This window comes from Nocardia higoensis NBRC 100133 (genome assembly GCF_000308595.1).
GTDB lineage: Bacteria > Actinomycetota > Actinomycetes > Mycobacteriales > Mycobacteriaceae > Nocardia > Nocardia higoensis.
Genome location: NZ_BAGA01000070.1, coordinates 57,062 through 170,274 on the forward strand (window position 1 = coordinate 57,062; position 113,213 = coordinate 170,274).

General features: G+C 67.4%; 108 protein-coding genes and 2 pseudogenes (2 of these 110 running past the window's edge). 70 read left to right on the forward strand and 40 right to left on the reverse strand.

The window, feature by feature from the left end:
• Both ON26_RS09850 and ON26_RS09855 read left to right on the forward strand, forming a co-directional pair.
• Positions 1–417, forward strand: the 3' portion of a protein-coding gene (locus tag ON26_RS09850) for a MaoC family dehydratase (protein ID WP_373280932.1). Its footprint begins 45 nt before the window's first position; the window shows 417 of its 462 coding nt (coding positions 46–462); the start codon falls outside the window, past its left edge; the stop codon is at positions 415–417.
• Entirely contained in the window at positions 414–1,301 is an 888-nt protein-coding gene (locus tag ON26_RS09855; protein ID WP_040795725.1) for an HpcH/HpaI aldolase/citrate lyase family protein, read from the forward strand. The genes ON26_RS09850 and ON26_RS09855 overlap by 4 nt, the downstream gene beginning before the upstream one ends.
• 202 nt (positions 1,302–1,503) lie before the next feature.
• Here the strand turns inward: ON26_RS09855 and ON26_RS09860 are convergent, their stop codons facing one another.
• The 3 genes from ON26_RS09860 to ON26_RS09870 are packed head-to-tail and all read right to left on the reverse strand — an operon-like array spanning position 1,504 to position 5,215.
• Entirely contained in the window at positions 1,504–2,616 is a 1,113-nt protein-coding gene (locus ON26_RS09860; protein ID WP_040795726.1) for an NAD(P)-dependent alcohol dehydrogenase, read from the reverse strand.
• A gap of 32 nt (positions 2,617–2,648) precedes the next feature.
• Positions 2,649–3,890 carry an NAD(P)/FAD-dependent oxidoreductase gene (locus ON26_RS09865; RefSeq protein ID WP_040795727.1) on the reverse strand — a complete coding sequence of 414 codons (1,242 nt, stop codon included), beginning with the start codon at positions 3,888–3,890 and terminating at the stop codon, positions 2,649–2,651.
• Positions 3,887–5,215 carry a cytochrome P450 gene (locus tag ON26_RS09870; RefSeq protein ID WP_040795728.1) on the reverse strand — a complete coding sequence of 443 codons (1,329 nt, stop codon included), beginning with the start codon at positions 5,213–5,215 and terminating at the stop codon, positions 3,887–3,889. The genes ON26_RS09865 and ON26_RS09870 overlap by 4 nt, the downstream gene beginning before the upstream one ends.
• 247 nt (positions 5,216–5,462) lie before the next feature.
• Here ON26_RS09870 and ON26_RS09875 point away from each other — a divergent pair, with 247 nt between their 5' ends.
• Positions 5,463–5,780 carry a 2Fe-2S iron-sulfur cluster-binding protein gene (locus ON26_RS09875; RefSeq protein ID WP_040795729.1) on the forward strand — a complete coding sequence of 106 codons (318 nt, stop codon included), beginning with the start codon at positions 5,463–5,465 and terminating at the stop codon, positions 5,778–5,780.
• Positions 5,781–5,789: 9 nt separating this feature from the next.
• Here ON26_RS09875 and ON26_RS31555 read toward each other — a convergent pair whose 3' ends face one another.
• From ON26_RS31555 to ON26_RS09890, 3 genes are all read right to left on the reverse strand, one after another.
• Complete coding sequence (locus ON26_RS31555; RefSeq protein ID WP_051026886.1) at positions 5,790–6,518, reverse strand: helix-turn-helix transcriptional regulator; 729 nt, start codon at positions 6,516–6,518, stop codon at positions 5,790–5,792.
• A complete protein-coding gene (locus ON26_RS09885; protein WP_040795730.1) occupies positions 6,515–7,393 on the reverse strand; it encodes a helix-turn-helix transcriptional regulator in 879 nt (292 codons plus the stop codon). Before ON26_RS09885 ends, ON26_RS31555 begins: the two co-directional genes overlap by 4 nt.
• 73 nt (positions 7,394–7,466) lie before the next feature.
• Complete coding sequence (locus tag ON26_RS09890) at positions 7,467–8,921, reverse strand: aldehyde dehydrogenase (RefSeq protein ID WP_040795731.1); 1,455 nt, start codon at positions 8,919–8,921, stop codon at positions 7,467–7,469.
• A 252-nt stretch (positions 8,922–9,173) separates the two neighbouring features.
• Between ON26_RS09890 and ON26_RS09895 the strand changes: the two genes are divergently transcribed.
• Both ON26_RS09895 and ON26_RS09900 read left to right on the forward strand, forming a co-directional pair.
• Positions 9,174–10,868: an AMP-binding protein gene (locus ON26_RS09895; protein WP_040795837.1), complete on the forward strand. Its 1,695-nt coding sequence runs from the start codon at positions 9,174–9,176 to the stop codon at positions 10,866–10,868.
• Between the two features lie 6 nt (positions 10,869–10,874).
• Complete coding sequence (locus ON26_RS09900; protein ID WP_040795732.1) at positions 10,875–11,705, forward strand: hotdog fold thioesterase; 831 nt, start codon at positions 10,875–10,877, stop codon at positions 11,703–11,705.
• A gap of 50 nt (positions 11,706–11,755) precedes the next feature.
• Here the strand turns inward: ON26_RS09900 and ON26_RS09905 are convergent, their stop codons facing one another.
• Complete coding sequence (locus ON26_RS09905) at positions 11,756–12,166, reverse strand: MaoC/PaaZ C-terminal domain-containing protein (protein WP_040795733.1); 411 nt, start codon at positions 12,164–12,166, stop codon at positions 11,756–11,758.
• Positions 12,163–12,627, reverse strand: coding sequence for an FAS1-like dehydratase domain-containing protein (locus tag ON26_RS09910; protein WP_040795734.1), 465 nt, complete (start codon positions 12,625–12,627; stop codon positions 12,163–12,165). The genes ON26_RS09905 and ON26_RS09910 overlap by 4 nt, the downstream gene beginning before the upstream one ends.
• Before the next feature lie 67 nt (positions 12,628–12,694).
• Between ON26_RS09910 and ON26_RS09915 the strand changes: the two genes are divergently transcribed.
• The 10 genes from ON26_RS09915 (at position 12,695) to ON26_RS09960 (ending at position 24,100) form a co-directional block, all read left to right on the forward strand.
• A complete protein-coding gene (locus ON26_RS09915) occupies positions 12,695–13,882 on the forward strand; it encodes an acyl-CoA dehydrogenase family protein (RefSeq protein WP_040795838.1) in 1,188 nt (395 codons plus the stop codon).
• A 13-nt stretch (positions 13,883–13,895) separates the two neighbouring features.
• Positions 13,896–15,848, forward strand: a complete 1,953-nt coding sequence (locus ON26_RS09920) for an AMP-binding protein (protein ID WP_040795735.1) — start codon at positions 13,896–13,898, stop codon at positions 15,846–15,848.
• A gap of 9 nt (positions 15,849–15,857) precedes the next feature.
• A complete protein-coding gene (locus ON26_RS09925) occupies positions 15,858–16,922 on the forward strand; it encodes an acyl-CoA dehydrogenase family protein (RefSeq protein WP_040795736.1) in 1,065 nt (354 codons plus the stop codon).
• 64 nt (positions 16,923–16,986) lie between these two features.
• Positions 16,987–18,153, forward strand: a complete 1,167-nt coding sequence (locus ON26_RS09930) for an acyl-CoA dehydrogenase family protein (protein WP_040795737.1) — start codon at positions 16,987–16,989, stop codon at positions 18,151–18,153.
• A complete protein-coding gene (locus ON26_RS09935) occupies positions 18,153–18,935 on the forward strand; it encodes an SDR family NAD(P)-dependent oxidoreductase (RefSeq protein WP_040795738.1) in 783 nt (260 codons plus the stop codon). Before ON26_RS09930 ends, ON26_RS09935 begins: the two co-directional genes overlap by 1 nt.
• 1 nt (position 18,936) lies before the next feature.
• Positions 18,937–20,133 (forward strand): thiolase family protein, encoded by a 1,197-nt coding sequence (locus ON26_RS09940; RefSeq protein ID WP_040795739.1) that lies wholly within the window; start codon positions 18,937–18,939, stop codon positions 20,131–20,133.
• Positions 20,133–21,362 (forward strand): acetyl-CoA hydrolase/transferase family protein, encoded by a 1,230-nt coding sequence (locus ON26_RS09945; RefSeq protein WP_040795740.1) that lies wholly within the window; start codon positions 20,133–20,135, stop codon positions 21,360–21,362. The genes ON26_RS09940 and ON26_RS09945 overlap by 1 nt, the downstream gene beginning before the upstream one ends.
• A gap of 80 nt (positions 21,363–21,442) precedes the next feature.
• On the forward strand, positions 21,443–22,201 hold the full coding sequence (locus tag ON26_RS09950; protein ID WP_040795741.1) for an SDR family NAD(P)-dependent oxidoreductase: 759 nt from the start codon (positions 21,443–21,445) through the stop codon (positions 22,199–22,201).
• Positions 22,198–23,040 (forward strand): 1,4-dihydroxy-2-naphthoyl-CoA synthase, encoded by an 843-nt coding sequence (gene menB, locus ON26_RS09955; RefSeq protein WP_040795742.1) that lies wholly within the window; start codon positions 22,198–22,200, stop codon positions 23,038–23,040. Before ON26_RS09950 ends, menB begins: the two co-directional genes overlap by 4 nt.
• Positions 23,041–23,056: 16 nt before the next feature.
• Positions 23,057–24,100, forward strand: a complete 1,044-nt coding sequence (locus ON26_RS09960; RefSeq protein WP_040795743.1) for an LLM class flavin-dependent oxidoreductase — start codon at positions 23,057–23,059, stop codon at positions 24,098–24,100.
• Between the two features lie 37 nt (positions 24,101–24,137).
• On the opposite strand, the gene ON26_RS09965 is transcribed toward ON26_RS09960, so the two are convergent.
• Positions 24,138–24,854 carry a FadR/GntR family transcriptional regulator gene (locus tag ON26_RS09965; RefSeq protein WP_040795839.1) on the reverse strand — a complete coding sequence of 239 codons (717 nt, stop codon included), beginning with the start codon at positions 24,852–24,854 and terminating at the stop codon, positions 24,138–24,140.
• A gap of 240 nt (positions 24,855–25,094) precedes the next feature.
• Here ON26_RS09965 and ON26_RS09970 point away from each other — a divergent pair, with 240 nt between their 5' ends.
• From ON26_RS09970 to ON26_RS09990, 5 genes are read left to right on the forward strand one after another with little or no spacing between them, the layout of a single operon-like run.
• Complete coding sequence (locus tag ON26_RS09970; RefSeq protein WP_040795744.1) at positions 25,095–25,877, forward strand: enoyl-CoA hydratase/isomerase family protein; 783 nt, start codon at positions 25,095–25,097, stop codon at positions 25,875–25,877.
• A 17-nt stretch (positions 25,878–25,894) separates the two neighbouring features.
• Positions 25,895–26,704 (forward strand): enoyl-CoA hydratase/isomerase family protein, encoded by an 810-nt coding sequence (locus ON26_RS09975; protein ID WP_040795745.1) that lies wholly within the window; start codon positions 25,895–25,897, stop codon positions 26,702–26,704.
• 33 nt (positions 26,705–26,737) lie between these two features.
• Positions 26,738–27,550 carry an enoyl-CoA hydratase/isomerase family protein gene (locus tag ON26_RS09980; RefSeq protein ID WP_040795746.1) on the forward strand — a complete coding sequence of 271 codons (813 nt, stop codon included), beginning with the start codon at positions 26,738–26,740 and terminating at the stop codon, positions 27,548–27,550.
• A 5-nt stretch (positions 27,551–27,555) separates the two neighbouring features.
• Positions 27,556–28,599 (forward strand): phosphotransferase family protein, encoded by a 1,044-nt coding sequence (locus ON26_RS09985; RefSeq protein ID WP_040795840.1) that lies wholly within the window; start codon positions 27,556–27,558, stop codon positions 28,597–28,599.
• Positions 28,600–28,632: 33 nt separating this feature from the next.
• On the forward strand, positions 28,633–29,664 hold the full coding sequence (locus ON26_RS09990; protein WP_040795747.1) for an Rv3169 family protein: 1,032 nt from the start codon (positions 28,633–28,635) through the stop codon (positions 29,662–29,664).
• 65 nt (positions 29,665–29,729) lie between these two features.
• Here the strand turns inward: ON26_RS09990 and ON26_RS09995 are convergent, their stop codons facing one another.
• The 13 genes from ON26_RS09995 to ON26_RS10055 form a co-directional block, all read right to left on the reverse strand.
• On the reverse strand, positions 29,730–30,629 hold the full coding sequence (locus ON26_RS09995; RefSeq protein WP_040795748.1) for an SDR family oxidoreductase: 900 nt from the start codon (positions 30,627–30,629) through the stop codon (positions 29,730–29,732).
• Between the two features lie 189 nt (positions 30,630–30,818).
• Positions 30,819–31,613 carry an enoyl-CoA hydratase-related protein gene (locus tag ON26_RS10000; RefSeq protein ID WP_040795749.1) on the reverse strand — a complete coding sequence of 265 codons (795 nt, stop codon included), beginning with the start codon at positions 31,611–31,613 and terminating at the stop codon, positions 30,819–30,821.
• A 253-nt stretch (positions 31,614–31,866) separates the two neighbouring features.
• The gene (locus tag ON26_RS10005) at positions 31,867–32,856 is read right to left on the reverse strand and encodes an ABC transporter ATP-binding protein (RefSeq protein ID WP_040795750.1); all 990 of its coding nucleotides are present in this window, start codon (positions 32,854–32,856) and stop codon (positions 31,867–31,869) included.
• 39 nt (positions 32,857–32,895) lie between these two features.
• Positions 32,896–33,453, reverse strand: a complete 558-nt coding sequence (locus ON26_RS10010; protein WP_051026888.1) for a hypothetical protein — start codon at positions 33,451–33,453, stop codon at positions 32,896–32,898.
• Positions 33,450–34,058 (reverse strand): Rv1363c family protein, encoded by a 609-nt coding sequence (locus ON26_RS10015; RefSeq protein ID WP_040795751.1) that lies wholly within the window; start codon positions 34,056–34,058, stop codon positions 33,450–33,452. Before ON26_RS10015 ends, ON26_RS10010 begins: the two co-directional genes overlap by 4 nt.
• On the reverse strand, positions 34,034–35,467 hold the full coding sequence (locus ON26_RS10020) for an MCE family protein (RefSeq protein ID WP_051026890.1): 1,434 nt from the start codon (positions 35,465–35,467) through the stop codon (positions 34,034–34,036). The genes ON26_RS10015 and ON26_RS10020 overlap by 25 nt, the downstream gene beginning before the upstream one ends.
• Entirely contained in the window at positions 35,467–36,558 is a 1,092-nt protein-coding gene (locus ON26_RS10025) for an MCE family protein (protein ID WP_040795753.1), read from the reverse strand. Before ON26_RS10025 ends, ON26_RS10020 begins: the two co-directional genes overlap by 1 nt.
• A complete protein-coding gene (locus ON26_RS10030; protein WP_083883982.1) occupies positions 36,555–37,727 on the reverse strand; it encodes an MCE family protein in 1,173 nt (390 codons plus the stop codon). The genes ON26_RS10025 and ON26_RS10030 overlap by 4 nt, the downstream gene beginning before the upstream one ends.
• Positions 37,724–38,731, reverse strand: a complete 1,008-nt coding sequence (locus ON26_RS10035; protein WP_040795755.1) for an MCE family protein — start codon at positions 38,729–38,731, stop codon at positions 37,724–37,726. Before ON26_RS10035 ends, ON26_RS10030 begins: the two co-directional genes overlap by 4 nt.
• Positions 38,731–39,738 carry an MCE family protein gene (locus ON26_RS10040; RefSeq protein ID WP_040795842.1) on the reverse strand — a complete coding sequence of 336 codons (1,008 nt, stop codon included), beginning with the start codon at positions 39,736–39,738 and terminating at the stop codon, positions 38,731–38,733. Before ON26_RS10040 ends, ON26_RS10035 begins: the two co-directional genes overlap by 1 nt.
• Positions 39,735–40,898, reverse strand: coding sequence for an MCE family protein (locus ON26_RS10045; protein WP_040795756.1), 1,164 nt, complete (start codon positions 40,896–40,898; stop codon positions 39,735–39,737). The genes ON26_RS10040 and ON26_RS10045 overlap by 4 nt, the downstream gene beginning before the upstream one ends.
• Positions 40,898–41,719, reverse strand: coding sequence for an MlaE family ABC transporter permease (locus tag ON26_RS10050; RefSeq protein ID WP_245545793.1), 822 nt, complete (start codon positions 41,717–41,719; stop codon positions 40,898–40,900). Before ON26_RS10050 ends, ON26_RS10045 begins: the two co-directional genes overlap by 1 nt.
• Positions 41,720–41,788: 69 nt before the next feature.
• Positions 41,789–42,556, reverse strand: coding sequence for an MlaE family ABC transporter permease (locus tag ON26_RS10055; protein WP_040795757.1), 768 nt, complete (start codon positions 42,554–42,556; stop codon positions 41,789–41,791).
• Between the two features lie 439 nt (positions 42,557–42,995).
• Between ON26_RS10055 and ON26_RS10060 the strand changes: the two genes are divergently transcribed.
• Complete coding sequence (locus tag ON26_RS10060) at positions 42,996–43,319, forward strand: 2Fe-2S iron-sulfur cluster-binding protein (protein ID WP_040795758.1); 324 nt, start codon at positions 42,996–42,998, stop codon at positions 43,317–43,319.
• Between the two features lies 1 nt (position 43,320).
• Here ON26_RS10060 and ON26_RS34180 read toward each other — a convergent pair whose 3' ends face one another.
• Together ON26_RS34180 and ON26_RS10070 are read right to left on the reverse strand one after the other, a co-directional pair.
• A complete protein-coding gene (locus ON26_RS34180; RefSeq protein ID WP_040795759.1) occupies positions 43,321–44,421 on the reverse strand; it encodes a helix-turn-helix transcriptional regulator in 1,101 nt (366 codons plus the stop codon).
• Entirely contained in the window at positions 44,418–45,557 is a 1,140-nt protein-coding gene (locus ON26_RS10070) for a LuxR C-terminal-related transcriptional regulator (protein WP_083883985.1), read from the reverse strand. Before ON26_RS10070 ends, ON26_RS34180 begins: the two co-directional genes overlap by 4 nt.
• Before the next feature lie 267 nt (positions 45,558–45,824).
• Between ON26_RS10070 and ON26_RS10075 the strand changes: the two genes are divergently transcribed.
• The 7 genes from ON26_RS10075 to ON26_RS10105 all read left to right on the forward strand — a co-directional run bounded on the left by ON26_RS10075 (position 45,825) and on the right by ON26_RS10105 (position 53,637).
• Positions 45,825–46,928, forward strand: coding sequence for an NAD(P)-dependent alcohol dehydrogenase (locus tag ON26_RS10075; protein WP_040795760.1), 1,104 nt, complete (start codon positions 45,825–45,827; stop codon positions 46,926–46,928).
• A gap of 39 nt (positions 46,929–46,967) precedes the next feature.
• Positions 46,968–48,413, forward strand: coding sequence for an aldehyde dehydrogenase (locus tag ON26_RS10080; protein WP_040795761.1), 1,446 nt, complete (start codon positions 46,968–46,970; stop codon positions 48,411–48,413).
• A 110-nt stretch (positions 48,414–48,523) separates the two neighbouring features.
• Entirely contained in the window at positions 48,524–49,678 is a 1,155-nt protein-coding gene (locus ON26_RS10085; protein WP_040795762.1) for an acyl-CoA dehydrogenase family protein, read from the forward strand.
• Between the two features lie 40 nt (positions 49,679–49,718).
• The gene (locus tag ON26_RS10090) at positions 49,719–50,486 is read left to right on the forward strand and encodes an SDR family NAD(P)-dependent oxidoreductase (protein WP_040795763.1); all 768 of its coding nucleotides are present in this window, start codon (positions 49,719–49,721) and stop codon (positions 50,484–50,486) included.
• A 172-nt stretch (positions 50,487–50,658) separates the two neighbouring features.
• Positions 50,659–52,341, forward strand: coding sequence for an AMP-binding protein (locus ON26_RS10095; RefSeq protein WP_040795764.1), 1,683 nt, complete (start codon positions 50,659–50,661; stop codon positions 52,339–52,341).
• Between the two features lie 52 nt (positions 52,342–52,393).
• Positions 52,394–53,371, forward strand: coding sequence for a quinone oxidoreductase family protein (locus ON26_RS10100; RefSeq protein ID WP_040795765.1), 978 nt, complete (start codon positions 52,394–52,396; stop codon positions 53,369–53,371).
• 38 nt (positions 53,372–53,409) lie between these two features.
• On the forward strand, positions 53,410–53,637 hold the full coding sequence (locus tag ON26_RS10105) for a hypothetical protein (RefSeq protein WP_040795766.1): 228 nt from the start codon (positions 53,410–53,412) through the stop codon (positions 53,635–53,637).
• Positions 53,638–53,715: 78 nt separating this feature from the next.
• Here ON26_RS10105 and ON26_RS33260 read toward each other — a convergent pair whose 3' ends face one another.
• The 4 genes and pseudogenes from ON26_RS33260 to ON26_RS31560 form a co-directional block, all read right to left on the reverse strand.
• Complete coding sequence (locus ON26_RS33260; protein WP_157171853.1) at positions 53,716–53,850, reverse strand: hypothetical protein; 135 nt, start codon at positions 53,848–53,850, stop codon at positions 53,716–53,718.
• Between the two features lie 185 nt (positions 53,851–54,035).
• Positions 54,036–54,950: pseudogene (locus ON26_RS10110) on the reverse strand (AMP-binding protein); the annotation flags it as partial.
• A 178-nt stretch (positions 54,951–55,128) separates the two neighbouring features.
• Positions 55,129–55,389 carry an SDR family oxidoreductase gene (locus ON26_RS34480; RefSeq protein WP_306307245.1) on the reverse strand — a complete coding sequence of 87 codons (261 nt, stop codon included), beginning with the start codon at positions 55,387–55,389 and terminating at the stop codon, positions 55,129–55,131.
• A 98-nt stretch (positions 55,390–55,487) separates the two neighbouring features.
• A complete protein-coding gene (locus tag ON26_RS31560) occupies positions 55,488–56,180 on the reverse strand; it encodes a hypothetical protein (RefSeq protein WP_051026893.1) in 693 nt (230 codons plus the stop codon).
• A gap of 426 nt (positions 56,181–56,606) precedes the next feature.
• Here ON26_RS31560 and ON26_RS10120 point away from each other — a divergent pair, with 426 nt between their 5' ends.
• From ON26_RS10120 to ON26_RS32220, 5 genes and pseudogenes are all read left to right on the forward strand, one after another.
• The gene (locus ON26_RS10120) at positions 56,607–57,617 is read left to right on the forward strand and encodes a hypothetical protein (protein ID WP_157171844.1); all 1,011 of its coding nucleotides are present in this window, start codon (positions 56,607–56,609) and stop codon (positions 57,615–57,617) included.
• 45 nt (positions 57,618–57,662) lie between these two features.
• Positions 57,663–57,974: a type VII secretion target gene (locus ON26_RS10125; RefSeq protein ID WP_051026894.1), complete on the forward strand. Its 312-nt coding sequence runs from the start codon at positions 57,663–57,665 to the stop codon at positions 57,972–57,974.
• A 12-nt stretch (positions 57,975–57,986) separates the two neighbouring features.
• Positions 57,987–58,766 carry a hypothetical protein gene (locus ON26_RS10130; protein ID WP_040795768.1) on the forward strand — a complete coding sequence of 260 codons (780 nt, stop codon included), beginning with the start codon at positions 57,987–57,989 and terminating at the stop codon, positions 58,764–58,766.
• Positions 58,767–58,768: 2 nt separating this feature from the next.
• A complete protein-coding gene (locus tag ON26_RS10135; RefSeq protein ID WP_040795769.1) occupies positions 58,769–59,203 on the forward strand; it encodes a hypothetical protein in 435 nt (144 codons plus the stop codon).
• 767 nt (positions 59,204–59,970) lie between these two features.
• A pseudogene (locus tag ON26_RS32220) lies at positions 59,971–60,399 on the forward strand (transposase); the annotation flags it as partial.
• A gap of 53 nt (positions 60,400–60,452) precedes the next feature.
• Here ON26_RS32220 and ON26_RS10140 read toward each other — a convergent pair.
• Positions 60,453–61,130, reverse strand: a complete 678-nt coding sequence (locus ON26_RS10140) for a 3-oxoacid CoA-transferase subunit B (protein ID WP_040795770.1) — start codon at positions 61,128–61,130, stop codon at positions 60,453–60,455.
• Positions 61,127–61,894: a CoA transferase subunit A gene (locus tag ON26_RS10145; RefSeq protein ID WP_040795771.1), complete on the reverse strand. Its 768-nt coding sequence runs from the start codon at positions 61,892–61,894 to the stop codon at positions 61,127–61,129. Before ON26_RS10145 ends, ON26_RS10140 begins: the two co-directional genes overlap by 4 nt.
• Before the next feature lie 188 nt (positions 61,895–62,082).
• Between ON26_RS10145 and ON26_RS10150 the strand changes: the two genes are divergently transcribed.
• Positions 62,083–62,877: an IclR family transcriptional regulator gene (locus tag ON26_RS10150; protein ID WP_051026895.1), complete on the forward strand. Its 795-nt coding sequence runs from the start codon at positions 62,083–62,085 to the stop codon at positions 62,875–62,877.
• A gap of 776 nt (positions 62,878–63,653) precedes the next feature.
• On the opposite strand, the gene ON26_RS10160 is transcribed toward ON26_RS10150, so the two are convergent.
• The 3 genes from ON26_RS10160 to ON26_RS10170 all read right to left on the reverse strand — a co-directional run bounded on the left by ON26_RS10160 (position 63,654) and on the right by ON26_RS10170 (position 68,948).
• Positions 63,654–64,958, reverse strand: a complete 1,305-nt coding sequence (locus ON26_RS10160; protein WP_040795773.1) for a TetR/AcrR family transcriptional regulator — start codon at positions 64,956–64,958, stop codon at positions 63,654–63,656.
• Between the two features lie 132 nt (positions 64,959–65,090).
• Entirely contained in the window at positions 65,091–66,929 is a 1,839-nt protein-coding gene (locus tag ON26_RS10165) for an AMP-dependent synthetase/ligase (protein ID WP_040795774.1), read from the reverse strand.
• 12 nt (positions 66,930–66,941) lie between these two features.
• Positions 66,942–68,948, reverse strand: a complete 2,007-nt coding sequence (locus tag ON26_RS10170) for a flavin-containing monooxygenase (protein ID WP_040795775.1) — start codon at positions 68,946–68,948, stop codon at positions 66,942–66,944.
• Positions 68,949–69,071: 123 nt separating this feature from the next.
• Between ON26_RS10170 and ON26_RS10175 the strand changes: the two genes are divergently transcribed.
• Together ON26_RS10175 and ON26_RS10180 are read left to right on the forward strand one after the other, a co-directional pair.
• Positions 69,072–70,241, forward strand: a complete 1,170-nt coding sequence (locus tag ON26_RS10175; protein WP_083883988.1) for an acyl-CoA dehydrogenase family protein — start codon at positions 69,072–69,074, stop codon at positions 70,239–70,241.
• Between the two features lies 1 nt (position 70,242).
• Positions 70,243–71,382 (forward strand): acyl-CoA dehydrogenase family protein, encoded by a 1,140-nt coding sequence (locus ON26_RS10180; protein ID WP_040795776.1) that lies wholly within the window; start codon positions 70,243–70,245, stop codon positions 71,380–71,382.
• 57 nt (positions 71,383–71,439) lie between these two features.
• On the opposite strand, the gene ON26_RS34485 is transcribed toward ON26_RS10180, so the two are convergent.
• Entirely contained in the window at positions 71,440–72,591 is a 1,152-nt protein-coding gene (locus ON26_RS34485; protein ID WP_040795777.1) for a CaiB/BaiF CoA transferase family protein, read from the reverse strand.
• Positions 72,588–73,907: an oxygenase MpaB family protein gene (locus tag ON26_RS34490; protein WP_040795778.1), complete on the reverse strand. Its 1,320-nt coding sequence runs from the start codon at positions 73,905–73,907 to the stop codon at positions 72,588–72,590. The genes ON26_RS34485 and ON26_RS34490 overlap by 4 nt, the downstream gene beginning before the upstream one ends.
• 138 nt (positions 73,908–74,045) lie before the next feature.
• Between ON26_RS34490 and ON26_RS10195 the strand changes: the two genes are divergently transcribed.
• From ON26_RS10195 to ON26_RS10210, 4 genes are all read left to right on the forward strand, one after another.
• Positions 74,046–74,780, forward strand: a complete 735-nt coding sequence (locus tag ON26_RS10195) for a nitroreductase (protein ID WP_040795779.1) — start codon at positions 74,046–74,048, stop codon at positions 74,778–74,780.
• 84 nt (positions 74,781–74,864) lie between these two features.
• On the forward strand, positions 74,865–76,082 hold the full coding sequence (locus ON26_RS10200) for an acetyl-CoA C-acetyltransferase (RefSeq protein WP_040795780.1): 1,218 nt from the start codon (positions 74,865–74,867) through the stop codon (positions 76,080–76,082).
• 36 nt (positions 76,083–76,118) lie between these two features.
• On the forward strand, positions 76,119–78,317 hold the full coding sequence (locus ON26_RS10205) for a 3-hydroxyacyl-CoA dehydrogenase NAD-binding domain-containing protein (protein ID WP_040795781.1): 2,199 nt from the start codon (positions 76,119–76,121) through the stop codon (positions 78,315–78,317).
• A gap of 78 nt (positions 78,318–78,395) precedes the next feature.
• Complete coding sequence (locus tag ON26_RS10210) at positions 78,396–79,208, forward strand: alpha/beta fold hydrolase (RefSeq protein WP_040795782.1); 813 nt, start codon at positions 78,396–78,398, stop codon at positions 79,206–79,208.
• A 36-nt stretch (positions 79,209–79,244) separates the two neighbouring features.
• Here ON26_RS10210 and ON26_RS10215 read toward each other — a convergent pair whose 3' ends face one another.
• Positions 79,245–80,060 (reverse strand): enoyl-CoA hydratase-related protein, encoded by an 816-nt coding sequence (locus ON26_RS10215; RefSeq protein ID WP_040795783.1) that lies wholly within the window; start codon positions 80,058–80,060, stop codon positions 79,245–79,247.
• A 208-nt stretch (positions 80,061–80,268) separates the two neighbouring features.
• On the opposite strand from ON26_RS10215, the gene ON26_RS10220 reads away from it, so the two are divergent.
• The 23 genes from ON26_RS10220 (at position 80,269) to ON26_RS10335 (ending at position 104,091) form a co-directional block, all read left to right on the forward strand.
• On the forward strand, positions 80,269–81,663 hold the full coding sequence (locus ON26_RS10220; protein ID WP_373280933.1) for an aldehyde dehydrogenase family protein: 1,395 nt from the start codon (positions 80,269–80,271) through the stop codon (positions 81,661–81,663).
• A gap of 75 nt (positions 81,664–81,738) precedes the next feature.
• On the forward strand, positions 81,739–82,548 hold the full coding sequence (locus tag ON26_RS10225) for an MlaE family ABC transporter permease (protein WP_051026910.1): 810 nt from the start codon (positions 81,739–81,741) through the stop codon (positions 82,546–82,548).
• Positions 82,545–83,372 carry an MlaE family ABC transporter permease gene (locus ON26_RS10230; RefSeq protein ID WP_051026896.1) on the forward strand — a complete coding sequence of 276 codons (828 nt, stop codon included), beginning with the start codon at positions 82,545–82,547 and terminating at the stop codon, positions 83,370–83,372. Before ON26_RS10225 ends, ON26_RS10230 begins: the two co-directional genes overlap by 4 nt.
• Positions 83,369–84,457, forward strand: a complete 1,089-nt coding sequence (locus ON26_RS10235) for an MlaD family protein (protein WP_245545796.1) — start codon at positions 83,369–83,371, stop codon at positions 84,455–84,457. The genes ON26_RS10230 and ON26_RS10235 overlap by 4 nt, the downstream gene beginning before the upstream one ends.
• On the forward strand, positions 84,457–85,461 hold the full coding sequence (locus ON26_RS10240; RefSeq protein WP_040795786.1) for an MlaD family protein: 1,005 nt from the start codon (positions 84,457–84,459) through the stop codon (positions 85,459–85,461). Before ON26_RS10235 ends, ON26_RS10240 begins: the two co-directional genes overlap by 1 nt.
• Positions 85,458–86,459 (forward strand): MlaD family protein, encoded by a 1,002-nt coding sequence (locus ON26_RS10245; RefSeq protein WP_051026897.1) that lies wholly within the window; start codon positions 85,458–85,460, stop codon positions 86,457–86,459. Before ON26_RS10240 ends, ON26_RS10245 begins: the two co-directional genes overlap by 4 nt.
• A gap of 1 nt (position 86,460) precedes the next feature.
• Positions 86,461–87,528 (forward strand): MlaD family protein, encoded by a 1,068-nt coding sequence (locus ON26_RS10250; protein ID WP_040795787.1) that lies wholly within the window; start codon positions 86,461–86,463, stop codon positions 87,526–87,528.
• Positions 87,525–88,541 carry an MlaD family protein gene (locus tag ON26_RS10255; protein ID WP_051026898.1) on the forward strand — a complete coding sequence of 339 codons (1,017 nt, stop codon included), beginning with the start codon at positions 87,525–87,527 and terminating at the stop codon, positions 88,539–88,541. Before ON26_RS10250 ends, ON26_RS10255 begins: the two co-directional genes overlap by 4 nt.
• Positions 88,538–89,494, forward strand: coding sequence for an MlaD family protein (locus tag ON26_RS10260; RefSeq protein ID WP_040795788.1), 957 nt, complete (start codon positions 88,538–88,540; stop codon positions 89,492–89,494). The genes ON26_RS10255 and ON26_RS10260 overlap by 4 nt, the downstream gene beginning before the upstream one ends.
• 24 nt (positions 89,495–89,518) lie before the next feature.
• A complete protein-coding gene (locus ON26_RS10265) occupies positions 89,519–90,127 on the forward strand; it encodes a hypothetical protein (RefSeq protein WP_085998982.1) in 609 nt (202 codons plus the stop codon).
• An 18-nt stretch (positions 90,128–90,145) separates the two neighbouring features.
• Positions 90,146–91,168 carry an ABC transporter ATP-binding protein gene (locus ON26_RS10270; protein ID WP_051026899.1) on the forward strand — a complete coding sequence of 341 codons (1,023 nt, stop codon included), beginning with the start codon at positions 90,146–90,148 and terminating at the stop codon, positions 91,166–91,168.
• Positions 91,169–91,286: 118 nt separating this feature from the next.
• Positions 91,287–91,721, forward strand: a complete 435-nt coding sequence (locus ON26_RS10275) for a hypothetical protein (protein WP_040795790.1) — start codon at positions 91,287–91,289, stop codon at positions 91,719–91,721.
• A 202-nt stretch (positions 91,722–91,923) separates the two neighbouring features.
• Positions 91,924–92,532: a TetR/AcrR family transcriptional regulator gene (locus ON26_RS10280; RefSeq protein WP_040795791.1), complete on the forward strand. Its 609-nt coding sequence runs from the start codon at positions 91,924–91,926 to the stop codon at positions 92,530–92,532.
• Positions 92,529–93,533 carry a type I glyceraldehyde-3-phosphate dehydrogenase gene (gene gap, locus ON26_RS10285; RefSeq protein ID WP_040795792.1) on the forward strand — a complete coding sequence of 335 codons (1,005 nt, stop codon included), beginning with the start codon at positions 92,529–92,531 and terminating at the stop codon, positions 93,531–93,533. Before ON26_RS10280 ends, gap begins: the two co-directional genes overlap by 4 nt.
• Before the next feature lie 759 nt (positions 93,534–94,292).
• Positions 94,293–95,237 carry an alpha/beta fold hydrolase gene (locus tag ON26_RS10290; protein WP_083883989.1) on the forward strand — a complete coding sequence of 315 codons (945 nt, stop codon included), beginning with the start codon at positions 94,293–94,295 and terminating at the stop codon, positions 95,235–95,237.
• Positions 95,238–95,246: 9 nt separating this feature from the next.
• On the forward strand, positions 95,247–96,116 hold the full coding sequence (locus ON26_RS10295) for a VOC family protein (protein WP_040795793.1): 870 nt from the start codon (positions 95,247–95,249) through the stop codon (positions 96,114–96,116).
• 115 nt (positions 96,117–96,231) lie between these two features.
• Positions 96,232–97,737 (forward strand): ABC transporter substrate-binding protein, encoded by a 1,506-nt coding sequence (locus ON26_RS10305; protein WP_083883990.1) that lies wholly within the window; start codon positions 96,232–96,234, stop codon positions 97,735–97,737.
• A 21-nt stretch (positions 97,738–97,758) separates the two neighbouring features.
• On the forward strand, positions 97,759–98,778 hold the full coding sequence (locus tag ON26_RS10310) for an ABC transporter ATP-binding protein (RefSeq protein ID WP_040795856.1): 1,020 nt from the start codon (positions 97,759–97,761) through the stop codon (positions 98,776–98,778).
• Positions 98,779–98,795: 17 nt separating this feature from the next.
• Positions 98,796–99,800: an ABC transporter ATP-binding protein gene (locus ON26_RS10315; RefSeq protein ID WP_245545798.1), complete on the forward strand. Its 1,005-nt coding sequence runs from the start codon at positions 98,796–98,798 to the stop codon at positions 99,798–99,800.
• Positions 99,797–100,738: an ABC transporter permease gene (locus tag ON26_RS10320; protein ID WP_040795797.1), complete on the forward strand. Its 942-nt coding sequence runs from the start codon at positions 99,797–99,799 to the stop codon at positions 100,736–100,738. Before ON26_RS10315 ends, ON26_RS10320 begins: the two co-directional genes overlap by 4 nt.
• The gene (locus tag ON26_RS10325) at positions 100,738–101,637 is read left to right on the forward strand and encodes an ABC transporter permease (RefSeq protein ID WP_040795798.1); all 900 of its coding nucleotides are present in this window, start codon (positions 100,738–100,740) and stop codon (positions 101,635–101,637) included. Before ON26_RS10320 ends, ON26_RS10325 begins: the two co-directional genes overlap by 1 nt.
• Before the next feature lie 250 nt (positions 101,638–101,887).
• Complete coding sequence (locus tag ON26_RS10330) at positions 101,888–103,138, forward strand: flavin reductase (RefSeq protein WP_051026901.1); 1,251 nt, start codon at positions 101,888–101,890, stop codon at positions 103,136–103,138.
• Positions 103,135–104,091: a 3-hydroxyacyl-CoA dehydrogenase gene (locus ON26_RS10335; RefSeq protein WP_040795799.1), complete on the forward strand. Its 957-nt coding sequence runs from the start codon at positions 103,135–103,137 to the stop codon at positions 104,089–104,091. Before ON26_RS10330 ends, ON26_RS10335 begins: the two co-directional genes overlap by 4 nt.
• Before the next feature lie 24 nt (positions 104,092–104,115).
• Here ON26_RS10335 and ON26_RS31565 read toward each other — a convergent pair whose 3' ends face one another.
• Genes ON26_RS31565 through ON26_RS31570 form a run of 3 tightly spaced genes read right to left on the reverse strand, consistent with a single transcriptional unit; the run spans position 104,116 to position 105,686 of the window.
• Positions 104,116–104,829 (reverse strand): TetR/AcrR family transcriptional regulator, encoded by a 714-nt coding sequence (locus ON26_RS31565; protein ID WP_157171845.1) that lies wholly within the window; start codon positions 104,827–104,829, stop codon positions 104,116–104,118.
• 55 nt (positions 104,830–104,884) lie between these two features.
• On the reverse strand, positions 104,885–105,418 hold the full coding sequence (locus tag ON26_RS10345; protein WP_051026903.1) for an IclR family transcriptional regulator: 534 nt from the start codon (positions 105,416–105,418) through the stop codon (positions 104,885–104,887).
• Positions 105,405–105,686: a helix-turn-helix domain-containing protein gene (locus ON26_RS31570; RefSeq protein ID WP_157171846.1), complete on the reverse strand. Its 282-nt coding sequence runs from the start codon at positions 105,684–105,686 to the stop codon at positions 105,405–105,407. The genes ON26_RS10345 and ON26_RS31570 overlap by 14 nt, the downstream gene beginning before the upstream one ends.
• Positions 105,687–105,910: 224 nt before the next feature.
• On the opposite strand from ON26_RS31570, the gene ON26_RS10350 reads away from it, so the two are divergent.
• From ON26_RS10350 to ON26_RS10365, 4 genes are read left to right on the forward strand one after another with little or no spacing between them, the layout of a single operon-like run.
• Entirely contained in the window at positions 105,911–107,110 is a 1,200-nt protein-coding gene (locus ON26_RS10350) for an acyl-CoA dehydrogenase family protein (RefSeq protein ID WP_040795800.1), read from the forward strand.
• 6 nt (positions 107,111–107,116) lie between these two features.
• Positions 107,117–108,070, forward strand: coding sequence for a cyclase family protein (locus ON26_RS10355; RefSeq protein WP_040795801.1), 954 nt, complete (start codon positions 107,117–107,119; stop codon positions 108,068–108,070).
• A 41-nt stretch (positions 108,071–108,111) separates the two neighbouring features.
• Positions 108,112–108,819 carry an SDR family NAD(P)-dependent oxidoreductase gene (locus tag ON26_RS10360; protein WP_040795802.1) on the forward strand — a complete coding sequence of 236 codons (708 nt, stop codon included), beginning with the start codon at positions 108,112–108,114 and terminating at the stop codon, positions 108,817–108,819.
• Positions 108,820–108,853: 34 nt separating this feature from the next.
• Entirely contained in the window at positions 108,854–110,299 is a 1,446-nt protein-coding gene (locus ON26_RS10365; protein ID WP_083883992.1) for an NAD-dependent succinate-semialdehyde dehydrogenase, read from the forward strand.
• 34 nt (positions 110,300–110,333) lie between these two features.
• Here the strand turns inward: ON26_RS10365 and ON26_RS10370 are convergent, their stop codons facing one another.
• Positions 110,334–111,275 (reverse strand): LysR substrate-binding domain-containing protein, encoded by a 942-nt coding sequence (locus tag ON26_RS10370; protein WP_040795803.1) that lies wholly within the window; start codon positions 111,273–111,275, stop codon positions 110,334–110,336.
• Between the two features lie 83 nt (positions 111,276–111,358).
• Here ON26_RS10370 and ON26_RS10375 point away from each other — a divergent pair, with 83 nt between their 5' ends.
• The 3 genes in view from ON26_RS10375 to ON26_RS10385 are tightly spaced (each overlapping or abutting the next) and all read left to right on the forward strand, a layout consistent with a single transcriptional unit that may run on beyond the window.
• Complete coding sequence (locus ON26_RS10375; protein WP_040795804.1) at positions 111,359–112,549, forward strand: thiolase family protein; 1,191 nt, start codon at positions 111,359–111,361, stop codon at positions 112,547–112,549.
• Positions 112,549–113,205: a 3-oxoacid CoA-transferase subunit A gene (locus tag ON26_RS10380; RefSeq protein ID WP_040795861.1), complete on the forward strand. Its 657-nt coding sequence runs from the start codon at positions 112,549–112,551 to the stop codon at positions 113,203–113,205. The genes ON26_RS10375 and ON26_RS10380 overlap by 1 nt, the downstream gene beginning before the upstream one ends.
• Positions 113,202–113,213: the start of a 3-oxoacid CoA-transferase subunit B gene (locus tag ON26_RS10385; RefSeq protein WP_040795805.1), read on the forward strand. 657 nt of this gene lie beyond the right edge of the window; the window shows 12 of its 669 coding nt (coding positions 1–12); it begins with the start codon at positions 113,202–113,204; its stop codon lies off the right edge, out of view. The genes ON26_RS10380 and ON26_RS10385 overlap by 4 nt, the downstream gene beginning before the upstream one ends.

The following is a 113,213-nucleotide window of genomic DNA, read 5'->3' on the forward strand; positions in this document are numbered from 1 at the left end:
CAGAAGTTCGATCACCCCATCAGGCGAACAGTCACCGAGACCGACAACGTGCTGTTCACGGCGATGACGCACAACCCCGCGTTGCTGCATCTCGACGAGGAATACATGAAAGGCACCGAGTTCGGGCAGCGTGTGGTGAACAGCGCGTTCACACTCGGGCTCATGGTGGGAATCTCGGTCGGTGACACCACGCTCGGTACCGCCGTCGCGAATCTGGGCTGGGACGAGGTGCGCTTCCCCAAGCCGCTGTTCCACGGTGACACGATTCGGGTGGAGACCGAGGTGCTGGAACTGCGCGAATCGAAGTCGCGCCCGGACCAGGGCGTCGTCGTCTTCCTGCATCGCGCGTTCAATCAGCACGGCGAGGTCGTCGCCTCGTGCAAGCGGGCCGGTCTGCAACGGAAGCGGCCGCGATGACCGCGCCGATCCGCTCGTTCCTGTTCGTGCCCGGTGACAGTGAGAAGAAGCTCGCCAAGGTGGCCGACTCCACCGCCGATGCCGTCATCCTCGATTTGGAGGACGCTGTCGGCGCGAGCCGGAAACCGTTCGCGCGCCGAATGGTATCGGAGTTCATCCAGGCACAGGATGGTACCGCTTCGACGCCGCAGCTCTGGGTTCGGATGAATCCGCTCGGCACCGAGCACGCACTGGCCGATCTGGCGGCTGTCGTGCCGGCCGCACCCGCCGGGATCATGATCCCGAAGATCGAGGGACCCACGGATGTGCTCCGCGTGCAGCACTACCTCGACGTCCTCGAAGCGGCGAACGGTCTCGTCGGCGGGGGCGTGCGGGTGCTGCCCGTCGCCACCGAGACCCCGGTGGCCCCGTTCCGGCTCGGCGATTTCGCCGCCGCGCAACTCGACCGGCTCTACGGGCTCACCTGGGGTGCGGAGGACCTCAGCGCTGCCCTCGGAGCGTCCGGGAACACCGGACCCGACGGCCGGTGGACCACGACCTACCAGCTGGTGCGCTCGCTGACCCTGATGGCGGCGCGGGCAGCGGAGGTGGAAGCCGTGGAAACGCTGTACGTCGACATCCGCGACGAGGAGGGGCTCGCCGAATCGTCACGTCGGGCCAGGGCCGAGGGGTTCAGCGGCCGGATCGCCATCCACCCGGCTCAGGTCGACACCATCAATGCCGCCTTCACTCCGTCCGCCGACGAGGTGGAATTCGCGCACCGGGTGATCACCGCCTTCGCCGACGGCGCCGGGACGGTGGCGTTGGACGGCAAGATGCTCGATCTGCCCCATCTGAAGCAAGCGCAGCGAGTGCTGGCGCTGGCCAACGGCCGGATCGGCTGAACGAGTCGGGGAGTTCTCGTCTGGAACAGAGGCCGGGCCCGCGCGGAATTCCTCGCGGGCCCGGCCTTGTGAATGCGGTCGGTTGTAGAGCTTTTCTTCCGGGGGTGTGCACGAGAGGCGTGGACACGGCAATGCGCGGTTCTGTTCGCCGGGGCGAGCAGAACCGCGCAATGCATGTGCCGGCATCTTCAGGAGGCAGGGATCAATCGTGATCGCCGAATACCAGCACGGGCTTGACGACTTTGCCGTCGTGCTGGGCCGCTACTGCCTCGTTGATGCGATCGAACTCGAAGGTGGTCACGAGCTTGTCCAGTGGCAACCGCCCGGCGCGATAGAGCGCGACGAGCTCGGGGATGAAAACGTCGGGCGTACTGTCGCCCTCGATGATGCCGGTGACAGTCAGCCCCAGGGTGAGCGTGGCGATGATGTTGAGATTCACGGCTCCGGACGGGTCCGAGGGAACGCCGATCAGGCCGACGGTGCCCTTCACGCGGGTAGCGCCGATCAGCGCGTCGATGACCGCCGGGATTCCGGTGGTGTCGATCACGTAGTTCACCCCCTCGGGAACGATCGCGCGAACCTGCTCGGTCAGATCTCCGGCCGCGGGGTCGACGGCGTGCGTGGCACCCAGTTCGCTCGCGAGGTCGCGACGTGCGGAATTGGGCTCGACAATGATGATGGTCCGGCATCCCTGGAGGACCGCCCCCATCACCGCGGACAGGCCCACCGAGCCGCCGCCGGCGATCACGATGGCCGAGCCCGGCTCGGCGCGCAACGAGCGGGTCACCGCGCCCACTCCGGTCTGCACGCCGCATCCCAGCGGCGCCAGCAGCGCGAACGGGATGTCGTCGTCCACCTTGACCACGTTGCGCTCGTTGGCGAGTGCGGCACGGGCGAAGGAGGACTGCCCGAAGAACATTCCGCCGATCGGGCTGCCATCGCGCTGGAGCGGTTTGCTGCCGTCCGGGCGGGTGCCGCCGTAGTTCAACGCCGTGAAGTTCTCGCAGTAGGACTGGCGGCCGGTGGTGCAGGTGGCGCATTCGCCGCAGCTGTTGAAGGTGATCCCGACCTTGTCGCCGGCCGCCACCTTCGTCACCCCGTCACCGACAGCGATCACCGTGCCCGCGCCCTCGTGCCCGACGACACCGGGATATTCGATGGGCAGGACCCCGTCCCGGGCTGCGAGATCCGTGTGACAGATGCCGACGGCCTCGATCCGGACGAGTACCTCGCCGGCGCGTGGATCATCGACGTCGATCTGCGTGAGAGTGAAATCGCTGCCCTGCTCGGTGAGCAGTGCTGCCTGTGCTTGCATGGGTTCTCCTGGATATGTCTTCGATGACAGGTCTATACGCGGGCCGCCGACGCGGCGGTGACATCACGAAGCGACACCGCCGCATCGGCCAGCAGGCCGGGATCGACCTTCGTCCGCTCGGCGACGAGTTTCTTCCCCGCGATGAATTCGCCGGGGGCGTTGGCGGTTTCCACCGCGACTACGTTGTCCTCACCGGTCAGGTGGAACAGTGCGAAGGTGCCGGGCTTGCTGCCTTCGCGGGCGACGACCCGGGCTCCGGGGGCGATCAGACCCGCGATCTTGAGTTTGAGGTCGAACTGATCGGACCAGAACCACGGCACCTCGTGCCCGGGATGTTCGGCGCCCAGCAGGGCTGCGGTGACCTGGCGAGCCTGCTCGGTCACGTTCGGAATGGATTCCAGCCGCACGAGGCCGTCGGCTCCTGGGAGCGGACGGCGCGCCACGTCGCCGATCGCGAACACCGCTGGATCGCTGGTGCGGCTCCACTCGTCGACGAGTACGCCGTTGTCGCAGGCCAGTCCCGCGTGGTGCGCCAGCTGGTCCTCGGGAACGGCGCCGATGCCGACCAGCACGGTGTCTGCTGTGACGATGCTGCCGTCGGTGAGCTCGATACCGCAGGCCCGGCCGCCGAGGGTGCGTACAGCGGCCACCTGCGCGCCCGTCATGATCGCGGCGCCACGCTCGCGGTGTGCGTCGGAGAGCCGCCGGGACAGCTCCGCGCTGGCGACCCTGGCCAGGATTCGCTCCTCGCGCTCGATGACGGTCACCTCGACCCCGGCCGACCTGGCGACGGCCGCGACCTCCATCCCGACGTAGCCGCCGCCGACAATCGCCAGCCGATCGCCACGTTCGAGTGCGGCACCGAGCGCGAGCGCGTCCTCGACAGTGCGCAGGGCCAGTACCCCCTCGGCATCGGCGCCGGGCACCGGCAGCGACCGGGGGGTCGAGCCGGTGGCGAGGACGAGGGCCCGATAGGGCAGGGCCGACCCGTCCGAGAGCTGGAGTCGCATGGCTGCCCGATCGATGGCGCTCACCCGGATGCCGCGACGCAGATCGATGTCGTTCTCGGGATAGAACTCTGCGGGACGCAGCGGTTGGGACGCGTCGCGGCCGGTGAATTTCTTCGACAGCGGCGGCCGGTGGTAGGGATGGTGCCGTTCGGCGCCGATCACCACGACACCGCCGGTGTGTCCGGACTGGCGGAGCAGCGCCGCGAGAGTTGCTCCGCCGTGCCCGGCCCCGACGATGACGATCGGGTCTTCGTTCTCGCTCATCGCCCGATGAATTCCAGTTCGACCGGCATGTTCTTCAGGCCGCCGACGAAGTTGGTCTGGATGAACTTGGTATCGCCGGCCAGGCGTACGGCCTTCAGGTGCGGCAGCAGCGTCTCGAACATGATGCGCAGCTCGATCTTGGCCAGATGCTGACCGATGCACATGTGCGGGCCGTAGCCGAAGGCGATGTGCTTGTTGGGCTTACGGTCGATGTCGAACACGTCGGGACGATCGAAGACGTCGGTGTCCCGGTTGCCGGACTGGTACAGCAGCATGAACCGGTCGCCCGGCTGGATCGAGCGCCCGCGCAGCTCGTACGGCTGCAGCGCGGTGCGCATGAAGTGCTTGACCGGTGAGGCCCAGCGCAGTGACTCGTTGACCAGGTGCGGCACCAGCGACAGATCGCCCTGCAGGCGCTCGAGCAGGCCGGGCGTCTGCGAAATCGCGTGGATGCCACCGGCCAGAGTGGACGAGGTGGTGTCGTGACCTGCCGTCGCGATGGCGATGAAGTAGCCGTAGGCGACCTCCTTGGCGAAGTACTCGCCGGACTCGTCCTTGGCCTCGGCGATGATCGAGGCCAGGTCGCCGGTCGGGTTCGCGCGTCGGTCCATGAGCAGGGCGTCGAAGTAGGCGTAGAAGTCCTGGATGGTCGCCACCCACTGCTTGGCGGCGGCGTCCGGGGTGAGTGGCTCCACGTCGGCGCGGGCGGCATCGGGATCGGCTGTGCCGAAGAACTCCTGCGTCAGCGTCATCATCCGGGGCTCGTCGGATTCGGGCACGCCGAACAGGCTCATGATGACGTGCAGCGGGTACTGCAACGCGAAGTCCTTGACGAAATCGATTCGGCCGTCGGTAGCGAGCAGTCGGTCGACCGACTCGCGCGCCAGGGTCCGGATCGTGTCCTCCCACTGCTTGAGGTTGTTGGGCCGGAACCAGTCGGCGGCGATGTCCTTGATCGCCGTGTGCTCGGGCGGGTCGAGGTAGGTCAGGGTCTCGAGGATGCGGAGGCTGCCGTTGTTGATCGACTTGGTGAACTCATCGCCGGCTTGATTGGCCAGGATCGGGTTGTAGGCGCCCTTGTTCTCTCCGCCGGCGCTGGTGAAGATGTCGGGCTGCCGTTCGATCTCCATGATGTCGGCGTGCTTGCTCACCAGGTAGAGCGGGTCGTAGCCGTCCACCTCGGCGCGGCCGAGCGGATTGTTCTCACGCAGCCACCGGTAGGCCTCGAACAGACGCGCGTCGTCGCGATGTCCTTCGGGCATTACGATCTGCTTCGCCACATCGTCGGGGATTCGCAGTTCGGTGGGGGATTGCGTGGTCGTCATCGAAAGTCCTATCTCGTGCTTTCGCCGGGGTGTGAACGAACACAATTCTGTGCCGTGCATCACGTGATGGCCATCACCCTGACGGGGTAACCTTCGCACCTGAAGAGGGATGGGCTGGAAATGGTTCGGAGTCACGGCTCCCTCCGGTGAGCCACCGAATATGTCCTCATGGGGATGATTCGCCCCGAACGCTTGTCCGACGATGAATGCAGGCAATGCTGCCGCATGGCACGGACGAGGAGAGATCATGGCGCGAGTCGTATACCACCTGCCCGACGGGACTGTGGAAACTGTCGAAGTTCCCGCAGGTCAGAGCGTGATGGACGGTTCGGTCCGGAATAATCTCCCCGGGATCGTCGCCGAATGCGGTGGCAGCTGTTCGTGCGCTACCTGCCATGTGTATCTGCCGGAACGATCGGCTGATCTGTTCGAACCGCCCTCCGCGGAAGAATCCGAACTCGTGGAATACCTGGAGGGCGCGCGTTCGAATTCCCGTTTGTCCTGTCAGTTGATCATCGGTGAACAGGACGAGGTGCACGTGGAGGTAGTCGATTCTGCTGTTTGAGAATGCGCGTCAACCGGACCGGGCAATGAGCTCGGCACGGTTGGCGGCTCCCATTTTTCGCAGAATATTCTTGACGTGAGTCTTCACGGTTTCGACGGAGAGAGTATGCGCGCGGGCGATATCGGCGTTGGAAGCGCCCTGCAGCATGCTTTCGAGAATGTCGCGCTCTCGATCGGTGAGAAGTGCGGCTGCGGACGCGAACTCGGCGGCGCGTTCGCTCGAAGGAGGCGTGGTGCCGCTCGTGCCCGCATCCAGGAGGCGTAGCTGTTCGCCGAGCGTTCGCAGCCGGAGTTGCCGGTCGCGCAGGCGTTCTTCGCTGTCGAGCCGCTCGGCGGTGACGACCGCGAGGTCGATCAGCAGCTGCACGTTCTCGTGTACCTCAGCGGTGAGCGTGCCGTCGACGAGCAGAAGGGTGTGGCCGGCGTCAGGTTCGATCTCGAACACGGTCACCGGGGAACCGTCGGCGCGGGGGTCGAGGTCGGTCCGCCGCCGAACGTCGTCATGAACTGTCTGCCCAGCCTGGATGGGGCGAAGGCCGAGCGCCACACCGGGACTGTCGAAGCGGGCGATGTCCTCGCGCGCCGTCGCTGTCCCTTCGCTGAGTACGACAGTTCTCGCTCCGGTGACGGCCGCGACCGCCGAGCACAGAACGGTGGCCAGTGTGTCGCGGTCCGAGGCTTCGGTGACGGCGGCCACCGCCGCGTCGATCCGGGCGATGTCACCGTGGTAGCCGCTCATGTCCGGAAGGTCGGGCCGAGGCGGGTGCGCCGATGATACGCGGCGGCCTGAGCGCGGGATTCGACGCCGATCTTGCGGAAGATCCGTCGGATATGGGCCTTCACCGTGCCGTCGGAGATGAAGAGCTGAGCTGCGATCTGACGGTTGCCCGCGCCCGTCGCCAGCAATCCCAACACCTCTTCCTCACGATCGGTCAATGACTCGGGCGCCGCCGGGAAGGCCGTGGTTCCGGGCGCGGGCTGCTCGGCCCGGACGCTGCGGAACACGCGACCCGGCCGATCGGTGTCGGCGTCGATGATGTGTGCGACCATGCCCGCCAGCAGATCCCGCTGTTGCTCCAGTTGTCGCGAGTTCTCCTCGATTCCGATCAGCAGCCCGGAGATCCGGGTTGCGATCAGCAGCAGACGAAGGTCATCGTCGGTGACCGATTCGCGATTCCGGTCCACGTGCAGGATCGCCACGGTGCGCCCGTTGGCGACGATCGGCGCCGCCGCGTAGGCCGCCGGGTCGGACAGATCGATCAGTGGTCGGTAGGCCCCACGATGGTAGGCCCGCCTGCCGAGCAGATAGGGGCGGCGGTACCGGACCAGATCGGCCTCGCGTGGCGCCCGCAACAGCGGAACCGGCGTGCCGTCGACGGCACGCCGGAGTTCGTGGAAACCGTCCTCGAGGTCCGGCCTGACATAGACGTGCTCCGGTGTCCACGATGCGCCGCTCACCCGGGAGAACATCGCTTTGGAGAAGCCCAGCGTCGTACACGCTTCCCGGCACGCGACGGCACCGAACGGCTCTTCTCCGGCCGACTGGAGTCGAGCGAGAAAGCGTCGCACATCCCGGGCCTGGAAGTCCGGTCCGTTCCGTTCGATCACCGCCATTGGCTCGACACTCTCCACATCGTTCAGGGACGTGCTGTAGGACACGCTATACCGGCCGGGTCAGGAGCCTCGGTCAGCCTGCGGGCGGCAGGTACACCGTGCGCAGCTGCTGGAAGGTGTGCAGACCCTCGGGGCCGAGTTCGCGGCCCATGCCGCTGCTCTTGATACCGCCGAAGGGGGCTACCGGGTCATTGGTGTAGTGATTGACTCCGATGGTCCCGGATTGAACGCGCGCGGCCAGCTCGGCGGCGCGCTCCACGTCCGCCGACCACACCGAGCCGCCGAGGCCGTAGTCGCTGTCGTTGGCGATGGCGAGCGCTTCGTTCTCGTCGGCGAACGGGATCACGCTGAGCACCGGCCCGAAAATCTCTTCGCGGGCGATGGTGGCCGAGTTGTCGAGGTCGGCGAAGATCGTGGGCTCCAGGAAGTATCCGGTGTCCAGCCCGGCGGGGCGTCCGCCGCCGGTGGTCAGCCGGGCTCCCTCGGTGCGACCCTTGGCGATGTAACCCTCTACCCGGTCTCGTTGCTGAGCCGAGACCAGCGGGCCGATCTTCGTCGTGGGATCGAGCGGATCGCCGATCTTCAACGATTCGGCGAGTGCGGTGAGCGCGTCGACGACTTCGTCGTAGCGCGACCGCGGGGCCAGGACGCGGGTGTTCAGCCAGCAGATCTGGCCGTTGTTCAGGAACGTCACACCGAACAGCGACTCGAGTGACGCGTCGAGATCGACGTCGTCGAGAAGAATGGCGGCGGACTTGCCGCCCAGTTCGAGAGTGACCGGGCGCAGTAGCCGGCCGCACGCCTCGGCGATCTTGCGGCCGGCGGCCGTCGACCCGGTGAACGACACTTTGTCGATGCCTGGATGTTCCACCAGGTAGGCGCCGATCTGGCGCCCGCCGGGCACCACATTGAGCACACCTGCGGGCAGGCCTGCGGCCGCTGCGGCTTCGGCCATCAGGAAGGCATCGAGCACTGTTTCCTCCGCCGGCTTCAACACGACGGTGCAACCCGACGCCAGTGCGGGCGCCAGTTTCAGGAACGAGATGGCCTGCGGAACGTTCCACGGCACCACCGCGCCCACCACACCGACCGGGTGGCGGGTGACGCGGGCGGTGCCGCCCAGCATCCCGGCACGTTCGTCGACTTCGGGGGCGTCGAGCATCAGCTGGGAGAAGTAGCGCAGCAGGACCGCGGGGAATCCGCCTTCGAACTGGTCGGCCAGCCAGATCGGCATCCCGTTCTGCAGCGACACCCTGCGGGCGGTCTCGGCCGCGCGTGCCTCCAGTTCGGTCGCGAAGCGCTCGAGTACTGCGGCACGCTTCTCCGGATGCCAGCTCGCCCATCCCTGTGGGTCGTCGAAGGCCCGCCGAGCTGCGGCGACCGCCCGATCGATGTCCTGCGGAGCTGCCGCGGGAACCGTGCCGATCTGCCGCTCGGTGCTGGGGGAGTGCACGGTGATGGTGGCGTCGGTGGCCGGCTTGTGCCAGCCACCGTCGATGTAGAACTCGCGGTACTCGATCGACGTCATCTTGCTCCTCATTGTGTGAACGGCGTCACTTCCAGCATGACAAAATATCCTACGATCGCAATGGTAATTTTGGTCGTACCAAAACTTTGACCCTCTCGATCCGGCAAATCCCCCGTTCGGGTGAATTGTGAGCAATCCGCGGCTCCCCGGGGGTGCCGCCGTGCCTACTGGGGGTCTGGACCGTTGCGCTATTGGTCCAACCATTCTAATCTTCAGACTGATATGGGCGCCATACTGATGGAGGACGGCAGCATGACCAGCGAGCGGAACCTCGGCCGGTACACCGCAGAGCAGATCGACGAGTTCTACGCGAGCGGACAGTGGACCGACGAGAACTTCACCGAACTCCTGAAAGAGCGGGCCGCGGCGAATCCCGGCAAGATCTTCGTTACCGACGGCACCTACGCGCTGACCTTCGCCGAACTCTACGAATCTTCGCAGCGACTGGCGCTGGGTCTGTACCGGCGCGGTCTGCGTCCCGGTGACCGCGTGGCAGTCCAGTTGCCGAATTGGGCGGCCTTCGTGCTGACGGCGGCGGCACTGTCGCGGATCGGTGTCGTGATGGTCCCGATCATGCCGATCTATCGCAAAGACGAGGTGGCGCACGTCGTCTCCGACGCCGCCATCCGGATGGCCATCGCGCCTGCCGAGTTCAAAGGTTTCGACCATGTCGGCATGTTCGAGGAGATCCGTCGCGATGCGTCGACTCTCGAGTCGATCGTGGCGGTTCGTGCGCCGCGCGAGGCGCGAGAGTCGTTCGCGCAGCGCGGGATCGAGGTGCTCGACGACCTGATCGTCGGCGAAGTGACTGTGGATCAGGTCGACGCGGAACTGGGTTACCGGTCGCACCCCGATGATCCGTTCGCGATCGTGTACACCTCGGGGACCACCTCGCGCCCCAAGGGGTGCCTGCACACTTTCAACACCTATGCCTCCGGTGCCCGCGCGCTGAGGGCGGCCTTCGGGTATACCGAGGACGACGTGCAGTTCGGCCCGTCGCCGATCACTCACACGACCGGTCTGGTGACCAGCGTGCTCCTCCCGCTGCTGGCCGGTGCAGCTACCCACATCATGGCGGAGTGGAATCCGGTGCAGGCGCTGGCGGAGATCGAGAAGTACGGCTGCACCGCGGCGGTGACCGCGACAACCTTCCTGCAAACCCTGCTCGCCGCCGCCGAAGAGCGCGCGGACGCGAACTTGTCCTCGCTGCGCATGTGGACCTGCGCCGGTTCGCCCATCCCGGCTGCGGTGGTGGAGCACGCGAAGGCTGCATTGCCCGGTACCAGCGTGCTCTCGCTGTACGGGCGTAGCGAGAATCTGTCCACCACCACCTGCACCGTCGCCGATGATCCGAAGCGGGCGATCACCTCCGACGGCGCCGCCTTGCCGGGCGCCCAGGTGAAGGTGGTCGGCGCCGACGGGCTGGAGGTGCCGCGCGGATCCGAGGGAGACATCGCCTACCGAGGCCCCTCGCACATGATCGAGTACCTGAATCGGCCCGAGGACACTGCGGAGTTGTTCACCCCCGAGGGCTTCTCTCGTTCGGGCGACCTCGGCGTGATGGACGCCGACGGCTACGTCCGGGTCACCGGGCGTACCAAGGACATCGTGATCCGCGGCGGGATGAATATCAGCGTCCGCGAGGTCGAGGACAAGCTGGCCGACCATCCGGACCTGCTCGCGCTGGCTGTGGTCGGCATGCCCGACGAGCGGCTCGGCGAAAAGGTGTGCTGCTATGTGGTGGCCAAGGAGCGGCATCCGGTCCCGACCGTCGAGACACTGCGTCAGTACCTGGTCGATCGCGGGGTGGCGATCCAGAAGACGCCCGAGCGCGTCATCGCGGTCACCGAACTGCCGATGACAGCCACCGGCAAGATTCAAAAGCATCTGCTGCGCAAGCGGATCGCCGAGGAACTCGATCAGCCCGCGGCCGCCGGCGCGCACTGACCGGGAATGATGATCTCGACCCCGCCGCTCCCACTCGGAGGTGCCGAGGCCCTGGTCCGGGTCAACCCTGTCACTCTCGCGCCCCAGCGTGCGCAGTTGATCGTGGATTCGGGGCCGTGGCTGCGCGACGACGCGGCCGGCTGTAGCCGGGGTGCGCTCGGGGTCCCGCTCGACGACGTCACCGGCTATCTGGTCGCCTTGTCCGCGCCCGCGGGCAAATGGCCGGTGAGTCTGGGCATTCGGATCGATTTTCTCGCCGACCCACTGCTGGACGGCCCGCCGATGACCGCGACCGGCGAACTCGTCGGCCGCGACGAGCGCGGCGGGACAACCCGCGGCACTGTGACCGATGATCGCGGACGGGTGCTCGCGCTGGTGGTGCAACGCTCCCATCTCGTGCCGGTGGCCGAGACACCCACGGGGACAAGGATTCCGGACCTGGTCCCCGCCGACGACGTGCCGCTGCGGTCTGCGCTGGGTATCCGGACACCGGCACCCGGCGTTCTGGAACTTCCGTCCACGGTGTTCGCGGCCAATGCGATGGGCAATGTGCACGGCGGCATCCTGATCGCGGGCGCGGAGTTCGCCGCGATGACAGTGCTCGGCGCCACCGGTGCGCAGCGCACCACCAGCATCGACATCTCCTATATCCGGCCCGCCGACGCCGCGGGCATGACAACGTTCCGCAGCCGCGTGCTGCACCAGGGCCGCTCGCTGGCGGTGGTGCAGGTGTGTGTGGTCAATTCGTCGAACAAACCGTGCGCGCTGGCCACTGTCGTAGTGCAGGGGCAGCCGCAGTGCGCACAGGTCGCCCCGGGGTGGTCGAATCGTTTGTGACGATGTAGGTCAGGGTGCGGTGCCTGCCGACGAACAGGCACCGCAGGCCGCTACGCCGCCGGGATGATCCGCACGCGCGCCGTCGCACTCACCACGATCCTGCCCTCGACACTCGCCGTGAGGCTGGTCTCGGCGATGTCGTCGTGCACCGCGTCGACTCGCCCGCCCAGCTCCAGCGTCTCGCCGAGGGCGAGCGGCGAGGCGAAGCGCACGGAGTAGGACAGCAGGTGTTCGACATGCACCACGTCGCTCAGCCAGGCGGCGAGCATGCCCGCCTGCATCTGTCCCATCGAGATCACGCCGGGTAATCCGGCGCGCACCGCATACTCGTGATCGTGGTGCAGGGGATTGAAATCGCCTCCGGCACCGGCAAATCGGACGATATCGGTCTGGGTGACCGGGCCGATCGTCCTGTTTCCCAGATCCTGCCCCGCGGACAGCGGCAATGGCGGTCGGGTCATCGCAGGCCCCTCTCGATCAGCACTTCGCGCTGGGTGACGGCGGTGTCTCCCACATCGTCGGTCCAGATCGTCTCCAGCGTCACCAGTCGCATGGTGCCGCCGCGTTTGCCCTCCTTGGTGGTGTCGGCGACGACCCGGCGTGTTCCGGTGAGTCGATCGCCGACGAGTAGCGGCCGGTGGTAGTCCCACTCCACCGAGCCCACCACCACGCGCTCGATGGCCAGCCCGAGGTCGCGGACGAACTGCTTCTGATCGCGATAGTGGCCGGCCGTGACCACGTGGGTCGGGGTGGCGGGAACGCCCCCGAATCCGGCCGCCGAGGCGGCTTCGGGATCGGTATGGATCGGATCGGCAGCCCGGGTGGCGCGTGCGAACTCACGCACCTTGCCCGCTTCCACCGCGAACGACACCACGTCGAGGACGGCTCCTGCGGGCGCCTCTCCGGCGACGGTATGCGACATCGATACCTCCTAGTCATTTGGTCTGACCTATTGTAACGTTGGTCCTTAACGATGTGTGGAGGTGCAGATGGATCTGAGCGATTCCCCGGAAGAAGCCCGATTCCGGGCTCGCGTGCGCGATTGGCTGGCCGAGACGCTGCCGACGCTCCCCCGGCCCGAGCCCGCCCGGCTGGAGGACAAGCGTGTCCATTGGGCGGCGTGGCAGCGCAAGCTGTTCGAGGCCGGCTTCGCCGGGCTGTCCTGGCCGACCGAGTACGGCGGCGCGGGCGCCGACGCCAAGATCAAGGCCATCTTCACCGAGGAGATGGATCGGGCGGGCGCCCCGGAACGGCTGAACATCATCGGCGAGGATTTCGCGGGCCCGACCATCGTGGCGTTCGGCAGCGACGAGCAGAAGCGGCGCTACTTGCGGCCGATCCTGGAGGGCACCGAGATCTGGTGCCAGCTGTTCTCCGAACCGGAGTCCGGTTCGGATCTGGCCTCGCTGCGCACTAAAGCGACCAAGGTCGAGGGCGGCTGGTCGATCCAGGGCCAGAAGATCTGGACCTCGCGCGCCCAAATCGCCGACAACGCCATTCTGCTCGCCCGGACCGGCGGCGGCGAGCGGCACCGAGGAATCACCTACTTCTTGCTGCCCATGTCGGCTCCGGGGGTCACGGTGCGCCCGCTCGCCCACATGCTCGGCGAAGCCGAATTCAACGAGGTCTTCCTCGATGACGTCTTCGTCCCGGATTCGGCGGTGGTCGGTGAGGTGGACGGTGGCTGGAATGTCGCCATGGGCACGCTCGCCTTCGAACGCGTCGGAATCGCGACCGGTCGGGTGAACACCATCCGCGCGGTGCGCGACCTGGTCGCGCAGGTCGAAAGCAGTACCGACGACGAGGGCCTGCCGTTGGCCGCGAAGGCGGAGATCCGGCAGCGGATCGCCGACCTCTACGGCCGTGCGCTCACCCACTATCTGATCGGTCAGCGGGTGGTGACCGGCGCTGCAGCGGGTGAGCCGCCGGGCCCGGTGACCTCCATCGGCAAGCTGTACTTCTGCCCGCTGGTCGAGGACATCGCCGACTTCGGGCTCTCGCTCGGTGAGCTCGGCGGCCAGTTCGGGCTCGCGCCCGAAAGCGATAGCGCCGACGCCGTTCAGCAACGCTGGCTGCGGCTCGCCTATCAGGCGCGCGGCACCGCCATCGCCGGCGGTTCGACCTTCATCCAACGCAACATCGCGGCCGAGCGTGTGCTCGGAATGCCCCGGAGCTGAGAAAGGCGGCGTGATGAGCACCTACGTCTGGAATCCGACCCCGGAGCGGATCGCGGATGCGAACGTGATGCGGTTGGCGCGCAAGCACGGCATCGACTCGATCGCAGAACTGCGACGACGCTCGACCGCCGATGTCCCCTGGTATTGGAACGCCGCCGTCGAGGACCTCGGCATCCCATTCACGACACCCTACGAACAGGTACTCGACCTGTCCGGCGGGATCCCATTCCCCGAGTGGTTCGTCGGTGGCACCTTCAACGCCGTCGACGCCTGCCTCACCCGCTGGCTCGGCGAGGGCGCGCACCGCCCGGCCATCGTGCACGAGGCCGAGGACGGTACCGTTCGGACCCTCACCTACGGCGAGCTGGCCGATCAGGTGGGCCGGGTCGCGGCGGGCCTTGCCGAGTCAGGGATCGGCGAGGGCGATGCCGTCGCCATCTATCTGCCGATGATTCCCGAGGCGGTGGTGGCCTGCTACGCCGCCGCCGGACTCGGCGCGATCCTGGTGCCGCTGTTCTCCGGATTCGCCGCCCCCGCCATCGCTGCGCGGCTCGCCGACGCACAGGTCAAGGCCGTTGTGGTCGCCGACGGCACCGTCCGGCGCGGCCGGACGGTGCCGATGGCAGGCGAACTCGCCGTCGCGCTGCGGCAGAGCCCGTCGGTGCGTGTGGTCGTCACCGTGGACAACGTCGGCGGCGAGCTGGATTTCGGCGATACCGGTGTCGCCGTCACCGCTTGGGACACGCTCGTGCGCGCAGATCGACAGCCCTACGCGTTCCAGCCGTTCCCCGCGATGCAGACCCTGATGCTCGGTTACACCTCCGGCACGACCGGAAAGCCCAAGGGGGCAGTGCACACACACGCCGGGTTCACGATCAAGGTGGCCACCGAGGTGGCGTACTCGTTCGACATCTCGTCCGGTGACACCTTCTGCTGGATCACCGACATGGGCTGGGTGATGGGGCCGCTGTCGGCCTTCGGCACACACGCCAACGGAGCCACCCTGATGCTCTACGAGGGCTCCCCGGACGTGCCCGACGCCGGACGGCTGTGGGATCTGGTGCAGCGGCACGGAATCACGATGCTCGGCGTCTCCCCGACGCTGATCCGCGCCCTCAAGGCGACACCACTCGCCGAGATCGCGACGCGGGATCTGTCCTCGGTGCGCGTGCTCGGCTCGACGGGCGAGCCGTGGGATCCCGATTCCTACGACTGGCTGGCGCGCGACGTCTTCGGCGCCCGGGTACCGGTGATCAACTTCTCCGGCGGAACCGAGGTCGGCGGTTCCTTCCTGGCGCCCTACCCGGTGGAGCCGATTCCGAGCTGCTCGCTCGGCGGGCCTTCGCTGGGCATGGACGTCGATGTCGTCGACGACACCGGGGCACCGCTGCGCGGCGAGATCGGCGAGCTGGTCTGCCGTCAGCCCTGGCCGGCCATGACCCGCGGGGTGTGGCGCGATCGCGAGCGCTACCTCGAGTCCTATTGGTCCACCTTCGACGGCATGTGGTGCCACGGCGACTTCGCGCTGGTCGACGACGACGGCCAGTGGTATATCCTCGGCCGCTCCGACGACGTGATGAACATCGCGGGCAAGCGCTTGGCCCCCGCGGAGGTGGAGTCGGTGCTCACCACTCATCCCGCGGTTGCCGAGGCAGCGGCGGTCGGCGTGCCCGATGCGAAGAAGGGCGAGACGGTCTGGGTGTTCTGGGTGCCCCGGGCCGACGCGGATGTCGAGGGTGTCTCCGACGAGCTGCGGCGCCTGGTGGCGACCGGTGTCGGCAAGCCCTTCGCGCCCGCCGAGGTCTGGCCGGTGCGCGCCTTGCCCAAGACCCGGTCGGCCAAGATCCTGCGCCGCGCTGTGCGGGCCGCGGCGATCGGGACCGACCCGGGTGACCTGTCGAGTGCGGAGAACCCGGAAGCCGTCGAGGCCATCCGCGATGTCGTGCACGGCACGGCGGCGAACTGAGGAGTGAGAATGCATTGGGAGCTGTCCGAGGAGCAGGAGCTGTTCGCTTCGTCGCTGCGGGATTGGATCGGCGCCAAGTTTCCGATCGACACCGTGCGCGCACTGGTGACTTCGGGTGAGACCGCGAATGTCACCGCCGCGCTGATCGGTGAGGGCTGGTGGGGTGTCGGTTACCCGGAGGAAGTCGGTGGCGAGGGCGGGGGAGTGCTCGAGCTCGCGTTGGCCGCACGAGAGTTCGGCCGCGGCGCGGTGCCCGACTCGTCGTGGATGGCCGCGGCGCTGGTCTCGCCGTTGCTGACCGGCGACGAACTGGCCGCCCAGTTGTCCGGGGAGCGGCGTTTCGCGCTCGTCGTGCGCGCCGACAGGGTGCCGGATGCAGTGCCCGTTGCGGCGAACGGTGGCCGACTGATCGGGGTGGTGCCGCATGTGCTCGGTGCCGCCGAAGCCGATGTCCTGCTCGTGCCCGTGCGGGCGGCCTCGGGGCTCGTCATCGCGAGGGTCCCGGCCGCGCAGACGGTCCGCACTCCCGGCGATCTCCTCGATCGTGCGCGCTCGGTGAGCACTGTCGAGTTCACCGGCGCGCTCGCCACCGAGGTCGTGCCCGCCGGGGATGCGCTGTCCCGCGTCGCCGATCTGGCCGCGGTGCTGGTCGCCGCGGACGCGCTGGGCAGTGCCGAGCGGATGCTGGACCTCGCGGTGGCATACAGCAAGCAGCGCAAGCAGTTCGGCCAGTTCATCGGCGCATTCCAGGCCGTGAAGCACGCGGCTGCGCAGATGCTCGTCACGGTGGAGGCCGCCTATTCGACGGCGCTGTACGCCGCGGCCGCGGTCCAGGCGGCCCGTGTGGACGCTGCGACTGTCGCGGCGGTGGCCAAGGCACAGGTCACCGGCCCGGTCGCCGGCCTCGCGGATTCCGCGCTGACCGTGCACGGGGCGATCGGCTACACGTGGGAGCACGACCTGCATCTGTTCTACAAGCGCGCGAAGCTCGACCGGGTTCTCTTCGGAGCACCTGCGGCGTGGAACGAGCGGATAGCCACCGCGCTGCTCGGTGCCCCTGACGTCGGGGAATAGTCCGCGTTTTCTTTTGGTCAGTCCATTGTTATAGTTACCGCAAAGATGAGAGGGAGAACCCCAGGTGGATTTCGAACTGACGGAAGACCAGGTCACCATTCGTGACGCGGTCGCCGAACTCGCGGCGAAGTTCGACGATCAGTACTGGGCGGAGAAGGACGCGGCGCACGAATTCCCGACGGAGTTCTACAACGCCTTCGCCGAAGGCGGCTGGCTGGGCATCACCACCCCGGAGGAGTACGGCGGGCACGGCTACGGCATCACCGAGGCCTCGATCCTGCTCGAACAGGTGGCCGCCTCCGGTGCCGGAATGAACGGTGCCAGCTCGATGCATCTGTCGATCTTCGGCATGCATCCGGTGATCGTGCACGGCAGCGAGGAACTCAAGCAGCGCACGCTGCCGCGCATCGTCAACGGCGATCTGCACGTGTGCTTCGGCGTCACCGAACCGGGCGCCGGTCTCGACACCACCCGGATCACCACCTTCGCCCGCCGGGAGGGCGACACCTACGTCGTCAACGGCCGCAAGGTCTGGATCTCCAAGGCGATGGAGTCGGAGAAGATCCTGCTGCTGACGCGAACGCAGAAGTTCGACGAGTCGCCGCGCAAGACCGACGGCATGACCTTGTTCCTCACCGACCTCGACCGGAGCAAGGTCGAGATCCGGCCCATCTCGAAGATGGGGCGCAACGCCGTCACCTCCAACGAGCTGTTCATCGACAATCTCGAGATCCCGGTGGAGGACCGCGTCGGCGAGGAGGGCAAAGGCTTCACCTACATTCTCGACGGCCTGAACCCCGAGCGGATGCTGGTGGCCGCCGAGGCGCTCGGCATCGGTCGGGCCGCGCTCCGGGCCGGCGTGCGCTACGGCAACGACCGCGAAGTCTTCGGCCGTCCGATCGGCAAGAACCAGGGCATCCAGTTCCCACTCGCCGACTCGCTGGCACGGCTGGACGCCGCCGAACTCATGCTGCGCAAGGCGACCTGGCTCTACGACAACGGCCTGCCCTGCGCCCGGGAAGCGAACACCGCCAAGTACCTGTGCGCCGACGCCGGTTTCGACGCCGCCGATCGGGCACTGCAGACGCATGGCGGCATGGGCTACTCCGAGGAGTACAACGTCTCCCGCTACTTCCGCGAAGCCCGGCTGACCCGGATCGCGCCGATCAGCCAGGAGATGGTGCTGAACTTCCTCGGCTCGCATGTCCTCGGCCTCCCCAGGAGCTACTGATGACCGACAAGACAACGCCCGCCGGCCTTCAGGCCTTCGCGCTCGACGGTCGTACCGCACTCGTGACCGGCGCCGGTGGCGGCGTCGGAGCAGCCGTCGCCGAAGCCTTCGCCGCGGCGGGCGCCGCGGTGCTGGTCACCGATATCGACAAGGACGCGGCCGCCGCGGTCGCCGCACGTATCACCGAGACCGGTGGGACAGCGGATTCGTTCGCCCTCGACGTCTGCGATCCTGGCAACGCGCGCGATGCCGCCGCCGCGGCCGCCCGGCTGGGCGGCGGCACGCTGCACATCCTGGTGAACAACGCCGGGGTGATCGCCCCGGCGATGTTCCCGCAGCTGGACGAGGTGAAGTTCCGTCGGGTGCTCGACACGCACCTGATGGGTAGTTACCACTGCAGCCAGGCCGCACTGGATCATCTGCCCGACGACGGTACCGGCCGGATCATCAACGTCACTTCTGCGGCGGGACTGACCGGCACCATCGGGCAGGCCAACTACGGCGCGGCGAAAGCCGCGATTATCGGGCTGACCAAGTCGCTGGCCCGGGAGCTGGCTCGCCGCGCCATCACGGTGAACGCGATCGCTCCGCTCGCCGCCACCGCCATGACCGAGAACATCCGCAGCAACGAGAAGCTGGCGGCCAAGACGCTCGCGCGTATCCCGCTGGGCCGTTGGGCCTATCCGGACGAGATCGCGCCCACCTTCGTCTTCCTGGCCTCGGGCGCCGCAGGATACATCACCGGCCAGGTGCTGCCGGTCGACGGTGGGACGGTGATCTGACATGAGCCGAGTTTCCGGACCTTTCGCGAACGCGGGCCGTGAGGTGGTGATCGCCGAGGCGGTTCGCACTCCGATCGGCAAGTCACACCCGGAGAAGGGATGGTTCCGCGATACCCATCCCAACGCCATGCTTGCCGCCTGCTACCAGGACCTCGTCGCGCGCACGGGCATCGACCCGGCTGTGGTGGAGGATCTGGTCATCGGGTGCACCGCTCCCTTCGGCGAGCAGTCCCGCAATATCGGGCGCAATGCCTGGCTCCAGGCGGGCTACCCCGCCGAGGTTCCGGCCACCACACTGGACCGGCGCTGCGGATCGGCGCAGACCGCGGTGAACTTCGCGGCCGCGCTCGTCGCGTCGGGCGTGCACGACATCGTCATCGCCGGTGGTGTCGAGCACATGGGGCACGTGCCGATGAACTCCCCGGTCGCGATCAGCGAGCTGTACGGCGAACCGTGGCCTGCCGAGCTCCGGGCGCGCTACGACTTCGTCTCTCAGGGCGAGAGCGCTGAGCTGATCGCCGATCGCTGGGGCATCTCGCGCACCGAGATGGACGAGTTCGCGGTGCGGTCCCATCGCCTGGCCGCCGAAGCGGTCGGCGCGGGACGGTTCACCGACGAGATGGTGCGGATGGAACTGGACGGTGAGATCCGCACGGGCGATCAGTGCATCCGGCCCGGAACGTCCCTGGAGACGCTGGGCAAGCTCGCACCGGTGTTCCGCCCCGACCACGGGCGCGTCACCGCGGGCAGCTCCAGCCCGATCTGTGACAGCGCCGCCGCGGTGCTGCTGTGTACGCGGGAGGCCGCCGAACGGTACGGACTGCGGGTGCGGGCGCGTATCGCCGATCAGACCACGGTCGGCGTCGATCCGATCATCATGCTCACCGGGCCGATCCCGGCCACGCACAAGCTGCTCGATCGCAACGGTCTCACCGTCGACGACATCGACCTCTTCGAGGTCAACGAAGCCTTCTCCTCGGTCGTGCTGGCCTGGCAGCGGGAACTGAAGCCGGACGAGAACCGGGTGAACGTCAACGGCGGCGCGATCGCGCTCGGGCACGCAGTCGGCGCCACCGGCGCGCGGCTGATCGCGTCGATCCTGCGCGAGATGGAGCGTCGCGACAGCGCGCTCGGCTTGGTCACCATGTGCTGCGGCGGCGGACTGGGCACCGGCACGCTGCTCGAGCGGGTGGATTGATGGTGAATTTCGGCGAGCTGATCCGGCCGGGCGCCGGGGTGTGGTGGAGCCAGGCCGCCGCCGAGCCACGCCCCTTGGTCGACCAGCTGCTGGCGCAGGCGGACGCGCTCGGACCGCTGCGATTGTTCACCGGGCTCAGCTGGAACGATCAACTGGCGCAATCGTTCTCGTCGGCCGACACGATGGTTTCCTACGGTGGTCTCGGTGCGCTCCGCGAGCTGGGCGCGACCGATCAGCTCGAGGTGGTTCCCTGCCACTACTCGGCGCTGCCGCGGATGTTCGGCGAGCGGCGACTGCCGTGCGATGCGGGGCTCATCCAGGTGGCGCCGCCGGATCGGGACGGCTTGTGCTCGATGGGCATCGGTGTCGACTACATGGCCGATGCACTCGAGCACACGCCGGTGCTGATCGCCGAGATCAACGCGCAGATGCCGGTGGTTCCGGGTTCGCCCCGCATTCCCGTGGAGCGCTTCGCAGCCACGATCAGTACCGATAGGCCGCTGCAGGAGGAGAACCGCCGTCCGGCCGGCGAGCCGGACCTGGCGATCGCCGGGTACATCGCCGAACTGATCGAAGACGGCGACACCGTCCAGGTCGGCATCGGCTCGCTCGGAGCGGCCGTCCACGATGCGCTCTCCGGGCATCGCGACCTGGGCGTACACACCGGCATGATCACCGACGGTGTGCTGGAATTGATCGACAAGGGCGTGGTCACCGGGGCGCGTAAGCAGATCGATGCGGGACGGGTGGTGGCCGGTACCGCTCTCGGCTCGTCCGAGCTGTACGGGCGGCTCCCGGAATTGCCGGTGCTGTTCCGGCCGACCAGTTACACCCATGCGCCGCAGGTGCTCTCGCAGCTGTCGTCTCTGGTCGCGGTGAACTTCGCGATCGAGGTCGACCTGACCGGGCAGGTGGGGGCGGAGATGAGCCGCGGGACATACCTGGGAGCGGTCGGTGGCCAGGTCGATTTCGCGCGGGCGGCCGCGCTGACCGGCAAGCGGTCCATCATCGCGCTCCGCTCGACGGTGCGCGGACGCTCGTCACTCAAGGCGACCCTCGACGAGGGGGTCGTCACGACCGCGCGTGCCGACGTCGACTGCGTCGTCACCGAACACGGGATCGCGCACCTGCGCGGCCAACCGCTGGCCGAACGCCGGCGCCGCCTCATCGCTGTCGCCGCACCGGAATTTCGCGACGACCTCACCCGCGCTGCGCGTGCCGCAGCGTGACTGCACCAAGGACAGACCGAAGACAGCAGGGTGCGGGCAGCCGCGCCTGAGGACTGATCACTATCGAAAGGATCGACATCATGAGCAACCGAGTCGCACTCGTCACCGGTGGCGCGCAGGGCATCGGCGAAGGAATCTCGCGCAAACTGGCCGCGGTGGGCTTCCGGGTCGCCGTGGCCGACCTGAATCTGGAGGCCGCCCAGCAGACTGCGAAGGAGATCGAAGCGGCGGGCGGTGCGGCCGTGGCCATTTCCGTCGATGTCACCGACACCGCATCGGTGCGCGCCGCGGTGGAGCAGGTCACCACCGAACTCGGCCCGATCGAGGTCGTCGTCAACAACGCCGGCTGGGACGATTTCATGAAGTTCCTCGACACCGACGAGGCCTTCTGGGACAAGATCCTCGAGATCAACTTCAAGGGTGCGCTGCGGGTCAACCATTCCGTGGTGCCGGGCATGATCGAGCGCGGATTCGGCCGTGTGATCAACATCGGGTCGGACGCGGGACGGGTCGGTTCCTCGCTGGAGGCGGTCTACTCGGGCGCCAAGGGCGGCATCATCGCCTTCACCAAGACCCTGGCCCGGGAGGTCGCGACCAAGGGCGTGACCGTGAACACGGTGTGCCCCGGCCCGACCGACACTCCCGCGCTGCGCAAGTTCGCCGACAACTCCGGCCAGGACGCCGACAAGGTGATCGGCGGAATGACCCGCTCGGTGCCGATGAAGCGCCTCGCGCTGCCCGCCGATATCGCCGCGGCGGTCGCTTTCTTCGCCTCGGACGAGGCGGGCTACATCACAGGCCAGACGCTGTCGGTCAGCGGCGGCTTGACGATGGCATGAGCGCTGTCGACGTGGAGTGGACAACGGTCCGCCGCTACGAGGACGTCGAATACTCTCGCACCGAGGACGGCATCGCCCGGATCATGATCTGTCGGCCCGAGGTGCACAACGCCTTCCGGCCGCAGACCCTGGTCGAGATTTCGGACGCGCTGACCGATGCGCGGGAAGACCCCGAGATCGGCGTGATCGTACTGACCGGACAGGGCGACAAGGCGTTCTGTTCCGGCGGCGATCAGCGGGTGCGCGGCGACACCGGCTATCTGACCGACCCGGATCGCCCGGACGCGATAGGCCGTTTCCATGTGACCGATCTGCAGGTGCAGATCCGTCGGCTGCCCAAGCCTGTGGTCGCCATGGTCGCCGGATACGCGATCGGTGGCGGACATGTGCTGCAGATCGTTTGTGACCTGACGATCGCCGCCGACAACGCCCGTCTCGGCCAGGTCGGCCCACAGGTGGGCTCCTTCGACGGCGGATTCGGCGCGGGATTACTCGCGAACATGGTCGGGGCACGCAAGGCCAAAGAGATCTGGTTCCTGTGCCGGCAGTACGACGCGGCCGAAGCCCTCGAGATGGGACTGGTCAACACCGTCGTGCCGCTGGCACAGTTGGAGGCGGAGACGGTGGCCTGGTGTCGGCGGATGATGGAGCTCTCGCCGATGGCGCTGCGCCTGATGAAGGCGAGCTTCCATGCGGCCGAGGACGGCCTGGCCGGCATCCAGCAACTGGCACACGACACCAACCTCCTCTTCTATGCCACCGAGGAGGCGAAGGAAGGGCGCGAGGCATTCAAGGCCAAGCGCACGCCGCGGTTCGACCGATTCCCCCGCCGGGCATGACGAGAGGTTTCTCCAGGTGACGACCTTCGGTGTGAACGCGTTCGGTGTCGGCCGGGGCAGGCAGCGATTCGAGTCGATGGCCGAACTGGCGCGCGAAGCCGAGGAGATCGGGTGCGCTGCGGTGTGGACGAGCGAGCTCTACAGCCGCTCGGCCACCATCCCGATGGCGGCTATCGCGGCGGGCACGAGCACCATTGCCATCGGTTCCAATATCGCCTACGGAGTCGGGCGCAGCCCGCTGATGTGGGCGGCCGAGGCGCGCGACCTCGACGAACTGTCCGGTGGCCGGATCATTCTCGGGCTCGGAAACGGCACTCCGACGATGATGAATGCCTGGCACGGGGTCAATGGGGAAGCGCCCGCGGCCCGGATGGCCGAACTGCTGACCGTGCTCAAGGCGCTGTGGCGCTTACACGAGGGGCCGGTGCATCACGACGGCCGGTTCTATCAGGTGCACGTGGTGCCGACGGCCGAGGTGCCCGAGCCGGTGCGGCCGGAGATACCGATCTGGATCGCCGGGGTCAATCCGCTGATGCTTCGGACTGCCGGGCAGTACGCCGACGGGTTGATCGGCCATCCGATGTTCACCGCGGAGTACGTGGGTGGTCCGGTGGCCGAGCAGCTCGCGGCGGGCGCTGCTCGCGCGGGGCGCGATCCGGGCACGGTAACGGTGATGGGCATCCGCATGTGCGCGCTCGATGAGGACGTCGATATCGCTCGCAGGCAAGCTGCTTACGCCATCGGGCAGTACGCCGCCTCCCACGTCTACGACCGGCTGTTCGAACTGCATGGATGGAGTGCGCATCAGCAGCGCATCCGGCAGGCGGCTCGCGAACGCGACCACGATGCACTCATCGGCGCGGTTACCGACGAGATGATCGACACCATCGCCATCGCCTGCCGACCGGACGATTTCCCCGCGGCGCTCGCCCGCATTCCGGCGGGCTTCGATCACCTCGACCTCATCGCGCCGCCGTGGGGGCTGACCGACGCGCAGACCCGGGTCACCAATACCGCGATTCTCGCCGGTCTGCGGCAGCACTTGGCCGCTACGGTCTGACCGGGGGGACGGGCACATCTGCCCGTCCTGTCGGTCCTCAGGAGGCGCCGAGATCGATCTCGGTGCGCTGCTCGACCTGGACCACGGCCTCGGCGTAGCCGTGCACGTGCTTGTTCATCCGGCGCGTCGCTACGGCGGGATCGCCGGCCCTGATCGCGTCGGTGATCGTCTTGTGGGCCCGGTAGGTCGTCTTGCGCACGTCGTCGTCGACGAACGCTTGGTTCTCGGTCGAGCTGTAGATGGCCTTCGACAGCGCGGTCATGAATCCGGTGAGCAGCTCGTTGTGGCTTGCGGTCGCGACCGCGAGGTGCCACTCCACGTTGGCCTGCAGGAAGTCCTCGAGCGGCAGCGTGAGATCTCCGATGGCGATATTGGCGGCATCGAGCGCGGCGAGATCCTCTTCGGTGCGGTACTTGGCCGCCAGGCCGGCGCAGGCGGGCTCGATCGCCTCCCGGGTCTCCAGCAGAGCGGTCAGCCGCAACTGCTGGCCGCGGATCAGCAAGCTGACCGAGGTGGCGACGGAGTCGCCGCCGGGCTGCTGCACGAAGGCGCCACCGGAGCGGCCGGTCTTGATCACGATGAGGCCCTGTACCTCGAGGATCCGCAGCGCCTCACGGACGGTGGTGCGGCTCATCTGGGTCTGGACGACCAGTTCACGTTCCGGCGGCAGGGCGGTGCCGGAGGGGAATTCGCCGCGCAGGATACGCTCGCGCAGTTCGTTGGCGAGGACGTCGGATGCCTTGGGTACCTGCATCGGTTGCAACCGGACCGGCTGGCGCGCCGTCATGCCAGGCGAGGGCGACTCGACCATTACCACCTGCTTTCTGCATTTGGTCTTACCTAAATCTACCAGGTGGTAGGCCAGGGAAGCGACTTGACATGCAACTATACTTTTGGTCATACCAAAATAATGGTTGACTCAAACTTCGGTCGAGTCTAGTTTGCAGGGAGGGAAGGCCGGCGACCGGCGAGGATTCAGCGAGATGAGGGCGACATGACGGACCGGGCCGCAGAGGTGGTCACGTGGGAGACCGTGCAACCGGGAATCACCGTGGTACGGATGCAGCGTCCACCGGCCAATGCGCTGGGTGTGCCGCTGCTCGAGGGGCTGCACGCCGCGATGGACGCCGCGGAGAAGGCGGGAGATGTCAAGGTGATGGTGATCGCCTCGGCGCTGCCGAAATACTTCGCGGCCGGTGCCGATATCAAACATCTGTCGTCGATCGATGCGGCAGCGTTCACCGCTTACGGCGACCTCATGCGCCAAGTCAACGATCGGCTTGCGGCCGCGCCCTGGATCTCGGTCGCCGCGGTCGACGGCGCCGCTCTCGGCGGCGGGCTGGAACTCGCGATGGCGGCCACCCTGCGCGTGGCGGGAGCCGGCGCCCGGTTCGGACTGCCCGAGGTCAAGCTCGGTCTCATCCCCGGCGCAGGCGGAACCCAACGCCTGCCTCGCCTGGTCGGCCGGGGTAGGGCGCTCGACATCATGCTCACAGCGCGCCAGGTCGGCGCGGAGGAGGCCTATCGGATCGGATTGGCCGACCGGCTGACCGACGGCGACGTTCTCGACGCCGCACTGGAGCTCGCTGTCGAGTTGCTCGGCCCGTCGCTGCCCGCGCAGCTGGCGGTGATCCGCACAGTGGACGCTGCCGGTGACCTTCCGCTGGCGGAGGGTGCCCGTTATGAGGTCGAGCAGATCCAGTCACTGTTCGAGGAGGGGGAGGCGGCCGAGGGCATCACCGCTTTCGTCGAAAAGCGCACCCCCGATTTCCGCTGATCGCAGAGGAGACTGTTGTGAAGACACTGGACGATGGATTCGAGACGCTGCTCGTGGAGGAAGTGCGGCCGGGAATCGTGGTGGTGACGCTGAATCGGCCCGACCGCTACAACGCGATGACCAACACCATGTTCGTCGAACTGGAGCGCCTCGCCTGGGGGCTGGAATCCGAAGACAGCTGCCGCGTCGTGGTGCTGACCGGCGCGGGCCGGGCGTTCTGCTCGGGCTACGACCTCGCCGACGCCGACGCCCTGCCGAATCTGGGTGCGCTCGGCATGCTCGACCAACAGGAGCGCGCCGCCCGTGCGCTGAGCGCGATCCGTTCGCTGCGCGTTCCGGTCATCGCAGCTGTGAACGGGCCGGCCGCCGGGGGTGGGCTCGCGCTGGCGCTCGCGGCGGACATCAGACTCGCAGGCCGTGCGGCCAAGTTCAACGCGGCGTTTGTGCGCATCGGGCTGTCCGCCGGTGATCTCGGCACCTCCTGGCTGCTGACGCGGCTGATCGGCCCGGCCAAGACCAGCGAGATCTGCTTCACCGGACGGATCGTGGAGGCACAGGAGGCGGGCGAGCTCGGCATCGTCAATTCGGTGCACGAGGACGATGTGGTCGCCGCGGCGCTGGCGCTGGCCGAGCAGATCGTCGCGAATTCGCCCGGTGGCGTGCAGCTGTCCAAGCGCGCCCTGCAGGCCAACCTCGAGGTCGGCTCCTATGCCACCGCCCTCGAACTCGAGAACCGGGGACAGGCGCTACTCACCCGCAGCCCGGATATGGCCGAGGCGTTGAACGCGTTCAAGGAAAAGCGTGTTCCGCAGTTCCAGGGCAACTGAAACCTCCCGCGACACCAGCAGACAGGCTGCGACATGACCATCGATTTCCCCGCACTCGAGACGCTGACCTTCGAGGAGGCCGAACCGGGAATCGGGATACTACGGATCAACCGTCCGGACCGCATGAACTCCCAGACGGTGCGAATGTTCCACGAATATCTGGCGGCGGGCCGGGCACTGCGCGACAGCGGCTTGCGCGCGCTGATCGTCACCGGGGCCGGTGAGCGTGCGTTCTGCGCCGGCTTCGACCTCGACGAGATCCATGTCATCACCGAGATGGGGGTGCGGGAATTCCTGAAGTTCCAGGAGGTCGCGACCGGAGGCATCCAGTCGATCCGGCATCTGCCCTTCCCCGTGATCGCCGCCGTCCACGGTCCGGCCACCGGCGGTGGGCTGGCGCTGGCGTTGGCGTGCGACATCCGCATGGCGGCGCCGACGCTGAAGATGAGCGCCGCATTCGTGAAGGTCGGCCTGTCCATCGGCGAGCTGGGCACCTCGTTCAACCTCGCCCGGCTGGTGGGTCCGGCCCGGGCGGCCGAGATCGGTTACACCGGCCGCATCGTCGAGGCCGAGGAGGCCTTGCGCATCGGACTGGTCAATCATGTGTTCCCCGCCGACCAGTTGCTGACCGAGTCGCTGGCGATGGCCCGCACGATCGCGAAGAATTCACCCGGCGGTGTGCGGATGTCCAAGCGTGCCATCCAACGCAATGCCGAGATCGGTTCCTATGAGGCAGCACTCGAGCTGGAGAACCGTGGCCAAGCGCTGCTGACCCGGACCGATGACATGCCCGAAGCGCTGGCGGCCTTCAAGGAGAAGCGCCTGCCCGAGTTCACCGGCCGGTGACCGCGTTGGCTTGGGACTGGACCTCGCAGACGCGCGGCGATCTGGCGCGATTCCTCGCAGACCGCGGAATCCTTGATGGCCCGATCACCACCAGGGCTATCGGCGACGGCCACTCCAATCTGACCTTCCTCGTCGGTGACGGTACCCGGCAGGTGATCGTGCGCCGCCCGCCGCCGCCGCCGATTCCGCCCGGCGCGAACGACATGCTGCGCGAGGCGAAGCTGCTCACCGCGTTGCACTCGACAGCGGTGCCGGTGCCGGAGGTGCTCGCCGTCGCCGAGCAGGGCGAGGTGCTCGACGTCCCGTTCTACGTGATGAGTTTCGCGCGTGGCCCGGTGGTCACCAGCTGCACTCCCGCACCACTGGACACACCCGAACAGCGTCAGGCCGTGGGCAACGACCTGGTCGACACCCTCGCCGCGTTGCACGCCGTCGATTGGCGCGCCACAGGTCTGGAACGCATGGGGCGACCCGAGGGCTTCAATGCCAGGCACCTGCAGCGGATGCGCCGGCTGGTAGCCGACGACAACGGTGATCCGCCAGCGGAATTCGCCGATATCGATGCCTGGCTCGTGGCGAATACGCCACCGGAGTCGGGAGCGACGCTGGTGCACTGCGACTTCCGCATCGGCAATGTCGTGCTGGCTCCGGACACGCCCGGCCGTGTCGCGGCCGTTCTCGACTGGGAACTCGCCACTATCGGTGATCCACTGCTGGACGTGGGCTATCTGCTCGCCACGGTTCCTGAGCCGGGGCGACCGATGAACCCCACTGCCGAACTCGGCGCCGCGATGCTCGAGCCCGGATATCCGTCCAAAGACGAACTGGCGCAGCGCTACAGCGTCCGCACCGGCCGCGACCTCACGAACGTCGCCTGGTACACGACGCTGGCGCTGTGGAAGCTGGCCGTGCTCTACGAGTACAGCCGCCGCCGGGTGCTCGACGGCATCGGTGACCCCTACTACGCCGATCCCGGACTGGTCCGGCGTTTCCTCGACGACGCCCGCCGCAGCGCGGGTATCGCGGAGGCCGACACAGTCCGCCGGTAGCCCCGCGGGCGCATTCCACAACAAGGAGCATTCATGGCGATCACCCGAGAAGCGGCGGGAACCTTCCACGACCCCCTGGTCGGCCCGGACGAAACCGGCCTTCCCGATGGGTTCTTCGACCGGCTCATGTTCAACCTGCATCCCGTCGACGCGTTGGCGCCATCGCTGATCACCGGCTTCGGCATCTACCCTGGCAAGGACACCTCCGACGGGTTCGTCGTCGTCTCCGACCGCGCCGAGCAGCGCAACCTGCGGTTCTCGACGGTGCTCGGCGTCGGCGGCCGCGCCGGGGCCGGACCACTGCGGGTGGAGGTCGTCGAACCGAACCGGGAGTGGCGGCTGCGCCTGGCGCCCAACGAGATCGACGTCGAGTTCGATCTCACCTGGCGCGCGCGGACCCCCGCCTGGTTCGGCACGATCGCGGTCACCAACGCTTCCACGCAACGCACCTCCTTCGATCATCTCTTCCAATCCGGGCGGTACCAGGGCACCCTCACCATCGACGGCGCCGGCACCCGGGTGGACGGCTGGTACGGGCAGCGGGATCGTTCCCGCGGGGTGCGGACCATGTCCGGCGGTCAGGGCCTGCACATCTGGTATCAGGCGCAGTTCCCGGAGTTCGCCGTCGGCTTCCTGCTCGTCGAGACCCGCACACACGAGCGGCTGCTGCTCGAAGGGGCGATCATGGCAGAAGACGGCACCCTCGACCCGATCATCGATGTGCGGCACGCGCTCGAGTTCACCGACGGTCTGGACCTGATCGGCGGACAGGTCGAAGTGCGTACCGCCTCGGGGCGCAGGCATCTGATGCACGCCGACGCCGGTGTCGGCGGCGGTTACATGGCAGGCGCCGGATACGGTGGGCACCACGGGATCTCGCACGGGCTCGACCACATCGAGTCCGACCGCTACCCGCTGGACGGCTCGATCTCGCCGCGCACCCTGGACTCGGCGTTGACCGACCGGCTGTGCGCCTTCGATCTGGACGGGGTGGCCGGGGTGGGCATTTTCGAGTTCGCGCTCTCGCGCAGCAACTCCTACCGTTACCAGCCGTCGCTGCGCTGAAATCGGCAGACGAAAAGGGGCGCATCCGATCGAATCGGATGCGCCCCTTCTTCGTGGTCGCCTGTTCACACCGTCCGCTGGGCCTTGCTGGCCTCGGATGCCGCCTTGCTGGTTTCCTTGATCTGCTGCCAGTCGGCATCGGTGAGCGAGTTGAGTCCGGCGAACGTGCCCGGTCCGGCCAGCATCTGACCGCCATCCATGGCGATGGTCTGGCCGGTCAGATAGTCGCACGCGTCCGAGAGCAGGAACATGGTGAGATTGGCCAGTTCCTCGATGGTTCCGGTGCGCCCGGCCGGGATCTGGTCGGCCTGGGTGGCGCCCACCGAACTCTTGTCGGTGGGATTGAGCATCTCCCAGGCGTAGTCGGTGGGGATCGGCCCCGGGGCGACGGCGTTGACACGGATTCCGTACTTGGCCCACTCGACAGCCAGTGACATGGTCATCGAGTGCACGGCCGCTTTGGCCATCGCCGAAGGTACGACGAAGGCTGAACCGGTCCACACCCAGGTAGTGAGGGTGGACAGCACACTGCCGCGCAGGCCTTCGGCGATCCAGCGCTTGCCTGCGGCGTGAGTGGTGTGGAACGAACCGTTCATCACGGTGCCGGTGATCGCGGAGAAGGCGCGCGGGCTCAGGTCCTTGGTCTGGGCGATGAAGTTGGCCGCGGCGTTGTTGAGAACACCGGTCAGCGGGCCGTGCTCGGCCCAGATCCGGCCCATCGTCTCGTCGACGTTATCGTAGTCACGCACGTCGACGGTGTGATAGTGCACGGTTCCGGCACGTCCGCCCGAAGCTTCCTCCGCTGCTTCGGCCAGCACGGCCGCGCGGCGGCCCCAAAGGTGCACCTGCGCGCCGTGCTCGACCAGATGCCGGGCGACCCCGCGGCCGAGGCCGGTGCCACCGCCGGTGATCAGGATGCTCTTGCCGGACAGCAGATCCGAGGAGAATGTCGAGTGGGGGGTCATCGTGTACCTCGTTGTTCGATGCGGTAAGCCGGTGAACCGGTCACAGGCGGATGGTCTCGGCGATGGAGAGCGAACCCCTTCCGGAGGCGACACTCGTCGACGTGATCGGCCCCGCTGTCGCCGTACTCCTCGGGCAGCGAGACGCCCACCGCCGCCGCGAACCCACGCTGCTCCGAGGAGTGCCGCACCCTACTTGCCCCGGTAGGGCGAGAAGTCGGGCTTACGCTTCTCGTTGAAGGCGGTGATTCCTTCCCGCGCTTCGGGGGTTTCGCCGAAGATCTCGAGCGTCGAGTAGGCCATGGTGCCGATGCTGACGAAGTGCTCGGTGTCGGTGTTCATGGACTGCTTGAGCACCTTGAGCGCGGTGGGGGAGAAATCGAGCATCTGATCGGCCCAGGCGCGGACCTCCGCCTTCAAGTCGGCGGCGGGCACCACCTTGTTGACCAGGCCCCACTCCAGTGCTTCCTGCGCCGAGAGGCGGCGCAGCATGAACCAGATCTCGCGGGCGCGCTTCTCGCCGACGACGCGGGCGAGGTAGCCGGAGCCGAGGCCGGCGTCGAACGAGCCGACGCGCGGGCCGTTCTGACCGAACTGCGCGGTATCGGCGGCGATAGTCAGGTCGCACAGCACATGCAGCACGTGGCCGCCGCCGATGGCCAGGCCGTTGACCGCGGCGATCACCGGCTTGGGGGTGTCCCGGATGACCCGATGCAGGGCTTCGACCTCGAACAGGCCGCTGGCGGACGGGCCGTAGTCACCGGTCTCCATGCGCTGCTTCTGGTCGCCACCGGCGCAGAAGGCCTTGTCGCCCGCGCCGGTCAGCGCGACCACGCCGACCTCACTGCTTGCCCACGCCCGCTTGAAGGCGAGCACCAGCTCGTCGACGGTCTGCGCCCGGAACGCGTTGTACCGCTCCGGCCGATTGATGGTGATCCAAGCCAGTCCGTTGTCGACCTCGTAGGTGATGTCGGTGAATTCGGCCATGGGACTTCGGTCCTTCCTGCGCTGAGCAGCCTGTCGGATTATGGTCATTAGGACTGACCATTTGCATAACAGTAGCGTTTCTCGGACTTTCGATCAACAGCCCGGTGCCCTGCCCGGCCATGGGGTCCGATATCTGTATCTGGGCGGTCCATTACTCTCGAGGCCTGCGGCATAGGTGGGTTACGCCGCGAGAGATCGGCGAGTTTCGAGTACGACCGCTGCCGGAGCATGCACCGGGTGCGTGGCCGGTGAACTACGCGACCGGACGGTCGATGAGATCCTCGAGATCTTTCGGCAGGGCGTGGGGCGGTAGTGTGTCGAGCATGCTTCGGAGCCGGTCCTTGCGTCGGACCACGGCTTTTCGTTCCGGCATGCCGGGGGTGGCTGTCATCTGCGGCACGATGCCGGTGATCGTCTCGACACCGCCGACGTGGTGACCAGCATCGGCGAGCGCCTGCTCGTATGCCATCCGGGCGTCGTCCTTCTCTTCCGACATCCCGATAGGGCCGAGCATACGGCCGTTGAGGAACTGCTGGACGACCGGTTCATCGCTGGTCAGCAGCAGTTCCCTGGGCCCGAACATCACCAGCCGGCCGCGGAAGAGCATGCCGATGTTGTCCGGCACGGTCCGCGCCAGGTTGATGTTGTGCGACACGATCAGGAACGTGGCATCGATCTGGGCATTGATGTCGAGGAAGAGCTGACTGATGTAGCTGGTCCGGACCGGATCGAGTCCGGAGTCCGGCTCGTCGACCAGAATGATCTGTGGATCGAGAACCAGTGCGCGGGCCAGGCCCGCGCGCTTTCGCATACCGCCGGAGATCTCCCCGGGGAGCTTGGCCTCGGCTCCCGTGAGACCGGTCATCTCGAGCTTTTCCAGCACGAGCCGCCGGATCTCGGACTCCGTCTTGCGGGTGTGCTCTCGCAGCGGGAAGGCGACGTTGTCGAAGAGATCCATGGATCCGAACAGGGCGCCGTCTTGGAACAACACGCCGAACAGCTGTCGGATGTCGTAGAGCTCCCGGTGCGAGCACCGCGTGATATCGACTCCGTCGATGACGATGGAGCCCTCTTCGGGTCGGATGAGACCGACCAGTGACTTGAGGAAGACCGACTTGCCCGTGCCCGAGGGGCCGAGCAGGGCGCTGACCTCGCCTGCGGGGAGCTCGAGCGTCAGGTCGCGCCAAATGGTCTGACTGCCGAAGGATTTTGTGAGGTTGGTTACCGAGACTGCGATGCCCATGATGTGGTCCTCATCGGTGAAGGTCGGTCGGTGCGGAGGTCAGATGGGCTCGATGCCCGAGATCTGCCATCCTGCGGGCTCGTTGATCAAATGCACCCGGATGCGGCTGCCGTCGAGTCGCGGGTCCGGCGATTCGGAGTTGGTGGTCGTCTGGTTGACGAACATCAGAACGGTGACGTGCTCTGGTGTCGCGAGAACCAGGCCCGATTCCACGATCTGCGCGGTGGTGACGGTGTGCCGATCCTTCGCGGTCGGGATGATCTGTTCCTCGGCGAGCGTGCGGAACTCGTCCCGGAAGTCTCCGGTCAGAGCGTCGTAGTGCGCGGGAAGTTGTTCCTCGACAGTGGTGTGGTCGTATGTCAGGAGTGCGGGAATGGTGCGGCGTGCGGTTTCGAGGGCTTCCTGTCCCGCTTGCGTGACCGCTGTTTCGTTCGTCAGGGTGACGACGGTCCATCCGGCAGTGGCAGCGGTGGCTGCGGCCAGCAGCGTCGCGGCCGGGAGCCGAAGGCGGACCTGCTGGGGCGTCCAGGTGTGCACGGCTCCGGAGAAGCGCCGCCAGAGGCGTTCCGGGAGGGTGAGCAGGGTGCGGTAGGTCATGAGACGAACTCCACGTTCGAGACGAGCCAGGTTCCGGAGGACGATTCCAGCGTCACCTTCATGCGGTAGACCCGCGGTTGTCCTTCCGGAGCTTCCGTGTTCTTCACTGTCGAGACCACCGCGGCCAGGGTGGTGGCCTTCGTGTCGTCGACGTCGAGCAGCGCGACTTCCTCGGCGTGACCGGTGGATTCGACCTTTCCTTGTTCCAACACGGTGGTGAAGGTCGCGCCGGTTCCGGTGAACTGGTCCCGGAATGTGCCGGTCGTGCCCTCGGCGATCCGCTGGACATCGGCGGCTGCGGTATCGTGCCGAAGGCTGACGAGGTCGGCCACCACCTTCCGGGTGGCGGCGATGACGGCGGCGTCCCGGTCGGCGTCCCGCTGGGCGGCATGTACCCGGACTCCCGCGATACCGCCGACGATCGCGGCGACGATGGTGACGACCAGACACGCCAGGAGTGCGGCCGGGACCGCGGGCCGTCGACCGGGCGCTTCGGCGCCGTCGGCGCCTGCTTGCTGTGCCGAATCATCCACGACGCCAGGGACTTCGGCCGCAGCGGTGTCCGGGCCGTCGTCGGCCTCTACTTCAGAAACAGTGCGTGCCATGCGGGCTCCTTCGGGTTCGCGGCGCCGGACGGGGCCAGGGTGTGGACGGTGTAGGCGGCGCCGTCGGCGGTGTGGAAGCGTCCGGTGATCGGTTCGTACGGTGCTGTGAACAGGGGTTCGAATGCCGACGCCGGCTCGGCTGGAGGCGGCTGCTGTGGGTCCGGCGTGGGCGGCGCGATCGGTACCGGCTGCTGACCCGGCCGGGCCAGCATCTGCGGCCATTGCGAGGGTGGCCCCCCGGGGCAGTTCGCGATGTCGGCGGTGCGCACACTCGGATCGGTGGCACAGGGCAGGTTGCGCGCGCCACGGGCGACCCGGCTGTCGGTCTGCGGGAGTTTGCAGTAGGCATCCGCGGGCGCCGGCGCGTAGCCGGTCTCGCTCGGATCGCGGCGCTGTGTCTCCTGATAGCCCTCGGTGCAGGTCATCGGATTGCCGGTGTTCAGCAGTTTCACGTCCAGAGGGCCCTGACCGGACAGCCGGTCGCCGGGATCCTGGAACCCACGGTGCATGTAGTTGACGGCCGAGGACAGCGCCGGGTAGACCACCAGCAGATGCCGTAGCCCGGGTGCGTTGACGCGCAGCACCTCACCGGACGTCTGCAGGTTCATCAACAGCAGCGGCAGGGTCGGCGTGATCTGCTGCAGGGTGCCGGTCGCGCTGTCGAAGAAACGCGGCCCGTCGGTGACGACCGCACGCAACTGCTCGTCGTTCATGACCAGCTGATCGGTGAAGGACGCGAGATCGGTTGCGGCCGACTGGATCGCCGGGCCGGAGTCGCTCAGCGCCTGAAGTACCGGCTCGACAGTGGTGACCAGTGCGACGGTCTGCCCCAGGTGGCTGCGGGCGTTCTGCACGAGGGCGGCCGAGGCGGCGAGCGCGCGGTTGAGGGCGTCGCCGGTCCCGCCGAGAGCGGCCGACGTCTCGTCGACGGTGGTCCGCAGCGAATCGGTGGGTACGGTCTGCAGCAGCGAATTGATCTCGGCGACAACGGTGGCCGTCGGGATGGGCACCCGGGTCCGGTCCGGGCCCAGCGTGTCGCCGTCGGCGAGGAACGGCTCCGTGCTCGTCCTCGGCACGAGGTCGACGTACTGTTCGCCCACCGCGGAGACGCTGCGCAGGATCGCCTCGGAGTCCGCGGGCACACGATGGTCCGAGCCGATTTGGAGTTCGGCCACCGCACCCGAGGGCCCGAGCGAGAGTCCGTTCACCACTCCGATGTCGACGCCGCGGTAGGTGACCAGCGCGTTGACGTAGAGTCCCGCCGCGTCGGCGAACTCCGCGCGCACGATATAGGTGCCGATCTGGGTGTATCGCTGCACCCCGGCGTACTTCACCGCGCTGAACGCGACGGCGAGCACAGCGACCACCGCGAAGATCGACAGCTGAACGCGGATCGTGGTCGACAGCATCAGTTCGGGCTCCCGTCGTGTGCCGGTGCGGGGGTGAGCGGCGCAACGAGTGGATCGACGGCGTGGCGGAGCGGGAAAATGCCCGGGATGCTGGGCAGGACCTTGCCGGTGATCGCCTGCGGGCTCACATCGAGTGTCAGGAAGAGGTTGAGGTAGTCGCCGAGAACACCGCGGTCGGTGGTCATCACCGGGAACGGGATCGTCAGGGCGATCTTCAGGGCTTCCGGGAGGTCGGCTCCGGCGGCCGCGAGCTGATTCAGGACCGGGGCGAGCTGAGCCAGGTCGTCCTTCAGGTCCGCCTTGCCCGAGCTGAGCACCTCGGTCGCCATGTCGCCGAATCGCCCGACCGCGGTGAGCATCTCGGTCAGCCGCTGCTGCTGCTGATCGAGGACCTCCAGCGCCGGCTGGATCGCGACGATGCCGCGGTCGATGGTCGCCGACTGCCGGGCGAGTTCGTCGCCGAGCCTGCTCATGCTGTCGATGGCGCGGACGATGTCATCGCGTTGTCCATCGAGTCCGGCGACGAATTGCCCGAGGTCGCCGATCAAGCCTCGCAGGGATTGCTCGCGGCCCCCGAGCACCAGGTTGACCTCGTCGGTGATGGTCTGCAGTTGCTCGAGGCCTGCCCCGTTGAGGACCAGCGACAGCGCCGACAGCACCTCTTCGACCGAGGCGTACTGGCTGGTGCGCTCGCGCGGGATAACGCTGCCTGCGACGAGCCGGCCGATCGGTTCCTCGTCCGGCGGGACCGCGAGTTCGATGTACTGAGCACCCAGGACGCTGGTCTGAGCCAGGCGGGCCGCCACATTGGCGGGAAGTTCGGCCTCCGAGTCCAGCGTGAGCGCGACCCGGGCGTGCCAGCCGTCGTTCTCGATCCGGTCGATGTTGCCGACGGTGACATTGCCCGCCTTGACCGGGGAGTTGCCCACCAGATTCTGGGCGTCGGCCAGCTCCACCACGACGGGGTATCCCTCGCCGGTGCCATTGCCCGGCAGCGGGATCGAATTGATTCCGTCGAACGTGCAGCCCGATGCGCAGATGATCACAGCCCCGGCCGCGACGGTCGTGACGGTGCGGATGCCTGGTCTCATCGGTGCCCTCCAGGGGTGAAGATGTCCTGCAGGCCGGGGATCATGATGCCCTGCGCGGCCGGGGTCGGTGCCGGCCCTTGGGGAGCGGGCAGTGCCGCCGCGGCGAGCTGACCTGCCAGGGCCTCGGTGGCGCGAGCGCATTCGCCGGTGGGTGCGTCGACGGTGGTGAGCAGCGCGCAGATGAGTGACTGTGGATCGATCGCGTCCGGTATAGCCAACGCACCGGTCAGCGAGTTCGAGTCGGGGTCGTAGATGTTGTAGAAATCCGACAGTGCGGTCGGTCCGGCGTGCAGGATCTGGGCCAGGGTGTCGATGCGGTCGACGAGCAGCCGGGTGAGCCGCGCCGCGTCCGCTGTGTTCGTGCTCAACGCATCACGGTTCTCGTCCAGGAAGGCGGTTACGGTGGCGAAGGTCTGCTGCATGCTGACCAGCAGGGCGTCGAGTTCGGTTCGGTTGCCGCTGAGCATATTCGAGACCGAGGCCAGTTCGGTGGCGAAGCGGCGAACGTGATCGTCGACGGCGGCGACGGCCGTCGTGACGGTCTGCAGATTCTCGACGGTGGCGAACAGGTCGGCACCGCCGGCGTCCAGGGTGCGCGCGGCGTCGGAGAGATTCGTCAGTGCCGTGTTCAGCGCCTGGCCGTTGCCGCCCACTGTGACCGCGGTGGCGTCGAGGAAGGAGTTGAGTGCGCCCGCCTCCTCGGCGCCGCCGGGTCCGATCTCGCGGCTCAACTCGACGAGCTGTTTCTTCGTCTCGTCGAATTCGATCGGCGCGGCGGTGCGCTCCATCGGGATGGTGGCGCCGTCCGACAGACGCGGGCCGCCGGTGTAGGCGGGCACCAGCTGGATGTATCGCCCGGTGACGAGCGTGGGTGCCACGATCACCGCGCGGGCGTCGGCGGGTACCGGGTGTGTGCCGTCGAACTCGAATTCGACGGCGACGCTGTCGGGTCCGGGCCGGATCGCGGTCACTTCGCCGACCGGCACGCCGAGGATCGTCACCCGGTCGCCCACGTAAAGCCCCGGCGCGCTGCGGTATTCGGCGGTGATCCGGAAATCCGGCTCGTACTCGAGCCAAGTCGCGGTGGCCCCGGTGATCGCCACGACGGCGGTGAGCAGGGCCAGTAGTTTCGGTGGTCGCCGCAGCGACATACGGCCGAGGTTTTTCATCGCGTGCCCCCTGGACTGCCGGGAATCTGGCCTGCCAGATTCGCTGGGACGATGTTGTGCAGTAGAACGCCGAAGAACGGGCCGCTCGCGACCGCTTCGCCGACCTGGGTGGTGAACCGCTGGAGCCCGATGAGGATGCTGTTGAGGTTGTCGTAGTTGTTGTTCAGCGTGGTGATCAAGGCGTGCAGTTGATCCAGGGTCGGCTTCAGGGTCGCGGCGTTGTCCTCGGCGATCCCGGTGAGCGCGTCGGCCACCTGCTCTGCTTGGACGAGGATCCGGTGGATGGTGGCGGCTCGGGTGTCGAGCGCCGCCAGTAGTCCGCTGCCGTGCTCGAAGAGCGCGATGACCTGCTGGTTGCGTTCGGCGAGGATGGCGCTTACCCCCTCGGCGCTGTCCAGCAGTTGCCGAATTCCAGCGTCACGTGACGCTATAGAGTTCGACAACCGGGAGAGGCCGTCGATGGTGGCCTCGAGGTCTTCGGGCAGCTCCTCTTGCAGTGCGCTCAACTGGTCGAGGGTCGCGGCCAGATTCGGCTTGTCGGTCTGCGCGATCTCGCCGGTGGCTTCCTGTAGTGACCGGGCGATGTCGTAGCCGGAGGTGGTGCGGGCCAGCGGGATGAGTGCTCCGTCGTCCAGATCCCCCGAACCGCGGGGGGCGAGCTCGATGAACCGCCTGCCCAGGACCGTCTCCACCTTGATCGTCGCGGTCGTTTCGTCGCCGAGGGCGGGATGGTCGCCGATGACATCGAACTCGACATCGACCTCGGTGCCGGCGAGTTCGATCGCCCGGACTTCGCCCACCGGCACTCCGGAGATCTGCACCGAGTCACCAACGGCGAGACCACTCGCATCGGCGAATTCGGCATGCACCGTGATGCCTCGGCCGAGGACAGGGACGGACTCGAGGTTCAGGGCCAGAACCAGGGCGCCGACAATGAGTAGCGTGCCGGTGACGCCGAGGCGCACCCGGTCCAGCGTCAGGAACGAGCGGTGTTTGGCTGCCATCACTTGCACCTGTCTGCGGGAGAAGTGAACATCGGGGTCTGGCCGTCGACGCCGGGGCCGTAGCGAATGGCCAGCCCGCAGACGAAGAAGTTGACGAAGCTGCCGTAACCGGCCACTCGGCCGATCAGCCGGTAGGTCTCCGGCAACCGGGCGAGGACCAGGTTCAGCGTGTCGGTGCGTGCGTTGAGGCCGGCGGCCAGGTGGCCGAGTCCCTCGATGTCGCTGCGCAGGTCGGCGCGGCTGTCCAGGAGCAGATCGCTCATCTCGGCGGTGAGACCGTCGACCCGGTCCAGGGCCGAGGTGATGATCGCGCTGTCGGCGTCGAGCCCTTCGAGCAACTGCGACAGCGAGACCAGCAGCTGATCGAATGCATCCCCGCGCTGTTGCACGGTATTCAGGACGACGGTGAAGTTGTCGATCACCGCACCGATTGCGGCGTCACGATCAGCGAGCGTGGTGGTGATCGTGCCGGCACGGCGGACGATGTCCGCCACCGCAGAATGCTGTCCGTTGAGGACCTGCACGAGAGAACGGGCCATGCGGTTGGTCTCTTCGGGGTCGAGCCCCTGCAGCAGCGGCCGGAATCCGTTGACGACCTGGTCGAGGTCCAGCGCGGGGGTGGTCTGCGAGACCGGGATCCGGCCGTCGGACAGCGGCCGACTGTCGCCCTCGCCCTCGGACAGGTCGAGGTATCGGTCGCCGATGAGGTTCTTGTAGCGGATGGCGGCAGTGGTCGCGGTCGTCAGCGGCCGCCGGGTCGACAGGTCGAAGGTGACCAGCGCGTGCCCGTCGTCGTGGAGTCGAACCGATTCCACCTTGCCCAGCGGTACGCCCGCCACCCGCACGTCCGAGCCGTTGGACAATCCGGAGGCGTTGGTGAACACCGCCGAGTAGCTCGTCGTCGGCCCGAACCGCATATTGCCGGCGACTGTGGCTACCCCGAGACCGGCCACGGTGGTGACCACCATGAACGTGAGCAGCTTCGCCGAGGTCGTCAACATTCTCATCGCCATCCTCCGAACAACAACTCCGCCAACGGGTTTCCGATGTAGTCCGTCGGGTCGGTGACCGGGTGGTATGCGTTGCTTCCGTCGTCGAACCGCACGTGGCCGGGGGGCTCGTCGCCGGTTTCGTAGCAGCTCGGAGCGTTGTCGAGGCCGGTCCGCGGCAGATTCACCGATGGCCGGTACGGCGGGTCACCCATCAGCAGCGTGCCCAGGATGTTCAGCCCGGGCCGGCCGCTGCCGCTGTTCGTGTTCTCCAGCAGTGCGTTGGTCGTGGCCAGATCGGCCAGGAAGCACGGGTAGATCGGGGCGAACTCGCTCAGTACGGCGGTGGGGGAGTTGAGTGCGGCCGCCGCCGCTCGCAGTGGCTCGCCGCTGGTCGCGAACAGGTCGGCGCCGCTGTTGCCGAACGCGGTGAAGCTGAGCAGGAATGCGCTGAGCTCCGTTTGCTGTTCGGTGATGGTGTCGCTGGTCGTGCTGAGCCGGTCGACGGTGGTGAGCAGATCCGGTGCGGCCGCGGCCAGCGCGTCTGCGGCGTCCCCGGCTGCCCGCATGTCCCGCTGGAGCGTGTCCAGGTGCGGATTGAACTCCCCGAGGAACGCACGCAGGTCGTCCACGAGCCGGCCGACTTCCGGACCGCGGGTGCGCAGGCTCGCAGTGACCGCGTCCACCGTGGATTTCAGTTTGTCCACCTCGATGGTGCGCAGCACGGTGACCAGTGCTTCGAGCAGGTCGTCGACCTCGCTGGTCACGGTGGCCTCGGGGATCACCGCGCCATCGGCGATACCCCGGGCGCTTGTGCCCTCCGGCGCGGTGAGCACGACGAATTTGCGGCCGAACAGGGTGGTCGGGTCGATGGCGGCTCGGACATCGGAGGGGATGGCGGAGCTGTGCTCGGCCGAGAGGGTCATCGTGATGCGGGCCCGGCCATCGATGAACGTGAGGTCTTCGACGTGGCCCACCACGACCCCGTGCATCTTGACGTCGGAGCCCTGCTCGAGCAGCAGGCCGGATCGGTCCGCGTACAGGGTGATGCGGACCACGTCGGAGAAGCTGCCGCGGTAGATGCCGACGGAGAGCATGGTGACGGCCACTACCGTGAGCACGAAGGCGAGTCCGAGAGCGATGTTGACCCGGTCACCGAATTGGCGCAGATGTCCCATCAGCCGGCCACCTTCACCGCGCCGGAGGTACCGCCGTATACGGCGATGCCGACCAGCAGATTGATGACCATGATCGCGATGAGTGAGGTGCGGACCGCCCGCCCCACTGCGACGCCGACGCCGGCCGGTCCGCCCTGCGCGCGGTAGCCGTGGTAACAGTGCACACACATCACCACCACTGCCATGCAGAGCACTTTCACCAACGACCAGAGAACATCGCCCGGAATCAGAAAGACATCGAAGTAGTGCCCGTAGGTTCCTGACGCCTGTCCGGCCATCACCACGGTCACGAGCTGGGTGGCGGTGTAGCCGACGATCAGCGCGACGCAGTAGAGCGGGATCACGGCGATGACTCCCGCGGTGACGCGGGTCGCCACGAGGTATTGCAGGGAGGGGATGGCCATCGTCTCGATGGCGTCGATCTCCTCACTGACCCGCATCGCACCGAGCTGGGCGGTGAAGCCCGCGCCGACGGTGGCGGTGAGCGCGATGCCCGCGATGGCCGGAATAGCCTCCCGGGTATTGAAGAAGGCCGAGATGAATCCCGAGAGCGCGCCGATCCCGATGTGCCCCAACGAGGTGGTGCCCTGCTGGCCGACCTCGTATCCCACTGCCGCGGTGAGCATGGCGACGACCGCGAGTGTGCCTCCGATGGCGGCGAGTGCGCCGCTTCCCATGCTGACCTCGGCGAGCAACCGGATCACTTCTCTGCGGTAGTGCACCGACGCACGGGGTATCGCCAGGACCGTCTGGGCGTGGAACGATATCTGCTTGCCGAGTTCGGTCAGCGATCGGACAGGTGCGGCACCGAGATGTGCCACGCCTGCCACGGCCGGCGGCCGAGCTTGACGTCGGGGAGCTTGGGACACGACGAAATGCCTTTCTCGAGCTCAGTGCAATGCGATGGTCGTGATGATCGAATTCGCGAAGAACAGCAGTAGGAAGCTGAAGACGACGGTTTGGTTGACCGCGTCGCCGACGCTTTTCGGGCCGCCTTTCACGTGGAGCCCGAGGTGGCAGGCGACCAGGCCCGCCAGCAAGCCGAACACGGCAGCCTTGACTTCGCTGACCAGGAAGTCCGGCAGACCGGTCAGCACCGAGATGCTGGTGACGTACTGACCGGGCGAAGCGCCCTGCATGTAGACGGTGGCGATGAATCCGCCGACCAATCCGACTGCGGACACCAGTCCGTTCAGGAACATCGCCACGACGGTGGAGGCGACGACCCGGGGAACCACGAGCCGCTGGATGGGATCGATCCCCAGCACGTGCATCGCGTCGATTTCCTCGCGGATGGTGCGGGCCCCCAGATCGGCGCAGATCGCGGTCGAGCCTGCACCGGCAACGACGAGAACGGTGACGATGGGCCCGATTTCGCGGATGATGGCGACACCGGCGCCGGCACCGCTGAGGTCCACCGCGCCGACTTCGGCCAGCAGGATGTTGATCTCGTAGACGAACATCATGCAGAAGGGAATGGACATCAGGAGGGCGGGCATGATCGAGATGCCTGCGATGAACCATGCCTGCGTGATGAACTCCCCCCAGCGGAAGCGAGCTGTCACCAGGTATCGGAAGGTCTCGAGGGTGGTGGCGTAGAAATCGCCGATCGCTCGCAATGCGGTGCGGGCCGCAGCAGTTGGTCGGAATGCGCGCACTCCCGCGGTGGAATCGGCAACAGCCACGTCTCTCCTCTGTGCGTCGAGCCTGTGTTTTCGGGGAAACGATCGGCGGCAGGCGCGCGCTGTGGCGGCTGCGGAATCCGAAATGCCGGTGGAATGGCAACATTGGACGCGACGCGGAGAAGCCGTCGGGTGATAGCCGATCGAACTAAGAGCAAACTACGTGAGCCGGGTTACATCGGGTATCCCTCGATCGAGGGGGTCGGCGGACTCGATGAAGTGACAGGGCGGCGGCGTGTGCGCCTGTACTCCCCCCGTGGCGGTGGCGGAACGACCCGATCAGGTGATGCGGAAGGGTCTCGATGCCGACGAGACTTGTATCACATCGGCTCGGTCGAATGATGACCGGCGCTCTGGCGTCACGCGGCGACATCCGCACGCGTTCAACGAATCACAAGCTCGAGAGGGGAAATCCATGCCCGAGATCACCTATCGCCTGCCCGACGGCTCCGAGCGGGTTGTCGACGTTCCGGTCGGTATCACCATCATGGACGGCTCTGTCCGCAACAACCTGCCCGGCATCGTCGCCGAGTGCGGGGGCGGCTGCTCGTGCGCGACCTGCCATGTGCATCTGGACGAGGAGTGGCTCGACCACTTCGATGCGCCGACCGACGAGGAGCTCGACCTGCTCGAGTACAGCGAACAGTTCTGCCCGCGTTCACGATTGGCCTGCCAGCTCGTGGTCTCGGAGCGGTCGGGGGGAGTGGTGGTGACGATTCCGCCGGGCAACGGGGAGTGAATTATGCGGGGCGGGAGGGTATTCCCTTTCGCCCCGGAAGGTTTGCGGACGGTTCCGGTCGGCTCCGGTCCAGAAGCGCCAGAGAGATCGCTTCGGCTCGGTTGACGGCGCCGAGCTTGCGAAGCACTTTCTTGACGTGGGTTTTGACCGTCTCGACCGAGATCACCAGTTGTTCGGCGATTTGGGTGTTCGAGGCGCCTTCGATGATCAGCTCGAGCACCTCTGCCTCGCGGGCGGTGAGCCGTTCGGTCACCATGGGCTGCAACAGCGAATAGTCGGATTCCGGATCGGCGGTGATCGCCGGGGTCGAGCCGAAGTCGATCTCGGCACTCGATCCGCCCCAGGAGGCGGCGGTCAAGCGCTGCGCTGCCGTGCGCACGGTCTGTTCGTTCGCGCGCAGGCGTTCGGACCGGAGGATCCGCTCCAGCACCCGGCCGGCCATTGTCGCGACGAATTCTGCTGTCTCGGCGTCCGTCGAGGTGACGGTGAGGGGGGCGGCGACGTATGCGTGAAGCAATGCGACCGGTGTGTCCCCGACAGTCACGGGAGCGATCAGCGCATCGACCGCGCGCTTCGCGCGGTTCGTCGTGTCCGGGAACTCGGCTGCGACGACGAGAACCGGCTGACCCGAGCGGAGGCAGGCGTGCTCCGCATCGGACAGTGGCCGTGGCTTCGTGGCGTCCCGGTGCTTACCAGGAGATGCGACCATCCCGTCCTCGATAGAGAAGAAATCTGCGGACCGGAAGCCGAGATCGGTGGTGAACACCGCCCAGAGTTCACCTATCAGGCTGTCCACGGTAACAGCACCCCGGATGCGTTGTACCGACCGCGACACCGCCGAAATCCGGCGGTGCTGGGCGAGCCGGAGGGCTTCGACGGCCTGGGCGCGGGCCCGGAGACATTCGACGAGCTCGCGCGATCCATTGAGTCCGCCGCCATCCGGGTCCAGTGCCGCATCGAGGCTGGCGTCGGCGAGTTCGATCGCGGTGTGCAGGTACGCCGGCTCCTCGGGGGCGATCTCGAGCCCCGCTGTGCGGCGGAGTTCGCCGACAGCCGCGTTGAGCGCGGTCAGAGCGGTGACGGGATCGGTCGACACGTTCATTCGCTGATCTCGCGAGCGCGGGACATCCGGGTGTATGCGGCGACGGCGGCGGCTCGGGTCGAGGTGCCCAACTTCTTCGAGATCTGCTTGAGATGGCCCTTGACCGTTTCCTCCGCGATAACCAGATTCCTGGCGATCTGCGCATTGGTCGCACCCGTGGCCAGCTGAGCCAGCACTTCCCGCTCTCGGGCGGTCAACGACGACGCGGTCCCATGCCACGGCTGTTTCGGCGATCGTGCCGCCTCGGATTCGATCGGCTCCGTCTGTGGCCGCATTGTGTACCTAGCCTCGCGAAGCTCGGTCTCGAGTTCGGCGAAGACTTCTCGTGCCCGTTCTACCTGCTCGTCGATCCGGCGCTGCAGAACGGCGCCCTCGAGGCTGATCGACAGGCACTCGGCGAAAGCTTCGAGCAGTTCGAGATCATCGAGGGTGACATTGGCTCCCGACGAGGGGCGATCCGCATGCAGTAGCCCGATCGCGCGTCCACGGACGGTGACCGGGGCCGCGATGTATCCGGCCGAGCGTGAGACATCGACCAGCGGCTTGTGGGTCCGTCGGTCCTCGGCGGGGGTGTCGACCATCGCGGGAGCGCGTCGCCTGACCAGTTCTGTCTCCAGAGGCGCATCCCGCAGCAGAATGCGGGCGCCGTCGACGTACTCCCGGAAGGCGGTGTCGTTGGCGTCCTGGCCGTCTTCGACGTGCAGTCGCCGCGGTAACCACACCGAACCGCTGATAACCGAGACCATCGCCCTTCCCATGGAGAGAGCGCGACACACACGCACCGGCGCTGCGGCAAGCATGTCCTGGGAAGTGGCTCCCGCGAGGCCGATGATGCCGTTCCTGATCTCGGTCAGCGAGGACAGGCGGCGGTGCAGAGAGATGCCGATCTTCTCCTGCTGTAACCGGTGGATCGCGACCAGCTGCCGACATGCCTCGGCGCGTTGCCGGGGTCCGGTGGTTTCCGTCTCGATGAGCTGCTCGAGCGAGATGCGAGCGGCGCCCAGTGCGTCCCATACGGATGCGGCCGGATGGACGCCCCGGTTCTCCCCATACATCCGAGGGCACTGCCGTACGAGCTCCGCTGCCTGTCCGAGCAGCGTCTCATCGTCGTCGGTGAGTGGTGTCGTATCGAGCATGGCGGCCTCCTTCTGCGCTGCCGGGAACGCTGCCCTCCCCTCCGTGGTCTGGGCCGTATGAACCCGAGGCCCGGAACGAGATGCGCGTCACACTATATCCCACAATAATGGTTCAAAGGACCGACCTTTTGGTGGTGGGCCATCGGATGGGTCACTCCGACGGGGGACGGTCGGGGGGTTTCCGAGTGATTTGCATGCTGACCTGCTGTTTTGCCGGGGGGTAGGTCCCTAGCCTCGGGCAACGGAAATCAAGCAAGGGAGAAGGATATGCGAGTTACCGCAGCCGTCGTCAACGAAGTCGGCGGTCCGTTCACGCTCGAGGAGGTCGAGATCGGCCCGCCGGCCGCGCACGAGGTCGTCGTCGAGATGGTCGGGACCGGAATCTGTCATACGGACCTGGCCGTGAAGGAGGGGCACCTGCCTTTTCCGCTTCCCGGCGTGCTCGGGCACGAGGGAAGTGGGATCGTGGCCGCTGTCGGCGCCGAGGTGACCAGCGTGGCGGTCGGTGACAAGGTGGCGATCAGCTTCAACACTTGCGGTGCCTGCCGGCGGTGCACGCTCGGAGAGCCGGCCTACTGTCACAACTTCATGGCGTACAACTTCGGTGGTGTGCGCACCGACGGCACCTCGGCGCTGACCGCGGGTGGCCGGCAGGTGGGGAGCAACTTCTTCGGGCAGTCGTCGCTGGCCACTCACGCCGTCGCCCACGAGCGCAACGTCGTCAAGCTGCCGGAGGACGCGCCTGTCGAGATCGCCGGACCCCTCGGTTGCGGAATCCAGACCGGCGCGGGCGCGGTGTTCAATTCGCTGGATGTGCGGCCCGGGAGCTCGCTGCTGGTGGTCGGCGGCGGTGCCGTCGGACTGGCAGCGGTCATGGCAGCGGTGGTCCGGGAAGCGGCCGAGATCATCGTCGTGGAGCCTCACGGATCCCGGCGCGAACTGGCCCTGGATCTGGGGGCCACCCATGTCATCGATCCGGCGGCGGGCCCACTGGCCGAGCAGGTGCGCGCGATCGCACCGGACGGCGTCGACTACGCGATCGACACAACCGCGCTGCAGCCTGTGCTGGAGCAGATCCTGTTGTCGCTGGGCGTGCGCGGCACGCTGGGGCTGATCGGCGTTCCGGCGAATCCGGAGGCGACGCTGCCCATCGGTCTCATGCAGACACAGCTGTTCGGCCAGACCATCCGCGGCATCGTCGAAGGCGACGCCGACCCCGCGACTTTCATTCCCTATCTGCTCTCGCTGCACCGCGAAGGGCGCTTCCCCTTCGACCGGTTGATCCAGACCATGCCGCTGTCACGGATCAACGAGGCGATCGCAGCCCAGCACGAGGGCGACATCGTCAAGGTCGTCCTCACCGTCGACTGACCACAGCGAATTTCCCGATCGGTTCGAAGGAGAATCGTCATGACCACTGAACACCACCACTTCTACGTCGGCGGCGAGTGGCGCTCGCCGGCGACCTCGGGCACCATCACCGTGATCTCGCCCAGTGACGAGCAGGTGATCGGGTCCGTGCCCGACGGTGCCGCCGCCGATATCGACGCCGCGGTCTCGGCTGCCCGAGCTGCCTTCGACGATCCCGCGGGCTGGGCCGGCTGGGAGCCGGCACGGCGGGCTGCCGCGCTGGAGCGGCTGGCCGACGCGCTCGATGCCAGGACATCCCGGATGACCCAGGCCATCAGCTCGCAGAACGGAATGCCGATCGCGATCGCCGAGCAGCTCGAAGGTGTATTTCCGCAGCTGCTGCTGCGGTACTACGCTGGATTGCTGCGCGGGGACGGATTCGAGGAGACGCGTCCGGGGCTGCTCGGCGGCTCGACGCTGGTGACCCGCGCGCCCATCGGCGTGGTGGCGGCAATCGTGCCGTGGAACTTCCCGCAGGCGCTCGCGGCGTTCAAGTACGCCCCCGGTCTGGCGGCCGGATGCACATTCGTCATCAAGCCGTCGCCGGAGACCGTTCTCGACAGCTACCTCTTCGCCGAAGCCGTCCAGGAGGCAGGCATTCCGGCAGGCGTGATCAACATCGTGCCCGGGGGCCGGGAGCTCGGCGCGTATCTGGTCGCCCACCCCGGCGTCGACAAGGTCGCCTTCACCGGTTCGACCGCGGCGGGGCGCAGTATCGCCGAGGTGTGCGGTCGGCTCCTGCGGCCGGTCACTCTCGAGCTCGGTGGGAAGTCGGCCGCGGTGATCCTCGACGATGCCGATCTGGATCTGTCGAAGGTGGGCGAGCAACTGTTCGCCAGCACCCTGCTGAACAACGGCCAGGTGTGCTATCTGGGCACCCGTGTCCTCGCGCCGCGGTCCAGGTATCAGGAGGTGGTCGATGCCTTCACCGGGCTTGCCGGCTCGCTGAAAGTTGGTGATGCCCTCGACCGTTCGACGCAGGTCGGACCGCTTTCGAGCGCCAGGCAGCGGGACCGGGTGGAGAGCTATATCGCGAAGGGGCGCGGCGACGGCGCCCGCATCACGGTCGGTGGTGGCCGGCCGGCCGATCTGGACGCCGGTTGGTTCGTCGAACCCACGATCTTCGCCGACGTCGACAACAGCTACGCCATCGCGCAGGAGGAGATCTTCGGGCCGGTGTTGTCGCTGATTCCCTACGGCGACGAGGACGAAGCTATTCGGATCGCCAACGACTCCGACTACGGCTTGGGTGGCACGGTGTGGACCAGTGATCACGATCGTGGCGTCCGAGTGGCCCGCCGGATCCACTCCGGGACAGTGGGTATCAACAACTACCTGCCGGATCCGACCGCTCCGTTCGGCGGTGTCAAGGCCAGCGGCCTCGGTCGCGAGCTCGGCCCCGAAGCGCTGGGCGCCTACCAGACGCAGAAGTCGATCTACCTGTAGATCCGGGGCGGACGGAGCGCAATACCTTGCGATCAGTATTGGTCTGACCTAAAGTAATATTAATATGGTCGATCGATGAGCGGCCTGGTACAGAAGTAGGAGCGCGAGCAATGGTGTCCTTCGAGTTCAGTCGAGAGCACGAGGAATTTCGGAAAACGCTGCAGGCCTTCAGTGATCGAGTGCTGTTGCCCGGCTACCGCGATCGAGCTGCCTCGGCGGAGTTCCCCTTCGACGTCTACGAGAAGCTGGGCGATCTCGGAGTCCTCGGAATCGGATTACCCGAGGAATTCGGCGGGACCGGGCAGGAGGATCCGATCCTGCTCGGTCTGGCCACCGAGACGCTCGCCGCCGGCGATGTGAACATGGCCGGAATTCCGGTGCAGATCGGGCTTTCCGGCTCGCAGCTCGCGCTGGCCTCGCAGGAAGTGCGGGAGCGGTACCTTCCGCCGCTGATCGCGGGCAAGGAGACCATTGCCATCGCGCTCACCGAGCCGGGTTCGGGGTCGGACGCCGCCGGATTGCGCACCACGGCCACGCGGGTACCTGGCGGCTGGCGGCTCAACGGCGAGAAGACCGCCATCAGCTGGGCGATGAACGCCACGGTCGCACTCGTCTACGCTCGCGAGGCGGGGACGACCCGGGCCTCCGGGGTGAGCTGCCTGGTCGTGCCGTTGGACTCACCAGGGGTCACTCGCAGCCACATGCCCGGCATGGGCTGTCTGCCCCTGGGGTGGGGCGCGCTGCACTTCGACAACGTCTTCGTGCCGGATTCCCACCTCGTCGGTGAGCAGGGCCGGGGTTTCCGATCGGTGATGAACCACTTCGACTTCAGCCGCGCGGCGCTGGGCCTGCTCTGCATCGGGGCGGCCAAGCAGAGCTTGGAGGAAGCGGCCGTGTACGCGCAGCAGCGGCATGCGTTCGGCAAGCCGATCTCCGAGAACCAGGGTGTGTCCTTCCAGCTCGCCGAGCACGCGACCTATCTCGAAGGCGCACGCTGGACCTGTTACCGGGCGCTCTGGCTGCGGGAGACGAGCCGCCCGCACACCGCGCTGGCGTCGATGAGCAAGTGGTGGGCGCCGGTCGTCGCCAAGAACGCGATCGAAGCGGCGATGCGCATTCACGGCAACCTCGGCTACTCCACCGAATTCCCGCTGCAACAGCGGTTCCGTGATGTCATGGCCTATCTGGTCGCCGACGGGACCGCCGAGATCCAGAAAAAGATCATCGCGCGCGACATCTTCGAGCGGGGCACGGTCTCGCTGTGAACGAAAAGTGCGATCGGACGGAAGGCGAAGGCATCACATCATGAAGGAACTCCGGGACAGCTCCGCGCTCGTGGTCGGTGGCACCGCGGGCATCGGACTCGCTACGGCGCGGCAACTGGCAGCAGCCGGCGTTCCCCGCATCGTCCTGGTCGGGCGCAACGAGGAACGTGGCCGGTATGCCCAGAGCGTGGTCCAGGATCTCGGGGCGAAGGTGGACTACCTCCGGGGCAACGCGATCGACGTGACCTCCGCCCGGGAGATCGCGCAGGAGGCGGAGCGAATTCTCGACGGTATCGACATTCTGGTGTGCTCGACCGCCGCCGAGGTCCAGCCGGAGCTGTTCACCGATATCGACACCGATCAGATCGCCCGGATCTTCACGCACCTGGCGTTGCCTTGTATGCACATGGCCAGCGCGGTGCTGCCGGGGATGCGCAGCCGTCGTCACGGTGTCATCGTCAACGTGGCCTCCGATGCCGCAAAGACGGCCACGCCGGGAGAATCCGTCATCGGCGCGGCGAAAGCGGGAATGGTCATGTTCACGCGGACCATCGCCATCGAGGAGAAGCGTCACGGGATCCGTGCGAATGTGCTCACTCCGTCGCTCGTGCACGAGACTGCGTCGACCGAACGAATCACCAGCGACGGCTTCAGCGCCAAACTGTTCGCCAAGGCCGCCCAGCAGGCCCACCTCGGCGTTCCGGTCGCCGACGACATCGCCGCGGTCGCGGTGTTTCTGTGCGGCCCCTCCGCCGCAAAACTCACCGGGCAAGCGATCAGCGTGAACGGCGGCATCTCCGCCGCATGACCATGTGGCGGTGGCCGCCGGCCGCCGCCACATCCGGACGTCACCGCCATCTCTCGTGCGGCGTTCGTCTCCTCTTCACCGTCCCCGGCTCGCGCGACTGCTCCAGCCGTATCTCCATCCCGCCGGGGCCCGTCGGCACGTTTCTCAACACGTGTGCGGAAAGACAGGAATCATGACCAGCGAGTGCAACATAGGACACTACGCCCGTCGGCAGATCGACCAGTTCTATGCCGAGGGACTGTGGGCGGCCGAGAACTTCACGGACGTGCTGCGCGCTCGTGCCGAGCGTGAGGGAGATCGGACCTTCGTCACGGACGGTACCTTCACGCTGTCGTTCGCCGCAGTGGCGGACCGTTCGGAGCGTCTGGCCGTGGGGCTGCACAGGCACGGTCTACGTCGTGGGGATCGGGTCGCGGTGCAGATGCCCAACTGGGCGGAATTCGTCGTCATCGCTTCGGCGTTGGCCCGGATCGGCGCGGTGATGGTGCCGATCATGCCGATCTACCGCTCGGACGAGGTATCCCATGTGGTGGCCGATGCCGAGATCCGTACGGCGATCGCGCCGGTGAGATTCAAGGGTTTCGACCACATCGCGATGTTCGAGGACATCCGGGGCCGGGGCGGCATGCTCGAATCGATCATCGCGGTCCGTGCGGAGGCGCAGGACCGTGAGGCACTGCTCGCACGTGACATCCGGTTGCTCGACGACCATTTCGTGGACGATCCCGACGTCGATGCCGACGCCGAGATCGGCGCACGCGTCCATCCCGACGATCCGTTCGTGATCGTCTACACGTCGGGCACCACGGCACGGCCCAAGGGATGCGTGCACACGTTCAACACCTACGCCGCGAGTGCCCGGTCCCTGCAGGCCGCGTTCGGGCACAGCAGCTCCGACGTGCAGTTCGGGCCCTCGCCGATCACACATACCACCGGCTTGCTCACCAGTGTTCTGCTCCCACTGTTCAGCGGTGCGGCAACACATCTCATGGCCGAGTGGGATCCGGTTCGCGCGTTGGCCGAGATCCGGGACTTCCGATGCACGGTCTCGGTCACCGCGACCACCTTCCTGCAAACGCTGTTGACGGCCGCCGACGCCAATCCGGATGCGGATCTGTCGTCATTGCGGGTGTGGGTGTGTGCGGGATCCCCGATCCCGGCCGCAGTGGTGGAGAAGGCGACCACGAAGCTGCCCGCTGCCGCTGTCCTGTCGTTGTACGGGCGGAGCGAGAACCTGCTGACCACGACCTGCACGGTGGACGACGATCCGCGTCGGGCAATCACCTCCGACGGTTCCGCACTGCGCGGAATCGAGGTCAGGATCGTCGATGAGGAAGGGCGGGAGGTGCCGAGGGGCGGCCAGGGCGACATCGCCTATCGCGGTCCCTCGCACATGATCGAGTACCTGAACCGCCCGGCGGAGACCGCCGAACTGTTCACCCCCGACGGCTTCTCGCGCTCCGGTGACCTCGGGGTGATGGATGAGGACGGGTTCGTGCGGGTCACCGGCCGGACCAAGGACATCGTGATCCGCGGCGGCATGAACATCAGCGTCCGGGAGGTCGAGGACAAGCTGGCCGCCCACCCTGATCTGATCGCGGTGGCCGTGGTGGGGATGCCGGACGAGCGTCTGGGGGAGAAGGTGTGCTGCTATGTGGTGCCCGCTCCGGGGCATACGGCGCCCACCGTGGAAGGTCTGCGTGCTTACCTGCTGGAACGCGGGGTGGCCGTGCAGAAGACTCCCGAGCGGGTGACCGTTGTCGATCGACTTCCGATGACCGCTACCGGCAAGATCCAGAAGCACGTGCTGCGGGAATGGGCTGCAGCCGGAAACCCGCAGCCGGCCGCGCCGTAGCCCGCCGCGGACGATCAGGAGAAGCGATGCCGGTGTTGGCGGAGGTGGGAACATGAAAGCCGTTGTGATGGACGCTTTCGGAGACGCGGATCAGCTGCGGCCGCGCAGCGTCGCCGATCCGGAATCCCGGCCCGGCTGGGTGGCGGTCGAACTGCGGGCGAGTGCGCTGAACTGGCACGACGTGCTGGTTCGTCAGGGGCGGTACCGATCGCCCCTTCCGCATGTACCCGGCGCGGACGGCGCCGGGGTGCGTGTCGATACCGGGCAGGAGGTGGTGATCCTCCCGTCGCTGTTCTGGGGTGAGCGAACCGACGCGCCGTCGGCGAGTTTCGAGATTCTCGGTGATCACCGGCCCGGTACCTATGCCGAGTACGTCAGCGTTCCCGAGGAATGCCTGGCGCCACGGCCCGAGGGTTTCTCCTGGGCCGAGTCCGCAGCGCTGGGGTTGGTGGGGGTGACCGCCTATCGTGCGCTGGTCACCCGCGCCGCGCTCCGCGCGAACGAGTCACTCCTGATCGTCGGTGCCGGCGGTGGAGTCTCCACCATGGCGTCGGCCTTGGCGTCCGCCCTCGGCGCGCACACGGTCGTCACGGGGTCCACCCCGGAGAAGCTGGACCGCGCGCAGGAGGCGGGTGCTGTGGGCGGCGTGCTGCACACCGACCCCGAGTGGCCGGACCGTGCCCGGGAACTCTCTCCGAACGGCGCCGGTTTCGATGTCGTTCTGGATCCGGTCGGGCTGTGGGACAGGTCGGTGCGTGCGCTGCGTCCCGGGGGCCGTCTGGTGGTGCTCGGCGCGAATGTGGCGGAGTACGCGCGTATGGATGTGCGGTCGTTCTTCTTCGGTCAGTACAGCCTGCTCGGCACGACGATGGGTGGGCCGGAGGATTTCCGGGGGCTGCTCGAACTGGTGGCAGGCGGGGCGGTGGCGCCGCCTGCGATCGCGGCGACCTTCCCGCTGGACGAGGCGGCCGAGGCTCATCGACTGCTGGAGGCGGGCGGGGAGTTCGGGAAGATCGTGCTGTGTCCCTGATCGAAGAACGAAGCGCCACATAGAGAGAAAGACAGACAATGATCACCGAACCCAGAGATCTGCTCGAATACGCCGTCGAGTGGGCGCCTTTCGGCGGCGGGCAGGAGGACATCCTGGTGAGATTCGGGCTGACGATCGACGAGTACCACCGACGGATCTCGGAGATCATCGACAGTCCGGTGGCGGACACACTGGCCGTCCACATCCGGAACACGATCCGCCGGCAATGCTCGACTCGGCGTGACCCCAGGCGATTTCGGGTGTAGCAGCCTCCTGCCCCGAGGGGTGGTCAGGAGGTCGGCCGACGCCGATCGTCGTCAGTCGATGCCGGGCAATCGAGATGGCTACGAACCATCCGACGGATCCAGGTATGGCCTTGCCTGCAGAATGGGCAGGCAAGGTCGCAGCGGCACGCCGTAATCGCGGTTGTTGGCGATGGTGACCGCATCGTCTTCGTTGTCGTAGGGGACCACTGCCAGGACCGGCCCGAAGAATTAGGGCAGCAGGCCGTCGTCCTGTGCGAACTGGCACTCGCGCAAGACAAGGCATTCGACTTCGATATCCACGCCTCCATCTGCGCGGACTACATCGCGGCCTTCGGTACCGAGGAGCTGAAAGGGTGGTGGCTGCCGCGTATTCTGCGACGGCACTGTGGTCCTCGCGACAGCTCCCGCAGCGATCCGGGGCCACCGGACAGGTCCGCGTTGATGAGCATCCGCCATACCGTCGGCGGTGCGCAGAACGTGGTGACCCCGGCTCGCCGGATCTGGTGGAGCAGCGCCGCGGCGTCGAAGCGGGAGTAGTTGTACACGAAGATGGTGGCCTCGGCGATCCACAGTGCGAAGAAGCAGCTCCACGCGTGCTTCGCCCAGCCTGGTGAACTGATGTTGAGGTGCACGTCACCAGGCTCCGCCCCGATCCAGAACGAGGTGGCCAGGTGCCCGAGCGGATAGGACACCTGCGTGTGCTCCACGAGCTTCGGCCGGCTGGTCGTGCCCGAGGTGAAATACAGGAGTTGGGGGTCCTGTGGCGCGGTGCCCGGATGCGCGGCCGGCGGCACCCGCAGCTCGTAGGCATCTCCGAAGTGCACCCATCCAGCAGGCACAGACGCACTGTCTCCGACCGCGAAACAGGTGTATTCGCCGGGGATCTCGTCGAACTTCGCGGCGTCGGCCACGCGGGCGACGACATGCCGCGCGCCGCCCCGGCCGATCCGGTCGGCGAGGTCGGCCGGGCCGAGCGCGGTCGTCGTCGGCATGATGACCGCACCCAGCTTCATGACCGCGAGCATCGTCTCCCACAGCTCGACCTGGTTGTCGAGCATGAGCACCACGCGATCCCCGGCCGCGACGCCGTGCCCGGCCAGGTGGGCGGCGACCTGGTCTGAACGCCGCGCCAACTCGTCGAAGGTGTATTTCGCCTCGGAGCCGTCCTCCTCGACGATCCACAGGCCGACCCGGGAATTGCCGCGGGCGATCGCGTCGAACCAGTCCACGGCCCAGTTGAAACGCTCGCCGAGGTCCGGCCAGGCGAACTCGTCGACAGCTCGGCGGTAGTCACGGCCCAAGCTCTGCAACATGTTTCGGGCGGCACGGTATACCGCGGTCACCTCGCCGACCGCGGGACCACCGGCCGGCTCGGAGTTGTATTCGACACTGGACGCGTCATCGGCGTGGGCTACGCCGGTCATGGCTCACCATCTTTCTGGCTACACACTTGTGGTGTGGGAGTGGGGTATCCGTCGCGCTGGGACCGATTCAGCTCATGCTGCTGCCGCCGTTCACGCTGATCACCTGACCGGTGACGAACCCGGCTTCGGGCCGCAGGAGATAGGCGACGGCGCCGGCGACCTCGTCGGGAAAGGCCGGGCGACCCATTGGGATGAGTCGCACCGCGTCGTCGACGACGGGACGAAGGACATCGGGCAGCCGGTCCTGCTCGATCGCGGATACGGCGCGAGATCCCGTGTCCGACCCACTCCAGGTGCGCCGCGCCGGCCCCGCCCATCGCGCGCCAATCGGTTCGCCAGGCCCCGGCGCCTTGCGAGCGTGGCCGTCAAGTCAAGCGGACTGGTGCGGGTCTCCATTACGTGGTGTCGTCCGCTCGGGATCATGTGCTAGTTCACCGCCGATCGGTCATATAGAACCCGGTGGGGTGTGGATTCGGGTGGCAGCCCGGCGATGGCCCCGTCCTCTGACAGCAGGGCAAGGCTCAATACCCGGGATCGGTTCTTGAGAAACTTCCTCACCCCGAGTTCTCCCCGGTACCCGGATGCGTGCCTGGCGCCGTTCATTTCCGCGAGGAAGACGGAACCTGCCAGCCGGTCACCACCAGCGGCCTGAAGGTTTTCCTCGTTCCGAATGAGTTTGATGGCCAAGTCGACATCGCTCACTCGTTGCCGCGTCGGGTCCAGCATTGAGCCGAAGAGCACCACACGATCGACCATGTACAAGTTCATTGGATCGGATGCGGCTTGTTCCACTCGCTGGAGGAATGCCGCCAGAGCCTTTTCTGCCGTGGCACGGTGGACAGGTTTCGCCGCGCTGGCGTTCGCCAGCGCATGGCCTTTGCTCGTTGGCTGGTAGAGCGGCAGGATGATCTGTTCGTATTGGTCGGTTTCTGGGTTGAAGACGGAGACGTTAGCGGTCCCCTTCTCCTCCAGGTAGCCCTGTGCGATCAGAATGTCGAAGACTGCTGTCGGGTTCTCGAGATCCTTGGCCAGCGATTGTTCGTACCAGTGCCTGTCGACGGTGAGCATGTTGCCCATCACGCGCAGACAGTCGCGCACCTGTAGGTAGGTGTACCGCACTACCTCATGATGGTGGCAATCGTGTCGCCCAGCCCCGTTCCGGCTCGTTCGGAGGGCATAGCCTGACCTGATCGTGCGGCAGTCCCTTTCGATACGCCGCTGTCCGGGATTGTTGGGTCGCTCTCCCGCGCCCGGTGGCTGCACGGTAGCCCACGGCGCCTATGCATTGCTTCGTGATCCCGACGGTCACCGGCTCGAACCCCTGACTCCGCCGTACCAATGCCTCGCGCCAGAGGATTGCCGCCGATGGGTGTGCCTGGCCTCTGCGATCGCCGAGTCGGCAAGTGGCTAGGGCTGATTGACAAAAGTTGGTCCGCGGGTAAGGGTGGGTGGCATCCACTGGAGGGGTGGTCAGGTGGGCGGGGGCAATGCGTGGTCGGCTTCGTTGTTCTTGTCCGTGTTGGCTGGCAACAGCGAGGTGTTCGGATGACTGGCGGGTTCTTCAACCACTACGACGATCCCGACGAGTTCTGGGACGATGAGCCGCTGCGCCCGCCGACACGCCCGGTGCCACGGGTACCGGATGCTCGCCCGGCGGACCCGGCGCCGAGCTACCGTGCACCCGCGCCGACTGAAACCGTTCGACAGTCGACCGCGTCCTATCCATCGAGTACACCTCCGCCGGTTGCCGCGCAGCCGCCGGAGCGGGCCTTGGCCACAGCGTCGTCGAGGACGGAAGCGGTCGGCGATATCGACAACTCCGGACTCGGCCAGTTGCACAATTTGATCGAGGAGTTCTCCCGGCTGCATGCCTACACGGCCGAGATATCGAACATCATGCAGGAAGCTTTTGCCGCCGGGCCATCGGAGGCGCGTGGCCGCGACGAAACCGGAACAGTCGATGTCTCGCTGACCAGAAGTGGTGAGTTGACAGGAATCACCGTGGCAGAGAACTGGCGAGCCCATCTGCACACGGCCCAGTTGGGGGCTGCGGTGGTGGATGCCGTGCGGAATGCCGACCAGAGGATTCTGGAATTCACGAGTATCACGGCAGACCGGATCGGCGCGATAGACAAGCTCGAGGCGCTCGACATCACTGCCGTCACTCCGACCCGGCTGTCGGCGGTTGAATCCCATGGTGTTGCACCGTCCCTGGGGCTCGAGCAGATCCTGGAACTGGCGCACGAGGCGATGGATCGAGGTGAGGACGCCGACGCCGAGCGGTTCACCGGATCGGTCGGCGTGGAAGACGAACTCCAGGTGTCGGTGATACTGGGTCGGCGAGAGGTCCGGGAGTGCGTCATCTCGATCCCGTGGGCGTCGGATGTCCGGGGCGGTGCGATCGCGGCGGCAGTCGAGGAAGCATACGACCAGGCGTATCAACGCAGGCTGGCCTCGGCGGGGAGCGGAATCGAGACCGCGTTGAGTGGTCTCGCGGCATCCGCCATCCAAGCTCTCACCGATATGCAGGTGCAACCGCCGGCGCACGGGAACTGACCGCTGCGAGGCGGAACAACTCGTCGAAGCAGGAAGGGAAGTCAGATGGGCGCTGATCCCGAGAAGCTGGAAGTCGCCACCGGTGCGCTGCGCGCCGACGCGGGGGTGTGGGACGGCAAAGCCACAGAGATGTCACAGATCAAGACGACGATCGAAACGCTGACCTTCACGCATCTGGAAGCCGGTCTCTTCTTCACCATCACCTCGGCCAACGACAAACTGGTCGAGGACCTGTCCGGCCGGGCCGGGGAAGCGACCCAGCGCTTCACCGAGGTGGCGAATGTGCTGCGATTCTGCGCCGACACCTATGAGGCGGAGGACGCGGCAGGAAAGCATCGAATCGACAACATATGGTGATGGGAAGCAGTCATGAGCTTTGACATGGCGCAGTACAACTCCGTCGTCGACGGCCTCGACAAGTTCTTCGTGAAGATCGACAATGGCATCTCTTTTCAAGTGCCGAACGCGCGAGACAGCGCGCTCGACCTACCGTATGTGCGGCTCATTCCGGCAGTGCAGAGAATGGTCGAAGTCGCTTCCGGCAAGATCATCGAGATCTGCCAATGGATATGGGAGAAGATCAAGGAGATCTACCATGGCATTCGCGCTCCCTACGAGATGCATCTGCGGAGCAAGGACTGGGCGGACGTCAGGGACAATGTCAACGGCGTGAAACAGGCGCTGGATCCCAGCAACGTGGAAGCCCTGCGCCGATGGGAGGGCGCGGCTCGCACTTCCTACATGCAGACCTGCATGAGCCAGAGTGGTGCGGCGGGCACGTTCTCGGATATCGCCGAGAAGGCACGCAGCGCGATGGTGGACGCGGCGGTGGGAGGCGTCGCGTTCTATGCCGCGATTCTGGCGGCCTGTGCCAGTTTCCTGGTCGGTCTGGCCCGTGCCATCGGTGAGTTGCTCAGCGGTATCGGAGCGGGGGTCAGTATCGCCGACATCACCGCGACATCGGGAATGACGTTGACGACCGCCACTGGCGCATGCGTGGCCCTGGTGACGTTTCTCGGCGCGCAGGCCAAAGCCATCGGTGACATCGACAGATCCTTCCCCGACGGCAGATGGCCGGACTCCCAGGCAACGAGCTTCAACGACGCATCGGTCGAAGGCGACGACAAGTCCAGCTGGAAGATCGCCTAGACATGGCCGATGTGGACCCGGCACGAGTGCGCGCGTGGGAACAACGCGTCCGGGTATTCGGATTCTGTCTGTACGCGGTGATTCCAACCGTGATCGGGTGCGGTCTCCTGTCCACTCAGGTGGCGGAGTGGGCCGGTCTCGGTGTCGTCCAGCGCGCAGCAATCGGCTATGCGCTGGTCGCGCAGGTGGTGGCGATCGCGGTGAGCTGGCGTACCCCGCCCGTCGGCGCGTCACTGGTCGTCGTTCGCACGCTCTTCTTCTCGGCCTATGCGGCGTTGGCGGCAAGTGCGGCTCTGCTGGCCGGAGAAGACGACTGGGAGTTGCTGACCGTACCGATCTTCGCGTGCATGATCATCATGCTGCATGCCGTCTACGAGCGTTGCACGCAGCGTTTCGAAGCATTCGGCACCGGCACCCGATCGGACGGTGACGGCTGAGCGCGGTGCTCCGCGAGGGATCGGCAGTGGACCGCGGTGCTGTGGCCGAGAGAGGAGTGGTCGAGTCGGAACGTCACCGCCACGGTTCGCGACGGCGGGTTGCCTGTGCTTTGGGTGGGTGTGGCATGTCGGCTCCATTGCGTTAGCTGTGAAATCGCCTGGCCGTGATGACGCCTGGCGTGTCGCCGGAGCGACACGCGGAAGTGATCGCCGTGAAGTCCGCCTCGGCTTCGGAGAGCCAAGAGAATTGCGTCGTGAATTGTCTCTGTCGCCATCGTGGACGCCTCTGGCGGATCACCGGCGAAGGGGCGACGGCCGTCTCACCAGAATCTCACATTATCGACGGGAATCGGCGGGTCTTTCCAGGATCTGACGGGAAGTGTATGTACCACGAAAGCTGTTGTCTTCGAGTAAGTTTGGGTTCTGCTGAGACCGGTTGATGTAGCTGGAACGCGTGTCAAGTGGTCGCAGGTTCAAATCCTGTCAGCCCGACAGACGAGAAAGCCCCTCCGTACAGCAACGGAGGGGCTTTCTTCATTCTCCGACGACTCGGAGTTGGGGACCATTTGGGGACCGTAGGTGCTTCGTGAGCCGGTTTCCGTCCTCGATCAGCGTCTTCATATCGGGATGTAGGTAGCGCTGGGTGATTCGCAGATGCGGCAGTAACACCGCCAACCGCCCAGACAAGCCGACCCCCACCCCACCCATGATCGCCATAGCACACCGAAACATGCTGAGCCGCAAGGCAACACGTTACTTCGTTACAGCTTCGTCTGCTGCGCAAAACCTTCCGGTATGCGAGCCGCCAGCACTGGGACCGGATGAGCAAGGACCTGAAACCGGTCTACACCGCACCGACCGAAGCCGCGGCCAAAGAGCGGCTCGCCGAGTTCGCAGCTGCCTGGGGTCCGCAGTATCCAGCGATCGTGCGGCTGCGGGAGAACGCGTGGCCCGAGTTCGTGCCTTTCCTCGACTACGACGTCGAGATTCGCCGGGTGATCTGCTCGACCAACGCCATCGAGTCGCGGGGTGCCCGCTACCGGCGTGCTGTCCGGGCCCGCGGACACTTCCCCACAGAGCAGGCCGCGTTGAAATGCTTGTACCTGGTGACCCGTTCGCTGGACCCGACAGGCAAGGGTCGGGCACGATGGGCAATCAGGTGGAAGCCGGCGTTGAACGCGTTCGCGATCGCGTTCTGCCCAGGCGATCACGGCGTGGGTGAACACAGGTCACGCCGAGGGGTTGCGTGTCAGTGGGCGATCAGTTCATCGACGATGGTCAACGGTGCACCGGTCGCGGCGGCGACGTCGGTCACGGTGATCCCGGGTGCTGTTTCGACGAGCAGCAGCGTGCCGTCGCCGACGACATCGATGACCGCGAGGTCGGTGATGATCCGATGCACTACCGCCTGGCCGGTGAGCGGCAGGGTGCATTCCTCCACGATCTTGGGATTGCCCGCACGGTCGGTGTGTTCCATGAGGACGAGGACCCGCTCCGCGCCGTGCACGAGGTCCATGGCCCCGCCCATGCCCTTGACCATCTTGCCCGGCACCATCCAGTTGGCGAGGTCGCCGGTGCGGGAGACCTGCATTCCACCGAGGACCGCGGTCCCGATGTGCCCGCCGCGGATCATGCCGAAGGACAGTGCGGAATCGAAGAATGCCGCGCCCGGCTCGACGGTGACGGTCTCCTTGCCGGCGTTGATCAGGTTCGCGTCGACCGCGTCCTCGGTCGGGTATGGACCGGTGCCCAGAATTCCGTTCTCCGAGTGCAGGATCACCCGCGTCGCGGGATCCAGATAGCTGGGTACCAGGGTGGGCAGACCGATTCCGAGGTTGACGTACTCGCCGTCTCGTAGTTCCGCAGCCGCCCGGCGAGCCATGTCGTGGCGACTCCACCCGCGCGTCGCGGTTGTGGCCTGGGTCATGATCGGACTCCTGTGGTCTCGCGCACGGTGCGCTTTTCGATGCGCGGGGTTTGTGGACCGGTTTCGACGATCCGTTGGACGAAGATGCCCGGCAGATGTATTTGCGCGGGATCGATCCGGCCGGCGGGAACCAGTCGTTCCACCTGCGCGATCGTGATGTGTCCTGCCATCGCGGCGAGCGGGTTGAAGTTCATGGCGGTCTTGTCGAAGACGAGATTGCCGTCGGTGTCACCGATTGTGGCGTGGACCAGTGCGAAATCCGCGGTGATGCCGTGCTCGAGGACATATCGCTTGTCTCCGAATCGGCGGATCTCCTTGGCGGGGGACGCCACCGCGACGGAGCCATCGGTGTTGTATCGCCAGGGCATGCCGCCGTCGGCGACCGGGGTGCCGACTCCGGCGGGGGTGAAGAAGGCAGGCACACCGGTTCCTCCGGCGCGTAAGCGCTCGGCGAGAGTGCCCTGAGGGGTGAGTTCGACCTCGAGTTCGCCGGCCAGGTACTGCCGGGCGAATTCCTTGTTCTCGCCGACGTAGGAGGCTGTGACCCTGCGGATCCGGCCCAGCTCGAGCAGGATTCCCAAACCGTGGCCGTCGACCCCGCAGTTGTTGGAGTAGACCTCGAGGTTGTTCGCTCCCGTCTCGGCCAGGGCGGCGATGAGCGCGTCGGGAATTCCGCACAATCCGAACCCGCCGACCGCGATGGTGGCGCCCTCGCCGATATCGGCAACTGCCTCTGAGGCACTCTCGACAACTCTGGTGGCCACTTCCCTGTCCTTCCTCTCTCGCGCAAGGTGCGGGGTGCTCGTTCTGTGAACATCGCGCCTTCCTATGGACAGCAAAGCGAAAGTGGTCGCCAACTGGCAACATGCCGTACCGAATCGGGGTCGAATGCTCGTATGTCGATCACGGAAGGAGAATACTGTTCACTGAATGAACGACATAGGATGCCGATATGGACGACAAGCCGAACGTGATCGGACGAGTTGCGGCGTTGCTACGGGCGACAGGCGATCACGAGCCGTCCGGGGCCTCGACCTCCGAACTGGCGCGATACACCGGATTGGCTCGGCCCACCGCGCATCGCATGCTGACCGCGTTGTCGGCGGAGGGATTCGTCGACCGTGACAACACGACCGGCAGGTGGACCCTGGGCCCGGAGATCTTCCTGCTCGGTTCGGTGGCCGCTGACCGCTACGACATCACCGGCAGTGCCAGGGACATCCTCGAGGCACTCAGCCGCGACACGGGAGAGAGTGCGTTCTTGTCGGCCCGGCGGGGCGATGAAACCGTGTGCGTCGCCGCGGAGGAAGGTAGCTTTCCCCTGCGCTCGCATGTTCTGCACCCGGGGATCCGGTTCCCACTCGGCGTCGCGTCCGCCGGGCTGGTCATCCTGTCGCACCTCACCGATCGGGAGATCGACGAATACCTCGGCCGCGTCGACCTCACCGACCGGTTCGGACCCGAGCACGCCGCGGCGCGGCTGCGTGAACGCATCGAATCCACCCGCGCGGAGGGCTATTGCGTGAATCCCGGGCTCCTGGTATACGGAAGCTGGGGGATGGGTGCCGCGGTATTCGACCACCGTGGCGCCCCGGCCTGGGCGCTCACTCTCACCGGTGTGGAAACGCGATTCACCCCCGACCGTAGGCCCGAGCTCGGCAGAATTCTGCTGCGTGCGGCGCACGTGCTCACCAGGCGACTGCAACGCTCGAGCACGGCGGGCCCCGCCGTCGGCCGACGCTGCTGATCAGGCCCCGCGGGGGACCGGTCCGCCGCGGGGCCTGCTGCGGGCGGCGGATGCCACGGCGTCCGACTTGGCGCCACGCCTACCCACGAACTGGTCCGGATTCGCTACGAGGCGAGTGTGGAATCCTTCGATGCCTATCGCGCGATGTTCTCCGACCCGCGCCACCGCGGCAACGAACTAGGGATCACCGAGGAGCAGGCACGATCGATCCACACCCCCGCCCTCCTGGTGCACGGCAGGACGGCGCGGGTATCCGCAGGAGTTCCGGCGCAAGGTCGGTTCGCTGAATCACAGAATGCGGCGAATCGACCTGACCGACGGCCGTCGCCGCATGAGATTCGCCGTCGTGGCGGTGGACCGGACGCTTCGCGGCGCCGTGTATCGCGTGCGAGGGAAGGCGCGCCGCATCGGTCCCGGCCGTCACTGCAGCGCCGCCGCGGGAACAGCGCGTTCCATGGTCGATCGCGGCGGTGGTAACAGCGCGAAGGCGGTGCGCAGCGCGGTTCGATAGCCATGATCGGCCTCGCCGGAATTCCCGGTGCGAGTTCTACCGGAACGAGCGCACCGTGCCGTGTTTACAGCTCCGGGCACGGCCGGCGGGCAGTCTCCGTGAGTTCGACCGAGAAGATGCCGATACGCCGATCATTCGGTATGCGGCGATCTGGACGTTGGTTGAGCGCGGCGTTCTCGCCGGCCTGAAGGTGGTGGGGTGATCCGACATGGGCGATGGTGCATGCAGGCTTGTCCGCTCGGTGCCGCGCGACGCCTGCATGCCATCAGACTCCGTATACCGCGGTGACCAGCAGATCACCGAGGAAAACTGCGACATCGTCGATGTCCTGCAGGTGCGCTTCTCCTGCCAGGGAGCCCGCGATACTGCGTTCGATGGTCCACATCAGCACCGCGGCGAACTCCGCCGCCGGAGGGCCTTCGACGGCGAGTCCTGCCGCGCGATCGCTGTCGATGATGCGCTCGAGGGTGGCCGTCATCTTCGCGACGGTGTCCAGGTAGCGCCGGCGCAGTTCCGGTCGGCGCGGCCATTCGTGAATGGCGTTGCGCAGGACGCCGAGATCAGCTGGGTCGAGGTCGAGCCAGGTGTGAATGATCCCTCGAATGCTGTCGGCGTCGGTGCGGTCGGCGTCGGCGAGGTCGACGAAGCCCTGCACGATCCGATCGGCAACGAATTGGAACAGTTCGATGAACGCGTCGTCCTTGTTGCCGAAATAGAAATAGAAGGTCGCGCGCGAGAGCTTCGACCGGTCGAGAATCTTGGCGACGCTCAACTGGTCGAGAGTCATCTCGCCCAGCAACTCGCTGGTGGCTCGGAGAATGGCTGCTTTGGTGTTGGCGTCACCACCGGGCGCTGCCGGCGCGGGCCGCTCCGGCACGGAGACGGCGGCAATCGGGCTCGGGGAGCTCTTCTTGCGTTTGCGGGCCCGCTTGGTCGGGCGGTTGGGGCCGAAGATTCCGGCGAGGGTGAGTTCGGTGATCGCGGCGACCGCGGCGGCCGGATTCGGTATCCGGGGATCCAGGCCGCGTTGCCCTACATAGAAGCTCCGCTCGTAGCCGCAGACCAGGACTGTGGCCACCGTCTCCGCGGGTGCTCCGGCGGGAGCGCGGCCGGCTGCCCGTTCATGCTCGACCTGCTCGGCGATCGCGGATACGAAACGCTGCAGCATGACATTCCAGGCCGCTCCGAGTGCGGGGTGGCTGTGCATGTTCTCGACCACCGCGCAGATCAGTGGACCGTGCGCCGACCACATCCCGATGGTGCGCTGCAGGTTCTCGTCGAGCGCCCGCTGCCGGGAACGGCCCAGCTCGGAGTTCCAGGGACCTTCGGCGGTATAGGTGTCGGCGAGCAGGCGCGACACCATCGCCACCACGACGTCGAATTTCGACGCGAAGTAGTGATAGAAGTTCGCCCGGGAGAGTTTGGCTTGCTGGATGATCTGAGCCACGGTCAGATCGTGCAGCGATGTGTCGTGCAGCAATTCTTCGGTGGCCGCGAACACCGCGAGTTCCGCGGCGGCCCCGCCGTCATGGGCTCGGGGGCGTTGGCGTGCTAACGATTCGCTGTCCACCCCATTTACCTTAAATGATGTCTGGACATGATGACCGGTCGGCATGTATGTCCTGCTCTGCGAGCCGTGGTGGGTACCCGGGCGGGTGAGTCGGCAAGCGGTTCCTCACCCGCCCGGAGTCCGGGGATGCCGTCACGCCGGGCGCGTGGCGGTTCGGTAGATGTCCTCGATCACCTCGGCGTACTTGCTCGCGACTCCGCGGCGCCGCAACTTCATCGTCGGGGTGAGCTCCTCCGAGTCGGGGAGCCACTCGGTGTCGAGCAAGCGATATGCCTTGATCTGTTCGACACGGGACAACCGGGCGTTCGCCTGCTCCACCGCCTCGTCGATGGCGGCGCGCAGCCGCGAGTCCGCCACCACTGCGCCCAGCGAGGAATCCGCGATGCCGTGCTCCTCGGCGAAGATCCGCGCGGAGTCGGCGTCGAGCACGATGAGCGCGACATTGAACGGTCTGCGATCGCCGATGACGCACACCTGGCCGATCAGGGGCGAGGCGCTCTTGAGCGCGCTCTCGATGTTGACCGGCGACATGTTCTTGCCGGCCGCGTTGATGATCAATTCCTTCTTCCTGTCGACGATGCGGACCCAGCCGTCCTCGTCGATGACCGCGATATCCCCGGTGTGCAGCCAACCCTGTGGGTCGATCGCCTCGGCGGTGCGCACCGGGTCCTTGCGGTATCCGCGCATCACATGCGGCCCGCGCAGCAGGAGTTCACCGTCCGCCGCGAGCACGGCCTCGGTGCCGGGCTGGGCCAGGCCGACCTTGCCGATCCGGATGTCGGTGGTCAGGTTCGTGAAGCCGAGCGCCCCGGTCTCGGACATGCCGAAGCCTTCTTGCAAGGGCAATCCGACGGCGAGGAAGAACTCGTGAACCGCGGGCGCGATGGGTGCGGCGCCGGTCATCAGCAGGGCGACCCGGTCGAACCCGAGTTGGGCCCGGAGCGGTCGGAAGATCCGCTCCTCGGCGGCGGCGACCCGCGTGGCGAGTTCGGCTGGGATTTCGGCGCGTTCCTGCGCGAGCCGCACGGCGGCGACAGCCGCGTCCACGGCTCCCGTGGTCGCTGTCCGCTGTTCCTCGGGAAGGGCGGTGAAGCGGGTCATCAGCGCCCCGCGCAGTTTCTCCCAGATGCGCGGCACACCGAGGAACCAGGACGGCCGGGCCTCGGCGACCGCGGCGAACACTGTCGCGCCATCGCGGACGGTGGTGATCGGCCAGCCGGTGACCGTCGCCAGGTAGTGCGAGAAGACCCGGTCCGCGGCGTGCGCGGTCGGCAGGTAGGAGATCGCTGCCCCGTCGGCGCCGAAGGGGAAGCGGATGTTGCACGAGTGCATGACGAACATCAGGTTCGCGTGGGTGAGCTCGACGCCCTTCGGTGCGCCTGTGGTGCCCGAGGTGTAGATCAGCGTGCCGATATCGCTGGGCTGCACCGCTTGCCATGTCCGGGCGAAATCGAAACCGGTGAGCCGGCGCCGCCGTAGTTCGGTCAGGGAGAGCACCTCGGCGTCGTTCACGGTTCCCGACCGCTCGGCGTCGCTGACCACCACGTGCTTCAGCAGCGGAGCGCTGGTGCGCGCGATGACATCGAGGAAGCGCTCCTCGGCGACCAGGACGCTGTTGCCCGCATTGTCGAAAAGGTAGGCGATCTGCTCGGGCGACGAGGTGAGGTAGATGGAGAAGGGGGTGGCGCCCAGATGCAGCGCCGCCATGTCGACGATGTGGAATTCGGGGCTGTTCGACAGCATGATCGCCACCGTGTCGCCGCGCCCGATGCCGAGCGCGGCGAGGCCGGTGGCGACTTCCTCGACGGCGGTCGCGTAGTCGAGCCAGCTCAGCGTCCGGTTCTCGCCGTGCGCGACGAGTGCGGCGCGGTCGCCGCGCACGGCCACGGTGGCCTGGAACGCCTGTGGCAGGGTGGCGGCGGAAATACCGGGCGCCGCGCCCGGAGTGGCGGTCTCTACCAGTTCGGACATGACTTCCTCACATCATCGGGTGGGAGTTGCCGCGACGGCGGCGTCGCGGTGGGTGATCTCGAAGTCCGCAAGCCGCGGCTCGTGGACCCGCTTCCAGTAGTCGACGTAGCGCCACGGGCTGTTGGTGACGATGCGGCCGCGGCTGTTGCGGTAGTACGTGGTGGTTCCGCCGAAGTCCCAGACCGTCTGTGCCAGCGCCTCGTCCAGCTCGCGGTTGTAGGCGTCGTGGACCTCCTGACGCACTTCCATCGCCGCCCACCCGTTGTCGATCAACGCGGCGATCGCGGCGCTGACGTACTGCACCTGCATTTCGGTACCGGCGATGACGGTGCCGCCGTGGCCGGTGTTGGTGTTCGGACCGTACAAACAGAAGAAGTTGGGGAAGCCCGGCACCGTGATGCCCAGGTGCGCCCTGCCGTCGCCCTCCCCCCACACCTCGCGGAGGACCCGTCCGTCCCTGCCCTCGACTCGGTACGAGGCCAGGACGTTCACGGCGTCGAAACCTGTTGCGAGAACGATGATATCGACGTTGTGGTCATGCCCGTCCGCGGTGCGGATGCCGTCGGCGGTGATGGTGTCGATGGGCTCGGTCACCAGCTCCACGTCGTCCCGGCGGAGCGTGCGGAACCAGCCGCAATCGATGAGCATCCGCTTGCCGTAGGGCGGGTAGTCCGGCACGCTCTTCGCGATCAGATCGGGCCTTCCGTCGAGTTCGCGCTCGATGTAGGCGGTCAGCGCGGCGCGGAGCCGGTCGTTGCTCTTGTTGACCGCCCGGCCGAGGTCGGGGTACTCCGGGTCCACCTGCAGCAGGCCCCACACCTTGTCGCCCATCCGCCAGAACAGCCGGGCCCGGTACCAGGCGAGGTAGAACGGCACGTGCTCGCAGAGGAACCGGAAGGAGGCCGGCACCTCGCGGTCCTTGTTCGGATGCGGCGTGGCCCACTGCGCGGTGCGCTGGAAGACGGTGACCTGCGCCGCGACCCCGGCCGCGGCAGGCACGACTTGCATGGCGCTGGCGCCGGTGCCGATCACCGCGACGCGCTTGCCGGTGAGTTCGATTGTGGGATCCCACCGCGCGGTGTGCACCGCGGGCCCGCGGAAATCGGCGAGGCCGGGAAGATCGGGCACGCTCGGCTGGTTCAGGAGGCCGACCGCGCTGACGACCACGTCGGCGGTGAGCGTCTCGGCGGCGCCCGATCCGTCCGCGGGCCGGACCGTGACATTCCATCGCGCGGCGGCCTCGTCGTACACGGCGGCGTCGACCCGGGTGCCGAACCGGATGTGCTCCCGGACGCCGTGACGATCGGCGAGGTCCCGCCAGTAGCGCGCCAGCTCCTCCTGGGGCGCGAAATAGGTGGACCAGTCGGGGTTCGGGTCGAACGACAGCGCGTAGAGGTGGCTCGGGGTGTCGACGCCGCAGCCGGGGTAGACGTTCTCGTGCCAGGTGCCGCCCACCTCGTCGTTCTTGTCCACCACGACGTAGTCGACGCCGGCCTGACCCAGGCGCACCGCCATGGCGAGCCCGGACACGCCCGCACCGATGATCAGCACGCGGAAGCCGGGCTCGACCGGCATCCGGGGTGCGCTGTGTCGGGGGAAGATGCCCATCTCCTCGCCGAGCAGCGTGCCGTACTCGGCGGGGATCGAGTCGGCGAGCATCACCGACAGCACCCGGCTCAGCCGCTCGGGAGCGGGCGGGAGGTCCGGGAACGAGCCGGTGCCGTCCCGCCAGGCGCGCAGGATGGCGGCGGCCTCGGAGCGGATGCGCTGCCGCAGCTCGTCTGTGAAGCCGCCGGTGTCGTGATCCCCGAGATCGCGCGGAGCCGTCGGCAGGTAGGGAGCTTCGATCCAGCGGTCCTCGCCGGTCAGCAGGGCGAGCGTGCCCAGCAACACCGGCAGGTTGGCGTCGGCGAGTGCGTCGGCGAGCTCGTCATCGGTGAAATCGGCTGTCGGCCGGAAACTGCCGGCCGGTGATGCTCCCCAGTCGGAAGGGAAGGAAGGAGGAAGCGACTGCGACATGGCGAGACCATACAAGTTGTTCAGACGTGGTGTCAATCACTGTCCGCCGCCTATCGGAGCGCCGCGACGAGGTCGATCGCAACTTGCATACACAATGTATGGATAACATGTATTGTCGCCGGTGTGACCACTACTGAGCGTCGCTCCCGCAACGGGGCGATCTACGAAACCGAGCACGAGAGCTTCCGGGCGAGTTTCCGCGCCTTCCTCGAATCCCGGGTGGTGCCGAACTACTCCCGGTGGGAGAAGGACGGGATCATCCCGCGCGAGGTGTTCGCCGAGGCGGGCAGCCACGGCTTCCTCGGAATGGCGATCGACGAGGAGTTCGGCGGCGGCGGTGTCGACGATTTCCGCTTCAACGCCGTAATCGCCGAGGAGGTATCGCGCGCGGGCGTCATGTCGTTCGGTGTCAACCTGCACAACGACATCTGCGTGCCGTACTTCCTGCGCTACGCCGATAATGATCAGCGCAAGCGCTGGTTGCCCGGTCTCGCCACCGGTCAGCTGATCGCCGCGATCGCGATGACCGAGCCGGGGACCGGCTCGGACCTCGCCGGAATCGAGACCACCGCGACTCGCGACGGCGATCATTTCGTCGTCAACGGCGCGAAGACCTTCATATCCAACGGCATGAACGCCGACCTGGTGATCGTCGCCGTTCGGACCGACAAGGGCGCGAACAGGCACGGCGGACTTTCGTTGATCGTGGTGGAACGCGATACTCCCGGATTCAGCCGCGGCCGCAACCTCGAGAAGATCGGGATGCACGCCCAGGACACCGCCGAATTGTTCTTCGACAACGCGCGAGTGCCGGCGGCCAATCTGCTGGGCGAACTCGGCGGGGGGTTCGGCGCGCTGGTATCGAATCTGCCGCAGGAGCGGCTGACGATCGCCGTGGCAAGCACCGCGGCCGCTGCGCGTGCCATCGAGTACGCGAGCGAATATGTACGGGAACGCACCGCATTCGGCAAGCCATTGGCGAACTACCAGAACACCCGATTCACTCTGGCCGAGGCGCACACCCGCACCGAGGTGCTGCGTGCCTTCGTCCTGGATTGTCTGCGAGAGCATGTCGCGGGCGAACTCGGCGCCGATCGAGCGGCGATGGCGAAGTTCGCGGCGACGGAGACACAGGGCCGGGTCGTGGACGCCTGCCTGCAACTGTTCGGCGGCTACGGCTACATGGCGGAGTACCCGATCGCGCGGGCGTACGCCGATGCCCGGGTCCAGCGGATCTATGGGGGGACCAGCGAGATCATGAAGGAGATCATCGGGAAAGCGATGGGGATCTGACATGCGCCGCACGCTCTTCGCAGACGAACACGAGCAGTTCCGCGCCGCGGTCCGCAGCTTTCTCGAGAAGAACGCGGTCCCGCACACCGCCGAGTGGGAGGCCGCGGGCCAGGTCGACCGAGGCTTCTGGAAGGCCGCGGCGGCGCAGGGGCTGGTCGGCTTCGCCGCCCCCGAGCAATTCGGTGGCGCCGGATTACGGGATTTCCGGTTCAACGCGGTGCTGAACGAAGAGGTGGTGCGCACCGGAACCGTCGGCGACGGTTTCTCGCTGACCAACGACATCGTGCTGCCGTACTACCTCGACATCGCCTCGCCGGAGCAGCAGCAGCGCTGGCTTCCCGGCATCGTCTCCGGTGAGACGGCGATCGCGATCGCCATGTCCGAGCCCGGCACCGGTTCGGATCTGCGCGCCATCAAGACCACCGCGGTCCGGGAGAGCGGTGGGTGGCGGGTGAACGGCGCCAAGACCTTCGTCACCCGGGGCATCCAGGCCGATCTGATCATCGTCGCCGCCCGCATCCCGGAGGCCGACGGCGGAGGCTTCGGCCTGTTCGTCGTCCCGGGAGACAGTGAGGGCTTCGAACGGGGCCGCAAACTCGACAAGATCGGGCGGCGGGCCCAGGACACCGCCGAATTGTTCTTCCGCGATGTCCGAGTTCCCGATGAGAACGCTCTCGGCGAGCCGGGCAAGGGCTTGCGCTACCTGATGGGCAATCTCGCGCAGGAGCGACTGTCGATGGCCGTGGTCGCGGTCGCCAACGCCGAGCACGCGGTGCAGACCGCGGTCGACTACGCCAAGGAACGCAAAGCCTTCGGACAGCCGATCGGCTCGTTCCAGGCCAATCGGTTCCGGCTGGCCGACCTGTCGACCCGGGTCGGCGTCGCACGCGTGTTCATCGACCGCTGTATCGAGGCGCAGAACAGCGGGGAACTGACCGCCGCCGAGGCCGCCGGTGCGAAGTTCTGGACCACCGAGCTCGAGTTCGAGGCGCTCGACACGTGCCTGCAGCTGCACGGCGGCTACGGCTACATGGAGGAGTACGAGGTCGCCCGCCGCTGGCGGGACGCTCGGGTGCAGCAGATCTACGGCGGCACCAACGAGATCATGCGGGAGATCGTCGGGCGCTCGCTCGGACTCTGACGGAGGTCGGGAGGTGGGAGCATCGCGGGATGCTCCCACCGATCGCCGGCGCGGAGTTCAGTCGGCGACGACGCCGCTGTCGACGAGAGCGGAGACCTCGTCGTCGGTGTAGCCGAGATCGGCCAGCACGTGGCGGCTGTCCGCACCCGGGGACCGCCGCGGACGTGGCCTGGTCGGTGGGGCGCCGTCGAAGCGGGGCGACGGCGCCGGTTGCACCACCCCCTCGATCTCGACGAAGGTCCCACGCTCCCGGTGATGCGGATGCTCGACGGTCTCGGCGAGCGACAGCACCGGCGCGTAGCAGGTGTTGCTGCCGAGAAACAGCTTGTCCAGTTCCGCGCGGTCGTAACGTTCGATCCGCTCGGCCAGGATCCGGCGGTACGCGTCCCAGTTCTCCGTGTCGAACTGGTTGTCACGCAGGTCGTCCGGCAGGTCGAGGATGTCGCACAGCTCCTGCCAGAACGGCGCTTCGATGGCGCCGATGCTGACCCACTGCCCGTCCGCGGTGCGGTAGACGTCGTAGAAGAACGCGCCGGTGCCGAGCAGGTGCGTGCCGCGTTCGTCGCTGAACAGCCCTTCCGCCCGGTAGGTGTGGAACATGGCCATCAGGGCCGAGACGCCGTCGATCATGGCCGCGTCCACCACCCGGCCGCCACCCCCGCCGCGAGCGGCGAGGATCGCCGCCAGCATGCCCATGCCGAGCAGCATGCCGCCGCCGCCGAAATCGCCCACCAGATTCAGTGGTGGCACCGGTGGCTCACCCTTGCGGCCGATCGCGTGCAGCGCTCCGGCCAGCGCGATGTAGTTGATGTCGTGTCCCGGCATCGAGGCCATCGGGCCGCTCTGCCCCCAGCCGGTCATCCGGCCGTAGACCAGATCCGGATTGACCGACATGCAGTCCTGGGGGCCGACTCCGAGCCGCTCGGCCACCCCGGGCCGGAAGGTCTCGATCAACCCGTCCGCGCTCGCGCACAGCCGGCGCACCACTGCGGCGCCCGCGGCCGTCTTCAGGTCGACCGCGATGTGGCGCCTGCTGCGGAACATGATCGAATGCCCCTGCACCGCCCAGGGATTGCCGCCGGGGCGGTCGACGCAGATCACCTCCGCGCCGAGATCGGCCAGCATCATCCCGGCGAAGGGGCCGGGGCCGATGCCGGCCAGTTCGATGATCCGCACGCCCTCGAGGGGTGGCCGGGCGGCCCCGGTCACGAGCCCGCCACCACGGGCATGCCGCCCTTGTTGGCGGCGATATCGGCGTGTACTTCCTCCGGGTTCGCCACGGCGACGGCCTTCTGGCCGTGCGGCACCTCGATCGCCGCGTTGAAGGTGCGAAGGATATCGAACGCCGTCTTCTCGTCGTCGTGGGGAAGCAGTCGGCCGATGCGGTGGGCGGCCGATACCAGCGGCCGGATCGCGGGCAGCACATGCCGCCACGGCGTGCGTTCGGCGCCGAGGGCGGTCAGCACGTCGGCGGGGATCCAGGAGTGCAGCAGGCCGTAGGCCAGGGCCAAGCGACGTTCGGTGGTCATGAACTTGGCGATGGGGCCGGGCAGAACCTCCACGTCGCCGGGCGGGTTCTCCACGCTGTAGGCGATGACCGAGTGCACGACGTCGCGGCACAGCTCGTCCGGCGGCTGCTCGATCAGGGTGTGCACTTCGGTCTTGCGCCGCGCGTCCTCGTAGTCGGTGTGCAGGATGTCCTCCGGGACGCCGATCACGTACCCCACGTAGCGGCTGAGCGCGAAGATGTCCTCCAGTTCCCGGTCGCTGTAGCGGAAGCCGGAGTTCTGCACGGCATCGACGAACTTCACCCCGAACTGCCCGGCCTGAGTGACCATCCCGTCGAGGTTGTTGATCGGGACACCCCAGTTCGCCCAGTCCCAGGCTTCCGAGTGGCTCAGGCTGTGCCGGACAGCGGCGTGGATCATCCGCACCTTCGCGGTGAGCCGGAAGCCCTCCTCGAACCGGTGCATTCCGCCGGGGGTGTAGGCGGCGACGACATAGCGGAAGCTCTCGATCAGCCGGGTACCGACCTTGTCGGACTGCCGCAACCGACCGCTGAACAGGACCGGACGGGTCGCACTGTACATGGAGAACCCGCCGGCGATGGTGGCCCAGGCGAGAACCGGCGGGACGATCGGGCCCGCTCGCCAGAAGGCGACCGCGCCCCGGTAGAGCTGGTCGAAGTCGACCCAATCGGGGATCCGGTCGAGCTCCTCGAACAGGGCGACCAGTCCCGGACTCGGATCTTCCACGGCGTCGATGCCGTGTTCGAGCGCCAGGTCGAAGGTGCGCCAGTTGGTGTCGGTGGATTTGTCCTTGAAGTCCAGCATCGCCTGGTAGGCGTAATCGTCGGCGAGCAGGGCGTGGTCGGTGAGCTTCTCCACCAGCTCGCGGCCGTACATCGCGATGGCTTTGTCTCTGTTGGCGATACGACCGAGATCGATACCGCGGGGGAGCCCGGGCGGAACGTCGAGATCGCCCCGGAAGGTGCGCTCGTCCGGGCGCGTAGCTGCGCTGGTCATGGTCCATCTCCTCGTTGTGACTGCCGTTACATCGAGGGTAGACCCAAACTGAACACTATGTCTACACTCACTGTCTGGCCTTGCGGTCCGATCGTGGTCGTGAGCGCCCGACGTTGCCGTCTTCCGTGAGGATTCCGCATGACCGACCAGTTCGATGCCGCCGTTCTTGCTCCGGACGACGAAGCCACCGATGCTCTGGAGCGCATCCTGCGCTCCCGCTGGAGCTGCCGCGCGTTCGCGCCGGAGCCGGTTCCGCGCTCGGAGATCGCCCGCATCCTGGATCTGGCTCGTCGCTCCCCGTCGTGGTGTAACACCCAGCCGTGGCATGTGCACGTGACCGAGGGGGCGGACACCGATCGGCTGCGGGACGCGCTGCGCTCCGCGGTCGCCGCCGGTCCGGAGGCCGCGCCCGACATTCCCTTCCCCGAGTCCTACGAAGGGGTCTATCGGGACCGCAGGCGGATCAGCGGCCGGCAGCTGTACGAGAGTCTCGGCGTCGACAAGGGTGACCGGGTCGCGTCGGGCAAGCAGATGCTGCGAAACTTCGACTTCTTCGACGCGCCGCACGTCGCCATCGTGACGACGGAGCGGTCGCTCGGCGCGTACGGCGCCGTCGATTGCGGGATCTTCGTGTCGAACTTCGTCCTCGCCGCGCACAGCCGCGGAGTCGCCACGATCCCGCAGGCCGCGCTGGCGACGCAGGCTCCGCTGCTGCGCGAGCAGCTCGGACTGCCTCCGGAACGCCAGGTGCTGGTCGGGATTTCCTTCGGCTACCCCGATTCCGGCCATCCGGTGAACGGCTACCGCACCGAACGGCAGGCGCTGGAGGAGGTGGCCACGTTCGTCGCCGATGGGTCGAGTCCGAACAACTAGACAACGTGTTCAGACAAAATGTATGTTCCGGGAGTGCCTGATCGCCGTGGCACTCGCGAATACCCCTTTCACAGAGGAGTCCTCATGACGGACACGCAGGCGCTGATCTTCGACGCCGTCCGAACCCCGCGCGGCCGGGGAAAGAGTTCCGGTTCCCTGCACACGATCAAGCCGATCGATCTCGCCGGCGGGACGATCCGGTCGGTGCTGGAGCGCAATCCTTCGCTGGACCCGGCCCGGATCGATGACATCGTGCTCGGCGTGGTCTCGCCGATCGGTGAGCAGGGTGGTGACATCGCGCGCACGGCCTCGCTGGTGGCGGGACTCCCACACACGGTCGCGGGGGTGCAGATCAACCGTTTCTGCGCCTCCGGTCTGGAAGCGGTGAACCTGGCGGCGCAGAAGGTGCGCTCCGGATTCGAGGATGTGGTGCTGGCCGGCGGCGTGGAATCCATGTCCCGGGTGGCGATGAGTTCCGACGGTGCGGCCTGGATGGACGACCCGGCCACCAACCTCGCCACCGGCTTCGTCCCACAGGGCATCGGCGCCGATCTGATCGCCACCATCGAGGGATTCGGCCGCGCCGATGTCGACGAATTCGCGGCACGCTCGCACGAACTGGCCGCGAAGGCGGAGGCGGAGGGGCGCTTCGCCGGCTCGGTCGTCCCGGTTCGCGACATCACCGGCCGCGTCGTGCTCGATCGTCACGAGACCATCCGCCCCGGGACCAGCGTGCAATCCCTCGCCGCGCTCCCGCCGTCTTTCGCCGCCCTGGGGGCGCAGGCCGGATTCGACGCGGTCGCGTTGCAGGAGTTTCCCGAGGTCGAGCGGATCGATCACGTCCACCACGCGGGCAACAGCTCCGGCATCGTGGACGGCGCCGCGCTGCTGGTGATCGGCAGCGAGCAGGCGGGCGCGGAACTGGGACTGACGCCCCGGGGCCGGATCGTGGCGACCGCCGTGTCCGGCGACAATCCGACGATCATGCTCACCGCGCCCGCACCGGCCTCCCGGAAGGCGCTGGCCAAGGCGGGCCTGCGGGTCTCCGATATCGACCTGTTCGAGGTCAACGAGGCGTTCGCCTCGGTGGTGCTGCGCTTCGTGAAGGACCTCGACGTCGACATCGCGAAGGTCAACGTCAACGGCGGAGCGATCGCGATGGGGCATCCACTCGGTGCGACCGGCGCCATGCTCGTCTCCACCGTGCTGGACGAGCTGCACCGCACCGGCGGCCGCTACGGCCTGGTGACGTTGTGTGTCGGCGGTGGGATGGGCATCGCGACTGTCGTCGAAGCCCTCTGACCCCACCGAGCCCTCCCGAAAGGACACCGAAAACACATGACCACCAGCGCCATTCACCACACCCGTGATTCCGGCGGGATCGTCACCCTGACCATCGACGACCCGAATCAGCGGGTCAACACCATGAACTCGCTGTTCGTGGAGTCCCTCGCCGCCGAACTCGACGCCATCGAGAACGACGCGGACGTGACCGGAGTGATTCTCACCTCGGCCAAGAAGACCTTCTTCGCCGGCGGTGATCTGAACGATCTGCGCGCCGCGCGCCGCGACCGAATCGACGAGTTCGCCGACTTCGTGCGACGCAACAGCGCGCTACTGCGGCGACTCGAGAAGCTGCCGGTCCCGGTCGTCGCCGCGATCAACGGATCGGCGCTCGGCGGCGGCCTCGAGCTCGCTCTGGCGGCCCACCACCGGATCGCGGTCGACGCGCCGGGTGTGACGCTCGGCCTGCCCGAGGTGACGCTCGGCCTGCTGCCCGGTGCCGGCGGCGTGGTCCGTACCGTCCGCTTGCTCGGCGTGCAGGCCGCACTGCGCGACGTCCTGCTGAGCGGCAGGAAGCACCCGGTGGCCGGTGCGCTGGAGCTCGGCCTCGTCGACGCGACGGTGGCCACCGTCGAGGAGCTGATCCCGGCGGCGACCGCCTGGATTCGCGAGCACGCCGGCGCTCGCCAGCCCTGGGACACCGAGGGGTTCCGGATCCCGGGCGGAGCTCCGGGAGAACGCGGCGCGCCACTGCACGCCACGCTGCCCGCGCTGGCCGCGACGCTGCGGGCACAGACCAAGGGCGCGCCCGCGCCCGCGCAGGCGAACATCCTCGCCGCCGCGGTCGAGGGCGCCCAGGTCGATGTCGACAACGCGCTGGCGATCGAGGCCAGGTACTTCCTCGATCTGGCCATCGGCCAGATCGCGAAGAACATGATCCAGGCGAACTTCTTCGACATGCAGGTCGTCAACGGTCCGCGGGGCCGGGATACCGTCCGGGAACCGTGGTTGCCGCGCAAGGCGATCGTGCTCGGGGCGGGAATGATGGGCGCGGGCATCGCCTACCAGTGCGCGGTCTCCGGTATCGATGTCGTGCTCAAAGATGTCACGGCGGAGGCCGCCGAGCGCGGCAAGGGCTACTCGCTGCGGGTGCTCGACAAGCGCGTACGGGCCGGGCAGATCAGCGCGGCGACCCGAGACGAGGTGCTCGCGCGGATTACTCCGACCGCCGACGTCGCGGCGGCCGCCGGCGCGGACCTGGTGATCGAAGCGGTATTCGAGGATCCGGCGCTCAAGGCCGACGTGCTGCGCGAGATCGAACCACTGCTGGCGCCCGATGCGTTGATCGGGTCGAACACCTCGACCCTGCCGATCACCGGGCTCGCCGAGAACGTCTCTGCCCCCGAGCGTTTCATCGGGCTGCACTTCTTCAGCCCGGTCGATCGGATGCCGCTGCTCGAAGTCATCAAGGGCGGACGAACCTCGGCCGAAACGGTCTCGCGCGCACTGGATCTCGCTCGCACGATCGGCAAGACGCCGATCGTGGTCAACGACAGCAGGGGCTTCTTCACCAGCCGTGTGATCGGTACCTTCGTCAACGAGGCGCTGGCGATGCTCGGCGAAGGTGTGCCCGCGCCGGTGATCGAGCAGGCCACCACCCAAGCCGGCTACCCGGCCCCGGCGCTGCAGCTCGCCGACGAACTCAACCTGGAACTGCTGCGCCGGGTGCGCGACGCCTCCCGCGCTGCCACGGAGGCGGCGGGCGGCAGCTGGGATCCCCATCCGGCCGAGGCCGTTCTGGACCGCATGCTCGGCGAGTTCGGCCGGGCCGGGCGGCTGGCGGGCAGCGGGTTCTACGAGTACGAGGACGGCGCCCGCACCCGGCTCTGGCCCGGACTGCGGACAGCCTTCGGCTCGCCGCGCGCCGACCTGCCCTTCACCGACCTGAAGGAACGGATGCTCTTCATCGAGGCGATCGAATCGGTGAAATGCCTCGACGAGGGTGTGCTCGAGTCGGTCCCCGACGCCAATATCGGATCGCTGCTCGGCATCGGCTACCCGGGCTGGACGGGTGGGGTGCTGCAGTACATCGACGGTTACCCCGGCGGTGTCGCGGGATTCGTCCGCCGCGCCGAGGAACTCGCCGCCGCCTACGGTGCTCGCTTCGCCCCGCCGTCGTCGCTCGTCGCGGTCGCCCGCGACGGTGGCACCCTGGCGGAGGCGCATCGCGACGGGCAGCCTGCGCTGTCCTGATCGCCGCATCGATTCATTCCCGTGGTGGGCCGCCCGCCGGCGTGGGCGGCCCGCTTTCTCGTCGGAGCAAGAGGAAACATGACCGAACGTCTCGTCGAGGTGCGCGGTGGAGTGCGCATCAACGTCCGGGAACTGGGCGCCGGACGGCCCGTGCTGCTGATCCACGGCTGGAGTCTGAGCGGCGAAGCCTGGGATCGGCAGATCCGGGTGCTGGCCGAACGCGGGCACCGGGTGCTGGCGATGGACCTGCGGGGGCACGGCGGCTCCGATGCCCCGCTCGAGGGCTACGAGATCGAATCGCTCGCCGCCGACGCCGCCGACGTGCTGGCCGACTCCGGGGCGTCCGCGGCGGCGGTGGTGGGATGGTCGCTGGGCGGCATGGTCGCGCTGCGTCTCGCCCTCGACCATGCCGCTCTGGTCGAGCGAGTCGTCCTGGTGGCTTCCAACGGCGTCGCCGCCTCCCGGACCCCGTCGTTCCCCTTCGGGGTGCCCGCTGACGGGCCGTTGAACGCCATTCTCGCCGCCGAGCACGACGACCGTATCGCGCTGCGCCGCAGCGCCGTCGGTGATCCGTTCAAGGAGGCGCCGGCGCCGCATGTGCTCGACTGGCTGCACCGCATCTCCCTGCGTACTCCGAGCTGGGCCGCGCGTGCCGCGATGCGAACACTGCTGTGCACCGATCAGGTGGACATTCTCGACGGTGTGCGTGTCCCGGTGACCCAGATCATCGGTACCGCCGACCCCGCGCTCTCGGTCCGCGGGGCGCGCTGGCTGCACGAGCGGCTCGGCACCACCCTGATCGAGCTCGACACCGGCCACTATCCCATGCTGGAAGCGGCCGACGAGTTCGATGCCGCGCTGCTGCGGGCCGTCGCCGAAGCCGCAACCTGATCGGCGGTACCGCGCTGTCGATACCGCCGACGGTTCTCAGTGCCCGGTGAACGCGGGCGGCCGCCGCTCGGTGAAGGCCGCCACCCCCTCCCGGAAGTCCGCGGCGTCGACCAGCCGGGTCTGCCCGTCGACTTCGCTCTCGAACGCCGCTTCCAGGTGCGCGAGCAGGGCGGTGTTCATACTGCGCTTGGTTGCCGCGAAGGCGGCGGTGGGGCCGGCGGCCAGGCGCAGCGCGAGCTCGGACACCCGGTCGTGTAGCGACTCCTCGGCGACGACCTCGTCCACCATGCCCCAGCCGAGCGCGGTCTCGGCGTCCACCCGCTCGGCCAGCAGCGCCATCCGGGTGGCCCGGCCCAGTCCGATTCGGGCACCGAGCAGCGCCGAAGCGCCCGCGTCGAGCGTGAGCCCGACCTTGGCGAAAGCCACAGAGAAGGACGCCGACCGGGCCGCGATGACCTGGTCGCAGGCCAACGCCAGCGAGCAGCCCGCGCCGACGGCGGGGCCGCCGACCGCGGCGATCACCGGTTTGGGCATGGTGCGGATCGCCCGCACGGTCGGGTTGTAGCGCATCCGCAACTCCTCCTCGGTGCGCGGCGACAGGCGCGTCTCCGGCGTCAGCTGGTCGAGCGCCAGATCGGCCCCGGCCGAGAACGCCCGGCCCGCGCCGGCGAGCACCAGGCAACGCACCGAATCGTCCGCCGCCGTCCGATCCACGGCGTCGCGCAATTGCTGTTGCAGGGCGAGATCGAATGCGTTCAACGCGTGTGGCCGGGCCAGGATCAAAGCCGCCGCGGCGCCCGACCGACGGATTTCGAGGACGTCTGTCCTGGAAATAAATTCCCATTTCAACATGGCGTGAGATCGTAGTCCATACATGATGTTCATACAACATGTAGTTACGCATCGGGTTATTCGAATTCGTCGGCGCCCAACGTGATTGACATTACATCTGAACACTCTGTATGGTGCTCGTCATGTTCCCTCTTCTTCCTGCTCGAGCGGCCTTGCTCTGGGTCGCCGAGGTATTTCCATCCACCGGTTTTCACGCGGGGGTCGAGCGGTGACCGCTATCGAAACGGCGACCCCGAAAGGGGCGCAGTCGGACATCCACGTGGATGTGGAGCGCGCCCGAGTCGCATTCTCGAGCGGCCGGACCCGCCCGCTCTCCTGGCGAATTGCGCAATTGGAAGGCTTGCTGCGTTTCATCGACGAAAGCGATGCCGAAATCGCGACAGCGATCGGCGAGGATCTCGGGCGCAGCCCGATGGCCACGTTCATGGCCGATATCGGCCCGGTGCGGCACGAGATCCGGCACACGCTGTCGCGGCTGGCGAGCTGGGTGCGTCCGACGCCGGTGCGGGTGAGTGCCGCGACGGCGCCGGGCAAGGCGTGGTCGCTGCCGGAACCCAAAGGCACCGTGCTGATTCTCGGCACCTGGAACTTCCCGCTGCTGCTGACGGTGCAGCCGCTGGTGAGCGCACTGGCGGCGGGAAACACCGTGGTGCTCAAGCCTTCCGACCTGGCGAACGCGACGGGCGCGCTACTGGCGAGGCTGCTGCCGCGCTACGTGGATCCGGAAGCCGTGCGGGTCGTGCTCGGCGACGGGCAGGTCAACCGGGCGCTGCTGGAACAGCGCTTCGACCACATCTTCTTCACCGGCTCCACGGCGGTCGGTAAGGCCGTGATGACCGCTGCCGCGCAGCACCTCACTCCCGTGACGCTCGAGCTGGGTGGCAAGAGCCCGGTGATCGTCACCGCGGATGCCGATATCGAGGTGGCCGCCCGACGGATCGCGTGGGCCAAGTCGATCAACTCGGGCCAGACCTGCATCGCGCCGGATTACGTGCTCGTGGAGGACTCGGTACGGCCGAAGCTGGTCGAGCGGTTGCTCGTCGAGTTGCCCGCGCACGCCGCGAACGACACCACCCACATCGTCAACGAGCGCCACCTCGAACGGCTCGCGGGTGCGCTGGCAGGCCACGGCGGCGAGCAGTTCGGCGGCGCCGTCGACCGCGACAAGCTCGCCATCGCCCCGGCGCTGGTCACCGATCCCGATCCGGGCTCGGAGCTGATGCGCGAGGAGATCTTCGGACCCATCCTGCCGCTGCTGTCGGTCGGCAGCCTGCGCGAGGCGATCGACTTCGTGAACCAGCGGCCCAAACCGCTCGCGCTCTACTTGTTCACCTCCTCGCGTGACACGGAGCGGACCGTGCTGGAGCAGACCTCCTCGGGCGCCGTCGTGGTCAACCATCTGCTCTACCACCTGCTGGTGCCGGAGCTGCCGTTCGGCGGCGTCGGCGACTCCGGTCTGGGCAGCTATCACGGCAAGCACGGCTTCGACACGTTCAGTCACCACAAGGCGGTGCTGCGCAAGCCTGCCCGGCCCGATCCGGCCGTCGCGTATCCGCCGTACGGCTCCACGATGCAGAAGGTGCTGCGCCGGCTGATGGGCTGACCGCTCCCGCTCTATACCTTTCGCTCCCGATCTGCCCACAGGAGGTGTGCAGTGAGTATTTCCGTATCCGGAGGGCTGGCGCAGCGCGTCGGCGGTTCGCTCGCGGACCGCGTGCTACGCGCTCTCGCGACACTGGGCAGATCGGCGCGGCTCGCCGCCGATGTCGCCCGGTTCTCGATCTCCGACACCATCGGCCGACGACTGCCGGTCGGGGAGGTGATCGAGCAGATGTGGAAGTTGTTCAAGGTCACGGCGCTGCCGGCGCTGCTGATGGCGGTGCCGATCGGCGCCGAGGTCTCGGTGCAGGTCGGCGGCGTCATGGATCAGGTGGGCGCCAACTCGCTGGCGGGCGCGGCCAGCGGCCTCGGCGTGGTGAGCCAGGGGGCGCCGATGGCGGCCGGATTGCTGATGAGCGGTGCCGCCGCCTCCACCATCGCCTCCGACCTCAGCGCTCGCGCCATCCGCGAGGAAATCGACGCCATGCGCGTCATGGGCGTGAATCCCGTTCAGCGGCTCGTGGTTCCGCGCTTCATCGCGATGGTGGCGATCGCGCCCGCGCTGTGCATCCTGATCATCGCCGCCGGCGTCGCGGCGGGCCTGATCATCTCGACCAATGTGAACGGCGTGGTGCCCGCCAGCTTCTGGCAGTCCTTCGGCGCCTTCGCCACCCCGCTCGACCTGGTTTTCTCGGTACTCAAGGCGCTGTTGTTCGCGATCATCGTGGTGACCATCGCCAGCCTGCGCGGTCTGGAGGCCTCCGGCGGTCCGAAGGGAGTCGCGAACGCTGTGAACGCCTCGGTGGTGCTCAGCGTGTTCTGCATCTTCATGACCAATCTGGCCGTCAGCCAGCTGCAGAACATGTTCTTCCCGGCGAGGCTGGCATGAGCGTGCAGCGGGTTGTCGTGAACTCCGCGGCGGGCGCGCTGCTCGAACTCGGACAGATCGTCGCGTTCACCTGGAAAACCTTGGTGAGCCTGCCCAAGACGGTGCGGCACTACTCCAAGCAGACGCTCAAGACCATGAATGACATGGCTTGGGGCAGCGGCTCGCTCATCGTCGACGGCGGGGTGCTCAGCCTGATGTTCTTCCTCGGCGTCGCGGTCGGCGCGGTTGTCGCGATTCAGGCGTTCATGGCGTTCGACCTGCTCGGTTTCGGTGCGCTGACCGGCATCATCGGCTCGTTCGGCAATATTCGGGTGATCGCGCCGATCATCACCGGCATCGGTTTCGCCGCCCAGGCCGGCTGCCGGATGACCGCCGAGATCGGCGCCATGCGGATCTCGGAGGAGATCGACGCCACCGAAAGCATGGGGTTGCAGGCGGTTCCGTTCGTGGTCGGCACGCGGCTGGTGGGCGGCATGCTGGTGGTGCTGCCCGGCTATCTGATGGCCATGGTGGTCAGCTTCATCACCGGGGGGCTCATCATCAAATACGCCTACGGGCAGCCGTCGGGCACCTACGACCACTATTTCGCCCAGTTCGTGAACATCGGCGATCTGGCCGCCTCGGTGGGCAAGGCGCTGGTCTTCTGCGCCGTGGTCACCATGATCCACTGCTATTACGGCTATTTCGCCTCCGGCGGCCCCGCCGGCGTCGGCATCGCCTCCGGCCGCGCGATCCGCGCCAGCCTGGTCGCGATCGTCGTCTTGAACTTCCTCATGACCGTAGCGATCTGGGGCCTGAACCCGGAACTCCCATTCAGGGGATGAATATGGCCAGACACATCAATCAAGATTTCATTCGCGGTGACCGCGATCGCCAGCTGCGCGTGCTGGCAATCTGCGGGGGTGCGGCCGCGGTTGCCGTGCTCCTCGTGGTGACGGCCGGTGCTTGGGCATACACCCAGCTGACCGCGCCACAAGGGATCCGGCTGCAGCTCGTGCTGCCGGCGCTCGGTCCCGGGGTCGAGCCCGGCTCGAAGGTACTGGTGCGCGGCGCCGCCGTCGGCGAGGTCACCGAGGTCACCGCCGTCGATTCCGGCACCGCGCACGTCGCACTGGTGCTCGACGACGAGCTGGGTGCCATTCTCACCGACAGCCTCGATGTCGACTTCCGGCCGGAGAACTACTTCGGCGTCACGGCCGTCAACCTCATCGAGCGCCCCGGCGGCAACGCCCTCACCGACGGCCGGGTGCTGCACCGCACGGCGGCCCCGGACTACACCATGTCGACCATGCTCGAACAGGTGTCACTGGTGGTGGACGGCACGCTCACCTCGAGCATGATCGCCACGCTGGACGAGATCATGCGCTACGCGAACGGGCTGGCCCCGCTCATCCGCACCGGCATCATCGTGGCCGAGCAGATGTCGAAGACCCAGCAACACCTGCCGACGGAATTGTTGCTGCGCGCGAACGACGTGCTCGTGCAGCTGCCGGCCTTCGGCCGGGGTGCCGCCGACGCGCTCTACGCCATCTACCACAGCGCGTACAACCAGCGCCCGGACGGCAGCGTCGGGGTTGACGACGCCTTCATGACCGAGACCGACCAGGCGCTGGCACTGGCCGCCTCCGATCTGTTCGGCCTGGCGGGCTCGCTGCTCGCCTCGCACGACGCCGAGCTGATCCCGCTGGTCGGCGCGGTCGACGAGGTGGTGGCACCGCTGCCGGGGTTGCTCGGCGACGGCCGGATGGCCGAGCTGAACACCGCGATCGACCGTCTGGAATCGGCCTTCCCCGGAACGCCGGAGCAACGGACACTGCGGCTGCGGGTGGTGCTGGACGACGTACCCGGCCTGGCCGGGCCGCTGGCCCAGCTGGGTGCCCTGCCCGCGCCCGCGCAGGCGGTCCGCTGATGGCCACCGGACGCGGACTGATCTGGGCCGCGCTCAAACTCGTCGCCGTGGCGGTGGTGACCGTGCTGCTGTTCGTGCTCGTGCTCAACGCCATGCGCAACCCGGTCGAGCAGAGCACCCGCGGCTACACCGCCGATTTCGCCGACGTCTCCGGTCTGCGGGTCAACGGTGACGTCCGGCTGAAGGGCCTGCGGATCGGCAAGGTCACCGGCGTCGAGTTGATTCCCGAAGGAGACGCAACGGTCGCTCGGGTCAGCTTCTCCATGGACGCCGGCTACGAACTCACCGACACGACCACATTGGCGGTCAAGTACCAGAACCTCACCGGCGCGCGTTTCGTCGATGTGGAGTTCGCCGCGCAGCCCGGGAACCGGGTCGCCCACCTGACCACCGCGGCGACACGGCCCTCGTTCGACATCACCGCGCTGTTCAACGGCCTGCAACCGGTGCTGTCGACGATGAATACCGAGCAGATCAACGCTTTCGCGGAGAACGCGATCGCGGTGCTGCAGGGTGACGGCGGCGGCCTGGCACCGATGCTGGAGAGCGCACAGCAACTGGCCGCCTACGCACAGGACCGCAAGCAGTTGATCGCCACCCTCACCGCGAACGTCGCCCGGATCGCCGACTCCATGGGCGGCCGCTCCGAGGACGTCCTCGAGTTCCTGAAGGCGATGAGCCTGCCCATCAGCAATGCCATGACGGTGCTCGACGAGTTCCCCAAGACGGCGGCGACCGGCCCCGCGCTGGTCGAGCCGATCGAACGGCTGCTCGCGGCGCTGGGATTGCGCTCCGACCTGGATGTCGATGCCCTGCTGACGCAGGCATTCGCCTCGCTGACCGAGGCCGTCGATTCGCTGCGGCTCATGCCGGGCGCACTGGCCGGGCTGCAGGTCGCGCACCGCCCGGAGAACACGCGATGCAGTAATGGGCAGGCCCACCTGCCGTCCGATGTCCAACTCCTGCTCAACGGTAGCGAGGTCGTGCTGTGCAACGCGAAATGACAGGACGCCGCAGGCGGCTGCGGGACCGAGCGCACGCCGTGTGGCACAACGATGTGCTCCTCGGCACCGCCGTCGTCGGCGCCACCCTGGTGGTCGTCGCCGCCTTCGCCGGGCTCTACCTGCGTCCGCCCGGGCAGCAGACCATCACCTTCGAGACTACCGACGCCTCCGCGATCGAGACCGGGCAGGACGTCCGGGTGGCTGGAATCAGCGTGGGCAAGGTCTCCGATGTCGCCATCGCGGCGGACACCGTCACCGTTCGGGCCCGGATCGACGACGCCATCCTGGTCGGCGACCGGTCGCGTATCGAGGTCCGGATGCTCACCCCGGTCGGCGGATACGCGGTGACCCTGATCCCGCTCGGTTCGCGAACCGAGCACGAGGTAGCCATACCTCGGGACCGGGTGGTGGTGCCGTACTCGATCGGAGACGTGCTCCAGAGCGCGCCGACGGTCACCGACGAAGTCGACGCCGCGACCATGAATGCCAATCTGCGCCAGGTCGCCCAGGCGCTGGAGGGGAACTCGACTTCCCTCGGCACCATCGTCGACGGCATGAACGCGATCACCCAGGTGCTCGACCAGCAGCGACTCCAGATCCACCAGGTCGCCGCGCTGGCCGCCGAATACCTGCAGACCTTCAACGTCAATCGCGGCTTCGTCTTCGAACTCATCGGCAAGATCGACACTGTTCTCGCCACTTATCACAACAATTCGGCGGGCTTCAACTATGCCTACCAGTTGCTCGGCAGCGCACTGTCCCGACTGCAACCGCTCGAGGCCTATTACCTCGAGCATTCCGACCAGGTCGAGACCCACATTCGCGATCTGCAGGCACTGGTGTCGGAGCTGCAGCAGCATCTCGGACCCGCCATCGACAACCTGACCGGATTGCGCGCGCAGCTCGAGCAGTGGCTGACCCCGGAGGGCATGGCGCAGTTCGGCGGCGGCGTGCTCACCACGTCGCTGTGTATTCCGATTCCAGGACGGGAGTGCTGACATGCGGATCTCGAAGAAGAGCGCCGCGCTGACACTGGCAGTGGCCGCGACCACGGTGATCGCCACCGCCGTCGTAGTGCGCCACTCCGGTGCGGCCGAGGCGGCGGGGGGAGGCGACGGATTCTGTGCCGACATGCCCGACGCGATCGGGCTCTATGCGGGCAATCCGGTCACCCAGATGGGGTTTCGAGTCGGCACGGTGAGCGACGTGCAGCAGCGCGGCGATCACGTGCGCGTCGAGTTCGCCCTGGACGACGGCCGTCGCTACCCGGCCGACGTTCAGGTGGTGACCCGGTCGAAATCGCTGCTCGCCGACCGCAGCCTGGAACTGGTCGGCAATTACACCGCGGGTCCCTCCCTGCGGCCTGGCGACTGCGTGCCGCGTCAGCGCACACACACCCCCAAGAGCATCTCCGAGATCGCGGGCTCCGCGGCCGATTTCATCGACGCGCTCTCCGCTGCGGGCGACGACAGTGTGCAGGGCGCGGTCGCCGGTCTGAACACCGCACTCGACGGCACCGGCGCCACCATGAACGCGATGCTCACCCACGCGGCCGCGGCCGCGAACAGCCCGGACCGGGTGACCGCCGACGTCGGCGCGACGATCATGAACATGGCCCCGCTCACCGAGGACGCGCTGCGGCACTGGGATCGGATCGGTTCGATCCTCGAGCGGATGCCGGAAATCGCCGCTCTCGGTACCGAGCTGTTCGGTTACGTCGCGCGCTTCGACCGCGGAATCGGCTGGCTCGTCGCAGTCATCTACGACATCCAGCGCCGCTACGGAGACCAGCTGTGGCCGCTGATGCACGGCCCGGTCGCCGACGTGATCGCCTTGGCCGCAACCCGGGCCCCCGATTTGGCCCGGCTGTACGGCACCATCCCGGCGATGGTGACCGCGGTGAACTACCAGCAGCAGACCGGCGGGGGCATCTCGATGCCGTACCGGCCGCCGTCCGTACCGGTCGATCCCGCGGTGTGCGATCTGCTCGGACCACAGTGCGCGCAGAACGAGTTCACCCCCGGCACCGTGAATTTGCTGTCCCTGATCGTGCGGAGGCCGTCGTGAGAACTCCTCGAACGTGCCGCGGGCTGCGGCGGTCGGTGGCCGCCGCGTGCCTCGCGCTCGCGCTGGCGGTCACCGGATGCGCGCTGAGCCCGGACGACCTGCCCTCGGTGCGCTCCGGCGTGCACACCGACTACACGGTCACCCTCCGGTTCGAGAACGTCATGAATCTGCCGTCCGGTGCGGACGTGCTGCTCGGCGGTCTCCGGGTCGGGCAGGTCCAGGGTCTCACCGCGACCCCGGACGGCATCGACGTGACGGTCGGGCTCGCCGCGAACACCGAGGTGCCGGCCGACGCCGGCGCCATCATCCGGCAGAACACCCTGCTCGGCGACACCTACATCGCACTGATCCCGAGCACCGAGCCCCACCCGGAGCAGGGCTTCCTCGGTCCCGGCAGCACGGTTCCGCTGGAACGCACCACCTCGCCGCCGCAACTGGAGGACACCATCGCGGTGCTCGCCTACTTCGTCAACGGCGGCAGTATCCAGAAGATGCAGGACACCATGGCCACCCTGAACCGGACCATGCCCGCGCTCGAGGACGTCCGGCGGATGGCCGGCACCGTCGCGGTGGACATGGCCGATCTCGCGGCGGGCACGGCGGAGCTGGATCGCCTGCTGAACGGGGTGAACGACACCGCGACCGCGGTCGTCGACCGAAGTGCCGAGTGGCAGGCCGTCTTCAGCGAGCAAGGCACTCACTACTGGCACAATGTCGCGCGCGCCGTCGTCGCGCACATCAGCACCCTGTTGCCCTCGGTCGGCTCCATCTTCGAAGGCGGCCTGTGGCTGACTCCGATGCTGAATTCGCTGGCCGACACGGCAGAATCAGGGCGCGGGATCTGGGGCGACGCCCCGGCCACCACCGTGCGGGTGAACAACTTCCTGCGCACCACGCTGTTGCCGTTCGCGCAGCGTCCCGCTGTCGACGTCACGTCCGTGAGCACCGGCACCGGGGACGAACTGATCGGCGACGCCACCTCGATCCTGCGTCTGCTGGGAGCCGTCCGATGATCACCCGCACTCGTGTTTCGATCGTGGCCATGACGGTCCTGACCGCCCTGTCCCTGCTCTACATCCAGCGCGTCGGGCTGGACGTGGACCGCTTCCGCGAGATGCGCACGGCCAGCATGCTGGTGCCCGACACCAACGGCATCCTCGTGAATTCCAGGGTGCTGCTGCGCGGGGTGCCGATCGGCAAGGTCACCGGCATCGAACCGGAGCCCGACGGCATCCGGATCACGCTGCGCTACAACGAATCCGACCCCATCCCCGCGGGCAGCTGGTTCCGGGTCGACAATCTCTCCGCGCTCGGCGAGTCCTACATCTCGGTACTGCCTGATACCGCCGCGGGCCCCTACCTGGCGGACGGCGCGCAGGTCGACGCGGACCGAACGGCCGTGCCGACCACCTTCAAGGAGCTCTCCGCCCGACTCGCGCACCTGCTCCAGCAGGTCGACCCGGATCAGGTCCAGCACATCTTCCGCACCCTCGACGTCGGACTGCCCGACGGCGTCCAGGTGGTCGGTGACCTGAACCGCGCGGGCACGCTGCTCGCCGCGGAATTCACAGAGCAGACGGACAATCTCGTGACCCTGCTCAGCACGCTGCAACCGCTGCTCATGCGTACCGGCGCCGTGCCGGCGAGCTTGGCCGCGACCAGCCCACAGCTTCCGGGCTTCGGCACCGGTTTCCAGGATCTGCTCGACTCGGTGCGCGACGCGATGCGCCGCGGGCCGCTGCTGGACGGCATCCGGGACGGCGCCGGCCCGCTGTTCGGCGAACTGCAGAAATTCCTCGATATCACCGCCGCCGACCTCGGCGTCATCGGCGTCAACCTGCTGCCCGCCGCGCAATCCGGCGGTGCCGCGCTGCGCACCGTCGATCTCGGCAGCCTGCTGGGCCGGGTGATGGACGCTACCGACCCGGCGGGCGCCGTCACTGTACACATCCCCACCCCGAAATAGGCACCCAACGGAAGGAGCAGGTTGATGCCGGAGAAGTCATCGGCCGCCACGGTCGTCGAGCACGAGACCGCACACGAACAGCACACCGGCCGTGAGTCCACGGCGCGGCGGACCATGCCCGCGCGGACCGTCCTCGCCGGCGTCGCGACCCTGGTCACCGCAGCGGTCATCGCGTTGCTGAGCTGGCAGTGGTATTCCGCGGCAGCGGAATTGGATCGTCGTGACGCGGCCGCCGCCGATCAACACCGCGCCGAGCAGGTGGCGCTCGATTACGCCACCGGCGCGGCGCAGATGAGTTTCGAGAACACGCAGGAGTGGCGCGGCAGGCTGACCGCCAACACCACGCCCGAGCTCACGACCCGCCTGACCCAGGCCGCCACCTCGATGGAGCAGTTGATCGGCCCGATGCAGTGGTCGTCCAGTGCCCGGCCGATCGCGGCGAAGGTGGAATCGGAGTCCAACGGAGTCTTCCGGGTCGTCTGCTTCGTCGATGTGCTCACCAAGAACGTGCAGGCGCCCGACGGCGTGCAGTCCACGGCGACCTACAAGCTCGACATCGACAGCAGCCGGAACTGGGCCATCACCGAGATCAGCGGTATCGATTCCGCCCTCGGTGGCGGGGCGCCGCGCTGACATTCGAGAAAGGGATTCATTGTGGGTGTGGAGGTCAGGACCGAGGGAGTTACCAAGTCTTTCGGTTCGCAGCGTATTTGGCAGGATGTGTCGCTCACGATTCCCGCCGGTGAGGTCAGCGCCCTGCTCGGTCCGTCGGGTACGGGTAAGTCGGTGTTCCTGAAGTCGCTGATCGGGCTGTTGCGGCCGGAGCGGGGGTCGATCTTCATCGGTGACACCGACATCACGACGTGTTCGAACTCCGAGCTCTACGAGATCCGCAAGCTGTTCGGGGTGTTGTTCCAGGACGGTGCGTTGTTCGGGTCGATGAACCTGTTCGACAATGTCGCCTTCCCGCTGCGTGAGCACACGAAGAAGTCGGAGTCGGAGATCCGGGCGATCGTGATGGAGAAGCTGGAGCTCACGGGTCTGCTGGGTGCGGAGGGCAAGCTGCCGGGGGAGATCTCCGGTGGTATGCGCAAGCGTGCGGGGTTGGCGCGGGCGTTGGTGTTGGATCCGCAGATCATTCTGGTCGACGAGCCGGACTCGGGTCTGGATCCGGTGCGTACCTCGTATCTGTCGCAGTTGTTGATCGATATCAACGCGCAGATCGACGCGACGATCCTGATCGTGACCCACAACATCAATCTGGCGCGGACGGTGCCCGACAACATCGGCATGTTGTTCCGCCGTCAGTTGGTGATGTTCGGTCCGCGTGAGGTGTTGCTGACCTCGGATGAGCCGGTGGTGAAGCAGTTCCTCAACGGCCGGATGATCGGTCCGATCGGTATGTCGGAGGAGAAGGACGAGGCGCAGATGGCGCGCGAGCAGGCGATGGTGGATGCCGGTCATCATCACGGCGGCGCCGAGGAGGTGGAGGGCATTATTCCGCAGATGCGGGCTACCCCGGGCATGCCGGTGCGTCAGGCCGTGGGCCGTCGTCAGGCGCGGGTGCGCGAGATCATGCATACCCTGCCGCCGGCCGCACAGACCGCGATCTACGCCGATCTCGGCGATCAGCACGTCACCGACGCCTTCTTACGGCTGCCGGTCTCGGGTTGATCGCAACCGCGGTGAGAGGAGCGCGCGGGCGGGGATCGCCTCGACATCAGCAGGCAACGAGCTTCAACGACGCGTCGGTCGAAGGCGACGACAAGTCCGGCTGGAAGATCGCATAGACATGGCCGATGTGGACCCGGCGCGAGTGCGCGCGTGGGAACTACGCGTCCGAATATTCGGATTCGCTCTGTACGCTGCGATTCCAACCGCGATCGGGTGCGGTCTCCTGTCCACCCAGGTAGCGGAGTGGGCCGGTCTCGGTGTCGTCCAGCGCGCCGCAATCGGCTACGCGCTGGTCGCGCAGGTGGTGGCGATCGCGGTGAGCTGGCGTACCCCGCCCGTCGGCGCGTCACTGGTCGTCGTTCGCACGCTCTTCTTCTCGGCCTATGCGGTCTTGGCGGCAAGTGCGGCTCTGCTGGCCGGAGAAGACGACTGGGAGTTACTGACCGTACCGATCTTCGCGTGCATGATCATCATGCTGCATGCCGTCTACGAGCGCTGCACGCAGCGTTTCGACGCATTCGGCACCGACACGCGATCGGACGGTGACGGCTGAGCGCGATGCTCTGCGAGGGATGAGCAACGAGCCACCTTATCGGGTATCAGCCGATGCCGCGAGCAAGCCGCAAGATCGCCGCCGACTCGTTTCGCAAGAAGTTCGTCGGATACGTGGAGTCGTTCGACGATTCCGCGAAGCGTGCAAGCGTCCGGTGCGCGCAGGCTTGTGCTGTACCTACTAGTAGGTTTATCGTCGCGGCATGGGTTCACGGGAGCGGCTCGTCGAGTCGATGAGCGAGTTGATGTGGGAGCGCGGCTACGCCGATACGAGCCCTCGTGACGTGCGGGAGCGGTCCGGCGTGGGGCAGGGCAGCATGTATCACCACTTCCCGACGAAGCGGGATCTGGCGCTGGCGGCGCTGGAACGCAATGTGGCCGATCTGCTGCCCGCCGCGACCGAGCTGGACGGGACCGAGGGCAGCCCGCTGGCGCGGATCGAGGCATACCTGATGCGTCCGCGGGACGCCCTCAAGGGATGCAAGGTGGGCCGCATGACGCAGGACTCGCAGGTGCGTCAGGATCCGGTGCTGCTCGCTCCGGTGGCGCGTGCGTTCTCGCAGGTGCATGTCACGTGGGTGAAGGTGTTGCGCGAGGCGATCGACGTGGGTGAGCTTCGCGACGATCTCGACCCGGAGCGGCTCGCCCACACCCTGATGGCCGTCCTGCAGGGCGGCTATGTGCTCGCGATCGCCCAGCAGGATCCCGGGCCTTTCGACGCCGCGCGGGCCGGAGCGCTCGATTTGCTCAGGGCCGCCGCCGGGCCGGCCCGTGACTCTGCCGAACACCGAGAGAAGGAAACGAAAGCATGACGGTACGGATCGGGATCAACGGGTTCGGGCGGATCGGGCGCAGCTATCTGCGTGCCGCGCTGGCGGGCGAAGCCGACGTCGAAGTGGTCGCCGTCAACGATCTCGCCGATACCCGGACGCTGGCCACGCTGCTCGAATGGGACTCCATCTCCGGACATCTCGACGGCGTCGCGGTGGACGGTGACACACTCGATGTCCAGGGCGGGCGGATCACCGTCTTCGCCGAACCCGATCCGGCGGGCATCCCGTGGGGTGAGGTCGGGGCCGATGTGGTCATCGAGTCCACCGGCCGGTTCACCGACGGGACCGCGGCCACGGCCCACCTCCGGGGCGGAGCCAGGAAAGTCCTCATCTCCGCGCCGGCCGAGGGCGACGTTCCCACTGTCGTCCTGGGGGTCAACGACGAGGGGCTCGACCTGGACGGCCACGATGTCTTCTCCAACGGCTCCTGCACCACGAATTCCCTTGCGCCCCTGGCAAAAGTGCTCCACGAGGCCTTCGGGATCGAGTCAGGTCTCATGACGACCGTCCACGCCTACACCAGCGATCAGCGCCTGCACGATGCCCCGCACTCCGACCTGCGGCGCGCGCGAGCGGCAGCCGTCTCGACCATCCCGGCTTCCTCGGGTGCGGCGAGCGCGATCGGCAAGGTGCTGCCCGAGCTCGACGGGCGTCTCACCGGCGCCGCGCTGCGAGTGCCCGTGCCCGTCGGATCGCTCACCGACCTCACCGTCGTGCTCCGCGACAGTGCCGGCGTCGAAGAGGTCGACGTTGCGTTCCGCGAGGCCGCCGCCTCCCCGCGGCTTCGGCGTTATCTGCAGTATTCGCAGGCGCCCCTGGTCTCCGCCGACATCGTCGGCAATCCCCACTCGTCCATCTACGACGCGCCGCTGACCCAGGCCATCGGCCGCCAGGTCAAAGTGCACGGCTGGTACGACAACGAGTGGGGCTTCTCCAACCGGCTCGTCGAGTTCTCGGAGCGGATCGGCGCAGCTCTCTGATCTCGATGATCTGCGCATGGCAGGCCGGTTGCCGAGGTGGCGCGGACCCGTGCTGAACCGGGTGACACGGCGGCCCGAATTCGGTGCGGTCGGCGGAACGGCCACGGTCGAGTTCGAATAGGTGGTGTAGCAGGGGATCGCCGCGAGGGCCGACGAACAGCCGGGCATCGGAGCGACCGGTCGCGGCTTCGATTCGTCGTGCACGATCGGGCGCGAGTCCTCGATGATCGGGACGACCCGAGACCGCGTGCCCTTCGTACCCTTGTCAGCCATGCCGCCCGGGCCGGGGTTGGTCTGCCGCCGCAGAGTCCACACCCACTCCACTGTGTCGATATCGCCCATCCGAAGCCGGACATTCACCGATCCTGGTCGAAGTGCACGCAGCGAAGATCACGAGCCTGATAGCCGTCCGCCGCTGCGGTCACCAGCGCGTTCCGAGGGTTATCGGGGTGACTTGCGTGCTGCAGGTGTGCGGTAGGGCTGTTTGTTGCGGAGCATGGCGAACAGGACGTCGCAGCGTCGGCGTGCCAGGCAGATGAGGGCGGCGTCGTTTTTCTTGCCCTCGGCTCTCTGCAACCATCACTTCATCCAGCGGAAATCCGGTGATCCGCCCTCCGGCAAATGCGGAGGAACCGCCCTCGCAAATCGGTCGTGCATTTGTTCCCCACGTGTGGAACGGCTCCCGGTTACCTGCCCCACTGCCCGTCCAAGATGTTGCACAGCACACTGCATGGCGGTGAGGGAAGAGGAATACAGCACATGAGCATCACCGAGTTGAACGAGCACGCCGAGGCGGGGCGCTACCGTCCCGACGGCGAGCCCGGCGAGTACCGGAGCATCTGGAAGTACCTGTACAAGACCCCGCACGCGCTCGGCTACATCGATGCGGCGGGCTTGGGTACCCGCTATCTGACCGCGGGCAGCCCCGATGCGCCGCCGTTGCTGCTGCTGCACGGCACCGCGGGCAGCATCGAGAACTTCTCCGCCAATATCGCCGCCTACGCGGAGCATTTCCGCGTCTACGTGCTCGACATGCTCGGATGCGGCTGGACGGACAAGCCCGACTACCCCTACACGCCGCGCCGCTACGCCGAGCACGTCGTCGCGTTCATGGACGCGGTCGGCTTGGACCGCGCCGACGTGGTCGGTGTCTCGCTGGGTTCGTTCGTCGCGGCGCGGATCGCCCAGGACTACCCGGGCCGGGTCGGCAAGATCGTCTCGGTCGCTCCTGCGGGCATCATCACCGACCCGGTGGCGTACCAGAAGAACGCTCAGGAACTCATCGATCGCCGGTCCAAGGCATCGGCGGATCCCACCTGGGACAGCATCCGGTTCGTCTTCGAGAACCTGGTGCTCGACAAAGGTGTCCTCATCGACGACCTGATCGGCATCCGGCTCGACATCTATCGCAATCCCGCGCTGCAGGAGGCGATGCCACACCTGCTCACGCCCAAGGGAGTCGACGCGCTGACCTGGGAGGAGTGGGCGGAGCTGCCGAACGAGATCCTGGTCGTCGCCTCCGTCGACAAGCCGACCATGTTCCTCGACAATGCCTACAAGATCGCCGAGCTCAATCCGCACGTGACCCTCTGGGAACTGGCAGGTGTCGACCACTGGGCCCAGTTCGAGGTCCCCGAGGAGTTCAACTTCCGGACGATCTCCTGGCTGAAGGGCGACGGCCTGCAACTCGACAAGACGGTCTGAGGCCGGCGCATGAAGATTGCAGAACTCGGTTACATCGTCGTCGGCACACCGGCCAAGGACGAGTGGCGGCAGCTTTTCGAGCGCAACATCGGTGCGATGGTCACCGAGGCGCCCGACGGCACCCTGCGGGTCCGGCTGGACGAGATCGACAGCCGTGTCTACGTCGTCGACCACCCCGAGGACCGCTATCTCGCCGCTGGGTGGATGACGTTGAACCGTGCCGACTATCTGGCTTCACTCGAGCATGCCCGCTGTCTGGGTGTCGAGGTCAGAGAGGCCACGCGCGCGGAGGCCGACAGCCGGCTGGTCGAGGAGTACTTCGAGATCCGCGACCCGGAGGGCAACGTCCACGAGGTGTTCTGGGGCCGCACCATGGCGGCTGCTCCGTTCGTCTCGCCCGCGGGCGTCAGCGGTTTCGTCATCGGTGACATGGGCATGGGCCACGTCGTCGTGCCCGTTCCGAACGCCTATGACGAGACGCTGCGCTTCTACCAGGAGGTGATGGGCTTCGAGTACTCCGACTTCTTCCGTCGTGAGACCGAGGAGAAGCGGGTTCGAGTCCACTTCCTGCATACCCCGAACAGTCGTCAGCACAGCTTGGCGATGGGGGAGCTGCCCCCGCTGGGCGGTCTGCGGCACTTCATGCTCGAGGTGCGCAGCATCGACGATCTGGGGCGCCAACTCGACCGAGCGCTCCAGGACGGGCTGCTGGCCCGCACGCTCGGCAGACACGTCAACGACGAGGTGATCTCCTTCTATCTCCGGACGCCCGCCGGCTTCACGATCGAGTACGGCTTCGGCGGGGTCGCGATGGACTGGGACAGCCACGAGGTTCGTAACATACCGGTTGGTTCGTATTGGGGTCACCGGTGGCTCTGATCGGCCGCAGGCCGAGCGTCGGCCGGGTCTGATCGGCCCGCCTCGCCCCTACCCGAACACCTGCGGGCCCCTGCCCGTGCATTTTCCATTCCCCTTCTCTTGAGGAGAGGTCTTCATGGCCAAGTCCTTGTCGATGGCTGCTGTCGCCGCCATCGCAGTCACCACTGCCGCGACCCTGACCGCCTGCGGTTCCGCGGGATCAACGTCGACCAACGGCGAGCTGCGCATCTCGTCCCATACCGATGTCTCGACCATGGACCCGCTGCGCAGTGGTGTCGGCCCGGAGGTGCCGATCCTGCACACGATGTACGACACGCTGGTCAGCTACGACACCAAGACCGGTGCGCCCATGCCGGGCATCGCGGAGAGCTGGGCGCAGGACGCCACGTCGCTCACGTTCAAGATTCGCGGCGGCGTCACCTTCCAGGACGGCACCCCGGTCGATGCCGAGGCGGTCAAGTTCAACATCGACCGGGCCAAGTCCGGCATCTCCACCCAGGCCAGCTATCTCACCGCGATCGCGGGTGTCGAGGTCGTCGATCCGAGCACGGTCACACTCGCACTCAGCGCGCCGGCACCGACACTGCTCGCCGTGTTCGCCGATCGCGCGGGCATGCTGGTCTCGCCGACCGCCGCGAAGGCCAACGGCAACGACTTCGGTCAGCAGCCGGTCGGCGCGGGCGCCTACCGGCTGGAGAGCTGGAGCCGCGGCTCCGAGATCGACCTCACCCGGTACGAGGGCTACTGGAACAAGGACCTGAAGACAGCGCCGGAACTCGACTTCAAGATCATCCCCGACGCCCAGACCGCCACCAACGCGCTGCTGTCCGGCCAGGTCGACATGATCGCCGAGGTCCCGGTCGCCAATGTCGGCGGGCTGAGCAGCCGTCCCAACCTCAAGGTGCTTTCCGAGTCGACGAACTACGTCGACCAGGTCTACCTGGACAGCTCGCGTCCAGGCCTGGACGACACGCGGGTCCGCACCGCCCTGAACCTCGCCGTCAACCGCGAGGAGTTGGTCAAGGCCGCCTACTTCGGTCTCGGTGAGCCGGCCAGCGGGTACTTCCCGTCGTCTTCGGCGAGCTACCCGGGTGAGAGCTACACCTACGGCTTCGATCTCGACAAGGCAAAAAGTCTGATGAAGGAGGCAGGAAAGGAAGGGCTGACCCTGGAGCTCGTCGCCGCGCCGAGCCGGACCCGGGTGGCGGAGATCCTGCAGCAGGCGTGGGCGCAGATCGGCGTGAACGTCTCGGTCACCACCCGTGATGTGGTCTCGGCAGGCAACGGCTTCTTCATCGACCATCAGGGTGACGCGCTGATCTCCTACTGGGGCGGCCGCCTCGACCCGATCCAGACCTATCAGCAGCTGTTCCAGCCGGACGCCTACTACAACGGCGGCAAGCGTGAGATCCCCGGCCTGCGGGAGATCATGAGCCGCGCCGCGGTCGCCCAGGACCAGACCGCCGACGTCATCGAGGCCGGGCGGCTCATCTTCGCCGATGCCCCCAACGTGCCGCTGTCGTTCACCAAGGTCTCCGCCGCGATGACCGACGACGTCCACGGCTTCGAGATCTCACTCGTCGGCCCGAACCGCTTCGTCGGTACCACGGTCGGCGACTGAATGCAGGCGGACATGTCAGTCATGAGCAGCACCCCGAGTTCCGCCCGCGCCCGGCGGCTCCTCGAGGTCGAGGATCTGACCATTTCCTTCGGTGAGGATCCCGCGCGCCGCGTGGAAGTGGTCTCCGGCGTCAGCATGCACGTCGATGAGGGGGAGACGGTCTGCCTCGTCGGCGAGAGCGGCAGCGGCAAGACGGTTACGGGTCTATCCGTCATGGGCCTGCTGGACCCGCGTGCCGCGCACGTCGCAGGCCGCGTCGAGCTGGATGGTCAGGATCTGCTGTCACTGACCCCGCGCCAGTGGCGCGACGTTCGCGGGTCGCAGATCGCGATGGTCTTCCAGGAGCCGATGACCGCGCTGGACCCCGTCTACACGGTCGGCGCGCAGCTTGTCGAAACGCTGCGGGCGCACCTGCCGCTGAACAAGAAGGCCGCCAGGAGCCGGGCCGTCGATCTCCTCGACTCGGTCGGCATCGCCGACCCGGGCAGGCGCTTCTCGGCCTATCCGCACGAGATGAGCGGCGGCATGCGCCAGCGGGTCGCCATCGCACTGGCACTGGCCTGCGAGCCTCGCCTGATCGTCGCCGACGAGCCGACCACAGCCGTCGACGTCACCATCCAAGCCCAGCTGCTGCGCCTTTTCCAGCAGCTGTCCCGCGAGCACGGCACCGCCATCCTGATGATCACTCACGATCTGGGGGTCGTCGCCGAGGTCGCCGCACGGGTCTACACCCTGTACAACGGCCGCGTGGTCGAGTCGGGCGAGGTCGACGACGTCATCGACGCGCCGCGGCACCCGTACACGGCTGGGCTGCTGGCGGCACTGCCCGAGCCGCACTCGCGCGGGCACCGGCTGGCCAGCATCCCCGGCCGTGTGCCACGGCCGGGGGAGACGCTGCCCGGGTGCAGCTTCCAGCCACGGTGCGGATATGCCGTCGAAGCGTGTTCGGAGGGGCAGCCCGCGCTGCTCCAGGTCGGCCCCGCGCACAACGCCCGATGCATCAGGGCGACCGAGCCCGCACTGATTGGAGCACGAGGATGAGCGCACCATTGCTCAGGGTGAGCGACCTGCGTGTGACCTTCCCGGTCGGCCGAGGCCGGGTGGTCAACGCTGTCGACGGTGTCGAGCTGGAGATCGGGCGGGGGGAGATCGTCGGCTTGATCGGCGAGTCCGGTTCGGGCAAGTCCACTCTCGCGCGCGCGATCCTGGGACTCGTCCCTTCGACAGGAGAGGTCCGCTGGAAGGGCGAGGACCTCGCCGGGATGAGCACCAAGGCGCGTCGCGCGGCCCGCACCGGCATGCAGATGGTCTTCCAGGATCCACACAGCGCCCTCGACCCGCGGCGCACGATCCTGCAGAGTGTGCGCGAGCCGCTCGACGTGGTGGGTGACATGCCGAAGGCCGAGCGCGAGCAGCGCGCGCTGGCGTTGATCGAGCGGGTCGGACTCGACCTCAGCCACGCCCGGCGCTACCCACACCAGCTCAGCGGCGGTCAGAAGCAGCGTGCCTGCATCGCTCGTGCCCTGACCACCGATCCCGAGTTGCTGATCTGTGACGAGTCGGTGGCCGCGCTGGACGTGGCGCTCCAGGCCGGCATCCTCAATCTGCTGCAGGACCTGCGCGACGAGTTCGGCCTGAGCATCCTGTTCGTCAGCCACGATCTGTCCGTGGTCACCTATCTCGCGGATCGGGTGGCTGTCCTGTACCTCGGCAACGTTGTCGAGATATCGGACACGGACGCATTGGTCGAGCGACCCTTCCACCCCTATTCCGAGGCGTTGTTCTCGGCGCAGCCCAAGGCGGTGCCGAAGAGCAGGCGGACCGGTGCCCAGATCATCCTCAAAGGAGAGATCCCCAGTCCGCTCGATCCGCCGCCGGGATGCCGGTTCCATACCCGGTGCCCGTACGCACAGGCGATCTGTTCCACCACGACACCTGAGCAGGTCGGCGATGCCGAGCGTGCGGCTCTCTGTCACTTCGCTACCCAGCTCGAACTGCGTGGCGCCGGCCGGGCTTCCGGTCCGGCGGCGCACTCGTCGCGAAAGGAGGCGGTGATCTCGTGAAGGTCCGCGCCATCCTGATCAGGATCGGGATCTACATACCGACCGTCATCCTGGCTGTCTTCATCATCTTCATGCTGCAGCGGCTGGTCCCCGGCGACGTCGCCTCGTTCATCGCGGGCGACAACGCCTCCCCGGAGCGGCTCGCGGCCATCCGTGAACAGCTCGGCCTCAACGATCCGACCGTGCAGCAGTTCCTGCACTGGACCGGCGGCGCCTTCACCGGTGACCTCGGCTCTTCGCTGCTCAACGGCCAGAGCGTCACTTCCCTGGTCATGGAGCGTCTGCCGATCACCTTCCAGCTCACCGTGATGGCCCTGATCATCGCCGCTCTGATCGGCGTCCCGGCCGGCGTGATCGCCGCGCGGAACCGCGGGCGGGCCATGGACACCGCGATGACCACCATCAGCAGCTTCGGTATCGCGGTGCCCAACTTCTGGCTCGGCATGATGCTGGTCGTGGTCTTCTCGCTGACCCTCGGGTGGTTCCCGGCGACGGGTGCGGTGCCGTTCGCTGTCGATCCGGTGGAGTCCATCCGCACCCTCACTCTGCCTGCCTTTGCGCTCGGTCTGGTCGGCGCGGCCGAGATCTCGCGTCAGGTCCGTGGCGCGATGATCGAGAACTTGGAGGCGGACTTCATCCGCACCCACCGGGCCAAGGGCCTCGGTGAAGGCGCGGTGGTCTGGCGGCACGCGCTGCGCAACTCCAGCCTTCCTTTGCTGACCGTGCTGGGCGGCCAGATCAACCGGTTCCTGGCCGGCGCCGTCGTCGTCGAGATGGTCTTCGGCGTGGCCGGGCTCGGCTCGCTGATCGTCGATGCCACCAACCAGCGCGACTACCCGGTCGTGCAAGGCGTCGTCTTCGTGATGGCGATCATCGTGTTGACCACCAACCTGATCGTCGACTTCCTCTACCGTGTCTTCGACCCCAGGATCGCGTGATGTCGTCTGTGAGCAACCCTGAGAACGCGCTGACGAAGTCGGCGCCACCGGAACAGCCGCCGGCCGTGCGGGCGCGCAGGACCTGGCCGTCGATTCCTGTCATCCTCAGTCTGCTGATCCTGGGCGTGGTGCTGGTGCTCATCGTGGGCGCCGAATTCATCGCGCCGTACGACCCGAACGCGCAGGACCTGAACGCTGTGCTGCAGGGGCCTGGCGGAGCGCACCTGCTCGGCACCGACGACATCGGCCGCGACATCCTGTCCAGGTTGATCTACGGCACCCGGATCAGCGTCCTGGCGGGCCTGATCGCCACGGTGGTCGCGGTCGTGATCGGCTTGCCGCTGGGCGTTCTCACCGGCTATCTCGGCGGTTGGGTCGACACGGTCTTCATGCGCTTCGTCGACGCGCTGCTGTCGTTCCCCAATATCGTGCTCTCGATCGCCATCGTCGCGATCGTCGGGCCGGGCCTGGTCACTTCGATGGCCACGGTCGGGGTGGTCATGTCACCGACGATCGCCAGGCTGGCGCGGGCCCAGACACTGTCGGTCAAGGAGGCCACCTACATCGAGGCCGCGCGCTCGTTCGGCGCTCGTGGACTCCGCGCGATCATCCTGCGACATCTGCTGCCGAACATGATCCAGCCGGTGATCGTGCAATTGTCGATCACCATGGGTGCCGCGATGCTCGCCGAGGCGTCGCTGAGCTTCCTGGGTCTGGGCGTGCAGGCGCCGACGGCCTCATGGGGGTCGCTGCTCAACCGGGCTTACACCTTCATCTCCGTGGAGCCGCTGCAGGTCTTCATCCCCGGCGTGGCCATCGGCCTGACGGTGTACGCGTTCGTGATCGTGGGTGATGCCTGCCAGAGCCTGCTCGACCCGAAGCGCCGCAAGGCTCAGTGAGAGAACGGCTGGGTGAACGAGCCGGCCAGGATGATGCCGCCTGCCTCGAGGTGATCACCGTGCTGGGTGAGTTTGTTCGCCGGCCGGACCACGCCCATCGCGGGATGGTTGAGCGGACGCAGCGCGGGGACCCGCTTCCCGGCCGCTGTTCCACGCGCGGGGAACGGCCGATTGATCCGGTCGGCGCGGCTGGATTGAAGTGATCGCTGGAGCCCAGTCGTTCCGCATCGACGACCCGTGAGGAGACAGCATGCCGAGCCAGCCGGAGACCGAGGTCGATCCGACCCTCTTCCGTGAGACCCTCGGGCACTGTCCCACCAGCGTCGCGGTCGTGACCGCGATGGTGGACGGTTCGCCTGTGGGAATGATCGTCGGCACGTTCACGTCGGTGTCGCTGGACCCGCCGCTCGTCGCCTTCATGCCGCAGCGCGACAGCTACACCTTCGCGCGGCTGCGGACCTCGCCGGTCTTCACCGTGAACGTCCTGGCACACGACCAGGAAACGGTGTGCCGCGCACTGATGCGCCGGGGGGAGGACAAGTTCGCCGGTGTCTCCTGGGGCCCGTCGTCCAACGGCTCCCCGTTGCTGGCCGGCGTCCTCGCCTCCATCGACTGCCGGATCCACTCGATCGACGAGAAGGGGGACCACTTCATCGTCTTCGGCGAGGTGCAGTCGCTCGGTGTGCATCGCAGCGTCGCGCCGCTGGTCTTCTTCCAGGGTGGGTTCGGCGGCTTCACGCCGGGCTCGTTCATGGTGCCCACCGACCACGAGCTGGTCGAGAGCGTCAATACGGCACAGGCCGTGCGGGCGGAGATGGACAGCCTCGCCCATGAAACGGGTGCCGAGGTGACCGCCTTGGCGCGGATCGGCGACGACGTGGTCGCGGTCGCCTCGGTCGCGGGCCCCGGCCTGACCACGCGTACCGTGCTCGGCTCGCGCTACCCGCTGATGGCCCCGGTCGGCGAGCTGTTCGTGGCCTGGGAGGGCGACGACGTCGTGCAGTGGTGGCTCGGGCGCACCCGCGGCCTCGACGAGGCGCAGCGCGCCGAGCTCATGAGCCGGCTCGAACTGGCCCGTGCGCAGGGCTGGGTCTATTCGCTGGCCGATGCCTCCGGCGGCGACGGCGAGCTGGCGGGCGCATTACGCGACTACGGCACCGACGCGGTGACACCGGCCCGTCAGCGTGCGGTGGAACACGCGATCCGCGCCGCGCTGTCCAGATACCGGGTGGCCGACCTTCCGGACGACCGGGCCCAGCGCGTCGTCTCGATGCTCGCCCCGCTGCGGGACCGCGCGGGCCGGGTCCGGCTGACTCTCAAGCTGAGCCAACTCGGCGACGGCGCGGCCGGTCTGACGCGCGAGGAGGCCGCCGCCCGAGCACAGCGGCTGCTCGCCGTCGCCGAGACGGCGGCCGCGAAGATCGCGGCGTTCGAGGACGGCACTTCGTTCGACAGCACTGCCGTCCAGGGCGGCACCGTATCCGAAGGGAGCCTCGCATGACGACCGCGCCGAAGCGGGTGGCGATCGCCGGAGCGGGATCGATCGGCATCGCGTTCGCGATCAGGTTCGCCGCGTCCGGACTCGAGGTACAGGTGTGGGATCCGATAGAAGAGGCGCTGCCGCGCGGATCGGCGGAACTCGATGACCGCCTCGGGCTGCTGGCCGGTGCAGGCGTGCTGACCGAAGCGCCCGAGGTCGTACGCGCCCGGATCGGTTTCACCCACGATCTGACCGAGGCACTCCGTGAGGTCGAGCTGATCCAGGAATGTGCGCCGGAGAAACTGGAGCTCAAACAGCGGCTGTTCCGCGAGGCCGCCGCGGCGGCGCCGACAGCCGTACTGGCCAGTTCCAGCTCGGCGATCACACCCAGCCGGTTGGCCGACGGGCTCGATCCGTCGGTCGCGCGACGGCTCCTGGTCGCCCATCCAGCGAACCCGCCCTACGTGCTGCCGATCATCGAACTCGTGCCCTCGCCGCGCACCTGCGAGTCCGTGCTCGGGCGCGCTGAGCAGCTCTACCGCGCCGCCGGCCTCCGGCCGGTGCTGGTGCGCCACGAGCCGGAGGGATTCATCTTCAACCGGTTGCAGGGTGCGGTCTTGCGTGAGGCCTACTGCCTGGTGCGCGACGGCGTGGCGACGCTGGCCGATGTCGACGAGGTGATGCGCAGCGGGCTCGGCAGGCGCTGGAGCATCATGGGCCCGTTCGAGACCGCCGATCTGAACACCCGCGGCGGGCTGGCCTCGCACGCCGAGAAGATGGGCCCCGCGTACGCGCGGATGGGTGCCGAGCGCGGGCAGGACGACCCGTGGACGCCGGAGCTGGTGGCCGAGGCGGTGCGGCAGCGTCGCGCGATCCTGCCGATGGCGGATTGGGAAGCCAGGGTCCGGTGGCGCGACGAACAGTTGCTGCAGCTCACCGGTCTGTGGGACCACATCGCCGATCCCCGCCGTTGAACCGAACCGGCCGTCGAGCGGGGCTCAGAGCCGGTGCGCGAGGATCCTGGTCGCCGCGGCGGCCATCGCGGCGTGCATCGGTTCGGCGAGTTCGTCGATCGCGTCCAGCCCGACGGTGTGGGTGAGGATCAGCAGCCCGTCGGCGTGGGCACGCCACACCCGCGCGATCCGATTCGCCTCCTGCTGCAGGTCCTCCGGTGGTGCGGTCGGATCGGTGCCCGGGTCGATGATCTGCACCCAGCGGGCGGCGATTCGGCTCTCGTTGTGCTCACGCGCGACCTGGTATCGGTCACGGGCGGGGATCGTGATGGCCTTGGGCACCAGCGCGAGCGTGATGCCGAGCTGCCAGAAGGCCGGCTGGTCGATCATGCCCCGGCGTAGCTGGTAGAAGGCCCGCGTGACCGCCGCATCGATCCGGGTGGCCAGATCCGGTGCGGACAGGGCCGCCTGGCACCGCGGCATCTCGGTCGCGAACCGGTCGTCGATCCGGAGGATCGCCTCCAGCCATTCGGCGTAACTGTGGTCGACGACCGCCGCCATGATCTCTTCCTTGCCGGTGAACTGCCAGTAGACCGAGCCGGGTTTCAGGCCGGAGCGCTCGGTGATCAGCGCAAGCGTGGTGCCGTCATAGCCTCTCTCGGAGACGATCTCGTAGGCGGCGGCCAGCACCCGGCGCCGTGCGTCCTCACCGGCGCGGCGCCGTCGACGTGGATGCGGTGCGGCGGTTGCCTCGGGCATCTGGGTTCCTTCGGAGGCTGGCAAGAGCGGCAAGGTGACGGCGGAGGCGGCGCTCCTACGCGGAGGCGCTGCGCATGTCCGCGGGGGCGGTGTGCGCGGTGCGGATCTCGGCGATCGTCCGCGCTGCCTGGGTGACCTCCTGGATAAGCCGACCGACATCGAACCGGTTGCGCCCGGACACCGAGACCGCGGCCTGGGGCGCGCCGTTGACGATGACGGGAGCAGCGACCGAGACGATCCCGAGGCGGGACTCCTCCCGATCCGCCGCGAACCCGCGAAGACGGATCTCGTGCAGTTCGGCACGGAATGCATCAGGGTCGACCACGGAGTAGCGGGTCGCCCGGGGCAGTCCGCAGGCGATGTAGGACTCGACCACCGATGGCGGGCTGAAGGCCAGGATCGCCTTGCCCAGCGACGTCGAGGTCGCGTTGATCCGTTCTCCGGCCCGCGTCGGCGTCTTGAAGCCGTGGTGCGATTGGATCTTGATCTCCAGCTTGATCTCGGATCCGTGCAGCACCCCGAGGCAGACCGAGAGTTCCGAGCGTGCGAAGAGCGCGCTGAGGTAGGGAAGCGCGTCATTGCGGAGCATGTCGAGTTCGTGCGGGCGGGCGCACGCGCCCCAGCAACTGCACTTTGCGTCCGACGCAGTACTTGCCGTCCACTCGTTCGACGAAGCCGACCGACTCCAGGTAGTGCAGGAAGCGGTGGGTGGTGCTCTTCGGGAGGCCGCTGCGCCGGGCGATGGTGGTGAGCCCGAGCGGCTCGGTGCTGTCCTGGAAGGCGTCCATGAGCAGCAGTGCCTTGACCACCGACTTGGTCTTTTCCTCACCCTCGGTCTGCTCGGCGGTGAAGCTCACGGGTCGAGGCTTTTCCACGATCGCGGGCATCCTGAACCCCTTTCTTGAGTGAACGCTTAAGAAACGATCATGAGCTACGTCACTCGGCGATGCAAATGCGACCTCTGGCACCGCGTTCTGGCCGCACTCGTCGGTCCACACGGCTGGAACGGCGCTGACCTGTTCCGGTGATGCCGCGCCACTATCGGAATCGTCCCGAGTTCCCGACGTGAAGGAATGACCAGGTGCACGAGATCTTCTCCCGTATCGAGAAAGCCGCCCCGAGGCTTCGTGAGGCCCACCAGGAGGCCGAGGATCTCGGGCGCCTGCCTGACGCGACGGCGGCCGACCTGCGCGAGATCGGCGTGATCCGAATGCTGCAGACCGAAGAGTTCGGCGGCTACGAGGCCGACCCGGGCGATTTCCTCGACGCGGTCATGCGCATCGCCGCCGTCAACGGGCCGGCCGGCTGGGTCAGCGGCGTCGTCGGCCTGCACGCCTGGGAAGTCTCACAGATGCCGATCGAGGTCCAGAAGCAGGTCTGGGGTGAAGATCCGGACGTCTGGGTCGCCTCGCCTTACACTCCGATCGGCCGCGCGGTGCCGACCGACGGCGGGTACATCTTCAGCGGCAAGTGGTCCTTCTCGTCCGGCACCGACCACTGCTCCTGGATCTATCTGGGCGGTCTTCGCGTCCTCGCCGACGGCAGCACCGACACCCACGAGAATGCCTTGCACTTCCTGTTGCCGCGCAAGGACTACGAGATCGTCGAGGGCTCCTGGGATGTCGTCGGCTTGGCCGGCACCGGGTCCAAGGACATCGTCGTGGACGAGGTCTTCGTGCCGCACGAGCGCGTCGTCGCCCTCAACGATCTGTTCCACGGCGTACAGGCCGACCGTGTCGGTCGCGGCGGGCAGCTCTACCAGATGCCCTACTCCGCCATGTTCCCCGGCGCGATCACCGCGGCGACCATCGGTCTGGCCATGGGCGCGCTCGACGCCTTCACCGAATACGAGAGCGCCCGCGTGATCAGCCGCCGTGGCGCGGCCTCCCGCAACGTCTTCCACCTGGCCACACTCGCCGAGGCCGCCTCCGACATCGAGGCGTCGAGGCTGCAGGTGCTCGACGATCTGCGCCGCGTCCGCGATATCGTGGCCGCGGACGAAGAGGTCTCCCTGCAGCAGCGCATCCTGTTGCGCCGCAATCAGGTTCGCGCGTCGCGTCGCGCCGTCGACGCCGTCGACGCCCTCTTCCGGCACGCCGGCGGCAACGCGCTGCGTCGTGATCAGCGGATGCAGCGGTTCTGGCGCGATTGCCACGCGGCCCTCAACCACGTCAGCAACGTCGGCGAGCCGGTATACGAGGGCTGGGGCATGCAGTTCTTCGGCCACGACGTGACAGGCGGGCTGCGCGTCGGGCCCGCGCACCGCGTCGAGCACGCGTGAACCGCCATGGGTGAGGCGCCGTACATCGGCGACGCACTGGCCGGAACACCGACCAACTGGGGTCGCTGGGGCGAAGAGGACGAGGTCGGCAGTCTCAACCACCTCGGTCCCGCGGAGGTGCTGCGCGGTGTGGCCTGTGCCCGCCGCGGGACGGTCTTCACCCTCGCGCGCGAACTGAAAGCCGCAGAGGGAGACCTGGTCTGGCCCACCCGGCGCGGGGCCGCCTTGACCACGGTGCGTGACGAGTCGTCCTGGGAAGGCCGGGACGCGCCCCGGTTCCCCGGGGACTTCCACACCGCCGACGACCGCATCGAGATGGCCCTGCAGGGAACCACGCACGTCGATGCCCTCGGGCACGTCTGGTACGACGGCCTGCTCTACAACGGCTACGACGCCCGCTCGACGATCGGCGGTCTCCAGCGCGCGAGTGTCGCGCCGATCGCCGCCCGCGGCATCACCGGACGCGGCGTGCTGCTCGATCTGCCCCGCCACCTCGGTGTGGAATCCCTGGAGCCCGGGCGATCTTTCGACCACGAGGACCTCGACCGGTGTGCCGCGGCTCAGGGAGTCGAGCTGGGCCATCGCGACATCGTCGTCGTGCGCACCAATTACCTGGCCCGTTTCGAGCAGGACCCGGAGCGGTTCTGGGCGACCTTCGAGGAGCCGGGACTGCGCTACAGCCCGGAGCTGGTGTCCTGGTTCCACGAGCGGGAGATTCCCGCGCTCGTCACCGACACCATGGCCAACGAGACCACCCGCCACAATGCGGCGGGCGGCGTTATGTACCTGCATGGTGCGCTGATGCGCAACCTCGGCGTCGTTTTCGTCGAAATGGCGGACCTCGAGTGCCTCGCCGCGGACTGCGCCGCCGACGGCGTGTGGGACTTCCTGTTCATCGCCGCACCGATGCGAGTGGCCCGCGCCGCAGGCGCGCCGGTGAACCCGGTGGCCGTCAAGTGAGGCCGGCCGACCAAGACCCGACCAGAAAGAAGCAGCCAATCATGACCGTGGATCGCGAGCGCGTGCTCATCACCGGCGGCGGCGCCGGCATCGGCGCCGCCATCGCCCAACGTTGCGCGCAGGAGGGGTACGAGCCGGTCGTGATCGATCGCGACGGTGACGGCATCCGCGCCGACCTCGGCGACCCGGAGTCGACCGCGCGGGCGCTGGAGCAGGCGCTGGCCGACGGTCCGATCACCCGGATCGTGAACAACGTGGGCGCGGTCTTCGCCGCGAGCGCCCAGGAGCAGACCCTCGACCAGTTCGACGCCGCCTGGCGGCTCAACCTGGCCGCCGCGGTGCAGTGCACCCAGGCACTGCTGCCCGGGATGATCGAGCAGGGCTTCGGCCGCATCGTGTCCGTCTCCTCGCGCGCCGCGCTCGGCAAGGCCGACCGGTCGGCCTACGCCGCGACGAAGGCCGGCCTGATCGGACTCAGCCGGGTCTGGGCGCTCGAACTGGGCAGGCACGGCATCACCGCCAACGTCGTCGCGCCCGGTCCTATCGCCACCGAGCTCTTCCGCCGGGCGAACCCCGCGGACAGCCCACGGACGCAAGCGATCCTGCGCGGGATACCGGTGGGCCGGATGGGTGAGGCCGTGGACGTCGCCCACTGCGCGGCACATTTCCTCGACCGGCGCAGCGGATTCGTCACCGGGCAGGTGCTCTATGTCTGCGGCGGCATGACTGTCGGCGTCGCACCGGTGTGAGTTCGCCCGCGCAATTGTTTCCGGAGAGGTATCCATGACCGTCAGTCCTGCCACCTTCACTGTCGAGAACCCCGCCACCCTGGAGATCATCGATCGGGTCGCGGATACGACACCCGAGGACGCGCGCGCCGCCGTGGACCGGGCGTCGGACGCCTTCGGGCCCTGGTCGACAGCGTCGCCGCGCGAGCGTGCCGAGGTGCTGCGCCGCACCTACGAGCTGATGATCCGCGATCGCGACGAGCTGGCCCGGCTCATCTCCGTCGAGAACGGCAAGTCACTCGCGGACGCCGCCGCCGAGGTCGTCTATGCCGCGGAATTCTTCCGCTGGTTCTCCGAGGAAGCGGTCCGGTCCGGTGGCGACTACGGTGAGGCGCCGGCCGGTGGAGCCCGCACAATCGTCCGGCATCGTCCGGTCGGCGTCGCCGCGCTGGTCACCCCGTGGAATTTCCCGGCGGCGATGCCGGCCCGCAAGATCGCGCCCGCGCTCGGCGCCGGATGCACGGCGGTGCTGAAGCCGGCCGAGGAGACGCCGCTGACGGCGTTCGCCCTCGCGGCCCTGATGCGCGAGGCGGGCCTGCCCGTCGGCGCCCTCGAGGTCGTTGCGACCCGTGACGCGCCGGGCGTCGTCACGGCCTGGCTGACCGACCGTCGGGTACGGAAGATCTCCTTCACCGGCTCGACCGGCGTCGGACGGCAGCTGCTGCATCAGGCGGCCGACCGGGTCGTCAACGCGTCGATGGAATTGGGCGGCAACGCGCCGTTCATCGTGACCGAGGACGCCGACATCGAAGCAGCGGTGGCCGGCGCGATGATCGCCAAGTTCCGCAACGCTGGTCAAGCCTGCACGGCAGCCAACCGTTTCTACGTCCACGCGGACGTGGCCGAGCAGTTCGTGAGCCGCCTCGGCGCCGAGATCGAACGTCTCGAGGTCGGGAACGCAGCCGACGGCGCGGTCATCGGGCCGTTGATCAGCGCAGCGGCGGTGCGGCGGGTCGGGAAGGCCGTGGACGACGCCGTGCGTGACGGTGCGCGCATCACCCATCGCAGCGCACTTCCCGATGCGCCGGGATACTTCTTCCCGCCCACCCTGCTCGCGGACGTCCACCCGGATGCCGCGATCCTCGGTGAGGAGATCTTCGGTCCCGTCGCCCCGGTCGTCGCCTGGCGCGACGAAGCCGAAATGCTGTCGTGGGCCGATGACACCGAATACGGTCTGGCGTCCTACGTCTTCGCCGGTGATGTCGGTCGTGCGCTGCGGATCGGTGAGCATCTCGAAGCCGGAATGGTCGGGATCAACCGGGGGCTGGTCTCGGACCCGTCTGCGCCCTTCGGCGGGATCAAGCAGAGTGGGCTGGGGCGTGAAGGGGCGCGCGAGGGCATCCGCGCCTTCCAGGAGACGCAGTACCTCAGCGTCGACTGGCCCCAGCACCTGGTTCAGGGGGAATCCCGGTCATTCACAGCCGCGAGGCGTCGGAGGTAAGGGGGATTTCCGGGGCCTGGGGCCTCGGACCGGATCACGTCGTGCGTCCGGCGGCGGTGCGGACGAGTGCCGCCACGGCCGCCACCGCGGGAGCGGTATCCGTTTCCCGGCGGGCCAGCATCAGATCGATGGTCTCGGGTTGCCGCAGCTGGTGATAGGTGACTCCCTCGAGGCCGAGGCTGCGGACCGGCTCGGGGGCCAGGGCGACGCCGAGGCCCGCGGCCACGGAGACGGCGAGCGTGGCGGTTTCGCTGACTTCGAGCACCGGGGGCTGGAAACCGGCGCGGGCACATGCGTCGAGTACCAGGCGATGCATGGTGGAGCGGGTGCCGGACGGATGGGTTACGAAGGTTTCGTCCTGTAAGTCGGCGAGGTCGATCGGTTCCGAGCCCGCGAGTGGGTGGGTCGCCGGAAGTAGCGCCAGCAGACGCTCGGTTCGCAGGGTTTCGAGGACGATCCGGGGTTTGTCCGGCGGTTGCGCATTCGCGTCGTGGTCGGCGCGGCGGGAATCCGGTTCGGTGCCTGTCGGTGGCCGGATCAGCGCCAGGTCGTATTCGCCTGCCACGAGTCCGTCCAGCAAGTGGGGGGAGAGCAGTTCGCCTCGCACCGGCAGCTCGATACCCGGAAGTTCGGTGCGGGCCAACCGGGTCAGCCGGGGCAGGACGTCGTAGGTGGCGGTGCCGACGAAGCCGACCGAGACGCGTCCGACGGTGCCGTGCGCGAAGGCGGCCATATCCGCGGTGGCGCGTTCCCCGGCCGTCACTATGCGCCTGGCGTGTTCGGCGAAACGCTCTCCCGCAGCGGTGATCTCGACACGGCGGGTGGATCGGTCGAACAGCTGGACCCCGAGTTGGGTCTCGAGCTGTTTGATCTGGTGGGACAGGGCCGGCTGCGCGATGTGGACCCGGGCCGCGGCCCGGCCGAAATGCCGCTCCTCGACGAGAGCCAAGTAGTAGCGCAGAGTCCGCAGGTCCATCGCGACATTCTATCGAAGATATTTATCAATAACCAGACAATAGGTATTGGACTGCATCAATTATTCGGCTTACGGTCGAGGACATGACCGATTCCTTCGTCTATGCCGCGGCGCGAACGCCGTTCGGCCGATTCGGTGGTGCCCTGGCCGACCAGCGCCCCGACGATCTGGCGGCGACCGCCCTGACCGGAGTTCTCGCCAAGGCCCCCCGGCTGGATCCCGGCGCGGTGAGCGAGGTGGTGTGGGGCTGCGCGAACCAGGCGGGCGAGGACAACCGCAATGTCGGCCGGATGGCGGTGCTGCTGGCCGGGCTGCCCACCCGGGTCCCGGCGACGACGGTGAACCGGCTGTGCGGTTCCTCGTTGGATGCGGTGATGATCGCCTCGCGGACCGTCGAGTCCGGGGACGCGGACGTGGTCGTCGCGGGGGGAGTGGAGTCGATGACGCGGGCGCCATGGGTACTGCCCAAGCCGTCGAGGGCTTTCCCCGCCGGGAACACCACGGCGGTCTCGACGACCCTCGGGTGGCGGCTGGTCAACGACAAGATGCCGGCCGAATGGACGGCCTCGCTGGGCGAGTGCAACGAACAGATCGCCGCCCGGCTCGGCATCGCCCGGAGCCGCCAGGACGAGTTCGCCGCCCTGTCGCACCGGTCGGCGGAAGCCGCCTGGGCAGCGGGCTTCTACGACGACCTCGTCCTGCCGTTCGCGGGCCTGGATCGTGACGAGGGGATCCGACCGGACTCCACCGTCGAGAAGCTGAGCGGACTGAAGCCGTCGTTCCGGCCGGACGGCTCGATCACCGCGGGCAACGCCTCGCCGCTCAACGACGGGGCCGCCGCGGTCCTCGTCGCGAACGAGTCGGTGGATCTCGGCATCGATCCACTGGCCCGGATCGCCGGCCGCGGGACCTACGCCCTGGATCCGCAGGACTTCGGCGTGGCGCCGGTGGAGGCGGCGAACCGGGCGCTGGCCCGAGCCGGCATCGGCTGGGCCGAGGTGGCCGCGGTGGAACTCAACGAGGCATTCGCGGTGCAGTCTCTGGCCTGCATCGACGCCTGGTCCGAGCAGGGGCTGGCCGACCCCGCGATCGTCAACGCCAAAGGCGGCGCGATCGCGATCGGCCATCCACTCGGTGCGTCGGGTGCGCGGATCGTGGGCACGTTGGCACATCGGCTCGTCGAGTCCGGTGAACGCTGGGGTGTGGCGGCGATCTGCATCGGCGTGGGGCAGGGGCTCGCGGTGGTGCTCGAGAATGTGAGGAAGCAGTGGTGATGACACAGATCTGCGAGACAGCGGCCGAGGCGGTCGCCGGAACAGCGGACGGCAGCACCGTCCTCGTCGGCGGATTCGGTATGGCGGGCATGCCCGTTCAGCTGATCGAAGCCCTCATCGACCAGGGCGCCACCGATCTGACGGTGGTGTCGAACAATGCGGGCAACGGCGACACCGGCCTGGCGGCGCTGCTGGCCGCGAAGCGGGTACGCAAGGTGATCTGCTCGTTCCCGCGGCAATCGGACTCGTGGGTCTTCGACCGGCTCTACCGGGCAGGCGAGATCGAACTCGAGGTCGTGCCGCAGGGCAACCTGGCGGAGCGAATCCGCGCGGCGGGCGCGGGAATCGGGGCGTTCTTCTGCCCCACCGGTGTGGGGACCCAGCTGACCGAGGGCAAGGAAACACGCGAGATCGACGGCAGACCCTACGTGCTGGAGTACCCGCTGCGCGGTGACCTCGCCCTCATCGGCGCGCACCGGTCGGACCGGATGGGAAATCTGGTCTACCGCAAGACCGCCCGCAACTTCGGCCCGGTCATGGCGACCGCGGCCACCACGACCATCGTCCAGGTGAGCGAGATCGTCGAAACCGGCGCCCTCGACCCGGAGGCGGTCGTCACCCCCAGCATCTACGTCGACAAGGTGGTCGCGATATGAGTACCGGC

Bases quoted from the DNA above. Each gene is read 5' to 3' on its own strand.
- ON26_RS09855 (WP_040795725.1), top strand. From the start codon at position 414: ATGACCGCGCCGATCCGCTCGTTCCTGTTCGTGCCCGGTGACAGTGAG.
- ON26_RS09860 (WP_040795726.1), bottom strand. From the start codon at position 2,616: ATGCAAGCACAGGCAGCACTGCTCACCGAGCAGGGCAGCGATTTCACT.
- ON26_RS09865 (WP_040795727.1), bottom strand. From the start codon at position 3,890: ATGAGCGAGAACGAAGACCCGATCGTCATCGTCGGGGCCGGGCACGGC.
- ON26_RS09870 (WP_040795728.1), bottom strand. From the start codon at position 5,215: ATGACGACCACGCAATCCCCCACCGAACTGCGAATCCCCGACGATGTG.
- ON26_RS09875 (WP_040795729.1), top strand. From the start codon at position 5,463: ATGGCGCGAGTCGTATACCACCTGCCCGACGGGACTGTGGAAACTGTC.
- ON26_RS31555 (WP_051026886.1), bottom strand. From the start codon at position 6,518: ATGAGCGGCTACCACGGTGACATCGCCCGGATCGACGCGGCGGTGGCC.
- ON26_RS09885 (WP_040795730.1), bottom strand. From the start codon at position 7,393: ATGGCGGTGATCGAACGGAACGGACCGGACTTCCAGGCCCGGGATGTG.
- ON26_RS09890 (WP_040795731.1), bottom strand. From the start codon at position 8,921: ATGACGTCGATCGAGTACCGCGAGTTCTACATCGACGGTGGCTGGCAC.
- ON26_RS09895 (WP_040795837.1), top strand. From the start codon at position 9,174: ATGACCAGCGAGCGGAACCTCGGCCGGTACACCGCAGAGCAGATCGAC.
- ON26_RS09900 (WP_040795732.1), top strand. From the start codon at position 10,875: ATGATGATCTCGACCCCGCCGCTCCCACTCGGAGGTGCCGAGGCCCTG.
- ON26_RS09905 (WP_040795733.1), bottom strand. From the start codon at position 12,166: ATGACCCGACCGCCATTGCCGCTGTCCGCGGGGCAGGATCTGGGAAAC.
- ON26_RS09910 (WP_040795734.1), bottom strand. From the start codon at position 12,627: ATGTCGCATACCGTCGCCGGAGAGGCGCCCGCAGGAGCCGTCCTCGAC.
- ON26_RS09915 (WP_040795838.1), top strand. From the start codon at position 12,695: ATGGATCTGAGCGATTCCCCGGAAGAAGCCCGATTCCGGGCTCGCGTG.
- ON26_RS09920 (WP_040795735.1), top strand. From the start codon at position 13,896: ATGAGCACCTACGTCTGGAATCCGACCCCGGAGCGGATCGCGGATGCG.
- ON26_RS09925 (WP_040795736.1), top strand. From the start codon at position 15,858: ATGCATTGGGAGCTGTCCGAGGAGCAGGAGCTGTTCGCTTCGTCGCTG.
- ON26_RS09935 (WP_040795738.1), top strand. From the start codon at position 18,153: ATGACCGACAAGACAACGCCCGCCGGCCTTCAGGCCTTCGCGCTCGAC.
- ON26_RS09940 (WP_040795739.1), top strand. From the start codon at position 18,937: ATGAGCCGAGTTTCCGGACCTTTCGCGAACGCGGGCCGTGAGGTGGTG.
- ON26_RS09945 (WP_040795740.1), top strand. From the start codon at position 20,133: ATGGTGAATTTCGGCGAGCTGATCCGGCCGGGCGCCGGGGTGTGGTGG.
- ON26_RS09950 (WP_040795741.1), top strand. From the start codon at position 21,443: ATGAGCAACCGAGTCGCACTCGTCACCGGTGGCGCGCAGGGCATCGGC.
- menB (WP_040795742.1), top strand. From the start codon at position 22,198: ATGAGCGCTGTCGACGTGGAGTGGACAACGGTCCGCCGCTACGAGGAC.
- ON26_RS09965 (WP_040795839.1), bottom strand. From the start codon at position 24,854: ATGCAGGTACCCAAGGCATCCGACGTCCTCGCCAACGAACTGCGCGAG.
- ON26_RS09970 (WP_040795744.1), top strand. From the start codon at position 25,095: ATGACGGACCGGGCCGCAGAGGTGGTCACGTGGGAGACCGTGCAACCG.
- ON26_RS09980 (WP_040795746.1), top strand. From the start codon at position 26,738: ATGACCATCGATTTCCCCGCACTCGAGACGCTGACCTTCGAGGAGGCC.
- ON26_RS09990 (WP_040795747.1), top strand. From the start codon at position 28,633: ATGGCGATCACCCGAGAAGCGGCGGGAACCTTCCACGACCCCCTGGTC.
- ON26_RS09995 (WP_040795748.1), bottom strand. From the start codon at position 30,629: ATGACCCCCCACTCGACATTCTCCTCGGATCTGCTGTCCGGCAAGAGC.
- ON26_RS10000 (WP_040795749.1), bottom strand. From the start codon at position 31,613: ATGGCCGAATTCACCGACATCACCTACGAGGTCGACAACGGACTGGCT.
- ON26_RS10005 (WP_040795750.1), bottom strand. From the start codon at position 32,856: ATGGGCATCGCAGTCTCGGTAACCAACCTCACAAAATCCTTCGGCAGT.
- ON26_RS10010 (WP_051026888.1), bottom strand. From the start codon at position 33,453: ATGACCTACCGCACCCTGCTCACCCTCCCGGAACGCCTCTGGCGGCGC.
- ON26_RS10015 (WP_040795751.1), bottom strand. From the start codon at position 34,058: ATGGCACGCACTGTTTCTGAAGTAGAGGCCGACGACGGCCCGGACACC.
- ON26_RS10020 (WP_051026890.1), bottom strand. From the start codon at position 35,467: ATGCTGTCGACCACGATCCGCGTTCAGCTGTCGATCTTCGCGGTGGTC.
- ON26_RS10025 (WP_040795753.1), bottom strand. From the start codon at position 36,558: ATGAGACCAGGCATCCGCACCGTCACGACCGTCGCGGCCGGGGCTGTG.
- ON26_RS10030 (WP_083883982.1), bottom strand. From the start codon at position 37,727: ATGAAAAACCTCGGCCGTATGTCGCTGCGGCGACCACCGAAACTACTG.
- ON26_RS10035 (WP_040795755.1), bottom strand. From the start codon at position 38,731: ATGGCAGCCAAACACCGCTCGTTCCTGACGCTGGACCGGGTGCGCCTC.
- ON26_RS10040 (WP_040795842.1), bottom strand. From the start codon at position 39,738: ATGAGAATGTTGACGACCTCGGCGAAGCTGCTCACGTTCATGGTGGTC.
- ON26_RS10045 (WP_040795756.1), bottom strand. From the start codon at position 40,898: ATGGGACATCTGCGCCAATTCGGTGACCGGGTCAACATCGCTCTCGGA.
- ON26_RS10060 (WP_040795758.1), top strand. From the start codon at position 42,996: ATGCCCGAGATCACCTATCGCCTGCCCGACGGCTCCGAGCGGGTTGTC.
- ON26_RS34180 (WP_040795759.1), bottom strand. From the start codon at position 44,421: ATGAACGTGTCGACCGATCCCGTCACCGCTCTGACCGCGCTCAACGCG.
- ON26_RS10070 (WP_083883985.1), bottom strand. From the start codon at position 45,557: ATGCTCGATACGACACCACTCACCGACGACGATGAGACGCTGCTCGGA.
- ON26_RS10075 (WP_040795760.1), top strand. From the start codon at position 45,825: ATGCGAGTTACCGCAGCCGTCGTCAACGAAGTCGGCGGTCCGTTCACG.
- ON26_RS10080 (WP_040795761.1), top strand. From the start codon at position 46,968: ATGACCACTGAACACCACCACTTCTACGTCGGCGGCGAGTGGCGCTCG.
- ON26_RS10085 (WP_040795762.1), top strand. From the start codon at position 48,524: ATGGTGTCCTTCGAGTTCAGTCGAGAGCACGAGGAATTTCGGAAAACG.
- ON26_RS10090 (WP_040795763.1), top strand. From the start codon at position 49,719: ATGAAGGAACTCCGGGACAGCTCCGCGCTCGTGGTCGGTGGCACCGCG.
- ON26_RS10095 (WP_040795764.1), top strand. From the start codon at position 50,659: ATGACCAGCGAGTGCAACATAGGACACTACGCCCGTCGGCAGATCGAC.
- ON26_RS10100 (WP_040795765.1), top strand. From the start codon at position 52,394: ATGAAAGCCGTTGTGATGGACGCTTTCGGAGACGCGGATCAGCTGCGG.
- ON26_RS10105 (WP_040795766.1), top strand. From the start codon at position 53,410: ATGATCACCGAACCCAGAGATCTGCTCGAATACGCCGTCGAGTGGGCG.
- ON26_RS10120 (WP_157171844.1), top strand. From the start codon at position 56,607: ATGACTGGCGGGTTCTTCAACCACTACGACGATCCCGACGAGTTCTGG.
- ON26_RS10125 (WP_051026894.1), top strand. From the start codon at position 57,663: ATGGGCGCTGATCCCGAGAAGCTGGAAGTCGCCACCGGTGCGCTGCGC.
- ON26_RS10130 (WP_040795768.1), top strand. From the start codon at position 57,987: ATGAGCTTTGACATGGCGCAGTACAACTCCGTCGTCGACGGCCTCGAC.
- ON26_RS10135 (WP_040795769.1), top strand. From the start codon at position 58,769: ATGGCCGATGTGGACCCGGCACGAGTGCGCGCGTGGGAACAACGCGTC.
- ON26_RS10140 (WP_040795770.1), bottom strand. From the start codon at position 61,130: ATGACCCAGGCCACAACCGCGACGCGCGGGTGGAGTCGCCACGACATG.
- ON26_RS10150 (WP_051026895.1), top strand. From the start codon at position 62,083: ATGGACGACAAGCCGAACGTGATCGGACGAGTTGCGGCGTTGCTACGG.
- ON26_RS10165 (WP_040795774.1), bottom strand. From the start codon at position 66,929: ATGTCCGAACTGGTAGAGACCGCCACTCCGGGCGCGGCGCCCGGTATT.
- ON26_RS10170 (WP_040795775.1), bottom strand. From the start codon at position 68,948: ATGTCGCAGTCGCTTCCTCCTTCCTTCCCTTCCGACTGGGGAGCATCA.
- ON26_RS10180 (WP_040795776.1), top strand. From the start codon at position 70,243: ATGCGCCGCACGCTCTTCGCAGACGAACACGAGCAGTTCCGCGCCGCG.
- ON26_RS34490 (WP_040795778.1), bottom strand. From the start codon at position 73,907: ATGACCAGCGCAGCTACGCGCCCGGACGAGCGCACCTTCCGGGGCGAT.
- ON26_RS10195 (WP_040795779.1), top strand. From the start codon at position 74,046: ATGACCGACCAGTTCGATGCCGCCGTTCTTGCTCCGGACGACGAAGCC.
- ON26_RS10200 (WP_040795780.1), top strand. From the start codon at position 74,865: ATGACGGACACGCAGGCGCTGATCTTCGACGCCGTCCGAACCCCGCGC.
- ON26_RS10205 (WP_040795781.1), top strand. From the start codon at position 76,119: ATGACCACCAGCGCCATTCACCACACCCGTGATTCCGGCGGGATCGTC.
- ON26_RS10210 (WP_040795782.1), top strand. From the start codon at position 78,396: ATGACCGAACGTCTCGTCGAGGTGCGCGGTGGAGTGCGCATCAACGTC.
- ON26_RS10215 (WP_040795783.1), bottom strand. From the start codon at position 80,060: ATGTTGAAATGGGAATTTATTTCCAGGACAGACGTCCTCGAAATCCGT.
- ON26_RS10230 (WP_051026896.1), top strand. From the start codon at position 82,545: ATGAGCGTGCAGCGGGTTGTCGTGAACTCCGCGGCGGGCGCGCTGCTC.
- ON26_RS10235 (WP_245545796.1), top strand. From the start codon at position 83,369: ATGAATATGGCCAGACACATCAATCAAGATTTCATTCGCGGTGACCGC.
- ON26_RS10240 (WP_040795786.1), top strand. From the start codon at position 84,457: ATGGCCACCGGACGCGGACTGATCTGGGCCGCGCTCAAACTCGTCGCC.
- ON26_RS10245 (WP_051026897.1), top strand. From the start codon at position 85,458: ATGACAGGACGCCGCAGGCGGCTGCGGGACCGAGCGCACGCCGTGTGG.
- ON26_RS10250 (WP_040795787.1), top strand. From the start codon at position 86,461: ATGCGGATCTCGAAGAAGAGCGCCGCGCTGACACTGGCAGTGGCCGCG.
- ON26_RS10260 (WP_040795788.1), top strand. From the start codon at position 88,538: ATGATCACCCGCACTCGTGTTTCGATCGTGGCCATGACGGTCCTGACC.
- ON26_RS10265 (WP_085998982.1), top strand. From the start codon at position 89,519: ATGCCGGAGAAGTCATCGGCCGCCACGGTCGTCGAGCACGAGACCGCA.
- ON26_RS10275 (WP_040795790.1), top strand. From the start codon at position 91,287: ATGGCCGATGTGGACCCGGCGCGAGTGCGCGCGTGGGAACTACGCGTC.
- ON26_RS10280 (WP_040795791.1), top strand. From the start codon at position 91,924: ATGGGTTCACGGGAGCGGCTCGTCGAGTCGATGAGCGAGTTGATGTGG.
- gap (WP_040795792.1), top strand. From the start codon at position 92,529: ATGACGGTACGGATCGGGATCAACGGGTTCGGGCGGATCGGGCGCAGC.
- ON26_RS10290 (WP_083883989.1), top strand. From the start codon at position 94,293: ATGAGCATCACCGAGTTGAACGAGCACGCCGAGGCGGGGCGCTACCGT.
- ON26_RS10295 (WP_040795793.1), top strand. From the start codon at position 95,247: ATGAAGATTGCAGAACTCGGTTACATCGTCGTCGGCACACCGGCCAAG.
- ON26_RS10305 (WP_083883990.1), top strand. From the start codon at position 96,232: ATGGCCAAGTCCTTGTCGATGGCTGCTGTCGCCGCCATCGCAGTCACC.
- ON26_RS10310 (WP_040795856.1), top strand. From the start codon at position 97,759: ATGAGCAGCACCCCGAGTTCCGCCCGCGCCCGGCGGCTCCTCGAGGTC.
- ON26_RS10325 (WP_040795798.1), top strand. From the start codon at position 100,738: ATGTCGTCTGTGAGCAACCCTGAGAACGCGCTGACGAAGTCGGCGCCA.
- ON26_RS10330 (WP_051026901.1), top strand. From the start codon at position 101,888: ATGCCGAGCCAGCCGGAGACCGAGGTCGATCCGACCCTCTTCCGTGAG.
- ON26_RS10335 (WP_040795799.1), top strand. From the start codon at position 103,135: ATGACGACCGCGCCGAAGCGGGTGGCGATCGCCGGAGCGGGATCGATC.
- ON26_RS31565 (WP_157171845.1), bottom strand. From the start codon at position 104,829: ATGCCCGAGGCAACCGCCGCACCGCATCCACGTCGACGGCGCCGCGCC.
- ON26_RS10345 (WP_051026903.1), bottom strand. From the start codon at position 105,418: ATGCTCCGCAATGACGCGCTTCCCTACCTCAGCGCGCTCTTCGCACGC.
- ON26_RS10355 (WP_040795801.1), top strand. From the start codon at position 107,117: ATGGGTGAGGCGCCGTACATCGGCGACGCACTGGCCGGAACACCGACC.
- ON26_RS10360 (WP_040795802.1), top strand. From the start codon at position 108,112: ATGACCGTGGATCGCGAGCGCGTGCTCATCACCGGCGGCGGCGCCGGC.
- ON26_RS10365 (WP_083883992.1), top strand. From the start codon at position 108,854: ATGACCGTCAGTCCTGCCACCTTCACTGTCGAGAACCCCGCCACCCTG.
- ON26_RS10370 (WP_040795803.1), bottom strand. From the start codon at position 111,275: ATGGACCTGCGGACTCTGCGCTACTACTTGGCTCTCGTCGAGGAGCGG.
- ON26_RS10375 (WP_040795804.1), top strand. From the start codon at position 111,359: ATGACCGATTCCTTCGTCTATGCCGCGGCGCGAACGCCGTTCGGCCGA.
- ON26_RS10380 (WP_040795861.1), top strand. From the start codon at position 112,549: ATGACACAGATCTGCGAGACAGCGGCCGAGGCGGTCGCCGGAACAGCG.